The organism is Candidatus Njordibacter sp. Uisw_039, from assembly GCF_047730075.1.
Classification (GTDB): domain Bacteria; phylum Pseudomonadota; class Gammaproteobacteria; order Pseudomonadales; family Balneatricaceae; genus Njordibacter.
This window is the reverse complement of sequence record NZ_CP159831.1, coordinates 2225361-2340703: the sequence shown is the minus strand read 5'-3', so window position 1 is coordinate 2340703 and position 115343 is coordinate 2225361. Positions and strand designations below refer to the sequence as shown.

Here is a 115343-nt window from a genome sequence, read left to right as displayed (position 1 = left end):
TGGAAAAAGCCCTCTCAGCCTTAGCTTGTGGGCTTGCTGGTGGTAACATGGTGTATGAATCTTCGGGCATGATGGCCAGTTTGTTAGGTGCATCGTTTGAAGCGTTTGTGATGGACGATGAAATGTTATCCCATGTACACCGAACCATTCGTGGTATTGAAGTGACAGATGAAGATTTAGGTTTCGAATCTATTAAAGCAGCTGTTGCTGGGTCTGGCCATTTTATAGATGCGACAGAAACCATGATGTCTATGGAGCGGGATTATTATTACCCAAAACTTGCAAGTCGTGAAGAGCCTATCGTCTGGCAAGAGTCAGGGTCTTTGGATCACTGGGATCGCGCAAAGGTAAAGGCACAGCAGTTGCTGCAGCACCAACCTAGCTATTTAGACCCAGAAATAGATTTAGAAATACGCAAGAATTTCCCTATATTACTGACTTAATGTTGGGATAGTTAATGCTTGTAAGTGAGCATTTACTTTGGTTACGAAAACCCTGTCTTATTAGTTGAGTTAGGGAGTAAAATATCGCGAATGTGGGTTTAAAGACTAATTTTTTTACTACATACAGGCAAAAGTACAGTTAAAGTGCACAAGGATTACCTATGACTCTCACTCCAAAACAACGCGTAGACCAAATTGTTGAAAACGGGTTGTGCACCGGTTGTGGCCTTTGTCAGGCCGCAGCTGGGGACCATTTAATAAAGGTTCAAAAGGGCACGTCTGGCTATTTAGTGCCTATTGTAAGTGAGGACATAGACCACGCCACTGCTGACTTAGTTCACCGAATTTGCCCAGGTGTGCATCCTGTAGGCCTACCAACCAAGCTCATTGCCACTGATGCTAAAGTAGATAATGTATGGGGCCCATGGCAACGTATGGCGCGAACCTGGGCTGGAGACGCCCACCAACGTCATATCGGCGCCACAGCGGGGGTACTGACTGCTCTTGCCTGCTATTTACTGACCTCTAAGCAAGTTGATTTTATCTTGCATGCCAAACCTCACAGTACTGAGCCCAGCTTTGGTGAAATGCATATCAGTACTACGCCTGAACAAGTACTACAAGGTTCTGGCTCACGCTATGGTCCCACGGCACCCTTGATAGCCATTGAGAAGGTACTAGAGCGAAACCAACCCTTTGCCTTTATTGGTAAACCCTGTGATCTGGCTGGTTTACGCAACTATGCAGAAGAAGATGACCGGGTTAATGAGCTGGTTAAATTCTGGCTCACCCCTGTGTGTGGTGGTTATTTGCCACCAGACTCTACTGACGCCTTTTATCGACGGATGGGAGTGGAACCAGAACAGGTTACTGGTCTGCGATATCGTGGCCATGGTTGCCCTGGTCCAACCCGTATTACTACCGAAGAAAAGGTTGTAGACGCTCATTATCTAGATTTTTGGGGTGACGACGAGAGCATGTGGGACATGCCTTTTCGTTGTAAAGTTTGCCCTGATGGTATTGGTGAAGCCGCCGATATTGCAGCAGCAGATACATGGATTTTGGGGTCGCCCAACCGTGAAGACAGTGCCACAGATCTTGGCACTAATGCGGTGATCGCACGAACTACGGTAGGCACCACCTTGCTAGCCGAAGCCAGTGCTGCTGGAGCATTAGTCATTGAGCGTGACATCACCCCAGACCACATGAGTATTTACCAAACCCACCAAATGCAAAAAAAATATGCAGCATGGCCAAGGTATCAAGGTCTGCAGGACGCTGGGCGTTTATTCCCTAACGCTGAGCGTTTGCGCATTAAGGAGTTAGCTGCAGAAATGCCCGATGTGGTTAATGCACAACAACGCCAAGGCACCCTAGACCGGGTTATTGCAGGTAAGGCAGACCAGCCTACGCCTAAACCCTGCATTTAAACTTACTTATAACCCTTGACTGGAATGAGGCTAATAAGGTGAATGTTCGTATCGTAAAACACAACCCAGCATCACTTAAGTCTTGGGGAGGTGGCGCAGGCAAGGTGTGTGAAATTTATCGGTTTCCAGAAACAGCTACTGATAAAGACTATATGGTCCGGTTTTCCACGGCCAGTATTGAAGTCCCTGAGTCTGACTTCACGCTTTACCCCGGCTACATTAGGCATCACCGCACATTGCGGGGTGCATGTGTATTTGAGATACATGCCTCAGATAACAATACACTGATCGACCAAAGCGGCACGGTGTTTGATTTTTCTGGAGACACTCAACTTAAATGTAAGCTAACCACAACTACTGCTCTGGCCACTAACCTGATTCACCACCCACAGGTTTATGTTAACGATAGGGTGTTGCAGTTAGAAACTGTAAACATGAACTTAGATGAGCTGTTCCAACTGCCACTTTTGCGAGACCATACACCCCAAGTACTAGTCAATATTGTCTACGTTATAGAGGGTGACGTGAGGTTGGACAGCGGGATAGAGGATCAACAGTCGCAACGTTTGAGGCAAGGTGACGCACTAATTTCAAGCAACGAAGGTCTGAATTTAGGCGCCTCGAGATATACTATTATCAGCAATGTGGCAAAAATTTACCACGGCGTGATTGCTATACCTCAGTAATATGCAACAACACAAACTATCACTTGGCTGTTACTTCCAACTTTCAGCAATTTACGGCCCTAAACACTCTATAATCAGCTGATATACTTTTTAGTAAGCGGCACACCTTCTGCGGCCACCTCAAATGGAGGTCCATAACTGCTATTAAGTATGGTGTCAGTATATGGGTGCATTTAGCGCTCAATAGCTAACATAAACTGACCTTAAGCCTGTTAAATTGAGTAGGCTTTGCGCCGTTAGAAAGTTAGGTGGAAACCGTTGCCTTTTTAGGCCTTATAGCCTTGTCAGTGCAACAACAAGCATGTATCTTGATCTATAATATAATAATAACATTTAGGCTATTTTTGTTTACATGAATATTCACTCATATGCACTTCCGTCTGAAACATCGAGTCGCTTTAAAGCGGGATCTATTGGTGAAAAAAACCAACAAAAAGTGCTCGAAGCTGCAGTTAAAGTTTTTTCACGTAAAGGTTTTTCAGGTGCTCGCATTGATGAGATTGCAAAAGAAGCGGGCATGTCAAAAACCAACATGCTTTATTACTTCAAAACAAAGAAAGAACTCTATCACGTTGTTATAGTGCGGGTTTTAAGGCGCTGGTTGGGTACTCTTGGTAATTTGCAAAGTAGCGATCAGCCAATAGATGTGATCACCAAATATATCTCAAAAAAAATGCAAATGTCTCAACAGTACCCTGAGGCGTCGCGCCTAATTGCTATGGAAATTATGGCTGGGGCACCAGTGATTGGGGAATTTTTTCAGACCGAGTTGCATGCTTGGGTTAAGGAAAAAGGCCAAGTTTTTTTGAAGTGGCAAAATGAAGGGCTTATGGCCCCCATAGAACCAGCGCATGTTTTTTTTATGATTTGGGCTTTGACACAAACCTATGCCGACTTTGAATCACAAATTGCGGCTGTGATTAAACCCAATGACTATGATAGCGAAATATACCCTCCAGCAACTCGTTTCGCCATTGAAGTTCTCGTACGTGGATTTGACCTCAAACCTCGTCTGTAATCGACATAATAGAGATTTCTTTGATACTGCACTATCGTGCTGCTAAATGGTGCTAGAGCAATGGTTTTGCTGGGTCTATCAAACTAGGCCGGCCTGGTAATTCAAGTTTGGTATGGCTGGCTGGTGTTTGAGCGATCAACTTAGCTTGACGAAAGACCATCAAGCGTGTGGCTTTTAATCGAATGGCTTCAATTGGGTCTGTGGCTTGCAACAGAACCATATTAGCCTGCCCACCTTCAACAATACCATAACCTTGTAAACCCATAATGGCCGCAGAATTATAACTAACTGCATCAAAACACCACGCCATGTCTGCCCGGCTTGATAGCTGCCCTACATGTAATCCCATGCTTGCTACATCGAGCATGTCTGCCCGGCCCATGGAGTACCACGGATCCATCATACAGTCAGAACCAAAACCAACATTAACACCCGCCGCTTTAAGTTCAGGCACTCGAGTTTGACCACGGCGTTTCGGATAGCTGTCGTGGCGACCTTGTAACATGATGTTGATAAGTGGATTGGGGATAGCGTGTAATTCGGCTTCTGCTAGCAGCGGCAGCAGTTTGGAAACATAATAGTTGTCCATGGAATGCATGGAAGTAAGGTGAGATCCTGCAACTCGCCCTTGCAACCCCAGACGTAGAGTTTCACTAGCCAAGGTTTCTACATGGCGGCTGTGGGGGTCGTCTGACTCATCACAATGCATATCTACCCGCAGTCCACGGTTGGCGGCCAGCTCACATAGAATCTTGATGGATGATGTGCCATCTTGCGTGGTGCGTTCGAAATGTGGGATACCACCGATCACGTCCACACCCATATCCAATGCCCGAATCAGGTTTGCATGGGCGTTTGGGTCACGTAATAAACCATCTTGTGGAAAAGCGACTAACTGCAGGTCCAAATAAGGTGCCACTAGACGACGCACTTCAAGCATGGCTGTGACACTTTTCAATTCGTCATCACACACGTCAACGTGGCTGCGAATGGCACCGATGCCCATTGCTACTGCGAGGTCACAATAGTGTATGGCACGTTTGATAATATCATCTACACTTTGTTTTGGCTTCAGCTCTCCCCACAATGCAATACCTTCAAGCAATGTGCCAGAAATATTCATACGAGGTTGTCCTAGGGACAAAGTGGAGTCCATATGAAAGTGAGGGTCAACAAACGGTGGGCTTAACAGTTGGCCCTGGGCATCAATGGTCACGCTGGCCGATTCTTCAATGTTGGGCCTAACCGCAAGTATAGTGCCGTTGGAACAAGCCACGTCAATATTACGGCGGCCATCTTGCAAACAAGCATTTTTAATTAGAAGATCAAAATTCATCAGCGTTGTCCTTTGAACCATGGGGTGAGCAGAGCGCGGGGATATTCTGCCCGACGAGCTACTATCACCAGGGCAATAATTGATAGTATGTAGGGCGCCATTAAGAACACTTGAGAGGGTACAAAGGCACCCACCTCAGTTTGTAAGCGTACTTGAAAAGCGTCAAAAGCCCCAAATAATAAAGCCCCCAGTAGGGCTTTTCCTGGCCGCCAACTGGCAAAGATAACAAGGGCTATACAGATCCAGCCACGTCCATTAACCATACCAAAGAAAAAGGCGTCAAAAGCTGACATGGTGAGGAAGGCCCCGCCTAAAGCCATACATGCAGAACCAGCAACAATAGCGCCCATGCGCAGACCGTATACTGATAAGCCTTGAGCATCAACTGCGTCAGGGTTGTCCCCTACAGCCCGGAGGGCTTGGCCCAAAGGTGTACGGTTATATACCCACCACACTAAAACTACCAGAAAAAGTGCCAACCAAGTCATCGCTGTTTGTTTAAATAACACCGTTCCAAGAAAAGGGATATCTGACAGTATCGGAATATCAAGTGGTTGGAATGGCTCGATACGTGGTGGTGTGCTCACTTGTGGCAATGCGGTGCGATAGGTAAAGTAACTCACAGAAGTGGCAAACATAGTAATGCCTAATCCGGAAACGTGTTGCGATAGCCCTAATGGCACGGTCAAAATGGCGTGTATAAGGCCAAAAAAAGCCCCTGTCAAAGCCGCAAAGAATAACCCACCCCAAAGGTCTGCACCCAACCACACGGCCATCCATCCAGCCATAGCACCAGCAGCAAAAATGCCTTCAATACCTAAGTTTAAAACACCTGACTTTTCACAAATGAGGGCGCCTAAAACACCAAAAATTAATGGCGTAGCAATACGCAACGCAGCAGCCCAGAAATTTTCACTGAGCAAAATGTCTAATATTTCCATTATGCTGCTCCAGTGTCTGTGGTGGATACTTTTTTATTTGCAGGGGTTATTTTGATAGTGAAGCGGGCAATAAAGCCGCCGATCAATACACAGATTAACGCCATAGACACAACCAGATCTGCTAAGTAGCTAGACACGCCCATGGCACGGCTCATAGTGTCTGCTCCCACAAATACGGAAGCGATAAATAGCGCAGCAAGCACCACTCCTAGAGGTGACAATCCAGCAAGCATTGCCACCACAATACCGGTATACCCATATCCAGGTGATAAATCAGTGGTTAGGTAGCCACGTAAGCCTGCTACTTCACTAACACCCGCTAACCCCGCTAGTGCACCTGAAATAAGGGCTGCACTCATTAAGGTACGTTTCACACCAATACCTGCGTGCAAAGCCGCTGCCGCATTTTCGCCAACGGCTCTAAGCTTTAGCCCCCAAACACTTTTGGACAGCATGATATGGGCTATTACGGCAGCCGTAAGAGCAATCACTAAGCCATAATGCAGGCGCATACGCGGCAGTATTTGGGGCAAAATGGCATTATCTACTACCGGGCTTGATTGTGGCCATCCCATACCCATAGGGTCTTTAAGTGGACCTTCCAGCATCATTTGGATAAATATCAAGATGATAAAATTAAGTAATAGCGTTGTTACCACCTCATCTGCACCAAAGCGTGTTTTTAGATAAGCAGGGCCAGCCATACCAAGTGCACCAGCCATTGCTCCGGCAATCAAAATCATTGGAATTAATAATAGTGGGGGCCCGGTGATCCAACCTGTGCCTACAGCTACAGCAGCCATGGCACCCAGATATAACTGGCCCTCGGCACCAATGTTCCACAGCTTGGCACGAAACGCTAAAGTAGCGGCTAAACCCGTAAATATAAGTGGGGTTGCGCGGGTAAGCATTTCTGTAAATGCGAACACTGAGCCAAAGATACCTTTAGCCATTTCTTGATAAGCTTCACCAATGTTGGCTCCTGCCCAACTTAGGGGTATTGCAGCAAGTAACAAGGCAAGCATCGCTGACGCTATTGGGATACCAACGGTTAAGCGACGTGAGGGTGCTTCACGAGGTTCGATACGAATCATGAAACTTCTCCTGCCATAATTAATCCTATTTGAGCGCGGTCACGGCCAGGCGCCACATGTAGCTCACCATTGTGCATGATGATAATGCGGTCTGCCAAAGCCAATAGCTCGTCCAGATCTTCTGAAATCAGCAAAACAGCAGCACCTCGTTGACGTGCTTGTAACAGTCGCTTGCCCACTTCACTAGCAGCGCCCACATCCAGACCACGGGTGGGTTGATTAGCCAAAATCAATCTTGGAGATGCTTCAAAAACTCTAGCTAGTATGAGTTTTTGGATATTTCCACCTGATAACAGTCGTGTCTCAGCCTCAATGCCTGGTCCCCGTATATCGTATTTCTGACTTAGGTGTTGGGCATTAAGTTTGAGCTTTTGATGACGCAAAAAACCATTTTTTTGAATATCGCTGCTGTCGAGACTCTCGATAGCTAAGTTTTCAGCTACGCTCATAGCACCTATAATGCCATCATGATGACGATCTTCAGGTATTCTGCCTACCCCAGCTTTTAGCAAACTAGCGGGGGTATATTTTTGCACTGGTTGGTTATCAATTTCAAGCCGGCCTGAAGTTGGACTCGTTAAACCAGATATTACCTGTGCAAGAGTAGACTGGCCATTACCCGAGATGCCTGCAAGACCAACAATTTCACTTGCATACACGGTTAAATTAATCTGTTCTAGGCTGCTGCGGGCACTAATACCCGTCACAGAGAGGTCAATTAACTCAAGCACTGGTGCGCCAACAGAAAGAGTCTCTCGTGGGGATGTCGGTGTATCAGCACCCACCATCAAACGAGATATTATTTTCTCATCAGCATCTTTGGTTGCAATTTCACCTACCTTCTTTCCGTGCCTCAACACCGCTATGCGATGGGAAAAAGCCAGAACTTCACGTAATTTATGAGATATAAATATCACTGACAAACCATCTTTAGCCATCACATCTATATTGGCAAATAGTGTGTCCGCTTCTTGGGGGGTTAACACAGCGGTGGGTTCATCTAATACCAATATACGTGCATCACGATAAAGCGCTTTTAGAATTTCTACCCGCTGGCGCTCACCCACTGAGAGCTTGCCTACAATGGTATCAAGGGGGGCATTTAACCCTGTGCGCTGCATGATGTCTTTAACTTTGTCGCGGGCGGTATCCATTGAGCGACGCCACGCAAATAAATTTTCAGAGCCTAGTAAAATGTTGTCTATAGCGGATAAATTCTCGGCAAGGGTAAAGTGCTGATGAACCATGCCAATGCCCGCATTCAGCGCTGCTTGAGGGTGGCCTAAGCTCAAAGGCGCTAGGTTACCCTCGGCGTCGGCCACTTGAATACTGCCAGAATCAGGCATGTAGTGGCCAAAAAGCATATTCATTAATGTGGTTTTCCCAGCACCATTTTCACCTAACAACGACAGAATTTCTCCACGTTTTAAGTCGATGGTTACCGACTCATTTGCCACTACTGTGCCAAATCGCTTGCTCAATTTATTTAGAGAAAGCACCGTGTCATTGATCATATGGGACATCCACTAGAAGGAAGAGGGGATAAAAAATCCCGTTAGGTGAACTGAGTCACCCAACAGGATTTTGATACACAAAACAGATCAGTATCAATTATCTGATACAGGAGTCTCGTCATTGATGGTAACAACAAAGCTGCCATCACGGATGGCTGCTTCTTTAGCCTTGATAGCAGCAACTACATCGGCAGGTACCAAGGTTTCGTCAATGGTAAGCGAGCCGCCGTTATGCGCCATATAGCTGTATTGGCCATAGTCGTCAGCAACGTACGAGCCATCTGCCACAGCACTGATTGCTGTATCAACTGTGGCTTCCATATGCCAAATGGCTGAAGCCAATATGGTGCCAGGATAGTCGCTGGCAGTGTCAATAACGTTGCCTATGGCTTTTTTACCACGCTCAACGGCCGCATCAGCCACACCAAAGCGTTCGGCATACATAACGTCAGCACCGGCATCTATCATCGCAAAAGCACTTTCTTTAGCCTTTGGGGGGTCGTACCAGCTATCAAGAAAGTTGACTAGGAAAGTGACGTCAGAATTTACTTCACGGGCACCTGCCATAAAGGCATGCATTAACCGGTTAACTTCAGGAATGGCGTAACCACCCACCATGCCAATTATATTTGACTCACTAACGGCACCTGCAGCCATGCCTGATAAATAGGCAGGTTCATGGATGAAGTTATCGAATATAGAGAAGTTTGGCGCTTGTGGTGCAAAAGAAGAACCCATTAAATAAGCTGTTTTGGGATAGTCAGCAGCTACTTTACGTGCCGCGCGCTCAAGACCAAAAACTTCACCTACAATAAGGTCTACCCCTTGCTCAGAATACTCTCGCATAACGCGTTCGTAGTCTGTATTGGAGACGTTTTCAGAATATACATACTCAATCTCACCACGTTTTTCAGCAGCGCTTAGTGCAATATGGATGCGACTAATCCACTGTTGCTCAACCGGCAGGGTGAAAATGCCAGCTACTTTAATAGTGCCAGCAACGGCCATGGCCGGTGTTAATATCAAACCAAAAGCAACTGCAGCTATAAGCATGCGTGCTTTCGCCATCATATACATTAACTTCATAATACAACCCTCACATTTAAATTTTATTTTTATTGCATCTTCACTAAAGCATAAACTGACCAATCGGTCAACTTTTAGGAACAGCTGCAGGAATGTTTTCTTCACTAATAAGATTTTTTCATTACCCAGCGGTGCGACTATTCTGCCTTTCTAGGTGGTGAATAACGTCTTCAATTTGTTCTCCCTGCAGTCTTACGTGATCTCTCATTAGTTGGTAGGCGGTGTCACTTTCTGAGTTTGATATTGCCTTGAGTACGGCATCATGCTCCTTAACCGATTGTGCCATATATCCTGGTAAACTGGACACGTAGTGCCGGTACGGGAAGGTGATTGTGCGGGCTGTGTTCAGTTGACTCTGCAACATTGCATTGTGCGAACCCTCAATAACCAAGTTATGAAAAACCATATTCATGGCATTGAATGTTTCTGTATCTTTTACTACTGAAGCTTTTTGACAATGTGCATTTGCATCAAATGCTTTAACAATTTGTTCATGCCGCATCCGCTTTGCTGCTTGTCTGGCAGCGAGTCCTTCAAGTTCTGCAACGACAAGGAACGCGTCAAGTAATTCAGAAATGCTCAAATGAGCAACGAGCGCCCCGCGCCTTCCATTGTCAGTGACCAGGCCGGTTTCAACAAGCTGTCTGATTGCTTCACGCACAGGTGTTCGTGAAACGCCAAATTCTTCGGCAAGTAACCTTTCAGGGAGGCGATCTCCCGGTTTCAATTCACGCTTTATAATCCGTGCTTCAACCGCGGTTGCAATGATTTTTGCCTTACGTTTCTCAGTGCTGCTCATTGTGTAGCGTCACCCATACCTTTGCCCATCCTTAAACCAGTCATCGTAGCCATCTTGAGTCCTGATTACGATAGATTTTTTTGTCATATAGGCCCGCAAAGCATCCCAACCGTTTTCTTTACCGAACCCACTATCCTTAACTCCACCCCAGACGGATCTGGGGTCGTTGCGATGATGATCATTCAGCCAGATAACGCCACCTCTAATTTTTTTTGACAATCTATGTGCCCGCCCGATATCTCGGGACCAAATCGAAACACCAAGGCCAAAATCACCCGCATTAGCGCAGGTAATTGCTTCGTCATCGTTGCTGACACGAGTGAGTGAGATAACCGGCCCAAAGACTTCTTCGAGAAACAGAGTGTGGTTTATTTTAACATCGGCAAATACAGTGGGGCGTATATAAAAACCATTAGCCAACTCACTATCAAGGTCCAGAAGGTCTAGTCCAGCAATCTGCCGTGCACCTTCGGCTTTCGCTGTTTCGATAAACTGTTTGCATCGGTCAAGGGATTTTTGACAGATAACTGGACCCATTTGTGTGTTTTCGTCCATCGGGTCACCAAGTCGTATTTGATCCGCCCTTTGAGCCAGTCTTTGTGCAAATTCGTCGTAGATAGACTCGTGCACAATAATGCGAGATCCAGCAACACAGGTCTGACCAGACGCAACGAACGCAGAAAATAAGACGCCTGCAACTGCCGCGTCAATATCTGCATCTTCACACACAACAACGGGGGTTTTGCCTCCCAGTTCCATCGTTGTTCTAATTAACCTCTCACCTGCAACGCTTGCAACCTTGCGGCCAGTTGAAGTGCCCCCGGTGAGATCAATAAAGTGGATATCATCTGCTACACAAAGTGCCTCACCCGTTGTGGCGTCGCCAGTGATCACATTGACCACGCCATCTGGTAATCCAGCTTGAGTCGCAAGAGCGGCGATGACTAACGGGGACACTGGGGCCAGTTCTGAGGGTTTAATTACGCAGGTATTGCCCGCTGCCAGTGCAGCAGAGAGTTTTTTTACCAAAATAAGAACAGGGTGATTCCACGGTGTGAGAAGAGCCGTTGGCCCCAAGGGTTCGTATTGGGTCAAGGTTACATAATCCCCCTTGATGTAGTTTGCCTCTCCCTCCAGCCCGGGAGCAATGCCTGCGTAATACTCCAGCCATTCTGGTATGCGCGACATTTGCGCATTCATTTCACGTACAGCACGACCGGTGATTCTGGATTCCAGCACGGCTAGTAATGGAATGTTTTGCCTAATGACTTCTGCAAACGCTCGAAGGTATCTGCCTCGGTCCAAGGCATCTAACCCCGCCCAGGCTGGAAATGCAGTACGTGCTGCAGACACGGCAGCTCGAATATCTTCAGCACTGCCATTGGGAACTGTCGTAAACGGTGTCCCCCTCGCAGGATCAAGAACAGTTATTTCGGATCCTGAGGTCGAGGCCTGGAATTGGCCGCCGTAGAACAGACCTTTGTTTGTCCCCGGTATCAGAAATTCTTTTACGATGTTCGACATTGCCTTTCCTTCTGGTTAACAGAGTAGCGGCCACACGGTTTACACTGTTTAGAGAGATTTCATTTAATGTGCCAATTAGCTCATAGTGTATACCAAATAGAATATAACGGGTATAAACAGGCTGTTATAAGTGAAATTTTAAAGTAGTAAGCAGCATTTTAGATAATATGCTAGTGTAATATACCTAATGTGCATTTTTGGTATACCAATCATAAAAAAAGGAAAGCGTGATGTCTACTAATAAAACCATGAGAGCGGCGCTGTTGACCGAATACGGTGCCCCACTTGAAGTAAAAGCTGTTGCACGTCCAAGCCCCAAAGCAGGCGAAATATTGGTCAAGATTGAAGCCAGTGGAGTCTGTTTTACAGACGTGCACATCTTCCGGGGGGATCACGCTTCGCCCAATCCACTACCTTTGATTATGGGTCATGAGGGTGTTGGTCGAGTGGTGGAAGTAGGAGCGCCCAACGGTCGGTTTAACATTGGAGATCGTGTCGGCATTGGCTATGTATATAGTGCCTGTGGTCATTGTAGGGAATGTCACACCGGTGGAGAGAATTATTGCTCCGATTTTGATGCCACAGGCTACTCGGTCAGTGGGTGCTTTGCCGAATATGTATGCCTTCGCCAAGATTGGGCCACTGCTATTCCTGACAATGTACCTGCTATTGAGGCCGCACCCTTAATGTGTGCCGGTTCTGCAGCCTACGCCTCGTTAAAGAAAACTGGCCTAAAAGCTGGTGATACGGTGGCGATATTTGGCCTTGGTGGGTTGGGCCAATATGCAATTCAAATTGCAAAACAATCGGGAATGAACGTCATTGCAGTCGATGTCGACAAGGGTAAATTAGATACGGCTCAAAAACTGGGTGCTGATGAAACGGTTGTCGCCAATAGCAATTCAATTGCATCGATTAAGGCTCTTGGAGGTGCCGATGGTTGTGTGAACTTTGCGCCAGTTGGGGCCACTTGGCCTTTAATGCTCGCCGTTTGTAAACCGCGAGCGAAGATAGTTTTGACAGCTGTTCCGGCAGATCAGCTTGCTTTTTATGCCCACGAACTCATTGAGCGTGGCCTACAAGTTATTGGCAGTTCTGCATCAAACCGGCAGGAAATGAGCGAGCTCTTGCAACTGGCGGCAAATGGAAAAATTAAAGGTGTGATCAGCACTAGATCGCTTGATGATGTCAATATTGCCCTTGCTGACCTGCAAGCAGGCAAAGCTGAAGGGCGCACAGTATTGGACTTCCATTAAATCGGACTACTGAAAGGCTTTATTATGGATTTGAAACTTACAGGAAAAACAGCGCTAATCACTGGTGCTTCAATGGGAATAGGAGAGCATCTGGCGGATGTCTTTGCATTTGAAGGTGTGAATTTACATATTACTGCCCGGAGTGCTGATAAGCTTGAAGAGCTCCAAACCCGAATTCAGGATGCCCATGGCGTTAACGTAACCTGCCATCTTGCCGATCTAACTCTCAGTGGCGCTTGTGAAACGCTATCGGAAAGTGTAGGTCACATCGACATTCTTGTGAATAATGCGGGCGCTATTCCAAGTGGGACTCTTTGGGATGTGGATGAGGCAGCTTGGCGCAAAGGCTGGGATCTGAAAGTCATGGGGTACATTAACTTGTGCAGGTTGTTTTACAAGAAGATGCAGGAGGTTGGCCACGGTGTGATTATCAACAACATCGGCAATGGTGGCGAGGTATATGATCCCAAATACATTGCTGGGACGACGGGTAATGCGAGTCTAATGGCTTTTACCCGTGCTCTTGGTGGGCACAGCTTAGACGACAACATTCGCGTTGTTGGTGTCAATCCTGGTCCAGTAAATACTGATCGCATTTACAATATGCTAAAAAAACGGGCAGCAAACGACTTAGGTGATGCTAGTAAATTTACTGAGCTGGAAGCAAACTACCCACTTGGCCGCCCAGCTCACAAGCACGAAGTGTCAGATCTGATTGTTTTCCTGTCGTCTTTTCGATCTGGTTATACCTCAGGGTCTATCTTTACTGTTGACGGGGGCATAGCGTCACGTCGGTCCATAATTTGATATATTCAAGCCCTAAATATCGTCACGACGTTTTAAAACGCATTGGTATTTTGATTCCGTCGTCAAATACTGTGCTCGAACCCTTGTCGGCGAGCATGTTCTCCAATATTGAATCGACTGTGCATTTCTCCCGGCTGAGGGTCATTGACGTGACCCTTAATCAGGATTCGTATGCTCAGTTCAGTATGGAGAAACAAATCGCTGCAGCAAAGCTACTGTGCGATGCGGGTGTCGACAGTCTTGTCTGGGGTGGTACATCTGCCAGCTGGCTTGGCGCGGAGCATGATGCAAAGTTTTGCGGTTTACTTGAAAGTGCCACTGGCATCCCCTCAGGGAGTTGTACCCTTGAAATGAATCGTCTTTTTAGTGCACACAACGCTAAAACGTTTGGGCTGGTGACTCCGTACACGTCTGATGTTCAGAAACGTATCATTAAAAATTATAGATCCATGGGTTTTACCTGTCTGGCAGAGCAGCATTATGGGGGTACTATCAGCAGCGAATTTGCTACTATTGAGGAGGATGTAATTGCACAAATGGTTCGAGACGTAGCCCAAAAAAAGCCTGATATCATTCTTATTATGTGTACTAATATGCGTGGAGCGAGGGTGTCAGAAGAACTGAGTCATGATGTTGGTATTCCAGTTTTTGACAGCGCAATAGTTACATTGCAGGCCGGTCTGCGCTTGGCAAACGGCCTAGCTTGAGGATCATCATAGTTCGCTGGGAGCTTGTCAAATGTTATGCCTATTAGCCAAAAATAAGTTGACCAATTGGTCTAGTTTTGTTAAAAAGTATTTTAGCATCTCCAACAACTGTAAAATAATAAAGTAATTAGCTTGTAATAATTTATAAGTAATACGAGCTTAGTTGATGCTTATCACTATTCAACTATCCTAATTTTAAAGGGTTAAGTACATGACAATAATAAAATCAGGTTTAATTCAAATGGGTCTTAAGGGTGACACCAGCATGTCACCTGAAAAAATTCGTGACCTAATGTTGGAGGCCCATAGACCTCTAATCGACAAAGCAGGTGAGGCGGGAGTCCAAATACTCTGTTTTCAAGAAGTGTTTACCCAGCCCTATTTTTGCCCCAGCCAGGATAAACGCTGGTATAGCGCCGCTGAACCTATTCCTAATGGGCACACTACGAATTTGATGTGTGAATATGCTAAAAAGTATCAGATGGTTATTATCGTACCAATTTATGAAGAAGCCATGCCTGGGGTTTACTACAACACCGCTGCAGTAATCGATGCCGATGGTACTTACCTTGGTAAGTATCGGAAAACCCATATTCCTCATGTTGGTGGATTTTGGGAAAAATTCTTCTTTAAACCTGGCGCTTCCAACTGGCCAGTGTTTGAAACAGCCTATGGCAAAGTAGGTGTTTATATTTGTTATGACCGACATTTTCCAGAGGGTTGGCGAGCATTAGCCCTCAAAGGGGCAGAAATTATCTATAACCCTTCCGCTACAGTTGCGGGGATGTCCAAATACCTATGGGAACTTGAGCAGCCTGCATCGGCCGCTGCTAATGGTGTTTACATTGCTGCTATTAACCGTGTAGGAACTGAAGCACCATGGAATATTGGTGAGTTTTATGGTTCCAGCTATTTCGTAAATCCGCGTGGACAAATAGAAGCTCAAGCAAGCGCAACAGAAGATGAGCTGTTGATCCATGATATCGATATGGCTATGGTTAGAGAAGTACGCGATGGTTGGCAGTTCTTTCGTGACCGCCGCCCCGAAACCTACACTCCACTGACTGATTTAAATTAATTAGTTATCTGGCTCAAGTCTAATAATAACAAGGAGCTTTTACATTGAATTTAACCAGCGCAAGCACAGCGACAAATACTGTTGTCGAGGTTAAAGACGTTTATTTGGACTTCCCCACAAAAGACGGTGTTGTTAAAGCTTTGTCTAATGTGGATCTAAGCATCAACGCTGGCGAGTTTGTCTCCTTTATTGGACCATCTGGATGTGGCAAAACAACCTTGATGAGGGTGTTAGCTGATTTGGAAACACCCACCAGTGGATCAGTGCTGGTAAATGGTATGTCGCCTACTGAGGCGCGTAAACAAAGAGCTTATGGTTATGTTTTTCAAGCCCCAGCACTTTTACCTTGGCGTACTGTAGAAGACAACGTATTACTGCCTTTAGAAATTATGGGCTATGGCAAGGATCAGCGGCAGCAATTGGCGCAGGAATACTTGCAGCTGGTTAATTTGTCTGGCTTTGAGGCCAAGTACCCTTGGCAGCTTTCTGGAGGCATGCAGCAGCGAGTTTCTATTGCACGTGCGCTTAGTGTGGAGCCTCAGTTGTTGTTTATGGATGAGCCCTTTGGGGCTCTCGATGAGATTACCCGAGACCATCTAAACGACCAGTTACTGCGCTTATGGCAACAAACTAAAAAGACCGTAGTATTTGTGACCCACTCTATACCTGAAGCTGTATTTCTATCCAGTCGTATTGTAGTGATGTCTCCCAGACCTGGGCGTATCATCGACATCATAGATTGTAATTTACCTCCTGATAGAACCTTGGACATTCGAGAGTCTCCTGAATTTTTAGCCATTGCCCAGCGGGTGCGCGCTGGATTAGCGGCAGGGCATAGTTATGACGACTAGCATACGGCGTAAGCCCACCTCCACTATGCCAGTGCTCACGGTGATCTTAGCCATTATCATGATTTGGTATGTAGGCGCTATAAACCTTAATAGCCCACAGATTATCGACCGTTATGAAAAGAAGGGCATAGACTGGAGTTTCAGCCAACTAGCCACGGATAGCTGGAACATGAAGCGTGCTGTGTTGCCGTCGCCTCACCAAATTCTATTGGAATTAAAAACCACCATCATTGACAAAAATGTTACCTCGAAACGAAGCTTGATATACCACGCTGGTATTACCTTGTCGTCTACCCTGCTGGGGTTTGCATTAGGTGCTGGTTTGGGCATTAGTTTAGCTGTTGGCATTGTCTACGTTGAAACCTTGGATAAAAGTCTAATGCCCTGGATTATTACCTCTCAAACCATACCCATACTGGCCCTAGCGCCCATGGTTATTGTGGTTTTTGGGGCTATGGGCATTAGTGGGTTGCTACCCAAGGCGTTGATATCAATGTATTTATGCTTCTTTCCTGTAGCTGTGGGTATGGTAAAAGGCCTGCGTTCACCACAACCTATGCTAGTGGATTTACTCAACACTTACAGTGCCAGTAAATGGCAGGTGTTTTGGCGCTTACGGCTGCCATCTGCAGTGCCATTCTTGTTCGCCAGCCTTAAAGTTGCCATTGCCTTAAGTTTAGTGGGGGCTATAGTGGCCGAATTACCAACGGGTGGACAGGCTGGTTTAGGAGCGCGTTTACTGTCTGGTTCTTATTATGGACAAACTAATCTCATATGGGCGTCACTGATTGCAGCTGCAGTAATGTCTGCCAGTCTGGTCTCTATACTCGGCTTGATTGAACGCAGAGTATGCTACCGACTAGCCGGCGGGCAGGAGATTAGTAATGAACTCTAGTTCGATTTTGCATCGTTTTGGTTCCGCCAGCGTCTTAGCACTGGTGCTCATAGTGTTGGCATTATTGTTACCGTGGGCAACTACTTCCGCTGAAGTGGCAAATGTGAATGCTTGGCAGCAAGCAGATTGGATAACCTTGTCGGTCACAGTAACATTGTGCGCCTTGGCAGGGGTTGTCGTTGTGAATCAATTATTACCCCGGGCCTTATTGGTCACAGCATTAACGCTGTTAGCCCTATGGCAAGTCACAAGTATTGTTAAGCACACTGATCTGGCCGGGCAAACACAGTTAGGCTTCTGGCTATTGGTCATTGCAATAGGCCTTTGTGTATGGGCTAGCATGAAATTTTTAACGGCTATCAGGCTCTTTGATAGCAAGGTGCAAGGCCTGATTAACTTGATGATTCCGGCGCTATTAGGCGCATGGCTCATAAGTTTATGGGAGCTTGCAACAATAGGCTTTGCTATTCCTCATGTGCTGTTGCCTGCTCCTAGTCTAGTAGGAGAAGCTATTGCTTCATCAATACCCACATTGGCTGCAGACTTTAATCAAACAATAATTAAAGCAGTTATTCCCGGCTTTTTATTGGGTAATTTTGTTGGCTTTAGCGTTGCTGTTGTGGCCGATAAAATACCGTTTTTACGACGTGGTTTACTTCCTGTGGGGAACCTGGTTAGTGCTATTCCCATAGTGGGTATCGCACCCATCATGGTGATGTGGTTTGGCTTTGATTGGCAATCTAAAGTGGCGGTTGTGGTCATCATGACCTTTTTCCCCATGCTGGTGAACACTATCGCGGGGCTGGGTCAGTCAGATGCCATGGAAAAAGATTTACTGCGATCTTATGGCGCTACTTATTGGCAAAGCTTCTTTAAGCTGCGGTTACCTAATGCGCTTCCATTTGTTTTTAACGCATTAAAAATAAACTCAACCCTAGCCTTAATTGGCGCCATTGTGGCTGAGTTTTTCGGCACCCCTATTGTTGGTATGGGCTTCCGTATATCTATCGAAGTGGGGCGCATGAATATTGAAATGGTATGGGCAACCATAGCTGTTGCTGCCCTGGCCGGGTCAACATTTTATGGCGTTCTTGCCTTGTTAGAAAGACGGATCACCTTTTGGCACGCCTCTTTTAGGAAGGCCCACCACTAATTAAAAAGTAGTTTTTATCAAGTAGGTCAATGACTAAATATGCTCTTTTGGAGTAAAGTTTATAAACCGTTGGAGGTTGAGTAATGAAAAATAAGTATAAAATAAGCAGTTTAATAGCTGGACTAACCCTCGCTGCGTCAAGCAGCTTACTGCATGCTGCAGATGATGTGACACTGCAGCTTAAGTGGGTTACCCAAGCTCAGTTCGCTGGCTACTTTGTAGCCCAAGATAAAGGCTTTTATGGTGCAGAAGACCTTAATGTAACTATTAAGCCAGGTGGCCCAGATGTGGCGCCTCAGCAGGTGATTGCTGGTGGTGGTGCAGATGTAGTGATCGACTGGATGCCTTCAGCTCTAGCCGCTCGGGAGAAGGGTTTAGCAGTGGTGAATATTGCTCAGCCGTTTAAAAGCTCAGGCATGATGCTCACCTGTCGCAAAGACAGTGGTATCAGCTCGCCAGCTGACCTAAAAGATAAAACATTAGGTGTTTGGTTTTATGGTAACGAGTACCCATTCTTAAGCTGGATGGGTAAGTTAGGGTTGGCTACCGACGGCAGTGACGGCGGAGTTAGCGTATTAAGGCAAGGGTTTAACGTCGATCCCATTTTGCAAAAACAAGCGGAATGTGTGTCGACTATGACCTATAACGAGTATTGGCAAATCATTGATGCCGGGTTGGATGCGGATGAACTAATAAACTTCAAGTATGAAACCCAAGGTGTAGCTACCTTAGAAGATGGTTTGTATGTGCTTGAGGAGAACTTAGCTGACGCTGCCTTCGTCGATAAAATGGCTCGTTTTGTTCGCGCCTCGATGAAAGGCTGGGAGTGGGCTAGAGCTAATCCTGATGCCGCTGCTGATATCGTGTTAGAAAACGATGAGACAGGCGCGCAAACAGAAGAGCACCAGCGTCGCATGATGGCCGAGGTTAATAAACTCACCGCTAATGGTGGTAAGTTATCTGTAGCTGACTATCAGCGCACTGTAGAGACCTTAATGAACGGTGGTTCTGACCCTGTGATCTCTTCTGCACCAAAAGGTGCTTGGACTCACAAAGTTTGGGATGCAGCTTTTTAAGCGGTTAGTTTAATTTGAAAACCTGTGGGGGCTATTATAGAGATTACTATAATGGCCTCCAGATATTGAATTGTTAATTAAAGTTTACCAAAGGGTCAATTAATGTTTGATCATTTGGTAAAATAATGTTAAAAATGAATCAAAAGTCGCTGCCACAACTGTTTTTTAGTGGGCATCGCTTAAACAATAAAAAATCTAACTTAGTAAAGAGTCCATTTAATGGCCAACACTAACGTTAAAGATTAAGGAGCTTCACTATGTCTTTACTTATAAAAGGTGGCACAGTTGTCACTGCTGACCAAAGCTTTGCTGCTGATGTGTACTGTGTTGATGGCAAGATAGCCAAAGTGGGTGCAGATCTAAACGTTCCAAGTGGTACCGAGGTTATCGATGCAGTGGGCCAATATGTGATGCCAGGTGGCATTGACCCACACACCCACATGCAACTGCCGTTTATGGGGACTGTGGCTAGTGAAGATTTTTACTCAGGCACTGCTGCTGGACTTGCCGGTGGCACAACCTGCATTATCGATTTTGTTATCCCAGCCCCAGGGACTTCGCTCATGTCAGCGTTTCACCAATGGCGCGAATGGGCCGAAAAGTCGGTGTCTGATTATGCTTTTCATGTGGCTGTAACTTGGTGGGACGAAAGTGTTGCGCAAGACATGGAGACCTTAGTAAAAGAGCATGGTGTTAATAGCTTTAAGCATTTCATGGCCTACAAAGGCGCCATCATGGCTGATGATGAGATTTTAGTGAACAGCTTTAGCAAAGCTTGGGAATTGGGAGCCTTGCCTACTGTACATGCTGAAAACGGAGAGCTTGTGTACCAGTTGCAGAAAAAGCTGTTGGCTATGGGCATCACTGGCCCAGAAGGTCATCCACAATCGCGGCCTCCAGAAGTAGAGGGAGAGGCGGCTAATAGAGCAATCCGTATTGCCCAAGCCTTAAAGACCCCTGTTTATCTAGTGCATGTATCCACAGAAGAGGCCCTAGATTCGGTCACTCGAGCACGAAATGAAGGTCAACGAGTGTTTGGTGAAGTATTAGCTGGCCACCTTTTGATCGATGATTCGGTATACAAAAATAAAGATTTTGATGTGGCTGCTGCCCATGTCATGAGCCCTCCTTTTAGGCCTAAGAAAGCCCAAGATGCCCTATGGAAAGGACTGCAGTCGGGTAACTTGCAAACCACTGCCACAGATCATTGCTGCTTCTGTGCAGATCAAAAAGCGGCGGGTAAAGATGATTTCACTAAAATCCCTAACGGCACAGGTGGGGTGGAAAACCGTATGGAGGTGTTGTGGAACGCTGGGGTTAATACTGGGCGTTTAACCATGAATGAATTTGTCAAAGTAACTTCCACCAATGCAGCGCAAATTTTCAACATGTACCCACGTAAGGGTGCTATTGCTGAGGGTTCTGACGCCGACATAGTTGTGTGGGATCCTAAAGGCAAAAAAACAATTTCAGCCAAAACTCACCATCAAAATGTGGATTATAACATTTTTGAAGGTATGGAAGTTACTGGCATACCTTCTCACACTATTAGTCAGGGTAAGCTTGTGTATTGCAACGGCAAGCTCAATGTTGAACGCGGGGCAGGTAATTACATTAAACGGCCACCGTTCGCGCCTTATTTTGATGCGATAGGCAAAATGCGCGACCTAGACCCCCCATTTTCTGTTGACCGTAATAGTTAAAGAAAAATTGTACAACGGATTACTATCAGGGCTTCCATTGGGCTGCCCGTTGGCAACACTTTGGCTGATTTTTTGCCTAAGTGTTAAAAATAATAAAATTGAGGATCACTATTGTGACTGTATTTAGTTCCAACAGCTCTGGCCAATCTGTGCCTGCAGGCCGACGCCTAAGCGAAGCAGATTATCAGGCTAATTTCGCTGATATACATACCCCCCTTGATGCCCGTAGTGCTGTAGTTGAAGCGGACAGGTGTTATTACTGTTACGGAGCACCTTGTCAGACTGCATGCCCAACAGGCATTGATGTGCCTAGCTTCATTCGCATGATTGGTCAAAAAAATGAGGTAGGTGCAGCAGGAGTAATTTTATCTGAGAATATTATGGGTGGCACATGTGCCAGAGCCTGTCCTGTGGAAACATTGTGTGAAGATGCGTGTGTTAGGAATACCGAAGACGACCGACCGATTCAAATTGGCCTATTACAAAGGTTTGCTACTGATCGGGCGAGTGAATTGGGTGCCAAGTTCTTTACCCGAGAGCCTGAAACTGGCCATAGAGTGGCGATTGTTGGCGCTGGTCCAGCAGGATTATCTTGTGCACACCGCTTAGCCACTTTGGGGCATGATGTGGTTGTTTATGAAGCCCAAGAAAAATCTGGAGGCCTCAATGAATATGGTCTTGCAGCCTATAAAATGGCTGGGGATTATGCGCAAAAAGAAGTCGAAGACATCCTTTCCATTGGTGGCATTATCATAAAGCATGGTGTCAAAGTGGGAGAAGACGTTAGCTTCGCAGAACTACAAACTAATTATGATGCCGTGTTTATGGGAGTGGGCTTAGGCACTAGCAAAGCCATGCAGCTAGATGGTGAGCAAGCCTCTGGGGTCATTAATGCGGTGGATTATATTCATCAACTGCGGCAAGCTGAAGATTTAGGCAAACTATCTGTAGGCCAAAATATAGTGGTCATCGGGGGTGGCATGACTGCCATCGACATCGCCATACAAATTAAACGCCTTGGCGCAGCCAATGTCACCATGGCATACCGGCGTGGCAAAGAACATATGAATGCTAGCCTTGAAGAGCAAGAATTTGCTCTCAATGAAGGGGTGCATATAGCTCACTGGGCTCAACCTGTTAGCTTGCACACTGAGCAGGGAACAATCACTGGCGTTGAGTTTAAGAAGGCAAACATCGAAGGTGGTGAAACATACATTATGCCAACTGATATGTTATTTAAAGCCATTGGACAGAGTTTAACTCCTATCAATATGGCAACCATTGAGTTTGTCAAAAGTTATGGTAAGTATGAAGTAGATGACGAACTACGCACCTCACTACCAGGGGTATGGGCAGGTGGAGATTGTGTTGCGGGGAGTGATGATTTAGCCGTAAGTGCTGTGCAAGATGGCAAGCTCGCTGCCCTGTCAATTCATAATACATTAACCCAAAGCCAAGCATAAAGGAGCCAGCCATGATTGACTTAACATCTAATTTTATCGGTATTCAAACACCCAATCCTTTTTGGCTGGCATCAGCGCCGCCAACAGATAAGGCTTATAACGTAAACCGTGCTTTCGAAGCAGGTTGGGGTGGGGTTATGTGGAAAACCCTAGGCGAAGCAGGCCTCCCGTTAGTGAACGTGAGTGGCCCTCGCTATGGTGCATGGCACGGTAAGGATCGTACCCTTATGGGCCTAAATAACATTGAGCTGATTACCGACCGAGACCTAGAAATAAACTTATCCGAAATCATTCAAGTAAAGAAAGACTGGCCTGATCGTGGGGTTGTGGTCTCTCTTATGGTGCCTTGTGAAGAGCAAGCTTGGATAGATATTTTGAGGCGAGTGGAAGACACTGGTGCTGACGGTATTGAACTGAATTTTGGCTGCCCTCATGGCATGTCTGAACGGGGCATGGGTGCAGCTGTTGGCCAAGTGCCTGAATATGTGGAAATGGTAGCTGCCTGGTGCAAACAATATTCTGATCTACCAACTATAGTAAAGCTCACTCCTAACATTACTGATATTCGCACTGCTGCACGGGGTGCGGTGAACGGTGGCGCTGATGCAGTGTCGCTTATCAACACCATCAACTCGGTTATGGGTGTTGATCTAGATCAGATGAAAATGTCTCCATCGGTGGGCCAGCAAGGCTCCCATGGTGGTTATTGTGGCCCAGCGGTAAAACCTATTGCCTTGCATATGCTAAGTGAAATAGCACGCGATGCAGAATGTAAAGGCATTCCTATTTCTGGTATTGGTGGTATTACTGACTGGCGTGATGCAGCTGAATTTATGGCCTTGGGTGCTACCAATGTTCAAGTATGCACAGCGGTAATGACCTATGGCTTCCGCATCGTTGAGGACATGATTGATGGCTTAAGTCGCTATTTAACCGAACAAGGAATGACCTCAGTAGATCAATTGATTGGAGCCGCTACACCTAGTGTAACCACTTGGAATCAGCTAGATTTGAACTATGTGGTAAAAGCTCAAATAGATCAAGATTCTTGTATAAAATGTGGTCGCTGTCATATCGCTTGTGAGGACACTTCCCATCAGGCCATTAGTACTGAAATTAATGGAGAACGTGGTTTCCAGGTAAAGGATGAAGACTGCGTAGGTTGTAACCTTTGTGTTGTTGTTTGTCCTGTTGAAAACTGTATCACCTTGCGTGAGCTTGATACGGGAGAGGTAGATACTCGGACGAGGGAGATGGTGAGTGCTGATTATCAAAACTGGACCCAGCATCCTAATAACACCATGGTGTAGTTGATAATAGTGGTGGATTTAGCAACCAATAATTATAGGAACGATATAATGTCTAATATGAAAATAAATGGACAAAGGTTATGGGATAGTCTCATGGAAATGGCCAAAATTGGCGCAACTGAAAAAGGTGGCTGTTGCCGTCTAGCGTTGACCGATTTAGACAAACAGTCCCGAGATTTATTTGTCAGCTGGTGCCAAGATGAGGGCTGCAGCATCAAAGTTGACCAAATGGGCAACATATTTGCTCGTCGTGAAGGCAGTGATCCCAACATGGCGCCCGTGGTTATGGGCAGCCACTTAGACACTCAGCCTACGGGTGGAAAATTTGATGGTGTGTATGGTGTATTGGCAGGGTTGGAAGTTATCCGTAGCCTTAATGATCAAAAAATTACCACCAAAGCCCCTGTTGAAGCGAGTGTCTGGACTAACGAGGAAGGTTCGCGCTTTGCTCCAGCCATGGTTGCTTCCGGCGTATTTGCCGGTGTATTTGACTTAGAATATGGCCTAAGTCGCGCTGATCTAGATGGGTTAACCATGGGCGAGGAGCTTAAGCGTATTGGCTATGATGGTAAAGAGCCCATGGGTGAACGTCCAATCAAAGCCTTTTTTGAAGCACACATAGAACAAGGGCCAATACTGGAGCATGAAGACCTCACCATTGGCGTAGTGACGGATGCTCAAGGCCAACGTTGGTATGAACTTACGTTAACTGGCCAAGAGTCTCATGCTGGACCAACGCCAATGAAAACCCGCAAAGACGCACTAGTGGGTGCTGCAAAAGTAATCACCCTAGTGAACGAAATAGGTCTGAAGTATGCGCCTTTGGCTTGTTCTACAGTGGGCTTGATTCAGTCTTTTCCCAATTCACGTAATGTTATTCCAGGGGAAGTGTTTTTTACCATAGATATTCGCCATCCTGATGATGCTACTTTGTCGGCGATGAATGAGGAGTTAAGGGCAGGCTGCGATGCCATTGTTGAAAGCCAAGGGTTAACTATGGCGTTTGAACAAATCTGGTATTCTCCACCGGTTCCATTTAACCCATCGTGTGTGGCGTCGGTACGCCAAGCTGCTGTTGACTTAGGTTATAGCCACTGTGACATCGTTAGTGGTGCTGGCCATGATGCGTGTTATATCTCTCGTGTTGCGCCTACGGCGATGGTGTTTGTTCCCTGCAAGGATGGAATTAGCCATAATGAGCTTGAGGATGCTAAGCAAGAGCACCTTACTGCAGGCTGTAATGTATTGTTTCAGGCTGTGCTAAATCAAGCAATGTAGCGAGGGTAGGGAATAGCCCAATGTGAGTGCTTATCACTTTTAAGTAAATAGAAGCTCCGTGATGGCTGATTTACATGGGTTTGCCGATACGCCAAGGTCTTGCGCGCGCTCATGGGCGTAAGTGCTATATTAGCTGCATTCATATAAGGCCTTGATTCCGCAAGTGGAAAGTCTCCCAGTTGGATAATTTTTGTCATCCACAGTCTCATGAATGCATAGCTTACAGGTCTTTCATTAGGACCGATTTCTTTAAGAGTTATTTACTATTTTAATGCAGATATATGCGGAAGTTAAAGTGAACTCAAACCCTCGTTAGATCAATGGTTAGGCGCTCATCTGCGTAGCGCCCGTTTCCATGCGTATTATTTTGCCATCTTCGATCATGCGTACACGGATGATGGACTCCCTTGAACCATCAGGAAACCGCATAACAGAATGGTCAGACCATAATGTCGTCATTTTCATAGATACAGCGAGCCATGGCCATCTTGGAGGTAGATTTACTATTGCCTTCAGCCACGAATTTTGAGAATTCAGCTTTGTTTACAGTGGTGCCAGTTTGGTGCCGTATAAACTCAAAATTTTCATGATAAAAACTCATTACCTTTTCGTGGTCAGCTTCCTCATTTGCCTTTTTTAATGCTTGATATAGTTTCATGATGCTCCAAAAATGATGGTGGTTAACTCACATATAAAATATAGTATACAATAACCATTGCCACTGCTATCACAGAAACAGTAGTTGAAATGGCATCAGCAATTGAGTTTAATAGCAGGCATGTTTGAAACACAATAATCAGTCTCTGGGAGCAGTTAATGGTCACTTGGTTTAAGAATCTTTCCATTCGTTACAAGCTTATGACTGCCTTTTTGTTATTGGCGGGTATTCCTTTTTGGGGTATATGCTGGTGGTCCATCAATAGCGCCTTCGACAACGCAAGGTTGCAAACATACGTGCAGCTAGAATCTGCGCGGGAGATTAAAACAGATCAAATCAGTGAGTACTTCACCACGGTACAGCAGAACTTAGAATCCTTGACTGCGACCGCCATGATGTTGCGACGACAAGCATTAACGGTAGGAGGAAATTTAAGTCATGCTAATAAAACCTTAACGAATCAGATTGACCAGTATGGCTATAATGACTTCTATCTCATCAATCCCCAAGGACAGATGATCTATAGCCTCAAGCAACAGACACAAAAGCTTGCCAATGTAGTCACTGGCCCCTTGGCAGACACAGGTTTAGGCCAAGCCTTTAGCCAAACTCTAGAAACCCAGCAGCTTGCCTTTGCTGATTTTTCTCTCTATAACCCTAATAATGACACCCCTAATGTTGAGGGGCCTGTGAGTTTTATTGCTCAACCTATGCTCAACGACCAAGACCAAGTTACTATGGTGGGTGTTCTGCAACTGCCTATCCATGGCATTAACGCCATTATGACCAAACGTTACGGTATGGGTACAACGGGAGAATCTTATTTGGTAGGACCAGACCACCTCATGCGATCTGACTCTTTTAGAGACCCAGAACAGCGCAGTGTGGCAGCCTCCTTCGCAAATCCAGAAACAGGCACCATCAAAACTGCCATGGTGCTCGCAGCCTTAGGTGGTGAAACTTACACAGGGGAATTCCACGAAAGCTATTCTGGAATTGAAAGTTACGCAGGTTCGACTTGGGGGAAAACTCTTGGCTTAAGGGACAAAGATATTTGGACTTTGTCAGCCTATACTCTGATAGACATATATGGTGTCCAGTGGGCTTTGATGGTCGAAAGAGACTTAATTGATGCTGCAAGCACACTCATGGATTTATATTTCCAAATGTATTGGATCGGTGGTGCTGCTGCCATCTTGCTCCTATTAGCAGCTTACTATATTTCCCGCGCCTTTGCGCTGCCGATCTGCTTCCTTGCCGGTCGAGTGGCCCGCATTGAACGAACCAGCGACTTTAATATGCGTGTGGATTGGATCCCCTGTGATCAAGACGAGGTGGGCCAAGCGGCCCATGCGGTAAACCGACTCATGGACTCTATGCAAACCGCCCTTGGCGAATCTACTCGCGTGGTAGCTGATGTAGCTGAAGGCCGTTTTAATAGCCGTATTGAAGAAGATTTTAAAGGCGACTTACTCAGCTTAAAGCAAGGGGTGAACGACTCCGCCAGCAGTGTGCAACGTACCATGGATGGCCTGGAACAGGTTATGAAAGCTATTGCTAATGGCAACTTTGGTTATCGCTTAGACGGTGTAGAAATGGCTGGGGAGTTCCGCAGTGTGATGGAAAACACCCTTGATGTTATGGAACAAGCCATGGGGGAGATTAATCAAGTAATGCAAGCAGCCTCTGAAGGCGACTTTGACTTACGCGTTAGTACCCCCCTAAAGGGTGATCTTGAAAAGCTGAAGTCGGGGGTTAATAGCTCTATTTCAACCATTGCTACAGCCCTAAGAGAAACTGTTGAGGTGACCGAGGCCATGGCTCAAGGCGACCTTACACAGCGTATTGATGGGGACTACCAAGGAAGCCTCGCGCGACTTAAAGGCGCCCTCAATAGTTCTTTAGACAAGATGGATCAGGCCGTGGGTTCAGTACTTGTGGCCAGCGAAAGCATCGCCTCTAATGCTGGAGAAATTAGCCGCGGTTCAGAGCAGCTAAGTGAACGTACTAATCAACAAAGTGCCTCCCTAGAAGAAACATCGTCCTCTATGGAGCAAATGGCTGCCACCATTCAACTTAATGCTGACCATGCCAACTTAGCGGGAACGCTGGTCGCTTCAGGTAAACAAGAAGCCACTGGCGGTGTGGCTGTAGTGCAAAAGGCCGTTGAGGCCATGAGCCAAATTGATGAGGCCAGCCAAAAGATAGCCTCCATTATCAACCTCATTGATGGCATTGCCTTCCAAACCAATTTGCTAGCCCTTAATGCTGCTGTAGAAGCTGCCAGAGCTGGTGAACATGGCCGTGGCTTTGCGGTAGTCGCAGGTGAAGTGCGTTCCTTGGCACAAAAAGCTGCAGAATCAGCCAATGAAATTAAAGTCCTCATTGAAGACAGCTCGTCCAAAGTGAAAGAAGGTAGCCAATTGGTAGACCAAACGGGTAGTGCACTTAACTCCATTGCTGAATCCATCGAAAAGGTAAACAACATTGTGACGGAAATAGCCACCGCCACTAATGAACAATCATCTGTCATCAATCAAGTTAATAACGCTGTGGCTCAATTGGAAAACGTCAACCAGCTCAACACCTCGTTGGTGGAAGAATCATCCGCTGCCAGTTATTCTCTCAATGACCAAACCAAAGAGCTGATCACCAAAATGCGCTTCTTTAAGGTGCAGAAAGAGGATTAACTTGGGGTGGTAATCAAAGCTTGTATTAATAAGCTGTTGCGGTTCACTGTGCCGTTATAAGCTGATACATTTTGTAATATACATGTATCGTTGTATCGGTAATTGACTATTGCTGAATGGGACGATACAAGTGGCAAGAGGCCGGCAGCACGTGAGTACAATTCTCAAACATCCCATCACTGGGCCATCTGCGTGGACAGCCAAAGACTATATCAGCGATGACAGCTATATCCATCACCTAACGGCGCAGGACCTGGCTGACATCAAAGCTGGTCTAGAACTGCTAAATAATCATGGCAAAGCATTTCCTCACTTCAACAAGCAGGACTTCCCACTGCAGCACTTAGCAGTCAAGTTAGTGCAGCTTGCAGATGACCTAGAAAATGGGCGAGGCTTCTTTTTGTTGCGTGGCCTGCCTTTAGAACAGTTTACCCCAGAACAGCATTACGCGATCTATTTTGGCATCGGCCTTCACCTAGGTATTCCAGTGGCACAGAATCCAAGAGGCGATATACTCGGTGCCGTGGAAAATGTGGGGGACCCTAATGACAAACAAACGCGTGTCTATGAGACCAACCTCTTCCTCCCTTACCATACAGATCCTTCTGATGTGTTTGGGCTGCTGTCCCTGCGTAAAGCCAAGCAAGGAGGCCTTAGTAGTTTGGTGAGCTCAGCAGCCATTTACAACCGAATACTAAGCCAGTACCCCGAATACTTAGGCCTGTTCTACAAAACTTACTATTATGCTCACCTAGGCAAGCAGCGACCAACTTTATCGCCTTTATTTAGCTACCACAAAGGTAAACTTAGCTGCCGTTATTTACGCCAATATATTGAGCTGGGCCACGAAATGATGGACCACCCATTGAGCCAAGTTGAGCGCCAAGCGTTAGATATATTTGATGAAACTATGCTTAGAGAAGACATGCGGGTGGACATGATGCTTGAGCCAGGAGACATGCAATTTGCCAATAACTACCTCGTGCTGCACTCTCGTAATAGTTTTGAAGATCATGAACATGCAGACCAGCGGCGCAAACTGTTACGCCTGTGGCTAAAGATGCCCAACGCCCGAGAGCTGGCCCCTGAATTCCCTGGCCGCAATGGGTTCCCATTAAAGTTTTAGCGTGTTTATTAGACGTGCTCCACTGATATGTACTACTTGATCCAAGTTCTAGTGTCGACAGTAAAGATGATGAGGGCCAGCCTACTCTGTTTTAACAGACAACTATGATGTTAGTTGCACGTCAGATACATGAATTTTGTTGCAGTTATGTAGCTCTAAGTGTTGCTCAAATTGTGGTTCTGTTGGCTTGATTTGCAGGTAATCGAGCAGCACATTAAGTGCAACTTCTGCCGCGCGGGTAGTGCCGTCGAGGGCTTTTAACGCAATGCCTAGACCAAGGCTAGGTATAGCAGCGCCATACACACCCTCAGCACCGGTTTTACAGGCAACTTGGCCACCGTAGGCTTGCATTACCTTGGTGCAGTGACGTTTGCTTCCAGCTACATAAAAGGGTTCATTTACCATGGCGTGGTATAGGCTGTGGCAAGCTTTTTGCCAACCGTCAGGTAGCTCCTCACCACTGCCAAAGCGGGCAAAGGCCATGGCTAAATTGGGCAAGGGCAGGGCATAGGTAGGGATGGAGCAGCCGTCAATGCCCATAGGATGGTTGGCAATCTTAAGGTCCATCATACGGCCCATAGCATCGTTCACTGCTAGCTGAACAGGGTGTTGGTGGTCAATATAGCCCTTTGGATCAATACCTTGATGATGAGCAAAACTCAAAAAGCCACAGTGCTTGCCCGAACAGTTGTTGTGCACTGCGCAAGCCTGCTTGCCAGACTGAGCCAAGGCCACGGTAGCAGGCTGATATAAAGGCCAATGGCTGCCACACTCCAACTGTTCAGAGCCCATGCCCAATTGGTCAAGCCAAGCAGTGATTACATCGCTATGCTGGGTTTCACCATTGTGGCTTGAGCATGACATAGCCAACTGTCGCTGGGTCAAGTTAAGGTCCTGTGCAGCACCACTAAGCATGAGTGGCAGGGCTTGCAGCGGTTTGGCTGTGGAGCGCGGGAACACTTGCTGATCTACATTACCCCATTGGCTGTGGCGCTTGCCTTTGGTGTCGCAAACTACCGCAATAACTTGATGGCGACTTTCAACAAACCTACCGCGGGTGACTTCAATGACGAGTTCTCGTTTATTCATCTACTACTCCAGATAACTTTGCCCTAGCCAGAGAGTGCCTTTAACAATCTGTGTACCCACTTTTCAAACAACGGCTAGACATTTCCAGTGCTTTGGCTATCTGAGCAGGAGTCATTTCCTTAGCGATTGATTCTTTATTTTGGCTGCCATTAGTGTTGCCGTTACGGACCCCTAAGTCGAGCCACATATAGGCGCGTGCATAGTCTGTGAGAACACCCATTCCATTCTTGTACATAACCCCTAAATTATGTTGGGCCATGGCATATCCTTGTGCCGCAGCTAAGGTGTACCACTTTGCAGCCTTTTTATCGTTTTGTGGAACGCCTTCGCCAAGCATGTACATAAATCCCAGATTATATTGAGCTGTAGCGTACTCTTGCTCCGCAGCTAAGGTGTACCACTTCACGGCTGTCTCATCATTCTCTGGGACACCGTCACCATTATCGTACATCACCCCCAGAACAGATTGAGCTCTAGTGAACCCCTGTTCAGCTGATAAGGTGTACCACTTAACAGCTGTCTTATGGTTTTCTAGGGTACCCTCACCATCGTTGTACATGCTTCCCAGATTATATTGAGCCATAGCATGGCCTTGCTCAGCAGCTAAGGTGAACCACTTCAAGGCTTTCTTATTGTCCTCTTTGGTGCCTTGACCATTATTGTACATAGCCCCAAGATTATTTTGAGCAATAGAGCTCCCTTGCTCAGCTAAAGGACTCCACTCTGCTAGAGCAGTTTTGAAATCGCCTGATTTGTATGCATTCCATCCCTTAGAATAATCAGCGACAACCACTCCACTAGCAAATAGTATTGAAAAGGATAAAGCCACAGCTATTAAAACTTTATCTATACGCATGCAACAACCCTATTACTTACAATGGCTTTTAGAAAAAAGTATACACCTACGGCTCTAAGAATTGGGTGTGTATTATTCATTGATGACATGTTCTGTGGTAATAGTTGTGAGCAAATGATTGTGTAAATGCTTAGTTAATTGGTGCACGAAATTGCGTAAGTGAATGAGCACGCCAAGTACACAAACATTGTTATTAGGTAAAAGTAGGATCTTTCTGACTTTGAAGAAACTATTAGCTGATACTGGTGAGTTTAGTGCAACTGACACTCCCACACCACGAGCTACTCTGTTATATAGCACTTCCATTGCCTACACTTTTATATCTAAATAAATTGTTAGTGCAGAATACTACCTGAATGAATATGAATGTCAAAAAACTGAATAATTTTTAGAATAGTAAAATATTATAGATGATAAAAATGCCTAGTAAATAGCTATTAAATACTAGTTTTAAAATGTATATATGTATTAAATTCTTTTTTTAAATCAACACTAATGCGTGCATGTACCTTTCCTTGGCGCCCCATAAATGAACTTTTTTCTTGAACTGGAAACACACCGTCGTGCCAAATATTAGGATGAATATACAATCCTTTTGTCCCATCAAAATAAAAGGCCTTAAAGTCTTCAGGTGCAATATCATCGCCAGGTAAGGCAAGATGAGATATAAATTCCCCAGGTTTTGTAGGAAAAAATAATTGGCCTCCGTCTGGGTGATAGTTGACATGCCAAACATACATTTCAGTGGGAGATGTATATTTGGTGTTTTCGGCAAGGGTATCTGGGTGTGACGAATAGCCTAAAATATACTTACCACCTTCTTCTTCATATTCACTATTATGCTGTACGGCATTGTTTTGACCATAAAGTATTGATCCATCCCACCACGTATCAAAAGATCCTTCCGTAACGCCACCCTCATTTCCTGTACCTTGCTCAATTTCACGCCAACCTTGTTTAGGCCAAGTAACTATTTCAATGTCACTATGCTCATATGAGTCAACTAAATAGCCATATCCCTTTAAGGACTCATTGGTTGCCTCAATAAGAGGAATTTCTAGTACTTGGACTGGTATCATAATTTTTTATTTTATCCTAATATTTCAGTTGCGTACTATTTCTTTATTAAACTTTAACTTACTTACCGCAGACAAAAGTGATGGTCATTGAACCGACAATTAAGTGGGTTTTAATTTGCGTTAATTCAAAGGATAAAAAAGCCAAACAAGTTAATCAACAATCTCTAGACTTGGGTTAATATTAAAGTCCACCTCATTAATGGAAGAACCTCTCCTTACTTCATCGTAATATACTATTTGAGTTGGCATGACATCTGTGCCGTGGCTGGCTTTGTATTTAGAGATGAAGCTTCTGTAGACGCCGTGTTTAAAGAAAATTGCAGTGGGTATGAATTTGACATTAATTGGTGACTTGTCAATATCCACTATTTTATTGCCATTTACCCAAGCAGAGACATTCTTATCAGCAAAATCAAGGCAGAGTGAAATATCAGTCCACTTACCCTTCATATCATCTATTGGTATCAGTTTCAAATAAACCCCTGAGTCAATAACATTGGTTGCAGAGCCACTAAGAATGTGCCAATTTAAATTATAATAGTCATTGATTACATCGAATTGAATAATTGGTGGGACAGACTTAAGGCCGTGCACAGTGCCTTTTGGCCCTCCTGCTTGCTGTATTTGTCCAAGAGTTGTGTTTGTTGGTGATGCGCTCTGAAAGCTATCATCAAGCATGATACTAAATGCAAAGCATTGGTTTCCCGTTGGTTGCTGATTAGTAGTAGCGAGACTGCTTGTGAATTCAACCCTCTCTCTATCAGTCTCACAATCATTCCACGTATCATCACCAAAACAGTCGCCATCGCCAACTTCAAATCGTTGATACTTCTCCCCCCTCCTAGCTTTGGTTGAATTGGTAACTAATTGGAAGTTCTTCTTCTTATGCCCATAGCTATTGCTGTGGGACCCATAACCAGAATATCTACTTGCGGTCATGGTTAAACCATCACTGCTCATTGAACTTGTATCATCACTAAGAGTAATAAACAGTTGGAAATAATCATCAAATTTTCCCTTGATTTCAAGGTTATTAAGGTTTCCTGAGAAACGCACTTTGTGCGGACTGCCCGCACCATTCAGGGCATTCACACTAAATGAGAGAGATATATTGCCATTTTTATCTATTCGACCTTTTAATGTATCGTAATATTTAGTTGGGCTTGTATCTAGAAATCTATTTTTTAGCGATACACTTATTGCTCCATTGTTTATGACCAAGATGCCACTACCTAAAACGATGAGGCTTTCAGAAGGATTGAAACGATTCAATACAAAAGGGTAGTCACCATCAAATGCACTTGACTTATCATCTATTTTTGTAGAAGTTTTTGTGCCTGAACCACAGTCTAAACTGCGGCTTGCTCCTTCTTCAAGGTAATCAGTATTATCTGGATTATTTAATAACTGGCGACACACGGTCTTATCAGACCAGCCTGATAGGTCTTGAGACAGCGCGTGTGTTGCCATTATGGATACAGTGAGTAAACAAACCAACCGGAAAAAGAAATTCATGATAACCACCTCTATTCAATTAGACGTTACAATAAGCCCCTCTTTTACAGTACCATTTTAATCGTAGGAATTGTTCTGATTTTGAACCTTAATAATAACTAAGGTAGATACTAACCTACAGTGCTAAATTTATGCCCTTAGAACTAAAGAGGTAATCGCTATGGGTAGCATGGAGGAGCAATTTTTCTGCCCCCATCTATAAATTGTTAACTTAGTAAAAATGAGAGTACGATGGAACCTAGTATTGAGAGAAAAGGGGATAATAAGAATGCCTAACTTATGCAAATCTTGGGCCTTAATTATAAGCCTTATGTTTGGCCCAAGTCATAGCTACGCGGCCCAGGTCATCACCCCAGAATACGAAGAACCAAAAGTTGTATTCGATTTCTTTTTTGAAGACCCTCAGCATATTGCCTCGGCACTCTACTGGGTGCGCTCGACGATCAGCCCGCTGTATGATGAACCTTACAACATGGCCCCAGAAATGATGGATGTGGTGGTCATGATTCATGGCACCGAAATTGTCACCTTAGCGAAACACAATTACGAAAAATACCGAGAATCTGTAGAGCGTATGAAATACTATCATGCACTTGGGGTGGAATTCCGTGCTTGTAGCTTAGCTGCGCGCGATTATAGCTACCAGCCCGACGATCTTTACGACTTTGTTACTTTGGTGCCCTCAGCTCCAACAGACCTGGTGCAACTGCAGATGCAAGGTTATGCCCTTATCGTGCCCTTGGTAAGGAGTAAGAAGTTCAGTATTGAAGAAATTCGTTAGCATCCAGGGGCCATACACATATCAGGAAGTGTGTTGATGTCGACTCATAGTTAAGGTGGCGCCCTCAACAATCTGTATACTCACTCAACAAGCAACGGCTGGACATTTCCTGTGCCTTGGCTATTTGAACGGGAGTCATTTCCTTGGCGATGCTCTTATTATTTTCAGCACCTTTTGGGTCGCCATTATAGGCGGCTAAGTTGTACCACATATACGCACGCTCATAGTTCGTAGAAACACCGTTGCCATGATCGTACATAGTCCCTAGGTTAGATTGCGCAATAGCATTACCCTGCTCAGCGGCTAAGGTATACAACTTAACCGCGGTCTCATTGTTCTCAAGGATGCCAAGTCCCAAATCGTACAAAACCCCCAAGTTAGATTGTGCCTTCGCATGACCCTGGTCAGCAGCTAAGGTGTACCACTTTAAGGCTGTCTTATTGTTCTTTGGGACACTGTGCCCTTCACTATAGATGCGCCCTAGATTATATTGAGCCCATGCATGCCCCTCTTCAGCCAACGGAGCCCACTGTGCTAGAGCAGTTTTGAATTCGCCAGATTGTATGGCCTTGAGGCCCTTATCAAAATCAGTAGCAGCTACCACGTCACTTATAACTATTTTTGGCTCAATTTCTTTTGTTTCCATCTGGCGGTTCAAGGATAGTTTGTCATAGTCGTGTTTTAGTTCATCAGCAAAGACCATTATTAATATAGCGATTGTTGCTAAAGCCGTTACAAATGTTGATATTTGTTTTAGCATTTTCATTTGTCATTCCATCTCTTAGCATAATCAGTAGCAACCACCTCATCACCCAATGGCAATGAAAAGGATAGGGGCACGTTTATTAAAACCTTATCTATACCCATGCACACATCTTCTTATTAACAATGATCTTTAACAAAAGTATACACCTACGGCTCTAAAAATTGTTTTATATGTCTCTGTTACCACAAAATAATGGGTTGTTTCTGAAAACTACCCATGTGTTTCATGGGCTAATGTTTATGATTAAAACGTGCTCACTAAAAATTTATTTTTGATATGTCTTCCGGTACTGAGACGGAGATATTAATGCCCTTTTACTAAAAGCGACGGAGAAATAGCTTAAATTAGCAAATCCTGTCGCAATGGCAATTTCAGTCATGGTTAAGTTGGTTTGTTGTAACAATGAAACCGCTTTATCTAATCGCAGTGCTAAATATTGTTGCTGTGGAGAAGTACCCACATGGGTTTTAAATAAGCGCAATAACTGCCGTGTAGACACCGAACATTGGTTTGCCACGTTTTCTAAGGACAGCGGCATCTCAATATTTTTATCCATTAACTCGACTGCATGCTTAACTGTTGGATTAGGTATATGTCGATACAAAAGTTGATGTTCGTTGCCTAAGCGAAATCGTTCATTGATCAGGCGATCATTAATTTTTTGTGCTAATTCATATCCATACCGAGTCACGATCATTTGTAAAACCATATCCAACGCCGCCAATCCGCTGGCACAGCTAAAGCGATTGCGATCAATTTCATACAGGGTATCGCTCACTGATAATTCGGGGTAAGTTTCTTTAAAAGCCTGGGAGTCCTGCCAGTGCAGCGTGAAGCGGTAACCTCGCAACAGATTAGCCTTGGCCAATATCCAGCAGCCGGACGTGATACCACCTAACGCACAACCTTCATTGTTTAACCGTCTTAACCACTGAAATGTTGCCTTGTCATGATATTGATGGCTGTTTAAAGAACTAATGATTGCCACTTGATGAAACGACGTTGTGGTGTTGATATCCATGTCTGGTTTTACCAGTAGATTGCTAGCAGAACGCAATACATCGGTTGTCCTGCCTATCGTATACCAACGAAACAGAGTGCAGCCGGCAATGTCGTTGGCGATGCGGAAAGTTTCGGCTATCGACGTATAGGCAGGTAAGGAGAAGTCCGCCGTTAAGAAAAAACCAAACACCAGCTCACTTTTGTTACTGACAACATTCATGACATTTTGACTGATAAAATAAAATAATAGTCGGATAAACTAAAATTGTAAACTAATAAATGACTAAAATATTATCTAGTTTTAAGCATAAATGGACCTCGATAGCCTCATGATTAATAGTTCTCACTTTGGTATAAAACCAGTTTCTGGCGCTCTAGGTGCTGAGATTGATGGCGTTGACTTAGGGAAACCTATTAGTGCGGTTGTTTTTGATGATCTCCATCAGGCTTTGATGGACTACAAGGTCATTTTTTTCAGAGACCAAGATTTAACACCAGAGCAACATATTGCCTTTTCTCGACGTTTTGGTGAGCCCATGGAAGATATGTTTGTGAAAGAAAGTGAAGACTATCCAGAGCTAATGGAGCTGCTGAAAGAGGCCGATGACACCGGCTATAACTTTGGTGGCAGTTGGCATTCTGATAGCACTTACCGAACTTCGCCTCCGATGGGTGTCTCACTTTACGCACGAGAATTGCCACCATTTGGCGGTGATACTATTTGGTGCAATATGGAGATGGTGTTTGAAAATCTGTCTGCGGGTATGCAATCAATGTTGGAACCACTTTATGCCGAACATCTGGCACAAGGATATCGAGAAAAACTGGCCGTCATAAAAGGTGACTATAGTAAGTCCTTTGAAAATGTAGGCGATGTCGTTAGAGTCGAAGTCAATCACCCTGTGGTTAGAGTGCATCCTGTTACTGGTCGTAAAAGCCTTTTTATCAACGATGCGTATACCCATCGCTTTGCTAATATGACAGCAGAGGAGAGCCAGCCTTTAATTGAGTATCTTTGTAATTTTGCTATTCGCCCATATTTCACTTGCCGCTTTAGCTGGCAACCTGGCTCCCTGGCAATATGGGATAACCGTAATACCATGCATTATGCTATTAGTGACTACCATGGTCACCGGCGTTTAATGCACCGGTATACGATGAAGGGAGATAAGCCCATGGGTATGGTGTCATACCCAGAGTGTAATATGTCAAGCGATAACATATCAGGTAACAATAATGGAAACCTTTAACCAACAACAGCGCAAAGATTTGGCTGCGGCATACAGGCTGGTGGCATTATTCGGTTGGGACGATTTAAGTTCCACTCATATTTCGGCACGCATGGAGGAAGAAGAGCAATTTTTACTCAATTCACGGGACCTATTTTTTGATGAGATTACTGCGTCTTCATTGATTGAAGTAGATTCGTCTGGTCGTGCTATTAATGCCACTCACGCAGTCGTCAATAAAGCAGGGTTTGTCATTCATAGCGCCATTCATCAGGCACGTCCAGAAGTAGGCTGCGTTATCCACACTCACACCCAAGCAGGCATGGCTGTTTCTGCTATGGAATGTGGACTATTGCCAATCAGCCAGCATGCACTGCGATTTTACAACGCGATTGGTATGCACGATTATGAAGGCATTGCAGTAGACTTAGACGAACGCAGCCGGCTGGTTGCTGATCTTGGTGAGAGTGAGGCAATGATATTGCGCAATCATGGGTTACTGGCTGTAGGTAAGACAGTTGCAGAAGCGTTTAGCGCAATGTACTACCTAGAAAAGTCTTGCCGAGCACAAGTTGACGCAATGCAAAGCCATAGCAAGCTGTATTATCCTGATGAAGCCGTGTGCCAACATGTATACGACCAATACCAAAGCTACCCCGACTATATGCAATATGATTGGCAAGGATTGATTCGTAAGCTAGATCGATTGCAGCCTGATTATAAAGCTTAGCTCAACAATTGAATGCGAGGGATTAATTTGTGTGTACCCTTTGCAGTTTCAGCTGACCTGTGGGTTGAAGGTTGATTATCTTAGTTCACACTATATGTAAGGCTGTTACTTCATTAGTGACGCGCCAGTTTCCTGCCGCACAACCTGTCCGTTTTCTATCATCTTAACGCTAATCAAAGACTCCCGTGATCCATCCTGAAACCGCATCACAGAGTGTTCGACCAAGATATCTTTATTTTCGTAGATGCAGCGGTGCATAACTTCTGTAAAGCTGGCATCAGACAACATGCGTGAGTTTAGCTCCCTGTATTCAGGTTTTTTTAGGGTGGTGCCAGATTGATGGCGAATAAACTCAAAATCTTCGTGATACAGCGACATTAATGCCTCAATGTCTTTTTCTGCTGCGGCTTTTTTAAGTGCCCTAAACATTTCCATAATATCTTCCTCGCTAGTGATCTTTGGCCAATCCTGTGACAATTGTTCTTAACAACCACGGCGGCCATTGAGATACTGATGGATGATAGGCCCTTTTTGGACCTATCGCAGTGTGATGTTTGTTACTAGTGTATAAGCTAGCTATTGAGGCAGAGTCCACTCCCCGGCCCACGTATAGGATCCCGTATCTGCTCCAGCAAAGGGACCGCCTACTTGACAGGTGCCATTTATTTTAGCACCAGCATATTTGCCCCATGAAGCAACAGTGCTGATGGCACATCCAGTCCAATCAGCCTCTGGTATACGTCCACCAGTGATATAACCATCACCATCGCCATCTCTTGCAGTGCAACGAAATGTTGAACCCTTATTGGAATAATCGGCCCCCATTACGTATATAGCCGAACAACGGGCAACCATCTTTGATGCAAAGCCTTCTGGTTGATCGTCTAGAAGCCATATGTCATCGGCTGTGGTCTCTCTAACAATGGTGCCATCAGCCATGGTTTTTTGTTCACCTTCTACATTTATGGAGTACCCAACACCAGTTTCTGCTGCTGCGCCACCACTCAGAGCCAGCGCAATACCCACTGCACCTAGTTGGAAATTCATACTTTTCATACTTTTCATTATTATGTTCCTTATAAGTTACTGGATCAGTTCGTCAACGGCCAGTATTAATCTGCCCAATCAGCCCCATGCTATTCAGGCCTGAGTTAACAGTACCCATCCACACATTTAAAGTCTAGTTCAGTCTCTGTACTAGATATAAATCAAGTTGGGGTATATTGTGGCGACTAGTTTAAAAACTGATCGAACAGTTATTCAGGAGAGCATTATGTCGATAGTTAGAATCACCACAGTAACCTTAATTTCTCAAGAAGTAGCGGATGCTTCAGCACTATCTTATGCGGCTAATGCAATAAGTGATTTTCCATCGGCAGAACAGCTTATTGGGATTCAAAGTGACGGCAATAAATTGATAGCAGTATCGCTCTATGAGAGCCAAGAGGCTATGGATAAAGCTGATGCAGCAAGAGATAAGCGTATGGCGAATCCGGATATTATCTCTATGGAGAGTGTTGTTGGAACTGTGAGGCTTAATCACACAAATTAGGGCACCGGCAACAAGATACTATCTGGGTACAATGTGTTGTATGAAATTCGATACTACAAATAATTCTAAAATTACACTTGGCTTGTCGGCTCTGGCAGACCTATGGTTGGCTCAGCTAAAGCAAAGGTGTCCGCCAGATTGGTGCAGCTTAATACCGGCGTTGGATTTGAAAAAACCTGACCGAATGCTAGCGCCAAAAAGTCTACCAGTATTATCTTATTTGTCACAAATGGCAAAACAGGCCCCTGAAGAAAACCAGCCTTTAATCGAACGTATGATCGATAGTAAATCTAATTTACATTTCAATCAGACGTACTCCACAGAAGATTTTGGTGAAGAGTTTTTACAGCAATATGGGTGGTTAAAGTTTCTAGGCCCCGATGCATATTGGCATAGTGATGTGCTATCAAGTGGACTAGTTCTGTTTGGTGATAATGTTACCTACCCTGAGCATTGGCACGTGGCGGAGGAATTATACTTTCCAATCAGTGGAACCGCTGAGTGGTATCACGAGGAAAAAGGCTGGCAACATATTGCCCCTTGCCCACTAATTCATCATGCCAGTAACATCAAACACTCAATGCGCACATCAGGTGAGCCACTGCTGGCTTTATACGTTTGGCGAGGGGGCAACCTTGTACAGAAATCGAATATATAGATCGATCTTTTAGTTTAACTTATCAAAGTGCATGCATGTCCTAAGCAGCCTGTATGTGCATTCTACAAGTACCTGCTGGACATTTCTTGTGCCTTGGCTATTTGATCGAGAGTCATTTCTTTAGCGATGGCCTCTTTATTTTCAGCACCTAACATGCTGCCGTTATGTGCGGATAAACTCCACCACATATACGCACGCACATAGTCTACAAGAACGCCCATACCATTCTTATACATAACCCCTAGGTTAGATTGAGCGCTGGCGTGTCCCTGTTCAGCAGCTTTAGTGTGCCACTTAAGCGCTGTCTGATCGTTTTGTGGGACGCCTTTTCCGTTTTGGTATATAACGCCTAGATTATATTGAGCACTTGCATGGCCATGCTCAGCAGCTAGGGTATACCACTTAAGTGCTATCTTACTGTTCTGTGGAACACCATCGCCACGCTTGTGCATAATTCCTAAATTATATTGGGCCAATGTGTATCCCTGATCAGCAGCTAAGGTGTACCACAGAATAGCTTCCTTATCATTCTTTGGAACACCTTCGCCACTAGAGTACATAATGCCCAGATTATATTGAGCCCTAACATGGCCCTGCTCGGCAGCTAAAATGAACCATTTAACTGCTGTGTTATCGTTTTGCGTAACACCGTCACCACGCTTGTACATAAACCCCAGATTATATTGCGCACTAGCATGATCCTGATCAGCAGCTTTGGTGTACCACTTAACTGCTATCTGATCGTTTTGTGGGACGCCTTTACCATTTCGGTACACAATTCCCAGATTATATTGAGCGCTGGCATGCCCCTGCTCAGCAGCCTTGGCATACCAGAGAGCAGCGTCCTGATCGTTCTGTGGCACGCCATCGCCACGCTTGTACATTTCTACCAGGTTAGCTTGAGCTCTATCGTGCCCCTGCTCAGCAGCCTTGGTGTACCACTTAAGCGCTGCTTGATCGCTCTTTGGAACGCCTACACCACGCGTACACATAAACCCTAGATTATATTGTGCACTGGCATGCCCCTGCTCGGCAGCTTTGGTGTACCACTTAACTGCTATCTGATCGCTCTGTGGAACACCTGCACCGCGCTTGTACATAAACCCCAGATCATATTGGGCCAAAGCATCACCTTGTTCGGCAGCTTTGATGTACCACTTAAGTGCTGTCTGATCGCTCTTTGGAACGCCTACACCACGTGTATACATAATCCCCAGGTTGTACTGTGCTCTAGCATCACCTTGCTCAGCCAAAGGAGCCAGTTCCATTAGTGCAACCGCATGATCGCCTAACTGAAATGCTCGCAGCCCATTATCAAATTGTGAATTCACATGCACACCTTTTTAAGTTTAATATAACATAAAAAGGCAAAAGCTGACCAAATCGACAATTATTGAGCAGCAACAGATCATAAAGGTGTGTCAGGGTCTTTTTTCTCAGACAATAATCCTAAAATGGTTTTGGCATGTTCTTCGGGGATATTAAAGCGTGCCCTGAGGGCTTCAATATGCAGTTTTTCATCGGTGGTAATGATGCCATCACTCATCGCAGCATTAATTTCCGCCTCAAAAATAGCTTCTCTGCGAGCCATTTGATTGGAAAAGGCTGAGGCAACAATACCGGTTAGCAGTGCCACAGTGCAGACCCCCATTAATGCAGTTAAGGCGCCAATAAACTTGCCTATGGCAGTGATAGGATAAACGTCTCCATAGCCGACCGTGGTGAGTGTAATTAATGACCACCACATGGTCTGGGGAATGGATTGAAAATGCTCTGGTTGGACGTCACTCTCAGCGAGGTACATCATTGAACTGGATAAAAATAAGGCAATGGCCAGCAAGTACAAAGTGGCAGCAAAAGAGCGACGTTCCTCATAAATTGCGGAGCCCAGGTCCTCTAGTGCTGATGAATAATGAGACATCTTTAGCAACCTTAGCAGTCGCAGTACACGCAGCCAGCGCAAATCTACACCACCCATAATTAAGGGCAAAATGCTTGGCAAAATAGCAGCTAGATCAATCAGGCCAGTAAAACTAAAGACATATGAGCCACGACGCCCCCATTCGGTGGCACCTCGAGCTGAGTCGTCTGCGGCAATTGACCAGATGCGCAGTAGATATTCCACGAGAAAGACAGTAACAGAGAACCACTCGAACACCATCAGTGCGCTGTGATATTGGAGGTTAATAGAGTCGACAGATTCAAGGCACACGGCCACCAGATTAAGGATTATTAGAATGGAAAGAAATATGTCGCAGACTCTACTTACCGTATCATCGGGGTCGCCCTTACTCAGGATCTCCATTATTCTTTGTCGATAAACATTCATGGCGCTCAGGGCTCCCCAAAAAACTACATAATGACGCATAATATTACCACTTTAAAGCTAGCACAACTTATGCTGTCATGTCATCGTTCCCTGCAAGCCTGCTGGGAGCTTTATTAAGTCATACTGCAGGCTATTACCAATTAACCCATTGAATATGGCCCAGAGTTGGCACACCTTGTGTGCTAGTTCTGCCGCCTGATCGACACGCTGACATCTATTGATTCAGCATTATTTAGTTTTCCACATCTAAAGGTGGCAGAATGAACAAGCAACATAAAGATATCATTATCCGCGACGCACGTGATGAGGACATGCTAACTATTCGAGAGATATATGCGTTCCAGGTCCTGCATGGTGTCTCAAGTTGGGAAGAAGAACCACCATCCCTAGAGGAGATTATCCTTCGGCGCGACGCTGTTACTCACGCTGGTTATCCATACCGGGTCGCCGTGTGTGGTGATGAAGTTCTGGGTTATTCTTACGCTTCTGCCTATCGTCCTCGCCCCGGATACCGTTACACGGTTGAGAACTCAATATACGTTGCTGATGCAGTTCAGCGGATGGGACTTGGCAAACGCCTTCTTGAAGACTTGATTGTGACTTGTACGGAAATGAATTTCCGCCAGATGATTGCTGTGGTTGGGGATTCAGAAAATATAATGTCTATCGATTTTCATAAAAAAATGGGATTTCAGCAGGTTGGTATAATTAAATCCATTGGTTACAAATTTGACCGTTGGATGGACTCTGTGCTGCTGCAATTGCAACTCGGTGATGGTGATAAGACTCTGCCAGACGACTAAACCATTAACTCATCATCTGGGTATATACCTTCAAGAGCATCGTTATCAGAGTTATTTAGTAGATAACTTATACTATGGTGTAGGACCAAAAAAACAACCGTATTATGGTAATGGACTCCCGCTTTTTTGTTGTTGCAAGACTGGGGTATCACTGCTATTAATTAATCCTTTTATTGTACTTGGTAGCGTTTCCTTTAGCCGCTTCTACCGGGTACTTGTCTGCATTGATTTCAAGTTTTTTCTCGATTGCAGCCTCAATATCTATGTTCATTACATCGCAAATTCTTAGCAGATACATTGCAATATCAGCAACCTCTTGTTCTGCGTCAGCCATTTGGACCGTATCTAATTCGCGGGATTGTTTATCTGTTAGCCACTGAAACACCTCCAATAACTCAGAGGCCTCTACACTAAGGGCTGCAGCAAGGTTTTTAGGAGTGTGGAATTGGTCCCACTCCCTTTCTTTGCTAAAGATAGAGAGCTTTTTTTGGATTTCCCTAATGTCCATTATAAAGGCCTATTTAAACAGGTTAGACGTTAACAATCCTTGTAGCCACTGGCCAAGCAGGTGTTAGACATTTCTTGTAACTTAGTTTTTTGAGAAGCATTCATTTCACTAGCAAGCGTCTGCTTATTTTGAGCACCAAGATCATTACCACCATAGGCTGCAATGTTGTACCACATATAGGCGCGATCAATGTCTATTGGAACACCAGATCCATTTTGGTACATTATCCCTAGATTAGTTTGTGCGTCAGCGAGGCCCTGACCAGCTGCTAAGGTGTACCATTTTACTGCGGTCTCATCGTTCTCTGTAACACCCTGGCCACTATCGTACATAATCCCCAGGTTATATTGAGCCCTAACATCTCCCTGTTGCGCTGCCAAGGCGAACCACTTTACGGCTGTTTCATCGTCCTCTGGCACACCTTCACCATTAGCGTACATAGTTCCCATGCCATATTGGCCAGCTGCATCTCCCTGCTTAGCTGATAAGCTGTACCACTTTACAGCTGTCTCAGCATTCTGCGGCACGCCCAATCCAAATTTGTAAAGAGCTGCAAGGCTATTTTGAGCGTCTACGTCTCCTTGCTCAGCCAAAGGCACCCATTCTGCTAAAGCAATGCTGAATACGCCCTTTTGAAAAGCCTTAAATCCCGTATCGTAATCTGCGGCAACTGCAACTCCATTACCTAATAGCATTGAAAAGGTTACTATCGCCATTAACTTGTGCATACGCATCCACATGTTCTCATATTAGTTATAATTCTTAACTGACGAGTATACATAGATGCCCTAGAAATTGTGCTGATATGTCTGCTTATCGATATGTTAAAGGACGGACGACTCGCTTGGGCCATATTAAATCTAATAATCACATCAAATGGGTTGATTGTAGTGAAATAGGTTGAAGAATTCATTAGTAAACTGTGAGCCCACCTCTGACAACAAAAGGCGCTGGTGATGTTTTTTGATTTCATAGGGGAAGCGCCAGTTTCCTGACTCGCATGCTTAGTTGCAGCGCAACAGACACAATGGCGACATGCTTTAGGGTTTAATGAATAAAGCTGAATATTAGCATGAGGCACCGAAGGTGCTACGGACCCAGAACTATATCAACTATTGTTTTTTGGCACGTAACACGTTTTCTAGCAGACCTAGGTAAGAAGAAGGTAAATGGAATGACTCAAAATACATTAACGCAAGAACAACAACGCCAGACCCCCTTAGTTGAGTTTGAACAGCGCATGGAGCGTACGCAAGCTATGTTCACTGAAAGAATGAATCAATTTCAAACAAAACTTGCAGCAGCTAATATTGACGTAGCGCTGATCACTGATGACGACAATGTTTATTATCTCACTGGGTATTATGATTATTTACACATGGAATTCGGTCGTCCAACTATTCTAGTTGTGCCGAAAGACGGTGGGACCTTACTAATTACCCCGACAATTGATTTGGTTATGGCTGAGGCTGCTGCTCAGGTTGACAGAATTGCCCCTTGGAATGACGGTGCGGGAAGTGAATGGCGTGAAGAATTTTCTGTTGTTCTAAAAAGCGCTAATAACATTGCTATCGAACCAAACCATATGCCATCACTGGTCCGAACTTATTTAGATCGCTTTATAGACGCTGGTGATTTGGTTAATGCAACCCCGATTTTGGCTGATATGCGGATGATTAAAACTGCGGAAGAACTGCAGTTAGCGCGCCATGCCGGTCAAGTAGCGAATGTAATGATGGCGGCAGGGAGAGCAGTAATAGCGGATGGTGTTCCAGAGTATGAGGTTGCAATAGCTACATCTGAAGCAGGCACACGCAAAGCGGCGGAGCTGTTAGCCGCTCATTATGACGATACTACAATGTCGCCTAGTATCCATTTTTTACAGATTATGGCGTCAGGAAAAGAGATAACAAAAACTCATCATCGTGCTACAAACCGTGTTATGAAACATGGTGAGCCAGTGTTTTTGTGTTTCTGTGGCATGACTAATTTTCATCGTTTTAAGCTGGGGTTTGACCGAACTTTTTGGATAGGCGAAATAGCAGATAAATCTCAAGCCGCAGTCTATGAAGTTGCAGTCGCTAGTCAGCAAGCTGCATTGAATGCCTTACGTCCCGGTGTAACAGCAGAAAGTGTACATGCAGCCTATGCGAAAGTTATTCAAGGCGCTGGATATGACTATCCATTTCGTTGTGGGCGCGCAACGGGTTTCAGTTTTTTGGAAAAACCACAGCTGGTTACAGGTGATACAACCATTCTGCAACCCGGAATGGTTTTGGCTATTGACGGGTCAGTCGCAGTTGATACTTTTCGTGCGCAAGTGGGTGACAGTTTTATTATCACCGAAGACGGGTACGAAGGCGTCACGGATCATCCTAAATCTTTAAAAGAGGTAATTATCTAACGTATAAATCTGGCCAACAATCACCCACCTCATCCAGTTTGAACTCCAGTTTTAGCCGACTAATAAGCATTTTAACAATCTGTACATCCAGTATCCAAGCAATGGCTGGCCATTTGCTGTGCCTTATCTACATTAGCGTAGCACCAGTTTCAGTGCGTATCACCTGTCCATTTTCTAGCATCCTAGGGCTAATCAAAGATTCCCGTGACCCATCCTGATACTTCGTCACTGAAATACCACAAGAAGTATGTGAGATTGACGATGAGTTAAAGGCTATTTATCATAGCAAAGATACAGTGTGTATTTGGGTCTTAAAAACAAGGGAAGATAGGGATCGATTTTTGGATGAGACTGCTGGAATGCTCCAAGAGAGATTTTTTGAGGATTTTTACTAACTATAATTAGAGCTGTTACGATAATTTGGAGATTAACTAGTGAACTTAAAAATTATATATTTCGATTTACCGTTTTGGCGTGCTGAAATATCAAGACTGCCTTTATTTATTGCCAATATAAAGTTTGAAGATGTCAGAATTAATAATGATGATTGGGATCATGCTAAAGAGAATGGAAAAATGGAAGATGGCACGATAATTCCCTTCCGTGAATTGCCTGTTCTTCATATAAATGGTGAAAGCATTGGGCAAACAATGGCAATTGCAAGAATATGTGGAAAGCTTGGTGGTATGTACCCTGATGATATTTTTGAGGCAGGCAAGGTAGATCAAATCGTTGTTGCTGTTGAAAATATTAATGCGCTTTTAAGTCCCTCAATGAAAGAAAGTGATCCAATGAAAAAGAGGGCGATGAGAAAAGATCTGACCTCTAATGAACTGCCAACATACTTTGGTTATTTGCAAGATCTTTTAACTGCCAACAACTCGGACTGGTTTGTTGGAGACAACATGACTATTGCTGATCTTGCAGTTTGGAGCCTTTTAGGATGGATTGCTTCGGGAGTTATTGATGATGTCTCTGTAGAAGTTATTCAACGTTTTGAGGGCTTAGTAAAGTTATATAACCAGATCAATAAAAATCCGCGCGTCAGAGAGTGGAAAATTAAGACCTATGATCATGATAAAGTTCGATCTGATGAGTATAGCCCTAGCATCCCAGATAGCATATAAAGAGAATTAATTGAGCATGCATTTGTGTTCTCATCTCCGCGTAAAGGTGTGTTAGCAGCTTCAATGTCTAGAGTGTTTGAACACATTATGGAGGAGGTGGGCTTCAACTTTTCTGCTCATGATTGACGCAGAGCTGCTGCCACTGCTGCATCAGGCCTTGGGTTTGATATATCTAAAATTGGGGCACTTCTTAACCATAAAACGCATGAACATGTCCTCGCGTTAACAATTATCCTTATCAACCAATATACATCGGGTGCTAGAGGTATCTAGTGTATCTACATGCTTACCTCTAGATCACTTACTGATTTTTAGTAGTGACATCTATTCGATTTAGTGCCTTTAGCATATGTCTTTGAATGTCAATTTGTACCTGCTGATTCTGCAACATTTCATTTCTGTATTCTGCTGCGCTCTCAAAGTAGCCACTTATAACATTAGCCATATACATCAGATAAAGCATTAGCAAAACGTATAAGATATATTGACCAAACGCATCCCAAACTCCGATTAACCATTCCATTTTTCTGTTCTCCTGTTAGTGCTTATAAAACAGTATACATCTCCTGCTGGTGGTATCTAGCACAACTCCTTAAGCATACACGTGCACACAGCAGATGGTTAGGGTAATAGACAGCACACTGCTCACATCTAGCGTAGGCATGCGTTAAGGTTGATCTACAGCATTGATTTGTCGCAATCATGCACTAATGAATAGAAATGTCAGTCACGTGCCGCAACAAACCTCATAGCTTAATGTCGAAATGCTTAACCACAGACTCTTTGATTTCCCAGGTGCCTTTAAACCCTACGTCGACCACAAAGGCATCCCCTGGCCCTACGTCCATGGGTTTTCCACCATCGGGTGTGATGGTGATACGCCCTTCTATGAGATGAACGAATTCATATTCGGCATAAATAGCATGGTACGTTCCCGGGGTTGCTGTCCATATACCAGAAATCATACTGCCATCATTGGATGTATGGAGTATCCAAGTTTTCATGGTAGGAGCACCCTGAACAACGGTCCATCCCTCTAAATTTTCACTGATTACCTCAGCTGATTTTTGATTGTCGAGCTTAAACAGATGCTTCATTGAAAATAGTCCTTTTGTCTGTGCCGATAATACTATAGATACTACTAATATGAAGTCGTCATTGATATAGGAAAATGTCTGATGCTGCTAACAGACATACGTCAGATGTTCATATTTGGCCAAGGAAAGAGGGGGCTTTAAGGAAAAAGGTGACTTTGACTCTGGCGGATGAATCTATGCAGATATTCAGAATAAACCTAAGACTGAGCGGCTAGGCTTAACCATTGCAGGATCTATGGTTGGATCATTAGATATAAACCAACTCCATCCAATGTTAATCCTGAGACTCGTTCACGGGGTAGACCATGAGATGCTTGGGTTATTTACTCGTGGTCTACATGAAGCTTATGCAATGCCTGACTATAAAGACCTGCCACGCGGTGTCCATAAAAAGCTCATTAATGCCTTATTCAATGCCTCTAGTGAAGATAGTGACATGCGTGCGCTGATGACTACCCACTGGTGGTATGACGACATAACAGGAAAGCTAAAGGTTGAGATTTATAAAGGGAAAAAAAGAAGAAAGGGGTAGTGTGTTTTCCTAGAGTCTCCTAAGAAGTCAGCCATACAATATGTTGAGTCCTTCAAGCGTCATCACCCAATGTATATTGCAGCGATTGGATGTGGTCTAGGCGTGGCACTTCAGGCTATAGATGGCACGTTGATGGAGAGGATTATTGACGTAGCCAATGAGTTTAAAGTGCCCGTCATCCCAGTACATGATGAGTTTATCATAAGAGAAGGGGATAGGCAGCTTATTGAGATGACCTTGGAGCGTGAGTTTAGAGAGTCGTTTGCAGGGAAAGGGAAATTTGGTACGCTTGGAGCTAAGTGGAGGAATAGTGCTGGTGAAGAAGAGTTAGTTAAGATAGACCTCTCGATAGAAGTTTAACAGAATTGAGTTACAGATTACTTGCATGTGTACTATTAAAATGGCATGAGTGCTTGATATAAAGCAAGATAGAATCAACATTACAATTGAGTGGGAATGAATAAAAATGTATTGTATTCAAGTAGATATACCTCAAAATATTTGTGATATCGACGACGAGCTTAAAGCTATTTATCACAGCAAAGATACAGTTTGCATTTGGGTTTTTAAAACAAGAGATGATAGAAACAGGTTTGTCGAAAAAACTGCCGGAATGATGAAATCAGACAGAGAAAACTATTATGAAAAGTATTACGCTTAAGACTTACATACTAAAAATAAACCTTTGTATTATCAATGGGTTACTGGTGTAGTGTTATTGAGTGGGAATAAAAGAACAATTATGGCTGAGAGCATAGACAACAAAACTAAGTTGACACCGTACTTTACTCTTTTAGATGCTGAAAGCTTTGTCGATTACATGGTTACTGTTTTTGGTGCCAAGGTTATTAAAGACAGCCGTAATCCGAATGGTACAATTCAACACGCTCGCTTGAAAATTGAAGACAGCATAATCATGCTGAACCAGGCTGTTAAAAATTATCCTCCCAATCAATCACAGATGCATCTTTATGTTGAGTCTGTTGAAAGTATATACAATCTGGCCCTAGCAAGCGGCTCGGAATCTTTGATGTCACCAATGCTTCGAAGCCATGGTGATAAAATGGCAGGGTTCAAAGATCCCTTTGGTAACGTATGGTGGGTGGCCGAAAAAAAGGAATGATGAAACATTTGAATTGAATGCAGAGGGCGCAACCTCAGTATACTTGGGGCAGGGAGAGGGGAAGGAATTTGACTTTATACAATGGGTTTATACCGCTGCTTATAAAGTGATGAATTAATAGTGGATTCCACCTCTAATGTATCTGGGCAGATACCCCTATGCTGATGGACTAATTTCCCCTTCCCCGTGGCTTTTTTGGGGTAGGGTGTGGGCTGATGTGGCTGGTGGTATTGGAACAAAGCTTAAAGTGGACTATCCTACTTCATAATCTTTAGGAATGATGGGACAGGAATAATATGGATGATTCTTCAGTTTCAGGTATTGGTTTACTATTAATCTTATTGACTATTTATTGGTCATTTCGTGGGTTGGTACAAATCTTTGAAAGACACAATTCAATCTTAGTCATTCTTTATATTGTTTTCTTATTTCCTATTGCGTATATCCATATGTTTCTTCTTGGTGTATTTGGATCTTCATATAAGAAAAGAATGTTAAGGGAAGTAAAGGACAAAGTAGAATTTGATAGACTTGTGGAGCAAGAAAAAAACAAATGAAAAACTACTCATACTTTAATTTAATGTGAAACGACATTTAGGATAACTACTACAACCTAAGAACTTATTGCCAGTTCTTGGCCCTTGTTTAACTGTTCTTTCAGCTAAGTTAGCTCCACATCTTGGACAGACTGTGACAGATGAATGACGATCTTGTAATGATCTAATGTGTTCCCTTTTAGAAATATTAACTTCAGTTTTTACATTTGCAAGTAAACCACATATCCTTTCAACTTCTTCATTAGATAAAACTGTGTCTTTGAATTGTTTGATGTAACGACCAAGATCAACAGTAATATTTGTTGGTAATCAGTATTAAAAGAGCCCGAAGGGTATGCGCAAATTTTTCATCGATGAACTGAGTTTGTTGCCTAAAGCTTGAAATTCTACTCCATTTATTAAAGACTGAGCATCTACGCCGACTAGCTTAGCAAATTCAGTTTGTCCAACAACCTCCTCTTTCTGCAATGTGCCGTCATTATTGTAATCAAAACTATGTAATATTGATGATGAAGTGATCGGTAGTAAAAGAATCGAAGTAAGGTTGATAGCTGCAGCATCTGCAATTTCTACATCCGATCCCAGTTCTTCGATATAAGCAAACTGAACTAAATCGCGTTGAAATTTTGACAGTTCGGCAAGGGAAAGATTTCCATCTTGAGAGATGTCCAAATGTTTCCAGACCTTGTCGAATGCGCATTCAAGGTCTCTATAACATTCATCATTTAACAACTGACTTAAGTCTCTGAGCTTTTGGACATCGCTCCCATATACCAAATCATTAATAAGTATTTCTCCTATCAACTTATCTGCTGATTCGACACCATTACTTCTTGCTTTCATCCCCCATGAGAGTGCTGTTTTAGGATTTTTGCTGACTAAATACCCTAGGTCAAAATGCATGGCGATTTCATATTGTGCCATACCTTCGCCTTTAGAGGCCCTTTGATAGGTTTTACAAAATTCTATATATTCAGGTGCCTCTTCATTTCCAACCTCTTGTGCCTTTTCAAAATAGTCAATTGCGCCAGAGCAATCGTGCCCATCTGGTTCTGAAGAAAAGATTTCTTTCCCAATGACTAAGAGTAAAATGCTAAGGTTTTCCTTAGCTTTAGAATCTCCTTGTTCAGCGGCTAAGGTATACCACTTAACAGCTGCCGTTTTGTCCAGTGTGACACCTTGACCATAGTGGTACATAACCCCCAACATAAATTGCCCACGAACATTCCCTTGTTTAGCGGCTAAGGCGTACCATTTTGCAGATGTCTTATAGTCTTGTGTGACACCTTTACCGTTATAGTACATAAATCCCAAATTAGATTGAGCTTGGTCAAGTCCTTGCTCCGCAGCTAGGGTATACCATTTTACTGCTGTCTCATGGTTCTCTTGGACACCTAGTCCGTTCTCATACATAAGCCCCAAATTAGATTGAGCTTGGTCAAGTCCTTGCTCCGCAGCTAGGGTATACCACTTTACGGCTGTCTTATCGTTCTCTCGGACACCGTCACCATTATCGTACATAAGCCCTAAATTACGTTGCGCATTAGCATTGCCTTGTTCAGCCAACGGCATCCATTCGGCTAGAGCAGTTTTAAAGTCACCAGATTGTGCTGCCTTCAGACCTTTATCAAAGTCAGCAGCAACTGTTATTCCACTGCCCAATAGTAATGATAGTGTTAATCCAATAATTATTTTTTTAACATTCATGACTACACCCTCAACAGCTTCCAATAATAAATATGACATTGATTCCATAGTATCGTAACACTTCTAGGAATTATTCTGAGATAGCTACCCATTTATACATCAGTCAGGGCTAGTAGGGTAGTTGGTAAGCAATAAGAACTAGGCGGATGTATACCTAAAATGACGCCCCTAGGTGTGCTTCATTGCTATATAAGAATAGTTTAACACCCTACTATCCCCTTGGAATTAAGCCCATCTGAGGGCCTCTTAGTACATTAGAATAAAGGTAGTTATTGGACTGGCTAGTGTGATGATTTGTCTATGGTTTAGAACCTATTATCACGATGGTGATAGGTACTGAACCCTGAAGATGAAGTGAATTCTGGTGCCTGTCTATTGCATTAACTAACCCCGCCTGAGATGCTGACTGAAGCATCAATCATGGTTGTCTAGTTGCTAAGGATCATTAGCATAATAAATAGTCACAGAGTACTAAGGTTAATAATAACCTGTTGCTTCTTGAGGTCTAGTTATAAGGATCATAATAAGAGTAGCTAGGGGAAAGGAACACTATGAATGATGATATAAATCTCAGCAGTAGCTCTAGTGTCTCTATGATGAGGCTCGGAGGCCTTATACGGACACTTCTTATTAGTTCAGAAGCAAACCTACTCACCTATAAAGATCAGATAGGCCAACTACCTGAGTCTGAGGAGGATGATTATGATCATCACCTATTTCTACATAATGTTAGGCTAAGGAAATCTCACCAAAAAGTTATGGTGGAAGGCGCAAATTTAGGCATCAGTTCATTGCCAGTTTACGATGCTCTAGCTGTTAATCATCAGCATGCGGACTGGGCACAAGAAGCTATGGCTAGGGTGTGGTCTGATGTGGTGGGTGGTGTTGCGACTAAGTTAAAAGTTGATTTCCCAACTGTTCGTTAAAAGTTAGAACAAGGATAGACAACGTAATGAAAAACAATATGGATGGATTTTGCAGGGCACTTGGTAATGCATCAGCCGCTCTTTCAAGGGTATGTATCATAGCATTATCTTTAGCTAATTCTGGCCTTGTGGTGGCTCTTAGCAATGACGATATTGTTAGAGCTTATAGTCCTAGCAGCGTGATGCTTAGAAGTGGGTTTGAGCTGCCAGATGGAACCATTAAAGAGCTAGAATCCATTAAGGTGGGTCAATCTTTATCCTATTGCAACCCTGTCTCAGTCCGAGCTAACCCTGATATTAATGCTAGAAAAATCACTAGTATTAATGATGGTAATTTTGAGAGCTTTGATCTTAAAGAATCCACCAAGGCAGAAGGCTGGGCAGATGTGTTCAAAGACGGGAGGCATATTGGGTATTCTGCACAGGCTATTAAGAGAGATGGGCAGGTCGATAACATCATCTGTCCAAAGCCGAAGTGGCTGACTCTATCATCTCTAGAGGTAGCAGGTGCTCAATTTAATGTGGAATTATTTGATCAGCGAGACCTGATAATTAAGGATGGTGATGGAACAGTCTTATATACACGAAGAGTGAGCGATAAAACTTCTTTATATGAATTGAATAACTCGGATGGGATATTTGGTTGGATCGTAGGGTGGGATCTGTATGATGATTCACAGTACTTTAAGGATATTGACTTCACTGTTGCAAGAGTGGTTGTGCCTTATCTTGATGAAAAGGGTGACCAAGGGGTATGGGATGCAGTTTACCCAGGGGTGCAGAATCTTAAATATGTGAGCATGCTATACGACGAGAGTGGTCAAGTACCTATTGTCGCAGGTCTTGGTATTCGGGGGCCAAGGTTTTGTAACTCTAATGCGTGTGCATGGCACTGGAAGCAGCCAATTTTCGTAACTATTAAGCGAACGAGTAATGGTATTGAAGAAATAATAGATAATGGGGCGTTTGATTTTCAGCTTGTAAAAGGGATGACGCGTGCTGATCAATTCTTATATAACTGGCTGTACTGGAACCCTAGTGGCTTAAGGAAGTTGCTTCAAGGTCAGATTGGCCAGCAGATTGAAGCGATAACAACCCAATGCACTCCAAGTAAGTTGGCACTATATAAACATTACTTTATACCTCAATGGGAATGGGCAACCCCTTTGCATTACGATAGGTCTAACCGTGGTTTGACGATAAAGGATCAAGCCAAAAACCACCTTTCAGACACAGAGTATGAATCCTATTACGAAGATAGGGACGCATCATATGGAGTACTGTTGGATTATTTATGGGGCCCAGAGACTAACGGGCATGAATATTTTTACAGTCTTATGGATTGTGTTGAAGGCAGTCCAGAGGATAGAGAGTTAGTTAGAAATATTGTTGGGTACCTAAACCTTCCGTTAGATGCTGATCTGTTGGAAGCTGTCATTGGCGAGAGAAAGTGAAATTGATACCAATAGTTTTTTTCTGCTAACGGGAATATTGAGCTTCATTCCACCTCTAATGTATCTGGGCAGATACCCCTATGCTGATGGACTTCTATTCCCTCCCCCCGTGGCTATTTTGGGGTAGGGTGGCTTCAAAATAGACCTTAATAACCTACTACTGAGGAATTTAAAGCAGGCTTCGCTTGTGATAGTTCTTGAGGAAGTGTCAGTTAAAGTGGTGTTAATAAGTTTTGTAGTCTGTGTGTAGTCTAGATACAAAAAAGCAGCCAGTGATGTATATCAAAAGCTGCTTCTATGTAGGTAATCAATTGATTTAATTACCATTAATATGGTGGGCCTGGTCAGATTTGAACTGACGACCAAAGGATTATGAGTCCTCTGCGCTAACCGCTGCGCCACAGGCCCGTATGGGAACGCGCATGATACCCGTGCTAGTGGTTTAGGGCAAGATTCAACGTGTCTAAATCACTGATTTAATAGTCTCTTTTTGTTTTTGTCCCATGATAGAGGAAATCTGACAAGTTTTAGTTTGATTTGTCTTGTCTTGTCTTGTCTTGTGCATTAGTACCGTTGGTGTCCATATTGTTGTTGGGACGAGCTAAATAGCGATGTCCTTCTTGTGCACAGTTACCGTGCACTGGTGACTAGTTATTTCGTCCAATGTGTTGCTTTGCCCATGGGTGGAGCTCCTGTTTGCGTGTTAGTGTGTGTGCCAAGAATTTGGGGTGGGCGTTTCTCCATCGGTGTCTGCAATAAGGTATAATTTACCTAATGAATTATATTAGGTGCAACTAAGCATGTCCGAAGAAATTAATTACCAAAACAATCCTCTGCATGGTTTGAACTTAAAATCCATGCTCATAGAAATTGTTGATCACTATGGTTTTGAGATTCTGCACGCTTATTTGTATATTCATAGCTTTAAAACAAACCCTAGTGTTGATTCTAGCGTTAAATTCTTAAAGAAAACAAAATGGGCTCGGGAGAAAGTTGAAGCCTTTTATTTATATAAGTTTAAGAACTTGCCAAAGGTGTCTAGTGATCAATTTGAGCTGCCACCTCGCGACAGAATTATACCTGAAGGCCAGGTCGCAGGCGCGCCATGTGAACTGACCTTAGAAGATGCAGAGCGTGTGCGTGAGAAAAGAGAAAGCAAGGCAAACGAGTATGATAAGTTGGCAGGGCGCAGCAGTGCTGATAAAGATTGTGATAGTACTAAGCCTAGCTCGCAATCTAATGATAAGCCTTGGTTAAAACCTGCACCGAAGTCGGCCTGGAAGCCTCAGCCTAACGCAAGTACAGAAGCCACAGTTAAGGGCAGTGGTGTTAAGCACCTTGATCCTTGGGCCAGTTCACGCAATAAACTCAAGTCGTAAGTGAATGGGTTGTTAATTTAATTGATTATGTTTAGTTAGCGCTGATGGGCTCGTGCCATTTGTGGCTTGTGTGGGTGGCGTGTTTCTCGGTATAAGGTATAAAGGCCAGAAATTAAGATAAGGCTGCTGCCTATTAGAGTGATAATGTCGGGCCATTCGTCAAATATTACTACCCCCCAAAACATGGCTAACGGTAGTGAAATGTACTCAAATGGAGCAGCTAACGCGGCTTCTGCATGACGGTATGCTTGGCTAATAAGGTAGCCGCCTATGGTGCTTGCAAATCCTAATAACATAAACAGCTTAAAATCCCCATGCTCCAAAGGACTCCAGGGCCGTAATAGGAAATTTAGAGATGGGTTGCTTGGATTGTTGAATTCGCCATCCCCCACAACCACCCACATGGCGGCGCTAACAGCGACAAACGTGACTTGAATGTAGAAGGTCATAGTGGCGGCTGATTCGGTATCGCGCATGGTACGAGTAAGGGTGTGTAAAATGGCATAACAAACTGCTGCGCCAATAGGTAATAAGGAAGCAAACATAAATTGACTGCTGCCCGGTTGTACCATGATCAATACCCCAGCGAACCCTAGGCCTATGGCAAACCAACGGTGTGGGCCCACGTATTCTTTTAGAAATATGATGGAGAATAGGGTGATTATACTGGGGCTAATAAAGAACAAAGCTACAGCGTCTGCTAGTGGCATGGCCACCAAACCAAGAAAAAACAACATATTAGCTAACACAACGCTGCCACCACGGACTAAATGCTTCGCCAGGCGTTTTGTTTTTAAAGTCTTTAGGCCACTAGAACTTGCCATCAGTAACATTAAAATGACTAGCATACCGATGATAGAGCGCAGTAAAATAATTTGATGCAACGCATAGGCATCGCTAAGAAACTTAATAGTGACGTCTGTCGTGGAAAAGCATACACCAGCAGTGATGGCGCAAATGATGCCTATGGTGTTACTTGATTTAGATACAGTAAATGACATAACAACCAAGCCGAATACAGAACGTACGGCAATATAGCGAACTTCACTAGAAGAATACAGCTTTATAATTGAATTAGGTGCGCCATTAGCCAGTGGCTTGTATGGGAAGGGAGGGATATCGAGAGTTGGCTCACCCGCAAGACGGTTGATGTCTAGCAGGGTGAGCCAGCTTTACAGCGAAGATTAGTCTTCGATGAAGCTACGTAGGTGGTCAGAGCGCATTGGATGGCGCAACTTACGCAGTGCTTTGGCTTCAATTTGACGGATACGTTCACGGGTCACATCAAACTGCTTGCCTACTTCTTCTAAGGTATGGTCGGTATTCATTTCGATACCAAAACGCATACGCAACACTTTAGATTCGCGGGCGGTAAGGCCTGCTAATACATCTCGTGTGGCTTCTCGTAGGCCTTCGCCAGTGGCGGATTCAATAGGAGAGTCCATGGAGCTGTCTTCGATAAAGTCACCTAAGCTGGAATCCTCATCGTCACCGATGGGAGTTTCCATAGAGATGGGCTCTTTAGCAATTTTAAGTACTTTACGAATCTTGTCTTCTGGCATTTCCATGCGCTCACCTAGCTCTTCTGGCGTAGGCTCGCGTCCCATTTCCTGAAGCATTTGACGAGAGATACGGTTGAGTTTGTTAATAGTCTCAATCATATGCACTGGAATACGTATGGTACGGGCTTGGTCTGCAATGGAGCGGGTGATAGCCTGACGAATCCACCATGTAGCGTAAGTAGAGAACTTATAACCACGGCGGTATTCAAACTTGTCTACGGCTTTCATCAAGCCAATGTTACCTTCTTGAATGAGATCCAAGAACTGAAGGCCACGGTTAGTGTACTTCTTGGCAATAGAAATCACTAAGCGTAGGTTAGCTTCTACCATTTCTTTTTTGGCACGACGTGCGCGGACTTCGCCCATGGTCATGCGGCGGTTGATGTCTTTAATTTCGGTAAGGCTAAGGCCTGACTCATCAACAACCATAGCAAGCTTACGTTGCGCACGACGAAGATCTACTGCATTGCGGCGGATAGCCGGAGCATAGGAGGCGCCACTGGCAATTAGTTCATCTGCCCAGCCAACGTTAGTTTCATTGCCAGGGAACTCGGCTAGGAAAACATCACGCGGCATTTTTGCTTTACGATTACATATGATAGTAATAATTTTTTCTTGTGCACGAATGCGGGCGAGTGCGCCGCGAGGGTATTTAGCCACAGACTCAAAATGTTTAGGCACCAACTTTAGTGGTGAAAACAGAAAACCAAGGTGAGCGTATGCTTCTTTTACTTGCGGGCTTTCGCGGCCATATTTTTCAACAGCAACGAGGGTTATTACAAGCTGCTCTTCTAGCTCGGCAAAGCGCTCCGCCGTTTCAATTGGATCTGGACCATTATCCGTCTCTTCTTCCTCATCGTCATTATCGCTCTTCACAACAGTGGTTGGATTGATTGGAGATGGGTTAGGTTCACCATCTGGGTCAATGTAGCCACTAAAAAGATCGCTTAAGCGGCCTTCATCGGTAAAGATGCGTTTGTAGACATCAATAATTGTGATGACGCTATCTGGATAATGAGCTAAAGCAGACATGACGTCCCGCAGGCCTTCTTCAATGCGTTTAGCAATGACGATTTCACCTTCACGGGTGAGTAGTTCCACAGTTCCCATTTCGCGCATATACATGCGCACTGGGTCAGTGGTGCGACCAGCCTCATTTTCTACGGCGGCTAATGCGGCAGCAGCTTCTTCAGCGGCAGCCTCATCGGTAGAGTCACCGTCGGTCATGAGTAAGGTTTCGGCATCTGGCGCTTGCTCAGATACGGTGATACCCATGTCGTTAATCATGCCAATAATGTCTTCGACTTGATCTGGATCGGCAATATTTTGTGGCAGGTGATCGTTAACTTCTGCATAAGTTAAAAAGCCCTGTTCACGACCTTTGGTGATCAGTTCTTTTAAGCGAGATTGTTGCTGTTCGTTGGCGGCCATGGCAACCCTATAGTAAGTGAACGGATATTGAAGATGTCAGCTCTCCATTATAGTCGAAAAACAAGGGTTCTTCCACAAAGTATAAGGGAATAGCTGATAATTTGTGCTTTTTGAAGCCTGCACGAGACGATAGCTAAAATGGGTCTGTTTTTGCGATGCCTAGCATGCCGCCCGATAGCCGTGGACCGGTATAAGATCCGTTAGTGAGCCTATTGTCTACTTTTTAGCCGATTTTGCAACTCTTCTTTTTCCTTTAAAAGCTCTTTTAGCTGTTTCTTTGTGTTGGCATCGGCATTGGGTTGTGATGCGAGGTGCATTAGCTGGTTGAAGCGCTCTTCAAAATGGTGACCCAATAGGCGGCTAATGGCTTCTTCTAGTTGTTGTGGGTAGTTGCCTTGGGGCAGCAGGGATTCCATGGCGGCCAGTTGTCGTAACATAGGCCATGCATCCCACGTGGAGCATTCAATATGTAATTCTGCTGGATTTGGCCAGCGTTTCAATGCCTTGCGCATGGTCTGTACGGTGCTAAGCAATTGAGTGAGTACGCCGGCATCCTGCATCTTTAATTCGGCCAAATGGCTGGGTATCTCGTTGATATGTTCTACGGTTTCTGGGTGTCGCAAGATAATCCGGATTGCGGCATGAGCAGGATTTTGTACCTTGGGCAAAGTGGCACTAAAGTGCTGCTTTGCCGATAGAGAATGGTCTTCAGACGAAGCGGTATAATGAGTTTCATTGTGCCGGTGATGGGTGTCTTCAATTAACTCTGGGTTGGCATCCGCCATGTGGTAATCGGCATACTCATGGGTGCTATTGTGTGCCGTAGCCTGTGTGGTTTCGCTAGCTACTGAAGTTGGTGTTTTGGTGTGGGATATAGCCAGAGTTTGAGCGGCTGGTAAAGGGGTTGGTGCTTTAAGTGCGCTTAATTCTGCTAAGGTGTCTTTGTCTAAGCCGGTAATCTTACTTAATCGAGCCTGCATCATGCTGCGCATGATGCCCTTGGGGATGATGGCTATTAATGGGCTGGCGTCGGTAGCAAGTTTTGCTCTGTGCTCTAGATTATGTGGGTCTAGGTCTTTGCCTAAGCGCTGAAACAAAAAATCACTCAGTGGCGTAGCGTCTGTGATGCGTGCCGTAAGTTTATCATTACCTTCTTGGCGTACTAAAGAATCCGGGTCTTCACCATCGGGCAATAATAAAAAGCGTGCTTGTCGTCCATCTTCCATAAAAGGTAGGCAGGTGTGCATTGCGCGATCTGCTGCTTTTAGACCCGCTGCGTCACCATCAAAACAAAACACCACTTCACTGACTAATTTGAAGATGCGTTCTAAATGAAAACTGCTGGTGCTGGTGCCAAGGGTAGCTACGGCATAATTGATGTTGTGCTGTGCTAACGCCACCACATCCATGTAGCCTTCAACCACCATAATACGCTTAAGACTGCGTTCGTGTTGGCGAGCTTCGTAGAGGCCATAAAGTTCTTTTTGTTTATGAAAAACCACAGTTTCTGGAGAGTTCAGGTACTTGGGTTTTTCGTCACCCAATACTCGTCCGCCAAATGCAATAATGCGACCTTTATAGTCTTTGATAGGGAACATGATGCGATCCCGAAAGCGGTCGTAGCGGCGTTTATTTTCCTCTTTCTCCACTACCATGCCAGAATCAATAAGTGGTTGTTCTAGTTCTGGTTTGGGTGCCAGTTCTTGCATCAGGTTTTGCCAGCCGATGGGTGCATAACCTACCCCAAATCGTTGTGCTATTTGGCCGTTTAGGCCGCGGCCTTTAAGGTAAGTGACGGCTTTTTGCCGATCTGGATGACGGCGTAACTGGCTTTGATAATATTGGCTGGCACGGTTCAGTAAGTCGTAAGCCTGATTGCGAGCTTGGGTTTTAGCTTGGCTGGCTGCAGATGCAGCTTTACTGGTGACGTTGTCGTCTTTAGGCACGGTGAGGCCAGCTTTGCCTGCGAGTTCTTCTACAGCTTCAGGGAAATTAAGATTTTCTAATTGCATTAAAAAGCCAATGGCGTTGCCACCAGCGCCACAACCAAAACAATAGTAAAACTGCTTATCGGGAGCAACGCTAAAAGAAGGGGTCTTTTCTTTATGGAAAGGGCAGCATGCGGAATAGTTGCGGCCTGTTTTTTTAAGCTTTACGTGACCGTCCACCAGATCGACGATGTCGGTGCGGTCTAGAAGGTCATCTATAAATGATTGCGGTATGCGTGACGCCAAGTGGTTTGCCTTTTAATAAAAGCTTAAGCGAGTTGTGCTTTGATCTTACCACTTACTTTGCCAATATCAGCGCGGCCTTGCAACTGTGGTTTGAGAATGCCCATAACTTTGCCCATATCTTGCATGCTGCTGGCGCCAGAATCGGTAATGGCTTGGGTGATAAGGGCACTTATTTCGTCTTCTGTTAATGGGGTAGGTAAGAATTCTTGAATCACGCTTATTTCTGAGTGTTCAATATCAGCTAAGTCTTGGCGGTTAGCAGCTTCGTATTGACTGATAGAGTCACGACGTTGCTTAAGCATCTTATCAAGCACTGCGAGGCCGCGGGCTTGGTCTAATTCAATGCGCTCGTCAACTTCGATGCGTTTGAATTCTGACATCATGGTGCGGATGCAGGTTAGGCGAGGTTTGTTTTTGTCACGCATGGCTTGTTTTTGAGCATCTTTAAGTTGAAGCTTTAAGTCCGACATGGTGAATTCTCGCTGTGTTGGTTTCAGTAATTATGGCTTTACTTAGGTTACGTTAAATGCGTAAACGTCAGAAACGACAAAGGGGCGGGTAACTGAAAAACCGCCCCTATGCATAGCTTTACATACTAGCCTTTGGTTGTCAGGCTGTAAAGCAGGTCGTGCAAGGTTTTATATTAGGAATACAGCCTAGTATAAACGTACGTGACGACGATTTTCGCGTACTAGCTTCTTAGCGTGGCGCTTAACAGCGGCAGCAGCTTGACGCTTACGAACGCTGGTTGGCTTTTCGTAGAATTCGCGCTTGCGAACGTCTGCTAAAGTACCTGCTTTTTCACAAGCACGTTTGAAGCGACGTAGGGCAATATCAAATGGTTCGTTGTCTTTCAGTTTTACAGCTGGCATATCTTTACCTAATTGTGGACGCTGCATTAGGCAGCAATCCGAATGTTTTTCTATTCATTTCCTTGTGGGCATAAATGCTGGCCAGAGGAAGTGTTTCTAATTGATTAAGGCCGCATATTTTACTCTTATGTGTTGGCCAGTGTAAAGCCAATTTTTCATCAAGTTAAAGGTGTTTTTCACAGATGGAGAAAATCGCACTTGTACGTGTGGTCATTAGGCTTGATGAAAGGTAAAATTTGCGCCCTACATATATAGATAATAGAAATAATTGGCTTATTGATGCGCGTATTAGGCATAGAAACATCTTGTGACGAAACTGGGGTCGCTATTTATGACACCCAAAAGGGCATATTGTCAGAGGCCCTTTACAGCCAAGTTGCTGTGCATGCCGAATACGGCGGCGTTGTGCCGGAGCTAGCCTCCCGTGATCATATTCGTAAGCTAGTGCCGTTAATGCGAGAAGTGTTCGATAAGGCTGGCTTAGCCTACGGTGATGTAGATGGCGTTGCTTACACTGCAGGGCCTGGTCTAATTGGTGCTTTAATGGTGGGAGCTGCCACAGGGCGTGCTTTAGGTATGGCGTGGGATCTGCCTACTATTGGCGTGCATCACATGGAAGGTCACCTTTTGGCTCCCATGTTAGAAGAAAATGCTCCTAAACCACCGTTTGTGGCTTTGTTGGTTTCGGGTGGCCATACACAGCTGGTGCATGTAAGGTCTTTAGGTGAATACGAATTGCTAGGCGAATCCCTAGACGACGCCGCTGGGGAAGCCTTCGATAAAGTCGCTAAGATGATGGATCTAGATTATCCAGGTGGCCCTTTGGTGGCTAAGTTGGCCTTGCAAGGGGACGCCAGACGTTTTAAGTTCCCTCGGCCAATGGTAGATAGGCCTGGATTAGACATGAGCTTTAGCGGTTTAAAAACTGCTGTACTTTATGCTATTCAAGATATTCAAAAGCAGCAGGGGCAATTGAATGAGCAAGATAAAGCAGATATTGCCATGGCTTTTCAACAGGCCGTAGTTGATACCTTAGCCATTAAGTGCCGACGCGCGCTCCAGCAGACGAAGCTATCTAGCTTAGTAATGGCAGGTGGAGTAAGTGCTAACTTAAGCTTGCGTGAAAAACTAGCGGCAGAGACGGCTAAATTACGCGCTAAAGTCTATTACCCACGGCCTGAATACTGCACTGATAACGGCGCCATGATTGCTTACGCCGGTGCTCAACGTTTGGCGGCAGGCCAACACGATGACCTGACACTTAAAGTAAAGCCCCGTTGGCCATTAAATGAACTGCCAGCGGTAGCTCAATAACAACCGTATTAAGACCCAAACAACGATCTAAACAAAGAGAGCTTACAATGGACACAGTATATGTACATGGCCTAGCCGTAGACACCGTCATTGGGATTTTTGACTGGGAGCGTGAAATTCGCCAAAAGGTGGTATTAGATGTAGAAATGGCGGTGGATATTAGCCCTTCTGCAGCCACTGAAGACATCGATCGTACCGTGAGCTACAAAGATGTATCAGACAGGCTGACGCAGTTTATAGAGCAAAGCGAATTTTTACTGGTGGAAACTATGGCAGAAGAAATTGCGGGGTTAATTTTGGCTGAATTCGCCGTGCCTTTTGTGCGCATAAAGCTAGGCAAACCAGACGCCATTGCTAATGCCTGCGATGTGGGCGTAATAATTGAGCGTGGCCAAAAGCCAGCGTGATGACACACGTTTACTTAGGTCTTGGAGCCAACATAGAGCCCCAAGCTAGTCTCCAAGCAGGTATAGCCGAGCTAAGGTCAGCCTTTGGGAAAGTAGCGCTGTCACCGGTCTACCTAGCCCCAGCAGTGGGTATGGATGGGCCAGATTTTCTCAATATGGTGGTGGCTTTTGAATGCCCCATGAATCATCCACAGTTGATGGCGTGGATACGCGCTACTGAAACCAAACATGGGCGCCAAAGGCTGGCAGATTCAAGCTACAAACCCACTAACCATGGCCTAGATATGGATTTATTGCTATTTGGTGATTTAGTGGATGAATATGCTAAAGTACCTCGGCCAGATATTTTAACCTGCGCCTATGTGCTGCAACCGTTAGCAGATCTAGCACCGAATCTAGTGCACCCAACGAGGGCCCAGACTATTAAGGACCTCAACGAATCCTTTGAGTCTGATCAAATTGTACTGCCTACTCAGCACCACTTCTGACCATTGAGCTGGGAAGTTAGAAAACATACACGTGCTCTTTTTGAAGGTTTGCTTATGATTCAGATAGATGCTATTTGGGCTTTTTTAAGCGCCTCACCTAGGGCCTTGCCGTTATAACCTTGGGCCATTAATTCAGCAGGTTTTACGCTTTGTATACTTTCTAAGTCATCTAAGATGTGTTGCTTTGGTGATTGCCACCCAAAAAGAGGTTCTTGGCTTTGGGTAATGGCTTGGCATAGGCTAAGGAGGTCATCTAATAATTCGGTGTGGCGGATGAGGCCAAGGTTGCTAAGAAGCAGGTGTTTTTGTGCTGCGTCTAACTCCGTATAAGCGCGTAATTGCCGTTGGTGGTTGCTGGTGGCTAGGGCTAAAGCTTTAGGTGCGTTGGGTATCTTTATTTGTGCTGCAAGGTCTTCGATTTGAGGTTTATTGAGTTGATATAATAAACCGGTGAGACGCACTTCGGTGCTGGTGTTGGATTCGCTTAACAGCTTGAGCGTGTTTAACGCTTGAGGCCTCCGGCTGAGCAATTCAGCTACGCTAGGCATTAGTTCTTGTAATGCACCGCAAGCTTCCAATACTTCAAAATATACCCATGGGCTCTGGCTGTGCAGGGCTTTGTGGGTTTCATGCCAAATGCGTTCTTTAGCCAAGGTGGCTAGCTCACCTGAGTGGGTGATGGTAACCAATAACGCTTTAGTCTCTGTGGCGATGCTAAAACCTAAGTGGTTAAGGTGAGCTGCAAATCGAGCGGCTCTTAATACCCTTAAGGGGTCTTCACTAAAAGCTTCTGAAACATGGCGTATGAGCTTTGCTTGTATATCTCGTTGGCCACCATAGGGATCGATGAACTGGCCGTCTGACGCTTGAGCTATAGCATTGATAGTGAGGTCGCGACGCAACAAGTCATCTTCTAGGGTAACATCTGGTGTGGCGTGCACTTGAAAACCTTTATATCCTTGGCCAGATTTACGTTCGGTGCGTGCTAGGGCGTACTCTTCTTTACTTGTGGGATGTAAGAATACTGGAAAGTCTTTACCCACTTGGGTATACCCTAAAGCAACCAAGGCTTCAGGTGTACTGCCTACCACCACGTAGTCACGCTCGTGTACAGTTAGGCCTAGTAGGTAGTCGCGCACAGCGCCACCTACTAAATAGGTCTTACTAGTGGCCATGGACGGTATGTCTCATAGTGAGCTGCAGTGCTCTGGATGCTGCAAAGAATAGGCAGCGAAACCTCCTTCTAAGCTATACACTTCGTCAAACCCTTGTTGGGATAAAAAGCCTGCGGCTTGAATAGAACTGATGCCGTGGTAACAACAAACGATGATGGGTTTATCCATGTCAGCTTCGCGTAAAAAGTTGGGCAGTGTGTCGTTATCAATACGTTCGCTGTTTTTAATATGATGACTTTGGTAGCTATTCACATCACGGATATCTACTAGGTAGGCTCCTTGGTTAACTTTGTCCATAACGTCAACTGGGGCAATGGAAGTAACTTCAGACATATTTAATTCCTATATAAGCAGAGCAGCAGTGTAGTGCTTGTACGTTGTTTGTGCAATTATATATTAGAAAATACTAATAATAAGAGTAGTGTCGATAAGGTTATGCTTTCTGGCAACTTACGTTAAAACATTGGCCGTCTTCTAGACGTATTAGTTTAAGGTGGCCACCCCAAACACAACCCATATCGAGGTTAATAACATGGTCTTTTCCAGTTTCACCTCTTAACGCTGCCCAGTGGCCAAACACCTGCCGTGCAGTCACAGCACTGGGTACATTGAACCAAGGTAGCAATGGAGCAGTTCCATCATTAACATTGAGATCTGTGTTACCACTTTGGGTAAAATCTAACTGGCTGTTAGGGGTGATAAAACGCATGCGAGTGAAATAGTTAGTAATGCAGCGCCAGCGGTCCATGCCTTTAAGTTGATCGTGCCAAAGGTCAGGCTGATTACCATACATACGGGCAAAAAATGATGGGGCAGTATCGCTCTGCAATAGCTCATGTAATTCTTGGGCATGTTGCTGCGCTTGCTGTAAGTTCCAGCATGGGGGAATGCCTGCATGGGTCATTACGGTGTCGAACGGGGCATCATAGTGCAGCAGCGGTTGTTGTTGCAGCCAAGTTAACAAGGGCTCACGGTCATGGGCTTTAAATATGGGTTCTAGGGTATCATTGGGTTTTAATTGAGCATCCTTAGCGTGAAGGGCCAGCAGGTGGAGGTCATGATTGCCCAGCACTACTTTACTTTGGTTACCCAAAGATTTAATGAAACGTAGGGTCTCAAGTGAGTTGGCCCCGCGATTCACTAGGTCACCTGCAACCCATAGGGTATCCCCAGCAGTAAAACCCACTTTGTCTAATAAAGCTTTAAGGGCGTCTAAGCAGCCCTGAACATCGCCTACTGCGTAACTGGCCATAGTTATAGAGTGTTAATGCAGAGCGTTGGGGTAAGACAGGGTAAAAGACGGTATAAGTGCAGAAAATTCATGGCCATCTGCTGCAATCATGCTGTAAGAACCGCTCATACTACCAACTTTGGTTTCTAACACTGTGCCGCTGGTGTATTGATGCTGCTGACCCGGTTCGATGATGGGTTGTTGTCCCACAATGCCTTGGCCAGAGACTTCTTGGATTTTACCGTCGCCATCGGTAATAATCCACTTACGGCTCATAAGCTGGGCGCTCTGAATACCACTGTTAGTGATGGTTATCTTGTAGGCAAATACGTAGCGATTGCGGCTAGGATCAGACTGTTCTGCAAGGAACTCTGTTTTGACGCCTACGTTAAGGTCGTAATTGTTGCTTAAGGTGCTCATGTTATGGCTCTAACTCGGTGTTTGGGTCAATAAGTTACTAATGGCGACAAATTCGCCTACGGTTAAACGTTCTGGACGAATGCTAGGGTCAATTCCCAAACTTTGCAACTGTTCGTCATCAGCAATGCCTTTAAGGTTGTTGCGCAAGGTTTTACGACGTTGAGCGAAACCGCTTTTAACCAGCTGCTCAAAGTGCTTAAAGTCGTGTGCAGTGTGGGGTAATTCTATATAAGGCGCCATACGTACGATGGCAGAATCCACTTTAGGTCGTGGATCAAATGCCTCTGGTGGTACCTCGAACAGATTATCCACACGGCAAAAATATTGTGCCATGATGCTTAGGCGACCATAGTTATTGGTGCCCGCTCCTGCGGCCAAACGTAACACTACTTCTTTTTGTAGCATGAAGTGCATGTCAGAAATAAGGTCGGTGTAGCTTAGCAGATGAAAAATCAATGGAGTGGAAATGTTGTATGGCAAATTGCCTACGATACGCAGTAGCTGTTTGTTTGGGTTTAGGTTGTCTTCACTGAGCTTGGAAAAATCGAATTGCAGGGCATCCGCTTCGTGAATACGCAGGTTGTCGCCATAGCTGGCAAATGAAATTCGTAGGTGGGGCAGTAGGTCGCGGTCTAATTCTACCACGTCCAGATGGCCTGCTGCCACTAGCAAGTGTTCTGTAATAGCGCCTAAGCCTGGGCCAATTTCTACGATACTTTGTTCGGATTTTGGCCGAATGCAGGCCACAATATGGCGGATAATGCCCTGGTCGTGCAAAAAGTTTTGACCAAATCGCTTACGCGCTTGGTGTTTTTTTGGGGACTGACTGGCCATAAAAATCTCGTATGTGGGCGGCCTATATGTGCAGAGAAAGTTGTAATGCACTTTCGGCAGCTTTTAACAGACTGCTGCTTGCGGCTTGGCCGGTGCCAGCTAAATCTAGTGCGGTGCCATGGTCTACTGAGGTGCGGATAATGGGCAATCCCAAGGTTATATTAACAGCGTCACCAAAGCCCGCATATTTTAGCACGGGTAACCCCTGGTCGTGATACATAGCAAGGATTACATCTGCTTTTGTTAAATTTTTAGGGTTAAATAAGGTGTCGGCAGGCAAGGGACCAACAAGGTTTAATCCCTTGCCACGTAATTTTTCTAAGGTAGGAATAATGACCTCTAATTCCTCTCTACCTAAGTGGCCATCTTCTCCTGCGTGGGGGTTAAGACCACACACATAGATACACGGTTGGGTAATGCCAAATTTGGTGGTTAACTCGGCATCAATAATGTGCAGAATTTGGCTTAGTGATTCTGGTGTAATTGCTGCAGACACATCTTGCAAGGGCAAATGGGTGGTGGCTAGGGTGACGCGCATGGCATCACAAACCAACATCATCACCACCTGATCAACATTACAGCGGGCTTGTAAATATTCTGTGTGGCCGCTAAAGGCAGTGCCTGCTCTATTAATAATGCCTTTATGCACAGGCGCTGTCACCATGGCATGAGCTTGTCCTTCAAGACAAGCGTCACAAGCTAAGTCAAGGGTGTTTAACACATAGGCGCTATTATTGGAATCTAAATGCCCAGCGCGGCTTTTAACCTTTAAGGGTACGTGCAACACTTTAAGCTGGTTGGCTGCCGTGGGTGTAATGGCTTGTTCTAGGTTTACATGGCAAAAATCGATAGCTAAACCTAGTTGCGCTGCACGATCTTGCAGTAGGCCCATATCTGCCACAATCACAATTTCGGCATCCTGCACTATAGTGCTTGGTTGCCCTGCCAGGGTTAAGCATAGTTCAGGGCCAATGCCTGCAGGTTCTCCTGCAGTAACAAGTAGTCGCTGCATGGTTAACGGATCTCTATGTAGGCTTGGTTACGAATTGCGCTCAACCAATTTTCTAGCTCGTTAGGGAACTTAGTTTTTCTAATAGCCTGCTTAGCTTGGAAACGCAGGTTGGCTTGGCCAACGTCTTTGGTTTGACGCTCTACGACTTGTAGCAGGTGCCAGCCATTTTTACTTTGTATTGGTTGGCTTAACTCTTCTACGGCAAGCACATTCAGCGCTGTTTGCAACACAGCTGGAAGTTGGTTTGCATTGAGCCAGCCTAAATCACCACCGCTGGGTGCTGAGTTCGCGTCGTCACTAAAGGCGCGGGCAAGGTCATAAAAGTCGGCGCCATTAATCAAGCGTTGGTGAAGTTCGTTAATAAGCACTTCAGCTTGGTCAGGCGAACGAATTTCATTAGGCAAAATCAATAGGTGATTAACTTTGGTTTGAGCCACTGTTTGAATGCTCACGCCACGCTTATCGATTAAAGTGATGACGTGAAAACCGCTGCTATTGCGGATAGGTGAGCTTACTTCACCAACCACCATGGCCTTAATAGGTTCAGCAAATAGTTCGGGCAGCTGGCTGCCTTTACGCCAGCCCAAACTGCCACCTTTTAAAGCATTTAAGGCATCAGAGTGGGTTGCAGCAATGCTGCCAAACTCGTCACCTTTTTCTATAGCGCTGTTGATGGCGTTTAACGTTTGTTGCGCTGCCTCAAGTTCTTGGGCATCTGGCTGCGCACTTAAGCTGATTAAGATATGGCCAATTTCATACTCAGTATCGGCGAGCTGCTGGCCTTGGTTTGAGGCTAAGTATCGATCTACCTCGTGTTCGCTAATGCGAATACGTTGGTTGACAGAAGTGACTTGAATTTCTTTAATGGTTAATTCTTGGCGAATTCTGGTCCGAAACTGCACCATGGTCTCACCATTATCAGCAATAGCTTGCTCAAGCTTATCGGCGGATATCTTGTTGTTTTTAGCAATGCGCTCGATGGCTATGTCTACGGTTGGGTCGGCAATGTGTACGCCTTTTTTTGTTGCTAACTGTAACTGTAAGTTCTCAATGATGAGCTGGTTTAATACCTGGTTAGTAAGAACGTTTAGATCTGGTAATTTGGTATTGTCATTGGAGAACTGACGTTGCACTATTAAAAGACGAATTGTTAGATCGCTTTGTAAGACGATGCCGTCATTAACTATAGCGACAATGCTGTCAAGCTTTTGCGCAGCAAAAACTGAGTAAGAACATGCTAAACCTAAGGTTAAACCTAGGTTGATGCCCCATTTACTGAGTGTATTCATTGTAGCCGTCAATTCCTTTCATGATATCTGCCATGGACACTTTTTCGCCTGAGGTCAATTGTTTGTTACTCTTACCCAGGCCCTTAAGAGAAAGCTCAAAAAATATGCCGTGCTCAATGCCCTTGGCTTGGCTCACTAACCAATAACGGTTAACCAAACTGGCCTGCCAACAGCAGTTAGCGTATCTTACACCCACAATTTCATCCTGCAACTGTTGGTTACGAATGTCTTCTTTTCGCTTAGCGACTAGGGTCCAATGGGGTGCTAGAGGCCACATCAAAGACACTTCACCTTGTTGTGTACTTCTCGACGTTTCAGTATATTTGAAATCAAAAACTTTGTTGTTACCACCTTGGTATTTCATATTGGCGCTAGTGGACTGAATATCCGCAAAGTTAGGGCTCCAAGTCACACTTAAATTTGAGGTCCAATTGGGGTTAAAACTATAATCCATAGAACCGTAAATTGGTGATGAATTCTCAGTGCTAGGGGCACTAGTACTGCTTAGCTGAACTTTACGATCACTAAGGTAATGCATTTGGCTAATGGATAACTTGGCTTTTTGCCAACCTTGGGCATTTAAAAATTGGCTGTCTAGGCCTATGGTCACGCGGTTAGTGTCACCTATGCGGTCGAGACCACTAAATCGGTTAGGCCCATATAAAGGACTACTAATTGCACTGGTATCGAAAATAGCCACGTCATCTTGTTGTTTATATGGCGCGTAGGCGTAATATAATCTGGGCTCTAGTGTTTGCAGGTAGCCACCAGAGAGTGGACGCTCAAACAATAAGCCGCTATCAATTTCTAATTGAGGAATCACGCGAGTATTGTTTGGGGCGATGTTCGATGGCGTGTCGTTCAGCTGGTAAGCCGTAACAGGTAGGCTGATTTTCGGTTTAATGAAGCTATAATCATTTACCCAGCTGGTGCCCATACTTGGCAGCAGGTGTGTGCGGATGCCAGTGATTTTATTGCTGCCTGTTAAGCCTTCGGTGTCTCTAGTAAATCGGCTGAGGTCGACACTGTAGCTAGCATTGATGTCCTGCTGCCCTTGGTTCATCAAGCCTCCCCCAGAAAGAGTTGCATGGGGCAGTTGATTATAGGCAGGAACCCCTGTACCGATATTTTGACGAGTAATAGCTGCTAAACTGGCCTGATTTAGCAAAGATGTTTGGCCCTGGTAGTTAATTTTAGCCTTGCTGATAATAGATGCCTTCTCAGCACTGGTCTGTTTTAGATCATAATCACCGAATAGCTCAAAGTCACTCACGCGTTTAATGTGTATTGAACTGGACAGCTGAGAACTAATTTTGGCTTCATGGTTATACTCCATTAACCATCTCTTTCGGTCTGCATTGAGGTCATCTATCGCCCAGTCAATACTCAAGTCTTGCTTACTGTTTTCGCCCAAGTGCCTAAATTTTGTGGTTAAACTTGTGCCGCTAAGCTCAGTAAAGCGAGGTGTAATCATAGCATCATAGTTGGGAGCTAAATTTAGGTAATATGGCGTTGTAATATCCAGTCCGTTGGAACTTGAGCTCTCTAGAGTAGGAAATAAAAATCCAGAGCGGCGCTTATCGTCGATTGGAAAACTCATCCATGGTAGATAAAACACAGGCACCACACCAAGTTTAAGGATGGCATGCTGAGCTTCTCCCATACCAGAGTTGGGATCGATGTCTATTCTGTTGCTGTGTATTGCCCATGTGTTATCGCCTGGTGCACAAAAGGTAAAGCTACCCTCATTCATGGTGACTGTGTCATCGTTGCGGTAGTCAATAGATTGGGCAGTGGCCCGAAGCTCGCTATCAGGCACGGCAAGTTGGGCTTGGTTAAGTTGAGCTTCGGCCTTGTTGTTATTAAAACTGGCTGTCTGACTTTGTATAATCATGTTAGGGCGGCGCATTGTTACGTGGCCTATAATATCAACATAACCACCATTGGTATCAAAACGAGCCGAGTCACCTGTGATCTGCCTCGTGCCCTGGCGAAATTCTACGTTGCCTTTAAAATGAGTGATGCCTTGGTCATATTCACTTGCGTCAGAGTGACTATATAGAGGTTGTTCGTCTTGGTTAAGATTGTGGTCTAGGGTGCTCGGTTGATAAGGCAAATAGTAGCCAGAACAAACATCATCGGATGTGGAGCTTGGTGATTGCCAATCTAGGCTAATGGGTTCATGGTCTGCAGCTGCAAGCGAACTGAGGCTGCAGGTCACTAGGAAAACGAGAATCAGACGAAGGCTTGGTGTTGGTATACGAATTGACAAAAGAAACCCAGTGGTTGTGGACCAAAAATTTGGTGCGTCTAAATAGTTAAAGAGCAAGTTTAAACCAAATTATCAAAGATAGGTGCTTCTATTAGGCCGAAATAGCCTAAAAGTATCAATTTAGGTAATTTATTTTGGTTCAATGTGGCGCTTGAGGCTTTGGCGATTTATTATAGGGCGAGTTTTTAAACACAGGTGAATATGTGAATACTTACAGTTTTGGCGCCAATATGGCACGCCATAGAACAGGATTGGTACTGGGTGCTCTAATCGGCTTAACTGGTGGCCCTTCTGGTATGTTGTTCGGCGCTGCTATCGGCTACTACCTCGACAAATTAATTCGCAGCGTTGCAGGGGCTGAAAGTTGGACTCAGGCTAAAGCCCAAACAGCATTCTTCGATGCCACCTTTTGCGTTATGGGCAAGATTGCTAAAGCCGATGGTCAAGTCACAGCCGAAGAAATTAAATATGCAGAAGCTGTAATGACGCGAATGCAGCTTACGGATGCCATGCGCAAGCGTGCCATTGATTGCTTTAGTCAGGGTAAAGAAACCGCTTTTGAACTTGCCCAAGTGTTAGAACCCCTGCGACGAGCTTTGGTTAATAATGCCTCAGTTAAACAGATGTTTATTGAAATTCAATTACAAGCGGCTTTAGTTGATGGTGAATTTAGCCCAGCAGAAGGTCGTATTTTGGCTCAAGTATGCCAGTTATTGGGCATTAGTCAGCGAGAATTTGAAGCCGTTGCTGAGCGCATGAAAGCGGAACAGTCATTTCATCAAGGTGGTGGCCAAGGTCAGTTTGAAGGCTCTGGAAATTTGGGCATAAAACAAGCTTATGGTGTATTGGGTCTAAATCATGACTGCGATGCAAAAAGCCTTAAAATGGCTTACAGAAAGCTCATGAGTCAGCATCACCCCGATAAGCTAGTTGCCCGTGGGTTGCCCGATGAAATGATGCAGATGGCGAAACAAAAAACTCAAGAAATTCAGGCTGCTTACGATGCAATTAAGAAATCTCGTAAATAGTTTTTTTGACACCATATACTGGAAAATAATCCCATGGCTGATTTTAAAATAGCACCATCCATTTTAGCAGCGAATTTTGCTCGTTTGGGCGACGAGGTTGATAATGTGTTAGCGGCTGGTGCCGATATTGTGCACTTTGATGTAATGGATAACCACTATGTGCCTAACCTTACTATTGGGCCAATGGTGTGCAAAGCATTAAGAGACCATGGTATTACCGCACCTATTGACGTGCACTTAATGGTGCAGCCGGTGGATCGCATGATTGAAGAGTTTTTGGCAGCTGGAGCCAGTTATATTACCTTTCACCCTGAAGCCAGCGAGCACATAGACCGTTCCTTGCAGATAATTAAAGACGGTGGGGCCAAAGCTGGTTTGGTGTTTAATCCTGCAACATCGTTGCATTACTTAGATCATGTAATGGATCGGTTGGATATGATCTTACTGATGTCGGTAAACCCTGGTTTTGGTGGACAAAAGTTCATTCCTTCTACGTTAGATAAGTTACGCTTAGTACGTCAACATATTGATGCTTCGGGACTAGACATACGCCTTGAGGTAGACGGGGGTGTTGGAGTAGCCAATATTGGTGAAATTGCCCGTGCTGGTGCAGACACCTTCGTTGCAGGATCAGCTATTTTTAATACAGATGACTATGAAGCGACCATTGATTTGATGCGTAAAGAACTAGCCGCCAGCTGATTTAATAACATGATGCCATTGTTTGATAAGATAGGTTTTGAGCCAAAGCTAGTGCTGTTTGATTTGGATGGCACGCTATTAAATAGCTTGCCGGACCTCTACTCAGCCAGTTTGTCCATGGCCGATGTGCTTAACATTAACGCACCCAGTTTGACCCACGTTGAGCAATGGGTAGGTAATGGTGCGGCTGTATTGGTTCAAAGAATTCTTGCCAATCAATTCCAGCCCTCATCGGTAGATCCTCGATTCGATCACGCCCTACAACTCTACATGGATGCCTATCACCAACTAGGTAATCGGCAGAGTCATCTTTATGGCGGTGTTGAAGCTTTGTTGAGTGAATTGCATCAAAAAGGTATTAGCCAAGGCGTGGTTACCAATAAACCCAATCGATTTACCGAACCTTTGTTATCTCAGTTTGGCATATTGCATTATTTTGACTTAGTGTATTCGGGTGATAGTTTTACTGAGAAGAAGCCCCACCCAATGCCCTTGTTAATGGCGGCCCAGCAGATCGGTGTCAGTCTTGAGGAGTGCTTAATGGTAGGAGATTCCAGCAATGACATTAATGCTGCTAAGGCTTGTGGCATGCCATGTTTAGGTGTGAGGGGAGGCTATAATCACGGCCGCGATGTGGCCGAGTGTGAGCCAGACTGGGTTATCGACAGCCTTTAAATTAGCATTAAGTTCAAATACGCCTTGGCAACGCCTCAATCCTATGCTAGTGTACTAGTACATTGATACAGTCTGATTTGTCTACCACCTGCTCGTTATGATCAAGAATAAACCCCTTACTCCCGTCGTTGAATACCTCATGACTCAAACAACCGAAGAACAAATGTCAGCGGCACTTGAGGGGTTACTTACGCCATATGAACAACAAGAACTGATCAATCGATTACAAATTTTTGAGTTGCTATCTCAAGGTGTATCCCAACGTCAAGTAGCACAACAGCTCGGGGTGGGTATAGCCACTGTAACCCGAGGTTCTAGAGCCCTTCAAGCTGGAAGCTATAAAATTGATCCGTCCAAATAAAATAAAAATGGCGCGCAAGCCAAGTTATGCAACAGTAACCTCGAGCTGTGATTTTTTTGAATTGTTTAAAAAAATTGAACAACGTTTTGATACCTGCTACATGCTCGAATCTTTAGGAGAAGATAGCCATATTTCGCGTTATTCGCTGATTGGCTTTGACCCAGAACAGATCTTTTGGGCCAATGGTAAGCAGCTTCACATCAGTGATCGTGATGGCCACGTTCAATCTTATGCAAGTGACAATCCCTATTACCTTTTGCGTGATATCGTGCCGCAAAATATCATTAGCCGGCGATACGCTGGTGGTTTAACAGGTTATATTGGCTACGACGCCATGAACTACTTTGAGCCAAGTCTAAGCCTTACTGCCAGTGATTCTTTCGATGCGTTTAAGTTTGGTTTGTACAAAGATGGCCTGATTTACGACAAGATGACAGGAGAGTTAATTTACTTCCATTACGAAGACAATCGTATCGCTTTAATTGAAGCGCTTATTGATGCACCAACGCCTACTATAGGCGGCCTGGAGGTCGTGCCTCAAGGTGAAGACATGAGCCGCGAACAGCATGCCGCCGCTGTTAAAAAAGTTAAAGGTGACATAGTAGAAGGTAAAATATTCCAATGTGAAGTAGGCTTTAAATACCGCTTTGATATGTTGGGTGAAAGTATTAATTTATACGAACAGCTACGTGTGATTAACCCTTCCCCACAAATGTATTACATAAAATTTGGTGAGCAAAAAGTTATTGGTGCAAGCCCAGAATTGTTGTTCCGCCTGCGTCAAGGTGAAATGGAAACCTACCCCCTGGCAGGCACCACCAAACGTGGCGCTACCCCAGAAGAAGACACCGCATTGGCACGAGCCTTATTAAACGACCCCAAAGAAATTGCTGAACACAATATGATTGTTGATTTGCATCGTAATGATATTGGCCGAGTGGCTCGCTTTGGCACCGTTAAAGTCCGTAGTTTGATGGACATTAAACGTTTTAGCCATGTGCAACATATCTCCAGTGAAATTGTAGGCATAATGGCAGAAAATGAAGACATGTTTTCTGCCTTAGCCAGTAACTTCCCAGCAGGCACCTTAACTGGCGCACCTAAAATTGAAGCCATGAAGATCATTGATGACTTAGAATTAGATGGTCGCGGTCCTTATGGTGGTGCCGTAGGCCATTTTGGTTTTAATGGCGACTGCACCTTTGCCATTCCTATTCGCACGGTATTTGCTAATGGATCTAAAGCATACGTGCAAACCTGCGGTGGTAACGTTTATGATTCAAACTCAGAAGATGAATACCAAGAAATACAGCGTAAATTCGCTGGTACTCTTAAGGTGTTAGAGCAGTTTATGGGGGTTAAATCATGAGTCAAAACATGAGCCAACCCATGAATAAGTTTACGGTCTATCTGATAGATAACTACGATTCATTCACCTATAACCTCTACCAATACATAGGCGAAGTACTTTCAACAGCCAAACTTAATGGGAAGATCGGTGAGTTTGAAGTCATCGTTGCTCGTAATGACCAAGTGACAGTGGCAGACATCAAAACAGCTGAGACGGATAGAATCATCATTTCACCAGGCCCAGGCTCTCCAGATGATGAACGCTATTTTGGTGTTTGTTCACAAGTCATCACAGAATTGGGGCCAAAAATTCCATTACTTGGTGTGTGCCTAGGTATGCAAGGTATTGTCCATTGCTTTGGTGGCAAGGTAGTGAAGGCGCATTTGCCCATGCACGGTAAAATTAGCCCTATTAGCCACGATGGCAGTGGTATCTTTGAAGACATTCCAGACCAGCTAGAAGTGATGCGTTATCACTCTTTAATGGCAGAAGCAGAATCTATGCCAGACTGCCTTCAACTCACCGCAGTGGTGGGCGAATTTGGTTCAGACAGTTATGAAATTATGGGTGTGAAACATAAAGAATATCCTATCCAAGGCATTCAATTTCACCCAGAATCCTTTGCTACAGAAGGTGGTAAAGAGCTGATGCAGAATTTTTTGCTGGGTTCATAGCCCACTTTTATTCACTTAAAAACGCCCTAAGCTAATTATTCTGCTCTACCCAAGCTAAAATCCCAGCTTGGTCTAAATCTCCAAGGCCAGCATCTACCATAGCTTGCCATTGACTTAGACAGGTTTGGTTAAGGGGAAGTTGCAGATGGTTTTGCTGAGCTAGATCTTGGGCCTGTTGTAAGTCTTTAAGCTGGGTTGTGGCCCGTGCTCCTGGCCTATAGTTCTCTTCCACCATGCGCTGGCCGTGAACTTGTAAAATTTTGCTATCAGCAAATCCGCCTCTTAATGCTTGTCTTACTTTTGCTGGATCAGCGCCATTTTTTTGGGCTAAAAATAAGGCTTCTGCAACGATATTTAGAGTGGCTCCGACAATCATTTGATTGGCCGTTTTAGCTAACTGGCCACAACCAATACCCCCTACGTGAGTGACTTTCTGACCCATGGCGTCAAATAAAGGTTGTGCCCGTTCTAGCTGCACTGGGTTGGCTCCAGCCATGATAGATAATGTGCCTTGCTGCGCACCTACTTGGCCACCAGATACTGGGGCGTCTATGTAGTATGCGCTCTTCACTAGGGTTTGCTGAGCTAGCTCCTGAGTTAGGTCAAAACGGCTCGTACCCATATCAATAATTAAACAATCGGGCTCAATACAGCTCAGTAGCCCATCGGCACCTGCCACTACTTCTTCTAAGGAGGTGGAATCAGTGACACAAATAATGATGACCCCGCTCTTTACCTTTTTTGCTAGACCCGCAGGGCTGTTTGCGTAGGTTGCACCTAGGGTTATTAATGGCTTTGCTTTGCCTGCGGTGCGGCTATGAACACAAAGGGAATAACCGGCATTGATTAAGTTGGTAGCCATAGCTTGGCCCATTAAGCCAAGGCCAATGAAGCCTACAGATGGAGGTGTGTTCATGATAAGCTGCCTGGATATGTGAACTAAAATTAAACCTAAGCCTATCCCTATTATTCCTTATGCCTAAGCTCTGTGCCAACATTTCTATGCTATTTAATGAATTGCCATTTTTGCAGCGATATCAAGCTGCTGCGGAGCATAATTTTTGGGCAGTTGAGTGCCTTTTTCCATATGATTTTAGTGTTTTTGAAGTAGCCGGTGCAATAGATAAAAGTGGAATGCCACAGGTGTTAATTAACACTGCTGCAGGTGATTGGAATGCTGGTGATCGCGGTATGGCATGCGATGCCAATCGGCAGCAAGAGTTTCAACAATCCATTAAACAAGCGTTGGACTATGCCACGGCGATGGGTAAACCCTTGGTGCATGTAATGGCTGGGTTGATTCCAGCTGGCATTAGCCTTGAAGAAGCGGAAGATGTTTATATAGATAACTTGCGCTGGGCTGCAGTGAAGGCTCATAAAGTTGATGTTCGCCTTACTATGGAAGCTATTAACCCTATGGATATGCCGGGGTATATGTTATCTAAACAAGCCCAATCTTTGCGTTTACTCAAGGCTATTAATGCCGATAATCTAGGCCTCCAGTTTGATTTTTTTCATTGCCAAAAACATGAAGGCAACGCTTTGCATCAGTTTGAGCAATTGTTGCCGTACATATTCCATGTACAAATAGCGGGTGTGCCCGAACGTCATGAGCCTAATACAGGGGAGTTAAATTACGACCCCGTATTTGCAGTAATAGATGCTTCTGCATACGAAGGTTATGTGGGTTGTGAGTATCGGCCCAAAACCACCACCCTTGAAGGCCTTGGCTGGATGAAAAACTAAACGTCTTTTACGCTTTCCATCACTACGAAGGTACTTGTTTGCACTACATGGGGCAGGCTGGATATTTTTTCACCCAAAACAGCACGATAACTGGCCATGTCTTTGGTCCTCACTTTTAACAAATAATCAAAGCTAGCCGCGGTCATGTGGCATTGTTCTATTTCTACAATGGTTGCCACGGCAGCATTAAAAGCTGCCAGCGCTTTACTGCTGGTGGACGCTAAAGTGGCTTGAACAAACGCCACGTGATCTAACCCTAGTTTGGTTTTATTAACTAAAGCTATGTAACCCGTGATATAGCCTTGATCTTGCAAACGTTTAAGGCGAATTTGACAGGGAGTGTTGGATAGCCCTACGTGTTCAGCCAGGGCAGTAATAGTCATGCGACCATCTTTTTGCAGTGCGGCAATAATAGCTTGGTCGTGGCGGTCTAGCTTATTCATGTGTTCCCTTGTGTTTTTTTGGCTAAAAAATTATTATTAACTAGTTAATATACCTATTTTTTAAGTCATATAATATTTAATTTACTATAAAATAATTAAATTATAGTTATTATTTTTGTTATATGATTAAAATATAGCAAGTTATGCTTTTTATATAGGCATAAAATGGTGTATTGAATTAATCAACTCTAGGCCACAGCATGACTAACATTATTTCTTCATTGTCTAATAAAGAGCAACTGCATAATATTCGCCTAGGTATGCGTGCGGCCTATCTAGCCGATGAAAAAGTGTGCATTGAAGCCTTATTGAAGGGTTTCAATTTAGCAGCAGATTCACGTGAAAAAATGTCTACACAGGCTGCAAATCTGGTACGTCATGTACGTAATCACTCTAGCCCAACCATGATGGAAAAGTTCCTTGGGGAATATGGCTTAAGCACAAAGGAAGGTGTGGCGCTCATGTGTATGGCGGAAGCCTTGTTGCGAGTGCCAGACAAAGCCACCATTGATGCCTTGATTGAAGATAAGGTGCAAGCAGGGGACTGGTCTAGCCACCTTGGGCACTCTAATTCATCGTTAATTAATTCCTCAACATGGGCCTTGTTAGTGACAGGCAAATTGTTGGCCCCGGTAGATGCAGACAAAGTAGGCTCCACCATGCGTGGCCTTGTGAAACGTGTGGGCGAACCCGTTGTGCGTAATGCTGTGGCCCAAGCAATGAAAGAACTTGGTTCTCAGTTCGTGCTAGGCCGTACTATGGAAGAGGCAACGCGACGCGCCAAAAAGTTGACTGCTCAAGGCTATACTTACTCCTATGACATGCTTGGTGAGGCGGCCTGCACAGCAGAGGATGCAGCTCGCTATTTTGATGCCTATAGCAAAGCCATTGCAGACCTATCTCCCTATTGCAACGATAATGATATACGTAATAACTCTGGTATCTCGGTAAAGTTATCGGCCTTGCACCCACGTTATGAATGGGGTCAGCGCAATCGTGTATTAACAGAGTTGGTGCCGCAGGTATTGGCCTTAGCGTTGCAAGCCAAAGAAGCCAACATGGGTTTTAATGTAGATGCTGAGGAAGCTGATCGGTTAGACATTTCCCTTGATGTGATTGCTGCTGTATTAGCTGCACCAGAGTTAGCTGGCTGGAACGGCTTTGGTATTGTGGTACAGGCCTTTAGTAAACGTGCACCGTGGGTGTTGGATTGGCTCTATGCATTAGCCACGGGCTTAGATCGGAAAATTATGGTGCGCTTGGTTAAGGGTGCCTACTGGGATGCGGAAATAAAACGTGCCCAAGTGTTAGGGTTAACGGGGTTTCCTGTGTTTACCCGTAAAGCCAATACGGATTTGTCTTATTTAGCCTGTGCTAAACAAATCTTAGCTATGAATGATCGCATTTATGCTCAATTTGCCACCCACAATGCCCACTCTGTAGCAGCTATTTTGCATCTGGCAGGTTCTGACCATGCCTATGAATTCCAGCGCTTACATGGCATGGGTGAATCTTTACATGCCAGTGTGATGGCTCAAGGTGGTATACGTTGTCGTGTTTATGCACCAGTAGGTGCACACCAAGACTTATTGGCCTACCTCGTTAGGCGTTTGTTAGAAAATGGTGCTAACTCCTCCTTTGTTCACCAGCTAGTGAGCCCAGAAATTGCCCCAGAAGCTATTGCTCAAGACCCTGTGAATGTCGTTTTAGAGCGCTTAGATCAGGGCTTAAGTTGCAGCAGCCATGCCATTGTGCAGCCAAAAGATTTGTTTGGCCAAGATCATGGCAACTCTAGAAAAAACGCTAAGGGCTGGGATATTACTGACTCACCTACGGTTGAATCTATGGAATCTGAGCGAGTGTATTTGGCACAAGAATATTGGCAGGCTATGCCGATTTTGGCTAATCACCAGCCTAAAGCAAAGGCTCCACTATGGGTTATCAACCCTGCCACCGATGACGAGCGGGTGGGTCAAGTTTATATGACCTCTAAAGAGCAGGTTGAAGCTGCAATAGAGTCGGCACCTATAGGTCAGGTTCAGTGGCTTGCAATGCCCATTGCACAGCGTGTGGCTTGTTTTGAAAAAGCAGCAGACTTGTACGAAGCTAATGCAACGGAACTGTTTGCTATATTAGCTAGGGAAGCTGGAAAAACTTGGCTAGATGCTGTAGGTGAGTTACGTGAAGCAGTTGATTTTGCGCGTTTTTACGCACAAGAAATGGCCGCAGTGCCTCAAAGTCAGGGCCGTGGTGTAGTCAGTTGTATCTCACCGTGGAATTTCCCCTTGGCTATTTTTAGTGGCCAAATATTTGCCGCACTGGCAGCGGGTAATGCCGTACTAGCCAAGCCTGCGGGCCAAACTAATTTAGTCGCTCATAGAGCGGTGCAGCTGATGCACGAAGCTGGCATTCCTGTAGCAACAGTTCAGTTTGTACCAGGTGGTCCACAAGACGTAGGTGTGCCTATTACCAGTGATGCACGGGTGAGTGGTGTATGTTTTACCGGTTCTACAGCCACGGCACAACACATCAACCGTGTGATGGCGACACACTTGGCCGCAGATGCCGTTATGATTGCTGAAACTGGTGGCCTCAACGCCATGATTGTGGATTCTACGGCGTTACCTGAACAAGTAGTGCGCGACGTATTGGCTTCGGCTTTCCAAAGTGCTGGCCAGCGTTGTTCAGCCCTGCGTATGTTGTACTTACAAGAAGATATTGCCGATAAGGTTTTGCATATGCTCTATGGTGCAATGGATGAACTTATCCTAGGCAATCCGTGGCATCTAAATACTGATCTTGGCCCGGTGATTGATGTAACCGCTAAAACTAAGATCGAAAACCACATTGCTGATCATGCTGCCAAAGGTAATGTGCTCAAGCAACTCGTGACACCAGAAACAGGTTTGTTTGTGGGCCCTGCGGTAATCAAGGTTAATGGTATTGAAGACCTTGGCGAAGAAATTTTTGGCCCCGTATTGCATGTAGCCACCTTTGCCGCAGGAAACTTAGATAAGCTAATTGATACCATTAATGCACAAGGTTATGGCTTAACCTTTGGCATACATACCCGAGTGGATGCCCGTGTTGAACAGCTGGTAAAAGGTATACACGCGGGTAATACCTACGTTAATCGTAATCAAATTGGTGCAGTAGTGGGTAGCCAACCGTTTGGTGGCGAAGGCCTATCGGGTACTGGGCCTAAGGCTGGTGGCCCACAGTATGTACAGCGCTTGCGTCGACCGCTGGTGGTGCAGGCAGCCTGTACAACAGGGACTGTTGTTAGCCTAGGAAAGGTGCAGCAAGCCATAGACTCCCTATCCATCAAGGCGCTCATTGAATGGCAGCAAAGCAGCGATCGTGTGTCACAAATGGCTCAAGTTTTTGGTTCACAAGCTAGCCGATTACAGGATTTGTGTCGCGATGTGGTGCTGTTGCCCGGCCCAACGGGAGAGTTAAATCAGCTCAGTACCATCGCCCGTGGCGTTGTTTTGTGCTTAGGGCCAGACCGACACGCTGCCTTGCTGCAAGCTCAGACAGCATTAGCTCAAGGCAACGGTGTTGTGTTGGTAGCCAATGACCTTAATTTGCCCAACAGTGATTTGCCCTTAGTGGTGGTTAAAGGGCAGCTTGCAGCTACAGACATCACCTCGTTGTCGGGCTATCATGCCGTAGCTGCAAATGGTGATACCCTAACTGCAAATGATGAGGTCTCCTACCAAAAACAATTAAGGCAGGCCTTAGCTGATAAGTCTGGTCCATTAGTGCCATTAATTAGTGAGACCGCAGACCCACAGCGGTATACCATGGAACGCCATTTGTGTATCGATACAACTGCTGCGGGAGGCAATGCGAGCCTCATTGCAGCAGGGGAATAATATTAATTAAACTCGCTCGCTAGAGGTTTTAAGGCATGATACTAGGCGCATATGGATTATTGTTAAAAAACCATACGCGCTTTGTACTGTTCGGTTTGATAACGGCTTTTGCGTCTTCTTTTGGTCAGACCTATTTTATTGGCATATTTGGCCACGCCATTCAGCAAGATTTTGCCATGAGCCACACCCAATGGGGTGGTATTTACATGGCCGGCACCTTGCTGAGCGCGTTGCTGTTGCCTATTACGGGCAAATTGATTGATCAGGTAACATTGCAGCGCTACACGTTTTTTGTGGTCTTGTGTTTGGCTTTTGCCTGTTGGTTTATTACTCAGGTGCATAGCCTTGCTTGGTTAGTTGTTGGGGTATTTTTATTACGTCAATCGGGTCAAGGACTAATGAGTCATGTGGCCTATACCTCCATGGGTCGTTATTTTGACCAGCAACGTGGTAAAGCCACAGCGATGGCAGCTATGGGTTTTGCCGCTGGTGAGGCGGTATTGCCATTGATAGCGGTCATGGCTATTGCTGCGGTGGGCTGGCGTTGGAGTTATGCGGGTGTGGCTCTGATTGTATTGGTGCTAATACTGCCGACAAGTTTGTGGTTATTGCGAGGGCACCATGGACGCCACCAAGACTATGAGCAAAAGCTTAAACAGAGTGAGGAGGTTTCACTGTCACAACAAGCCTTTCCTACTCAAGTTGTTGAAAACCCTACTAGTGTAAAGTCTTGGCGGCGCCGAGATGTACTCAAAGATTATCGTTTTTACTTAATTTTACCTGGGGTATCGGCAACTTCTGTGGTGAGTACCGCGTTATTTTTTCATCACCTTAATCTGGCTGATGAAAAAGGCTGGTCCCATACCTTTATGACTGGCAATTACTTACTTTATTCATTCATAGTCACGGTTATGGCTGTTATTGCGGGGCAACTGATTGATCGCTTCAGCGCTCTTGCCCTCATGCCGTTTACTCTGTTGCCTATAGCAGCAGCTCTGTTAATGATTAACTTAGTGGATAGTTATTGGGTAATTTGGCCGTATATGGTGCTGCTAGGTATAGGTTCGGGTTTATCTCAAACAGCACAAGCTGCGCTTTGGCCAGAATGTTATGGTGTACGTTACTTAGGGTCTATTAAGAGCTTGTTTTGGACCGTTGTTGTATTTGCCTCGGCCTTAGGTCCGGTGTGGCTAGGGTACTTGGTTGATCTAGGCTATAGTTTTCAGCAATCGGTGTTAACTATGGTGGTATATTTGTTGTTGTCGACTGGCTTAATGATAATAGGCCTAAGAGGGTTTCGTTTGGCTTAGAGCAAAGCATGGCTAGGCGTGCTGGCTACCAGCGAGTATAATGCTTGCCAGTTCAAACCGTTAAATGGTTTGTGATATATCTCCCAGTGGGACTTTTCTGTGCTGTTAATGCTCGATAATTACGACTCGTTCACCTACAACCTAGTGCGTTATTTTCGCGAACTGGGGGCTGAGGTTGTGGTTTATCGTAACGATGAAATTAGCCTTGCAGAAATTGAGCAATTAGCGCCAAGCCATATAGTGATCTCCCCAGGGCCATGCACGCCTGACGAAGCTGGAATCTCTATGGCTGCGATAGCTCATTTTGCTGGAAAAATACCACTTCTAGGCGTGTGTTTAGGCCACCAGAGTATTGGTCAGGTATTTGGTGGCAAGGTAGTTCGAGCAGAAAAAGTGATGCACGGAAAAACCTCTATGGTGTCCCACGAACAAGCGGGTGTATTTGCTGGATTAGCGCAGCCTGTAGAAGTAACACGCTACCATTCTCTAGTGGTAGAAGCCCATTCCTTACCCGAATGTTTAGAGGTCACGGCATGGAGTTTAAATGCTGCTGGTGATAAAGAGGTCATTATGGGTATTCGCCATAAAACCCTCGATGTTGAAGGTGTTCAGTTCCATCCAGAATCTGTGTTAACCCATCAAGGCCATGAACTTTTGGCTAATTTCCTCAAACGTTAATCGTTAACCTAAAAAAGACCCAATTATTTGCTAAATGCTGGTTATAAAGCCTGATTTTTGGCGGCGTTATTTGCTAGAGTAGTGAATGATTAAATTTGCGTAGTTGAATAAGGGTTCACTATGAATATGCAGCAGGCTATTGCCGCCGTTACCGAACAACAAGACTTAAGCCAAGCCCAAATGCAGGCCGTGATGAACCTTATTATGACGGGCGAAGCAACTCAGGCCCAAGTGGGTGGGTTCTTGGTTGGTTTACGTATGAAAGGTGAAACCGTAGACGAGATTACCGGTGCGGTGATTGCCATGCGTGCATTAGCCTCTGGCGTAGAAGTAAAAGGTGGGCATGTCATCGATACCTGCGGCACTGGTGGTGACAGCTCGGGCATATTCAACGTATCTACAGGCTGTGCTTTTATTGCATCAGCGGCTGGTGCTCAAGTAGCAAAACACGGTAACCGATCAATTTCTTCTAAAAGTGGCAGTTCTGACCTTCTTGAAGCGGCTGGCGTAGATATTATGCTCAAACCCATTCAGGTAGAGCGGTGTATCGCAGAATTAGGTGTGGGCTTTATGTTCGCTCCAGCCCATCACAGCGCTATGAAACATGCCATCGGCCCTCGTCGTGAAATGGCTATTCGAACCTTATTTAATATTCTAGGCCCACTAACCAATCCCGCCGGCGCACCTCATCAGGTGTTAGGTGTATTTAGTCGGCAATGGCAACGACCTATGGCTGAAGTGTTGCAGCGATTAGGCAGTAAACACGTTATGGTGGTTCATTCTGAAGATGGCTTAGACGAAATTAGCATTGCCGCGCCTACTCATGTGGTAGAACTGAATAACGGTGAAATTACCGAATACTCCATCGACCCTGCTGACTACAACCTATCCCATACAAGCTTAGAAGCTTTAGTGGTGGACGATGCGATAGGTAGCCTAAGGTTGATTAAACAAGCCTTTGCTGGCGAAGCCGGTGCACCATTGGATATGTTGTTACTCAATGCTGGTGCGGCTATTTATAGTGCAGATCTAGTAGTAGATCTGGCAACAGGCATAGAGCAGGCTAGAATTGCTATCAGCAGCGGCGCAGCCCAACAAAAGTTGGATGACCTGATTCAATTCACACAAGGGCTAAATCCATAATGAATACCCCAACGGTACTCAAGCGCATCGTAGCGCGCAAGCTTGAAGAAATAGCCGAGCGCCAGCAACATACCACCATCGATGATCTAAAGCTCAAAATCAAAGCCAACCGCAGCGGACCCATGGCTCCACGTGGTTTTGCCAAAGCCATGCAAACCAAGTTAGATCAAGGTTTACCTGCGGTGATTGCCGAAGCAAAAAAAGCTTCTCCAAGTAAAGGTGTCATTCGTGAAGATTTTAATCCGGCACAAATTGCCGCCAGCTACCAAGCCGGTGGTGCAGCTTGTATGTCGGTATTAACGGATGCCGACTTCTTCCAAGGCCACGAAGACTATTTGCGGCAAGCGCGTGCAGCTTGTAACCTGCCTGTTATTCGTAAAGATTTTATTGTAGACCCTTATCAGGTGTATGAAGCCAGAGCAATTGGTGCAGATTGCATTTTACTGATTGTGGCTTGTTTGGAAGATCAGCAAATGCAAGATTTGGCTCAATTGGCTGAGGGCTTAGGAATGGATGTATTGGTAGAATCTCATGATGCAGAAGAGTTGGTCCGTGCCTTAAAGTTAAGTACACCCTTGGTAGGCATTAATAATCGAAATTTACATACCTTTGACCTGACTCTGCAGACAACCTTTGATTTATTAGCCTTGATGCCAGAAGATCGAATAGTGATTACCGAAAGTGGGATCCATACCCCTGCTGATGTAGTGCTGATGCAAAACCAAAATGTGAATGCCTTTTTGGTGGGAGAATCCTTCATGCGTGCCAGCGATCCTGGTGCGAAATTAGCTGAATTGTTCGGTTAATCATAATTAATGAAAATGAGAGGTCATTTGCTATGAAAAACTTCTTACACGGTGGCCAAACTAATACTAATGCTGTGCCGTAGGTCATGTCGATGGCACCGTAGATCTGCGTGGCTATATTGGCATTTCTTTATTTGGTTTTACCTCAGTTTGGCGTCCGCAGCGGTAACAACAATAGATCAACACATACATTAGGCAATAGAATATTATGGAAGCAAAAATTAGTTGGGTCGGCGGCGTTAGTTTTAAAACCGAATCAGGCTCAGGCCATACAGTGACTGTAGATGGCCCACCTAATTCGGGTGGTGAAAATCTTGGTGCTCGGCCTATGGAATTAATATTAATGGGGTTGGGTGGTTGTACGGCGTTTGACGTGATGACTATTCTTAAAAAAACTCGCCAAGACGTAACGGATTGTGTGGCACAACTGAGCGCAGAACGTGCTGACACTGTACCTTCTGTGTTCACTAAAATTCATGTTCACTTTGTGGTGACTGGTCGTAATTTAAAAGAAAAACATATCGCACGTGCTATCACGTTATCAGCTGATGAGTATTGTTCTGCTTCCATTATGTTGGAGAGGAGCGGTGTTGAAATTACCCACGATTATGAAATCAGAGAGTTGGATGCCTAACTTGACCCCATCGCAAACAAACCTAAGCCGTTTTTGGTCACCCAAAGTACATGATTTATCACCTTATGTACCTGGAGAGCAGCCTAAGCTAAGCAACTTAGTGAAGCTTAATACCAATGAAAACCCGTTTCCACCTTCGCTCAAAGTGTTCGCAGCAATGCAGGATGAACTGAGCGAATCATTACGTTTGTACCCAGATCCTAATGCCACTGCATTACGTCAGTGTTTGGCCAGCTATAACGGTTTAATGGTTGATCAAGTGTTTGTAGGTAATGGTTCTGATGAAGTGTTAGCCCATGCTTTTCAGGCATTATTGCAACACGGCGAACCTTTGTTATTCCCCGATATTAGCTACAGCTTCTACCCAGTGTATTGCGGCTTATATGGTATAGAGAAGGGCGAAGTGCCCCTAGCAGATGACCTCACCATTAACGTGTCTGAATACCAACAGCCTAATGGTGGTGTGATTTTACCCAATCCCAATGCGCCAACTGGCGAGCTACTCGGTCTAGTGGCCATCCGTCAATTACTGACGGCCAATCCCAATAGAGTAGTGGTGATAGACGAGGCTTATATCGATTTTGGTGGCCAGTCAGCTACGCAGTTAGTGCCAGAATTTGATAATCTATTGGTGGTTCAAACCTTATCAAAATCACGTTCGTTGGCAGGTTTGAGAGTGGGTTTTGCGTTTGGCCAAAGTCACCTAATAGAAGCACTAGAAAGAGTTAAAAATAGTTTTAATTCATACCCTTTGAGCCGTGAATCTCAAGCGGGGGCCATCGCGGCAATAGAAGATGAAAGTTACTTTCAACACACCTGCCAAGCCAATATCGCGCAACGCGAAAAGCTAGCAGGCCAGTTGCAGGCATTGGGTTTTAGCATGACAAATTCCTATGCTAATTTCTTGTTTGTGACCCATAGCACCATGGATGCAGTAGATATTGCAGCTGCATTAAGGCAGCAAGGCATTATTGTGCGTCATCTTACCAGCAGCCCACGTACCACCAATTATCTGCGTATTAGTGTAGGCAGTGCAAGGGAGTGTGAGTTGTTAGTGCAGGCTTTAACTGAACTGGTTGTTGGCAATTAGTGATTTTGGGCCTGCCGCTGTCTGTGCAATCCTACCAATCGCTAACTTACCTAGGCACTAAGCGCCTTGCCACCCATCATATGCAAATGTATGTGGTATACCACTTGGCCACCGTCCGGGTTGCAGTTCATCTGCACACGGTATCCATCTTCTGCGACACCTGCTTGTTTAGCTAGCTTAGCCGCTGTAAGCATCATATGGCCTAGCAGTGCTTGATGCTCTGGGTTGGCATCATTAAGTGTGGCGATGGGCTGTTTAGGAATAATCAAATAATGCACTGGGGCTTTAGGTGAGATGTCCTTAAAAGCCAAAACTTGTTCATCTTCATAAACGATATCAGCTGGGATTTCTCGACTGATAATTTTGTCAAAAATGGTGCTCATAGTAGTCACTCGGTGTTGGCTAATTAATGAAGTTGCTCACGAGCGATGGCTCTATAGGCAATATCACGACGGCAAAATTTGCCTTCCCAGCTAACCTTATCGGCAAGTTCATAGGCTTTATGTTGGGCTTCGCCCACTGTATCACCAAGGGCCACAGCACACAGTACCCGACCACCGTTAGTCATCACCATGCCATCTTCATTGAGAGCAGTGCCAGCATGAAATATTTTACTGGCATTGCTCACTTCCTCTGGCAAGCTAATGACATGACCTTTAGGGTAATTGTCTGGGTAACCTTGGGCGGCCAGAACCACGCCTACGGCAGGGCGGTTATCCCAGTAGGCCATGGTTTGATCGAGTACACCCATGGTGCCTGCAATACAAAGTTCCACAATGCTGTTCTTAAGACGCATCATAATGGGTTGAGTTTCTGGGTCACCAAAACGGCAGTTAAATTCCAACACCTTAGGTGTGCCGTCGGTGGCGACCATGATGCCTGCGTACAGGAAACCCGTATACACATAACCATCGGCAGCCATGCCGTTAACGGTTGGCATAATAACTTCATCCATAATGCGCTGGTGTAGCGCTGCGTCTACCACGGGAGCAGGTGAGTAGGCGCCCATGCCGCCAGTGTTAGGGCCTTGATCTCCATCGTCCCGTGCTTTGTGGTCTTGGCTAGAAGCCAGGGGCAGTACGTTTTTTCCATCGGCCATTACAATAAAGCTAGCTTCTTCGCCTACTAAAAATTCTTCAATGACTACGCGGTTGCCTGCGTCACCAAAAGCGTTGCCTGCAAGCATGTCTTTAACCGCTGCGCAGGCTTGCTCTATCGTGTCGGCTAAAATGACGCCTTTGCCTGCAGCTAAACCGTCTGCTTTAACAACAATGGGAGCACCTTGAGTCTCGATGTATTCAACAGCGGGCGCAATCTCTGTAAAGGTTTCGTATGCCGCTGTAGGAATGTCATGACGCTTGAGGAAGTCTTTAGCAAAGGCTTTAGACCCTTCAAGCTGCGCGGCGCCTTGGGTTGGCCCAAAAATGTCCATGTCTGCATCGCGGAATAGATCCACTACACCTGCAACTAGTGGCGCTTCTGGCCCTACAATTGTTAGGTCTACATTATTGCTCTTGGCAAAATCCAATAGACCTTCAATGTCCATCACATTAATGTCCACATTTTCGGTTTTGTTTTCTAAAGCGGTGCCAGCATTGCCTGGTGCTACGAATATTTTGTGCACACCACGGTTTTTAGAGGCTTGCCATGCGAGTGCATGCTCGCGACCACCACCACCGATAATTAATACATTCATGTTCTTTCCTGTTGCGTAAGTTGCTACTTTATTTTGTCATTACCAATGCCCTGCACGGCTGCGCTCCTCGCAACGGCGAATTATGCTGAGTCTATCGGTGATGTTAATGACGGAAGTGGCGCATACCGGTAAATATCATGCTTATGTTGTGTTCATTGGCTGCGGCAATGATTTCATCATCCCGCATAGAACCACCGGGTTGAATAATGGCGCTAATGCCCGCTTCTGCAGCAGCATCGATGCCATCTCGGAAGGGGAAAAAGGCATCGGATGCCATTACTGAACCTTTTACTTCTAAGCCTTCATCACTTGCTTTGACACCAGCAATTTTAGCACTGTAAATTCGGCTCATTTGCCCTGCACCAACACCAATAGTCATGCCGTCTTTGCAATACACAATGGCATTAGATTTTACATATTTTGCTACTTTCCAAGCAAATTGTAGGTCGTGCATTTCTGCTTCAGTGGGCATACGCTCACTAACGATTTTTAGGTCGGCTTCAAGTATTTGGCCTAAGTCACGGTCTTGCACTAATAAGCCACCAGTGACGCGCTTGTAGTCTAGCTCTGCCACCCGTAAATGAGGTAAGTCGCCACAGCTTAGTACCCGAACATTGGGTTTGCGGGCTAAGGTTGCTTCTGCAGAAACGCTGACGCTTGGGGCAATAACCACTTCTACAAATTGCTGGTCGATAATGCGTTGAGCTGTGCCTGCATCCAGCTCACGGTTAAAGGCTATAATGCCCCCAAAGGCAGATGTGGAATCGGTGCTGTAGGCTTTTTCATAGGCTTCGGTGATGTTTTTACCCATGGCCACACCACAGGGGTTGGCATGTTTAACGATGACACAAGCAGGGTCTTGGAAGGCTTTTACACATTCTATGGCGGCATCTGTATCGGCGATGTTGTTAAAAGAAAGCGCTTTACCTTGTACCTGGTGAGCCGTCGCTACACTGGCTTCTTTTGGTTCATGTTCAATATAGAAGGCGGCACTTTGATGTGGGTTTTCACCATAACGCATGTCCTGAACTTTTTTCAACTGAGTGTTAAATGTACGTGGGAATTTGGAGCTCGGATCTAGCTGAGCACCTAAATAATTAGCTATAGCGCCGTCATACATAGCTGTGTGTTCGAAGGCTTTACAGGCGAGATCTGTGCGTGTGGTTTGGCTTAGACCACCTGTGGCTGTGAGTTCTTCAAGGATGCCGGTGTAGTCACCAGAGTTAACCACGATTGCGACGTGTTTGTTGTTCTTCGCGGCCGAGCGCACCATGGTAGGGCCACCAATGTCGATGTTTTCGATGGCCATGTCTAAGGTGCAGTCATCACGTTCGATAGTAGTCTTAAAGGGATATAGATTCACTACCACTAGGTCAATCTCTTCGATGCCATGTTGCGCCATCACCGCATCGTCTTGGCCGCGGCGCCCTAAGATGCCACCGTGGATTTTTGGGTGTAATGTTTTCACTCGGCCGTCCATCATTTCTGGAAAACCGGTGTAATCAGACACTTCAACAGCAGCGATGCCCGCATCATTTAATAGTTTAAAGGTGCCTCCAGTGGAGAGGATTTCCACCCCAGATTGGCTCAGCTGTTGGGCGAATTCTACAATGCCCTGTTTGTCTGAAACGCTGATTAGGGCGCGGCGAATGGCGTGTGACATAATTCTATCCTTTTAACTGTGGAGTTTAGGGCTGTCTAAAGTAAATCGTACTGCTTTAATTTTTTGCGCAACGTGCCTCGGTTAAGGCCAAGTATCGCGGCCGCCTTAGACTGGTTATCCTGTGTGTGCTGCATGACGCACTCAAACAGTGGTGCTTCTACCTGTTGCATGAATAAATTATACAGTGCGCTAGTTTGCTGACCGTCGAGTTCGTTAAAATACTGAGTTAAAGATTGTTCAACACTTTGACGTAAAGACTGAGGTACTTGCCGCTGGTCAGCTTGGTGATCTTGGGCAACAGTTTGGTTGATGTCGGTGGCTTGGTGCATGCTGTTCATGGTGTTTTTGATGTTATAGCTCATAGTATTAAGCCGCCTGCTCTTCGGCGCTGGCAAAGTAGTGGTTTAAAAAGTCCAGTTGCTGCAGTTGGTTTTGTAATTGATTAAATGCTTTGCGCTGGGCAGGTTCTTGTTTCAGGTACCAGCCCACATGTTTGCGGGCAATACGTGGACCCATGACTTCCCCATACAGGCCATACAAACCATACAGGTGTTGCTGTAATACATGCCAAACTAGGTTGTTGCTGGGTTTTTTCAGCGGTATACCATGCTTAAGGTAATAGTGCACTTGTTGGAATAACCAAGGGTTGCCTTGTGCTCCTCTACCTATCATAAGGCCATCGGCACCAGTATGAGAGAGGACATTGGCAGCATCTTCTACGGTGTTGATGTCACCGTTAGCGATCACAGGGATATCTAGGGCCTGTTTAATGGCTGCTATAGTGTCGTATTCTACGTCCCCTTTAAATCCACAAGCACGGGTTCGGCCATGCACAGCAAGGGCTTGGATGCCTGCGTCTTGGGCAATATTGGCAATATCCAAACCATTACGTTGGTCAGTGCTCCAACCCGTACGAATCTTTAATGTTACGGGTACGTCTACGGCGGAAACCACAGCCTTTAGTATGTCTTTAACTAATTCTGGTTCCCGGAGCAAGGCTGAACCTGCGGCTTTTTTGAGTACCTTTTTCGCAGGGCAGCCCATATTAATATCTATAATTTGAGCCCCTAGCATCACATTAGCTTGGGCAGCGTGAGCCATTTGAGCCGGATCATTACCGGCAATTTGCACGCTAATAGGGGTGCTGTCATCAGCATGGGGTAGGCGTCGTTGAGACTTTTGTGTATGCCACAAGGAGGTGTCGGAAGTGAGCATTTCGGCAACCACTAACCCCGCACCCAGTTGACGGCATAAATGCCGAAATGGGCGGTCAGTAATGCCTGCCATGGGTGCCAAAATCAAGCCGTTTTCAAGCTGATGGGGACCAATGGCAAAGCCGTGAATAACGCTAGAGTAATTCATTACAAGTTAAAAAAATGCCTAAAATTTGCCAGAAATGAGTCTTTAAACTCAATCTAGCTATTGTACGAGTTGTACAAAAAATGTTCAATTAATAAGCGTAATAACAGTTAAAAATATTACCAAAATCACAGTAATAGTAAATATCTAGTGTTGGTGTGCTGGTAATGCAAGATATTGCCACAGAGCAATACTAATGATGCCTAACAAACATATACCAAGCCATTGGCGTACTACTTGGGGATCACGCTTAAGCATTTGCCGATGGAACTTAAGGCCTAACATGTGACCGCAGGCGGTAGGTATAAGTAAGGCGAGTGACCACTGCCATTGTAGATCCACCCCCGCGATGGCAAAGGCCAAAAGCTTGATCACGACGAGGATGAACCACAATACAAATAGGGTATCGCGATAGGCGGAGATGGCCATTTTTCGCACGGCTACGGCAACAATAAGGGGTGCGCCAATGAGTGAAGTGCCGCTAAAATAGCCACCTAAGATATAAAGTAAACGGTCTACCCATGGGGATTGACTGTTAATCTCCCATTTAATAATCCAAGTAACGGCGTAAAAACCGGTGATGGCATAGATAAAGATCACCATCCATTCGGTCGGCAAACTCAATAAACCAATGACACCTATGAGTTTGGGGATGATCATCCAAGTTAAGGATTCCCTCAGGAACTTACCATCTACGTGTTTGAAGCGTAAACCGGTGGTGATGCCAGAAAAAATGAGAAGGTGGGTGGCAACAATAGGTAAAAAGAACAAGGGTTGGTCTGCTACCAATAACATGAGCGGTAAGCCTAGGGCTGCACCACCAAAACCAAGGCCTGCACGCACGAAACCAGACCAAACAAAAATGGCACTAATAGCAACAAGCTGCGCAGTACTAAAATCCATGGTGTATTAGCGCTTTTGTCCGTCAATACGTACCCACTCGTCTTTAGTGACGACAGTGTGCATATCAAACCATGGCTCGTAAGCTTCTATAACGGCATTAGCCTGGTGTTCAAGAATACCAGACAAAGCAATTAAACCGGCTGGCTTGGTGAGTTCAGCCAGACGAGCGGCCATCTCGATTAGTGGGCCAGCTAGAATGTTGGCAAGTACCACATCTACGGCCTTGTTAGGGGCTTTTTCAGGCAAAAAAACGGGAATTTTTTCAGCTCCAATACCGTTGCGCTGGGCGTTGTCTATGGTGGCCGTTAACGCTTGGGTATCGTTGTCTACGCCAACCACGTGTTCCGCTCCCATAAGTATTGCGCTAATAGCTAAAATGCCGGAGCCACAACCGTAATCAATAACGGTTTTGTCTTGCCAGTCTTGCTGGGCAATCCACTGCAGGCATAATGCTGTGGTGGGGTGGCTGCCAGTGCCAAAGGCTAGGCCTGGATCCAGCATAAGGTTGGCGGCCGTCGGGTCTGGTACAGGTTTCCAGCTTGGGCAAACCCAAAGGCGTTGGCCAAATTGAATGGGTTCAAAACGATCCATCCATTCTCTTTCCCAATCTTTGTCTTCTAGAATCTCCAGTTTGTGGCTTGGAAATGTAGTATTTGGAAAAGCTTCTTGCCAACCGTTGCCTAAGTAATCTAGCAGTACATCACCGTCTGTGTCGGCTTCAAATAAACCCATCACGCGAGTATCTTGCCACAAAGGTGTAGTGCCTTTAATTGGCTCAAATACGGGTTGGTCCGCTCCATCCAGCATGCTAACAGCGCCGGCACCGCATAGCAGTAGCATGTCCTCTAAAAATTCAGAGTTTTCAGGAGTAGAAGATAAGGTAATTTGAACCCAAGGCATTTTTTGATATCTCTAAGCTATTGCACTTAATATTTTGGCGTTAAAAAAGGGCTCAAGCTTGTCATTTACTTAATGTAAACTCCTCGCTTTCGCCCTCTTTTGCCTTGACCTATGGGTGCTTATGACGCTTGCAATGGTCACATCAGCGACCTTAGTTAGATCTTGGCTTGGGATAGACACAGAAGCAAGGCTTAGAGGCCTAACTTCTTCTCTAGGTAGTGGATATTGACGCCTCCTTCAGCAAAAAGAGCATCTCGCACAATTTCTTTTTGTAGAGGGATATTGGTTTTAATGCCATCGATAATCATTTCATCCAAAGCCACTTCCATGCGTTTTAACGCTTCTTTTCGTGTAGGTGCATGGGTGATAACTTTAGCAATCATTGAATCGTAGAAGGGCGGCACGGTGTAACCACTGTAGATGTGTGAATCTACCCGCACACCTAAACCACCTGGGGCGTGAAACTGAGTCACTTTACCCGGGCTTGGCATAAAGGTCTTAGCATCTTCTGCGTTGATGCGACATTCGAAGGCATGACCTTCAATAACCACATCTTCTTGCTTCACTGACAGTGGAAAACCGCTAGCAATGCGCAACTGTTCTTTGATGATGTCTACACCAGTGATCATTTCTGTCACAGGATGCTCCACCTGAACACGGGTGTTCATTTCTATGAAGTAGAAACCACCGTCTTCATACAAGAATTCAAACGTGCCCGCACCACGGTAACCAATTTCAAGACAGGCATCAGTACAGCTCTTAAGTACTTGGGCTCGGGCTGTTGCGTCCATGTGTGGCGCAGGAGCTTCTTCAACCACTTTTTGATGGCGACGCTGCATAGAACAATCACGATCATACAGGTGGATTACGCCACCTTGGCCATCGGCCAGAATTTGTACTTCTACATGGCGTGGGTTCTCTAGGAACTTTTCCATATACACGACGTCGTTACCAAAAGCGCCTTTGGCTTCTGCTTTGGTTACGAAAATGGAATTGATAAGGGCTGCTTCACTGTGCACAACACGCATGCCGCGGCCGCCACCGCCCGCCGATGCTTTAATAATCACAGGGTAGCCAATTTGCTTGGCAATGCGCATGGTACGCTCTGCGTCATCGTCTAGGGGGCCGTCAGAGCCTGGTACTGTGGGCACGCCTGATTGCTGCATGGCTTTGATAGCGGCAACTTTATCACCCATTATGCGAATGGTGGCTGCAGTTGGTCCAATAAAGGTAAAACCACTACTTTCTACCATTTCTGCAAAGTCTGCATTTTCTGCTAAGAAACCATAGCCTGGGTGGATACCCGTGGCATCTGTGACTTCTGCAGCAGATAAAATACGTGGAATGTTTAAATAGCTTTCGGTAGACGAGTTTGGGCCGATACATACTGCTTCATCAGCTAAACGCACGTGCATTAAGTCTTTGTCTGCTGTGGAGTGTACCGCTACGGTCTTAATGCCTAATTCTTTACAGGCTCGTAAAATACGTAGGGCAATTTCTCCACGGTTAGCAATAACAACTTTTTCTAACATAGGGTGCTCCGGCCTTAGGCGATGGTGACCAGAGGTTGATCAAATTCAACAGCTTCGCCGTCTTCAACCAAGATAGCGGTAATGGTACCGGACTTGTCAGCTTCAATTTGGTTCATCATTTTCATAGCTTCGATGATACAAATGACGTCACCTTCTTTAACTGTTTGGCCTACTTCAGAAAATGCTGGTGCACCTGGTGATGGGCAGCGATAAAAGGTGCCAACCATAGGCGATGCCACAGCGTGCCCGCTGATTTCTGGTGTGCTTGGTGCAGCAGCAACCGGCGCCGCAACTGCCGCAACTGGAGCAGCTTGCATCACTGGAGCGGCTTGCATGACTGGCGCAGCGGCAGCCATCATCATCGCCGACGAGGCGCGGCTAATACGTACGGACTCTTCACCTTCTTTGATTTCAATTTCGTTAATGTCAGACTCTTCTAGCAACTCGATGAGTTTTTTAACTTTACGAATATCCATGGGATCTCTCTATAAATTTTGCAATGATAATTAACTGCTCAAACGGCCAATGGCGGCGTCTATAGCAAAATGGTAGCCGTCAGCACCTAGGCCGCAGATTACGCCCTCGGCAATGTCAGATAAATAAGAATGATGGCGAAAAGTTTCGCGCTGATGCACATTGCTTAAATGTACTTCAATAAAAGGGATGTTCACTCCAAGCATTGCATCACGAAGTGCTACACTAGTATGTGTATAAGCAGCGGGGTTAATAATGATAAATTGCACGCCCTGTTCAGGTGCTTGATGTACCGCTTCTACGAGTTCGTGCTCGGCGTTACTTTGTGTGCAGTCTAAAGATACACCAGCTTGCTGGCATTGAGAATGGCATTGAGACTCTATTTGCGCCAAGGTTAGAGTGCCGTAAATGCCAGGTTCTCTTTTACCAAGGAGGTTAAGGTTGGGGCCATTAAGTAGCAGAATCTGTGCCATTAAATACTTTCCATTGCTGCAACAAATTAATGAAGTTGATGGAAGATGATAGCAGGTTGGTAGGATTTTGCCGAAGTTTTTGTACTTTATTTAGTCCTAGAGGAGTCTTCTCGCGTCTGTTACTCTTAAGGGTGTAAATTATTTCGGATTCAATTTTATGACGTTGCCATACCTCCAACCTCTATTCAGACCTCGGGCTGTTATTGCGGTAAATGTGTTTTTAATGCTTACAGCCTGCGCTACCCAGCCACCAATTAGCTCTGAGGCAGTTCCTGTTGTAAACGATCAGGTTGTAGATAGGTCCTTAATACCAACCTCAGAACTGTCTTTAACCACGCCGTCAGAACTGTCTTTAACCACGCCGTCAGAACTGACTTTAACCACGCCGTCCAATATCAAACCAGTGGTACCAGTTGTTTCTGTAGCTAATAAAACCACGCCTGTGGCTGTGCAATCTAGTAACAAGCCTACTGATAGCATTGCTTTTTGGTTAGGCGAAGCCGGTTGGGCCTTTGAGCAAGATAAATTAACCACTCCTACGGGTGAAAGTGCATACTATTATTTAACTAGAGTGTTAACGAAAGAACCTCGTAACCCTCAAGCATTAGCAGCCTTGGAAAAAATCGTTCAGCGCTATTATGAATTATTACAAGCTAGCCTTACCAACGGTAAGGTGCAGCAAGCACGAGTTTTTTTGTCTCGAGCTAAAAAGGTCATGCCTAAGCATGGCCAGTTAACTACTATGAGAAAGTTGATAGAGAGCCATGCCGTTAAGCCGCAAGTGGCGGTGGGGGGTGGGCCAGAAACCGCAGTACCGGTCATGCGTAACCAAAAGCTACTTTTACCGACTACGCTTATAGATCAGCAGGATGATCGACTAGCTCAGTGGTTAGTGGTGGTGGCGCAAAAAGCCCAAAATTTGCAGGCCACTATGCTGATTGTGGCACCTAAGGACGTTCAGGCGCGCTGGGTATATCAAACCATGAATAGTGCAGATCCAGAGCAACGAATTAGGGCTAATATTAAACATAGTCAGCCGGCACGTTTAGAGGTTAACTACCTTGCTCGCAAAGATGAACTTCAAGCTTACTCCAACTAACACCATATAAGTTCGAGTTCTAGGGGCGATATGAAAGACTATATACAAGGCAATACACAAAGCAATACACAAAGGAATTAACGATGCCGAATATTAAGCAGGGATTACTCAATATTAAAGAAGATTATGTTGATGGGCGGCACTGGATTATTAGGGCTGCTGGCGCTCTTTTGTTGGTATATTTATTAATGGCGTCGATATTAGGCTTTTATTGGAATAGCGAACCTGATGTTTCACCACTACCAAACTCCCAGACCGTAACAGGAGCAGCCACCACTAAAGCTCTACTGCATCTGGCTAACACCTTAATGGATAAACCTGGTGGTTATCTCTCGAACGATGTTTCCCTGCCGGGGGTGTGGATGGATAATATTCCTAACTGGGAATACGGCGTGTTAATTCAAGTGCGTGATTTATCCCGGGCGATGCGCAAAGATTTTAGCCGTTCTCAATCGCAGTCTACTGAAGATATGGATCTGGCTATTGCAGAACCACAATTTAACTTTGACAGCGAAAGCTGGATGTTGCCGTCAAGTGAAGGCGAATATCGTACTGGTGCCGATGCACTCATACGTTACTTGGATCGGCTGGCAGATCAGCAACAAAGTCAGGCGCAGTTTTATGCCCGTGCAGATAACTTAACGCGCTGGCTAGGCGATGTAGAAACCCGTTTGGGCAGCTTGTCGCAACGCCTTAGTGCTAGTGTAGGCCAAAAACGTTTAAATACAGACTTGGCGGGAGATGCTTCAGCAACGCAATCGACCACTGCCGCCACTGAACTAGAAATTAAAACACCCTGGTCAGAAATCGATGATGTGTTTTATGAGGCGCGTGGCGCCAGTTGGGCATTGATTCAACTATTTCGTGCCGTCGAGATAGATTTTAAGTCAGTGTTAGAAAAGAAAAATGCGTTGGTGAGTTTGCGGCAAATTATACGTGAGTTGGAGGCGACCCAAGAAACCTTATGGAGCCCTATGGTTATGAATGGCTCAGGCTTTGGTTTGGTGGCTAACCACTCTTTAGTAATGGCGTCTTATATAGCTCGTGCCAACGCGGCTATCATAGACTTAAGGGGGTTGTTAACTCAAGGTTGATCTGTAAATTGCCTCATCGCAAACGCAGTGAGGCGATCGTGAAGAACTTAGCCTTTGAAAGCAGCAGCGGCCACTTGGATTTTGGCCTTGGCAGACTCTACGCCTTCCCAGCTTTCAACCTTAACCCACTTACCTTTTTCTAGGTTCTTATAGTTTTCAAAGAACTCTTTGATTTGGTTACGTAATATTTCTGGTAAGTCGGTAATGTCCTGCACGTCGTTGTATGCTTGTGTTAGCTTTTCATGAGGTACAGCTAGAAGCTTAGCGTCTTCGCCAGCTTCATCAGTCATGTTCAAAACGCCCACTGGGCGACAACGGATAACACTGCCTGGTACAACAGGGTTAGGCGTAACAACTAATACGTCTAGAGCATCGCCATCGTCGGCAAGGGTGTTGTTTATGTAGCCGTAGTTGGCTGGGTAAAACATTGGTGAAGCCATGAATCGGTCAACAAATAAAGCATCTGTGTGTTTGTCAATTTCGTACTTAACGGGGCTGCTGTTGGCTGGAATTTCAATCACAACGTAGATGTCGTTAGGTAAATCTTTACCGGCTGGGATGTTTTGGTAGCTCATGATCTAGTCTGATCCTAATAATGGTTAATAACGGTATGATAACTAATATAGTACCCAATATGGCAATTAGGCTTGGTGGTAACGATTGACTCGCTCAACTTCTTCTTTGGAACCTAAAATCACCGGCACACGTTGGTGAATATGGTGAGGTTCTACGTCCATGATAGGTTTCTGGGTATCGCTGGAGGCGCCACCAGCTTGCTCAATTAGGAAACTCATGGGGTTGCCTTCGTACATTAAGCGTAGTTTGCCAGCTTTACTTGGGTCACGGCTGTCATAGGGGTACATAAATACGCCACCACGGGTCAAAATTCGGTGTACTTCAGCTACCATGGAAGCAATCCAACGCATGTTGAAACGCTTGCCTAAAGGGCCGTCCTCGCCCAGCAACAAGTCATTGACGTAGGTTTGCATGGGTGCTTGCCAAAAGCGTTGATTTGACATGTTGATAGCAAATTCTTCTGTACTTTCAGGTACTTGAATTTGGTCTTCTGTTTGGTAAAAAACGCCATCAGCGCCTAAGTTATACATAGCCACACCTTTACCTGTAGTGATGGCAAGAATTACAGAAGGTCCATACAAAACATAACCTGCAGCTATCTGTCTACGACCTGCCTGCAAAAAACTATCTGTGGTGACTTCTGTGCAATCATCGGGCAAAGCTAGCACAGAAAAAATGGTGCCTACGGTAACGTTAATATCGATATTTGAACTGCCGTCTAATGGGTCAAATGTGACAAGGTACTGGCCATCTGCATTGCCCGCAATAGCATCATCTTCTTCCTCGGACGCAATGCCGGCAACGCTACGATTAGCCAGCAAGGCTTGCTTTAGTAAATCGTTGGAAATAACGTCTAGTTTTTTCTGTATTTCACCTTGAACATTTTCTTGTTCAGCAGACCCATATAGGCCACTTAAGGCACCGCCACGCAGGCGTTCGGCAATGTTTTTACAGGTGGTGGTTATAGAGTCAACTACGGAGACAAGTTGTGGGTCAACTTGGGCTTGCTCAAAGGCTTGATTGAGGCTCAACATGAGATTTTTAGAGGTGTCCATTCTGGCGTATAAAATGTGAGCGTAATTATATGTTACTTACCACAAAAAGTCTTGCGGCTTAAGTCTAATTTGCTGCCCTTTTATGCAGTTCTAGTAGCTATCGTAATTTGCCTCCATGGCCGGTGGTAGCTTATACGCTTTTAGCTGGTACAATGATGTTGAAACTCACTTTTTATACAAGTTTATGAATCAAACAGACGCTCCTGTGCCATCTCTTTCAAGGGCACCTTATAAGGTAACTTTGGCCATTACTGGTGCTTCAGGCGTTCAGTACGGCTTGCGTTTATTGCAATGTCTGCTGGTGGCTCAGTGTGAAGTATCGCTAATGGTCTCTGCGGCAGCACAGGTGGTGCTGGTGACGGAAACAGACCTTAAAGTGCCCTCAGCAACGGCGGCGATGCAGGCCTTTTTTAGTGAGTTATATGGAGCGAAGGCGGGCCAGTTACGAGTGTTTGCTAAGCAGCAATGGATGGCTCCTGTGGCATCTGGCTCTGGTGGTGGCGACGCTATGGTGGTGTGCCCGTGCAGTACTGGTAGTTTGTCGGCAATCGCTTGTGGGGCAAGTAATAATCTTATTGAGCGTGCAGCAGACGTACATTTAAAAGAGCGCCGTAAATTGATTCTGGTGCCACGAGAAGCGCCTTATTCAGAAATTCACCTTGAGCATATGCTTAAATTAACGCGCATGGGTGCGGTGGTTATTCCTGCCAGCCCTGGGTTTTATAATCGTCCGCAAAGTGTGGCAGATATGGTGGATTTTGTGGTGGCGCGAATTATGTCGCAACTTGGTTTGCCACAGACATTAGTGCCTGCGTGGGGAGAATAGAAAAATTCCAGTAATTGCGCTGGTTTTTACTCTATTTGACTTCAATTCGAGCTATAATGTGTGCGCTAGTATTTTTACAGTTTTTAAGAGATTTTTGTCATGTCTGTCGCTGATTACATGCAACAATTAGGTGCCCAAGCTAAAGCCGCTTCCGCGGTTTTGGCGACAGCGCCGACGGTGGCAAAAAACAATGCACTTTTAGCTATGGCTAGCGCTCTAAACTCTGCGAGATCTGCCCTATTAGCAGCTAATGAAAAAGATTTAGCTGCTGGCCGGGATAACGGTTTAGATAACGCTATGCTGGACCGCCTTAGGGTCACAGACGAAGGCATTGACGCCATGATGTTAGGCTTGCGGCAGGTTGCAGAGCTGGCCGACCCTGTAGGTGAAATTTCCGAAATGAGTTTTCGTCCGTCTGGTATTCAGCTTGGTAAAATGCGGGTGCCATTGGGTGTGGTGGGAATTATTTATGAATCCCGCCCCAACGTTACTGTAGATGCCGCTAGCCTATGTATTAAATCTGGTAATGCTGCCATTTTAAGGGGTGGCTCAGAAGCCACTCATTCAAACCAAGCCATCGCTCAGTGCGTAAAGCAAGGGTTGCTCGCAGCAGAATTACCCGCTGCATCGGTCCAGGTAATTGAAACTACAGACCGAGCTGCTGTAGGCGAACTCATTACTCTGACAGAATTCGTTGACGTCATAGTGCCGCGCGGTGGCAAGGGTCTGATTAAGCGGGTGAGTGCAGAAGCACGTATTCCCGTGATTAAACATTTAGACGGCAACTGTCACGTGTATATTGATGACCAAGCTGATGCTACCAAGGCTATTAATATTGTCATTAATGCCAAAACTAGACGTTATGGTGTATGTAACGCCATGGAGTCTTTGTTGATCGCCGAGTCTCGTGCAGAAGAGTTATTACCTCAGTTGGCTCAAGGTTTACAAGAGTTTGATATTGAGCTGCGCTTGTGTCCGCGTGCCATGGTCCAAGTAGGAAGCTACCAAGGTACTATTGTTGCTGCCACAGAAGACGATTGGTATGCAGAGTATTTAGCAGCTGTGCTGTCCGTTAAAGTTGTAGCAGATATGGAGGCGGCTATCGAGCACATTAATGTTTATGGCTCCCACCATACAGATGCCATGGTCAGTGAAAATTACACCAAGGCCCGTGAGTTTATAGCGCGGGTGGATTCAAGCTCTGTGATGATAAATGCGTCCACGGCTTTTGCAGACGGTTTTGAATACGGCCTTGGTGCAGAAATTGGCATCTCTACAGACAAGATACACGCCCGCGGACCTGTTGGGCTACAAGGCCTAACGTCACAGAAGTATGTGGTTTTTGGTGATGGTCATACCCGAGTTTAATGCTAGCCCTGCAGCCACAGTTAAGCTGTTGTGGGGTGGCACCTTTGATCCAATACATCAAGGTCACGTGTCATCAGCCATTGAGCTGAGTAAATACTTAGGTGTGCAACCGGTACAACTGCTACCTAATAGCCAACCTGCCCATCGGCAAAGGCCCGTAGCAACAGCAGAGCAGAGGGCAGAGATGTTGGCTTTGGCTATTGATGCCCATGACGAATTAGCCATGGATACACGTGAGGTCAAACGTCAAGGGCCAAGTTATAGTGTGTCCACTATGGCCGAAGTAAGGCAAGAAATAGGCCCTATTATGCCATTAATATGGTGCATGGGAATGGATGCTTTTGCTGGGTTACGGCAATGGCATCGTTGGCAAGAATTATTAGATTATGGGCATGTGTTAGTGCTTACTAGGCCCGCAACCTACTGGCCGCAGGATCCTGAGCTGCTTACCTGGTATGCAACTCATAAAGTGGAGGACGCTAAACATTTGTTAGCTTCGCCATCTGGTCAGGTGGCCCACCTGAAATTAGGGCAACATGCGGTATCTGCGACGCAGATACGGCAACAGCTGTGCTTAGGTCTTAAACCAAGCGCAACAGAATTAGCGCCTGCAGTGGCACAATACATTGCAAGCCAAAGCCTATACGGCATTAATTAGATTTTTGGAACACGAATTATGGCTATGCCCATTGAAGACTTATTAACATTGATCACCAGCGCTCTAGAAGACATGAAGGGCAAAGACATCGTGCAGTTAGATGTGCGTGGCTTATCAAACGTCACTGACTATATGGTGATCGCTACTGGAACATCTAACCGTCATGTAAAATCCCTAGCCGACGAAGTGTCATTCAAAGCTAAACAAAGTGGTGTTGCACCTTTGGGTATTGAAGGTGAAATGAGTGGCGACTGGGTATTGTCAGATCTTGGTGATGTTGTGGTACACGTGATGCAAGCTGAAGCTCGTGAGTTCTACGACTTAGAGCGTTTGTGGAACCCAGCCCTTAAAGAAAATTTATCTAGCGTTGTAGAGCCCATCGTATAAATGAAAATTAAGTTGCTAGCAGTGGGCACTAAAATGCCTGCTTGGATCACTCAAGGCTATGACGAGTATGCTCGCCGTATGCCTAGTGACATGCAACTAAAATTACAGGAATTGGGTTTAGGTTTTCGAGGCAAAGGTGCGGATTTAAAACGTGCTATTGCTAAGGAAGGTGAACAGATGTTGGCCTCTATCCCAGCCCAAGACCACGTTATCGCACTTGATGTACTTGGTAAATCTTGGAGTACCGAGCAACTGGCTAAACAATGCGGTGATTGGCGTATGGGTGGTCGTAATGTCACTCTGTTGGTGGGTGGGCCAGATGGATTAGCCCAGGACTGTGTGGCAAGGGCGGACCAACGCTGGTCTTTATCTCCCCTCACGTTACCCCACCCGTTAGTACGTGTGTTATTAGCTGAGCAAATATACCGCGCTTGGAGTTTGCTCAATAACCACCCCTACCATAAGTAGCTGACCATATTATGCCTTGGTCACAAATGAATAATCAGCACCAAGAAGTAAGCCAATTTAAGGCACGTCTTTGGTGGGCCCTATTTCTTATTGTATTAGTCTTTGCAGGCATTGTTTCCCGGTTGGCTTATTTGCAAGTCTGGCAACACCAGCACTATGTCACTGAATCGGATGATAATCGCCAGCAATTACAAGCTATCGCACCTACTAGGGGATTAATATACGACACTAATGGCGACTTATTAGCGGGCAATCGTGCCAGTCATATTTTAACCTTAGTGCCCGAACAGTTAGCAGGTGGGCGGGGCAGTATTGATGGGGTCCTAGCCGAGTTGGCTCAAGTTATTACTATCGATGAAGGCGATATAAAACGCTTTAAACGCCGCTTAAATCAGCCCCGTAGGCCCCATAGCCCAGTGGCATTAAGCTTTCAATTGAATCAAACAGAAATCGCCCAAATTATTGTTAATCAACACCGCCTTCCAGGCGTGAGAATCGTTCCTGATTTAGTCCGATACTACCCTTCGGACGAGGGTTTTGTGCATGCATTAGGTTATGTGGGCCGTATTAACGACCGTGAACTCGCTAAGCTTGATAGCACTAATTACAGTGCCACTGAGCACGTCGGAAAGTTAGGCGTAGAACGTTATTACGAAACGGAATTACATGGAACTGTGGGCTACCAAACCGTAGAGACTAATGCCAGAGGCCGAGTTATACAAGTGTTAGACCGCCTTGAGCCTGTGCCAGGGAAGGACATTACCCTATTTTTAGATGCGCAATTGCAGCAAACTGCAGCGAAGCTGTTAGAGGGTAAGCGTGGTGCGATTGTGGCTATCGATCCTAGAACAGGTGGTGTGTTAGCTATGGCCAGTGCGCCAAGCTATGGAGCTAATCAATTCGTTACTGGCATTAGCAATGCTAATTACCAAGCACTGCGAAAATCTGACGACCTGCCATTGTTTAACCGAGCACTGCGTGGTCGTTACCCGCCGGCCTCAACGGTAAAACCAGTGATTGCCATTGCAGGTATTGACTCTGGCATCATATCCCGTAAATATTCCATTTGGGACCCTGGTTATTACCAACTTACCGAAGATGGACGCCTTTATCGCGATTGGAAAGAAGGGGGCCATGGGCGAGTCAACATGCACAAGTCTATCGTTGAATCTGTAGACACTTTTTATTACAGTATTGCCCATTTAATGGGTAATACACCCATGACAAAGTATCTCGCTCTTTTCGGCTTGGGCCAGGTTACTATTGCGGATCAGCCAGAAGCCATAAAGGCTGTTTTGCCTACAAAAAAATGGAAGCGAGCAAACCGCAATGCCTCCTGGTTTCGAGGAGATTCATTAAACTTAGGTATTGGCCAAGGCTTTTTATCGGCCACACCAACACAGTTAGCAACTATGGCCATGTTACTCGCCAATAAAGGCCAATGGCATCAAATCCGAATGATAAAAGCCATCGATGGCCAGGCCGTGGAAAAGGTTAGTGACATAGGCCGCAACGACCCTAAGCAGCCAGTTAATATTGAGTTAAAGCGCACTAGTGATTGGAACAAAATCCACAATGCGATGGTTGACGTTATGCATGGTAAAAAAGGTACTGGACGACGCAGTGGTGCTGACAGCAGCTATAAAATAGCTGGCAAAACTGGCACAGCTCAAGTATTAGGCATCAAGCAGGATGACACCTATGATGCTGAAAAAATTGCCGAACGATTTCGCGATCATGGCCTATACATTGGCTGGGCACCGGCCAAAGATCCAGTGATTGTTCTAGCGGTAATAATTGAAAATGGTGGTGGTGGTAGTTCCGCTGCGGCACCTTTGGCACGTAAGCTGTTTGATGTGCGTATTTTGGGTGCTATGGCTGAAGAGAAGGCTGAAGAGAAGGCTGAAGAGAAGGATGGGGCTACAAACGATGGCTGATTTCCAACGCTGGGCCCCTGAAGCAAGAAGACACTTAAAGAAAGGCCCTGGGCTGTGGCTAAAGCTCAAGTTAGACCCATGGCTGCTGCTGGTGCTATTGGCTATAATGTCGTTTGGCTTATTGGTATTGTATTCTGGCTCTGGCTCGAGTGAAACCGCTGTGAATAAACAGTTAGTGCGATATGGTTTGGCGCTGCTGGTTATGGTCATCATCACCCAAGTTAACCTACGCCATGTGCAGCGATGGATACCCTTGTTATACATTGCTGGGCTGTTGTTGCTTGTTGCTGTGTTGTTATTTGGAGCAGGTGCAAAAGGGGCTCAGCGATGGTTAGAAATCCCAGGGCTTCCTCGTTTTCAACCTTCTGAGATTATGAAGCTAGTGGTACCGTTAACCGTATCTTGGTATTTAGCTGGCCAGCCAAGGCCACCCAAGCTAATACACGTCATAGTGGCCATGGTATTAGTGGCGGTGCCAGTGCTACTGATTGCCAAGCAACCGGACTTAGGCACCTCTTTGCTTATTGGTAGTTCTGGGGTGTTTGTTGTGTTCTTTGCGGGTTTGTTGTGGCGCTACATAATTCTCGCAATGGCCTTAGGTGCCGCGGGTTTGCCTTTGATGTGGATGGGCCTGCGCGAATACCAAAAGCAACGAGTGATCACATTCTTAGATCCAGAAAGTGATCCTCTGGGTGCGGGTTGGAATATTATTCAGTCTAAAATTGCTATTGGTTCTGGTGGTATTAATGGCAAAGGTTGGCTGCAAGGGACCCAGTCTCACCTGGACTTTTTGCCGGAAACCCATACGGACTTTATAGTCGCCGTTCTGGCAGAAGAATTTGGCTTAATTGGCGTGTGTGTGTTGCTTTCACTCTATTTTTTGGTAGTGCTTAGAGGGTTGATTATTGCCGGTTATGCCACCCATCCATTTGATCGGATGTTAGCAGCGAGTTTGACTCTAACCTTCTTTGTTTATGTAGTGGTAAACGTTGGTATGGTTAGTGGCTTGTTGCCAGTGGTAGGCGTGCCCTTGCCCTTGGTAAGCTATGGAGGCACTGCGGCAGTTACCTTAATGGCTAGTATAGGCTTGTTGATGTCTATCCATGCCCGTAGGCCTCAACGCATTTAAATTGACTTAGATAGATCAACATTTATTCAGTATAACTGATCGATAAGCGTTGAGTGACCCGGGTCATCAGTTCATAACCTATGGTGCCCGCATGACGCGCCACTTCATTGATATCTAAACCTTTGCCCCATAAACACACTGGGTCTCCTACGTTAATGCCATCTAGACCTGTCACGTCTATGGTAATCATATCCATTGATACACGGCCAACTATACCTGCACGCTGCCCGTTCACCACTACGGGAGTACCAGATACTGCGCTGCGTGGGTAACCATCACCATATCCAATAGCTACAGTGGCGATGATTGAAGGCCTTTGAGCACACCATTGCTGTCCATAGCCTACGGTTTGTCCAGTCTCGATTTGACGTAAAGAAATAATGGCTGATCGTACCTGCATTACTGGCTGTAAGCCCTTGCTAGAGGGGTGGTCGGCATCTAACGGTGAATTGCCATAAAGCATAAAGCCTGGCCGGTTCCAATCACCATGGGCCTCTGGCCAAGCCATTATAGCAGCTGAGTTGGCTATGCTTACAGGATGTTTAAAACGCTTAGAGGTTTCTGTAAATAGCTGCACCTGATCCAAGGTGAAGTTGTTACTGGTTTCGTCGGCACTAGCAAGATGAGTGGCAAATACCATTTCCTCAGAGACATTAGAACTGGCAAACAACTGTTGGTAAAAGCCTTCCACTCGCTGAGGGTTTAAGCCCAAACGGTGCATGCCGGTGTCTATCTTAATCCACACTTTCAGTGGTTTAGTTACGCTAGCATTCAAGATGGCATCAACTTGTATAGGGTCTTCTACCATAACCCAAAAACCATGTTCGGCAGCAATAGCCACTTCGTCGGCTGTAAAAGTGCCCTCTAATAGCAATATGGGTTTGTTGATACCGGCCTTACGTAGTGCTAAGGCCTCTTCTATGCAGGCAACGCCAAATGCGGGTGCATAAGGTTGCAAGGCGGTGGCGCACGCCACCGCCCCATGACCGTATGCATTGGCTTTAACTACGGCCATGGTTTGGGCATTGGGAGCGAGTTGACAAGCCCATTGATAATTGTGAATCAATGCAGCAAGGTCAACCACAATGTGGCTAGGACGGGCCATGGGGAGATCTCTAGTAGTTAAATTTGCCTGCGCTATATAGCTTAGCTGCTTTTTCCCAAATAGGACCTGGCATACCGTCGCCTATAGCTTTGTCATTAATATGGGTGACAGGAGCGATCTCTTTACTGGAACTGGAAATCCAAATTTCGTCGGCATCAAACACTTCTTGTTTAGTGACGACACGCTCTTCTACGGCAATGCTGCCCTCATCCCGCAATACACCTAAGGCAATGAGTCGAGTAATGCCGGGTAATATTTGGTGATCTAAAATAGGTGTAATAACGGTGCCATTTTTGACAATGTAGGCATTACAAGCACCACATTCGGTGAGCTCATCGTTGCCATTAAACAACAGCACTTCACCACTTCCCTGGCTATAACCCTGCTGATAATGCATCACATTACCGAGCAAAGAAATTGACTTTATGTTACAACGCTGCCAGCGCTGATCTTGCATAGTAGTTACTCTATACGCATTCACTTTGTCTCTTTCTGGAATAGGAGCAGGCGGGATGTCCGTAGGCATGGCGAACACGGTAGGCGTTACACCTTTAGGGTATGGATGATGACGTTTAGTGTCGGCCCCACGAGTGACGTGCAAGTACAAACCAACTTGGGTGTTAGGGTTGCGTTGAATAATCTCTTGGCACAGTTCGCGCCACTGTGCATGACTCCAGTTTAGTTCAATTTCCAAGGCGCCTAAGCCCTCGATCATACGGTCAATATGGGGACCAAATCCGACCATTTTCCCAGCGTAAGAAGGAATGACTTCATAGATACCATCACCAAACAAAAAACCTCGATCAAGAGGGGAAATACGGGCTTCTTCAATTGGCATATAGGTGCCATTAAGGTAAACAATGCTCATAACTTAATCTCTAATAATTTGACTAACCAGTTGGCTGGCGCTATCGGCTAATAACTGTGGTAACAAGCGGTCTTCATCTTGGCGCCAACCACAGCAAAATTTTAATTTTGGTGGTGCTGGATCAACATTAAATGCGATAAGCCGCTCGGCCTTTAACGCATCTTCGACAATAGGCTGTGGCAGTAATGCAATGCCAGCGCCTTGTTCGGCCATGGCTAACAAGCCAGACACGGAATTGCTGGTATGAAATTTAGGCTTTTCTACCACTTGGCTAAACAATTCTTGTAAGTGTTTACCAGGTCCGGTGGCCGCAGGAAAGCTTAAGATTGGGCAGCGGCTTAGGGCTGTGATGTCCATGTTGCGGCTACCCTTAGCAAAGTGAGGGTTACCAACCCAGGTTTGTGGGAGGGCGCTTAATGGCTGTGTATTAACGGTAATGGCTTGCCCGGTGTAGACCATCAGAGCTAGGTCGAGCTGATGCTCTTCCAGCTGTTTATATAACGCTAATGACAGGTCAATAGTGAGTTCAAATTGAATAAGGGGATGCTGTTCACGCCAGACTTTTAACAAATCCCTTAGCCATAAGTGCGCTACAGTATCTGCAATACCAATACGAAACACACCTTGTTGGGGCGCATCATCTTGTAGCTGGGCTTTCATTTCATTACTGATCGACACTAAACGTTCTGCAAAAGGCAGTAGCTGTCTGCCACGGGCAGTGAGCTTGGTGCCACTTTGATCGCGCTTAAATAACTTAACACCCAAATCTTCTTCGAGGGTGGCAATACGTGCAGAAATTGCAGGCTGGGAAGCATGTAACTGAGCTGCAGCACCATGAAAACTGCCTAAGGTCGCTACCTTTATAAAGCTATTGAGGTTCCGAAGACGCACATTCTGCTCCTACATTTAATGGGCTGAACAAAACTAATTACTAAAACCGGTTATTTGGCGCAATTGCTCAATCACAGTTTGACCTTCACTCACCGGCAAGCCATCTTCTGTGAGTTGATTTATACGTGTCACACCATCCACGCTGCCAAGGTCTGATAAATATTGCAAAATAGCTAAGGGATCAATTTTAGCTAATAAATCTTGTCCCTGCCATAGGCCGAGGAAGGCGATCATACCATAAGCGCCCCAGTTAGAAACGTCGGCAACGATGAGCTCGTCTGCGCTGGTGACCGCAGGCACGATATCAAGCTTTTCAAGCACATGAATAATTTTCCCCATGCCTATTTCATTACCCCCATCACCCACAGCAATAGTGGGGCAGTCAGCCCATGTCATAAAGCCATCAAAACAAGCGGTTCGCTCACTGATACTTTCGCCACGCATGTTGTAATACCCACCATCTTGGGCCTGACCTGGACGTTCGATAGAAACAATGGCTTGGGGATTAAAGTGCTTAAGTGCTGCTAAGGTATCAGCTTCTACATGGGTATGATCACCTACACGGATTTCATGAGTACGATAACGCCCGGCGAGCGCGCCCACCAGAGGTTGGCCACACACAATCACAGGTACAGCGCCTAAGTGCTCTAGACTGTCGTAAAGGGCGATCGTGCCCACAGGTCCATCGGTCTCAAAAGTGCCTACCACAGGGAATCCAGTGCCAATAAGCACCGTGGCACCTGGCTTACCCTTAATGCAGTTTTGTAAAATATGGGCAGCCCGCAGGCAATAGCCTGCTGCCAATGCTGGCTGCACTTGGGCCATGCCGCGAGGGTTGCGGGCCACCAAGGCGTTTTCAATCTGTTGGCTTAGTTGTTGGTCGTTTGGCATGATTAATCCTTCAGTTGCAGCAGTGCAGTGGCATCAAATTTAAGCTGCGCCAAAGTATTGATAGTATGGGCTTGGTGTAAATCCACGGCTTCAAAACGCAGGGTATCACCAGGCCTTAGTTGGGCAAGTCGTGCCGTATCACGGGCCATAACGGCGCCTATTTTGGGGTAGCCACCAATGGTTTGGCGGTCATTAAGCAATACAATAGGCTGTCCATCTGCTGGCACTTGAACGGCGCCTAAACAAATACCTTCAGAAAGCATTTGTTGAGATGGACAGGATACAGCTGGCCCTTCAAGACGCATGCCCATGCGGTCACTCCGATCAGTGACGGCATATTGGCCATGAAAAAAACGAGCCCTTGTAACAGGGTCGAATTGATGATGTTGATAGCCAGGTAATAGACGTAATACTGTATCTGCACCATTTTTGTCGGTGCCCTCTTGTCCGTACAATGGCCAATGCGCTTCAGGCAATGCCTGGCGTAACAATGTAGTGATTTCGGTGCAGGGTAGGCTATCATTGGTTGCAAGCTTAGCGCCATTCAAGCCACCTACTTTTTCACGCATTACTGTGGCGCTGCTACCAAAACTTGGGCTAATGTTAAAGCCACCGGCCACGCCTACATAACTGCGACAACCATGGCTAGAATAACCAAGTTTTATCTCGTCTCCGTTAACCACTTTGTGGCTGCTCCATAAGGCTTTATTAACGCCATTTATGGTTAAATTTAAATGGGCCCCTGTTACGCAAAAGTAACTGTCTGTTTGGGCTAGTAGTTGTAAGCCACCAAAGCTGACCTCAATAGCACAAGCGTTAGGAGTGTTGTGCAGCAATCGATTGGCCCATAAAAATGCTTCACTATCCAATGGCCCACCAGTGGTCAAGCCAATGTCATGCTGACCAAAGCGACCAAGGTCTTGTATTAGGCTAAGTAAGCCAGGCTGGAGGACTTTAAAGCTCATGCAGCTGACCCCCCATAGCTAGGTATTGTTGCTCGTCTATGGGATCAAATTGTACACGATCACCTACGGATACTGGCATATGGGGTTGCTTTGCAGCGTTAAACATAGGCGTAGGGCAAAGGCCGATAAGATTCCATCCCCCAGGAGAGCTTGCTGGATATACTGCAGTTTGGCGGTCTGCTATGGCGACAGCGCCAGCAGGCACTTTAACCCTAGGGGTGGCCAGCCGTGGCGCAGCAAGACGTTCGTCTACTTCGCCTAAGTAGGCGAAGCCTGGAGCAAAACCAATGGCATAGACACGGTATTCTGTGGCGCTATGAATGGCGATGACTTGCGCTACCGAAAGTCCTGCATTTTGGGCTAGTAGTGACAGTTCTGGACCATACTTAGGGCTATAAAAAACCGGCATCCTAACCAATTGACCGCTATCTTGGTTAAGTTTCTTGGGTGCGTTCAATATGGACCTTAGGGCTTTTTTTGCCCATAAATGATCGCACTGTGTAGTGTCATAAATAACCAGTAGGGATGCATAGGACGCCACTAAATCAATTAAACGATTACCAAAGTGTTGTTTAATCTGCTCACAAGATGCCGCAATAGCCGCACTTACGACAGGGCTAATGTGTAAGCTATCAGGATCACCGAAATAGACCATATAACTATTTTCACTGGCTATTTCTATATGTGCTTGTTTAGTGCTCATGGCTTTAGGTTATGCCTTGCCAGCCAATGGAATATCCATTAATTGGCGAATTGACGTAATTGCTGCAATGCCGGCATCATTGTCTCCGTGCACACAGAGGCTATCTACCTTAAGATGCAAGGTTGCACCACTGGCGCT

At 45.3% G+C, this 115343-nt stretch carries 119 protein-coding genes and 1 tRNA gene (2 of these 120 cut by a window edge); 59 read left to right on the top strand and 61 right to left on the bottom strand.

Annotated elements, in window-relative coordinates; all coding sequences use genetic code 11:
* The 4 genes from ABXT70_RS11080 to ABXT70_RS11065 form a co-directional block, all read left to right on the top strand.
* A protein-coding gene (locus ABXT70_RS11080) for a trimethylamine methyltransferase family protein (protein ID WP_443640554.1) crosses the window boundary here: on the top strand, positions 1-443 show its final stretch. The gene continues 1069 nt to the left of window position 1, outside the view; 443 of the gene's 1512 nt are visible here — the last part of the coding sequence; the start codon falls outside the window, past its left edge; its stop codon occupies positions 441-443.
* A gap of 161 nt (positions 444-604) precedes the next feature.
* Positions 605-1873, top strand: coding sequence for a Coenzyme F420 hydrogenase/dehydrogenase, beta subunit C-terminal domain (locus ABXT70_RS11075; protein ID WP_443640553.1), 1269 nt, complete (start codon positions 605-607; stop codon positions 1871-1873).
* Between the two features lie 38 nt (positions 1874-1911).
* Complete coding sequence (locus ABXT70_RS11070) at positions 1912-2559, top strand: HutD family protein (RefSeq protein WP_443640552.1); 648 nt, start codon at positions 1912-1914, stop codon at positions 2557-2559.
* A gap of 352 nt (positions 2560-2911) precedes the next feature.
* Positions 2912-3577 (top strand): TetR family transcriptional regulator C-terminal domain-containing protein, encoded by a 666-nt coding sequence (locus ABXT70_RS11065; protein WP_443640551.1) that lies wholly within the window; start codon positions 2912-2914, stop codon positions 3575-3577.
* A gap of 52 nt (positions 3578-3629) precedes the next feature.
* Here the strand turns inward: ABXT70_RS11065 and ABXT70_RS11060 are convergent, their stop codons facing one another.
* From ABXT70_RS11060 to ABXT70_RS11030, 7 genes are all read right to left on the bottom strand, one after another.
* Positions 3630-4913 (bottom strand): amidohydrolase family protein, encoded by a 1284-nt coding sequence (locus ABXT70_RS11060; protein WP_443640550.1) that lies wholly within the window; start codon positions 4911-4913, stop codon positions 3630-3632.
* A complete protein-coding gene (locus ABXT70_RS11055) occupies positions 4913-5854 on the bottom strand; it encodes an ABC transporter permease (protein ID WP_443640549.1) in 942 nt (313 codons plus the stop codon). The genes ABXT70_RS11060 and ABXT70_RS11055 overlap by 1 nt, the downstream gene beginning before the upstream one ends.
* Positions 5854-6948: an ABC transporter permease gene (locus ABXT70_RS11050; RefSeq protein WP_443640548.1), complete on the bottom strand. Its 1095-nt coding sequence runs from the start codon at positions 6946-6948 to the stop codon at positions 5854-5856. Before ABXT70_RS11050 ends, ABXT70_RS11055 begins: the two co-directional genes overlap by 1 nt.
* On the bottom strand, positions 6945-8462 hold the full coding sequence (locus ABXT70_RS11045; protein WP_443640547.1) for an ABC transporter ATP-binding protein: 1518 nt from the start codon (positions 8460-8462) through the stop codon (positions 6945-6947). Before ABXT70_RS11045 ends, ABXT70_RS11050 begins: the two co-directional genes overlap by 4 nt.
* Positions 8463-8555: 93 nt before the next feature.
* Positions 8556-9548 (bottom strand): BMP family protein, encoded by a 993-nt coding sequence (locus ABXT70_RS11040; RefSeq protein WP_443640546.1) that lies wholly within the window; start codon positions 9546-9548, stop codon positions 8556-8558.
* A 121-nt stretch (positions 9549-9669) separates the two neighbouring features.
* The gene (locus ABXT70_RS11035) at positions 9670-10347 is read right to left on the bottom strand and encodes a GntR family transcriptional regulator (RefSeq protein ID WP_443640545.1); all 678 of its coding nucleotides are present in this window, start codon (positions 10345-10347) and stop codon (positions 9670-9672) included.
* Between the two features lie 9 nt (positions 10348-10356).
* A complete protein-coding gene (locus tag ABXT70_RS11030; protein WP_443640544.1) occupies positions 10357-11871 on the bottom strand; it encodes an aldehyde dehydrogenase family protein in 1515 nt (504 codons plus the stop codon).
* Positions 11872-12101: 230 nt separating this feature from the next.
* Here ABXT70_RS11030 and ABXT70_RS11025 point away from each other — a divergent pair, with 230 nt between their 5' ends.
* The 12 genes from ABXT70_RS11025 to ABXT70_RS10970 all read left to right on the top strand — a co-directional run bounded on the left by ABXT70_RS11025 (position 12102) and on the right by ABXT70_RS10970 (position 25448).
* Positions 12102-13127, top strand: coding sequence for an alcohol dehydrogenase catalytic domain-containing protein (locus ABXT70_RS11025; protein WP_443640543.1), 1026 nt, complete (start codon positions 12102-12104; stop codon positions 13125-13127).
* A gap of 24 nt (positions 13128-13151) precedes the next feature.
* Positions 13152-13934 (top strand): SDR family oxidoreductase, encoded by a 783-nt coding sequence (locus ABXT70_RS11020; protein ID WP_443640542.1) that lies wholly within the window; start codon positions 13152-13154, stop codon positions 13932-13934.
* A complete protein-coding gene (locus ABXT70_RS11015; RefSeq protein WP_443640541.1) occupies positions 13931-14641 on the top strand; it encodes a maleate cis-trans isomerase family protein in 711 nt (236 codons plus the stop codon). Before ABXT70_RS11020 ends, ABXT70_RS11015 begins: the two co-directional genes overlap by 4 nt.
* Positions 14642-14852: 211 nt before the next feature.
* On the top strand, positions 14853-15719 hold the full coding sequence (locus tag ABXT70_RS11010; protein WP_443640540.1) for a nitrilase-related carbon-nitrogen hydrolase: 867 nt from the start codon (positions 14853-14855) through the stop codon (positions 15717-15719).
* 44 nt (positions 15720-15763) lie between these two features.
* The gene (locus tag ABXT70_RS11005; RefSeq protein WP_443640539.1) at positions 15764-16570 is read left to right on the top strand and encodes an ABC transporter ATP-binding protein; all 807 of its coding nucleotides are present in this window, start codon (positions 15764-15766) and stop codon (positions 16568-16570) included.
* Positions 16560-17465: an ABC transporter permease gene (locus ABXT70_RS11000; protein WP_443640538.1), complete on the top strand. Its 906-nt coding sequence runs from the start codon at positions 16560-16562 to the stop codon at positions 17463-17465. The genes ABXT70_RS11005 and ABXT70_RS11000 overlap by 11 nt, the downstream gene beginning before the upstream one ends.
* Positions 17455-18618: an ABC transporter permease gene (locus ABXT70_RS10995; RefSeq protein ID WP_443640537.1), complete on the top strand. Its 1164-nt coding sequence runs from the start codon at positions 17455-17457 to the stop codon at positions 18616-18618. The genes ABXT70_RS11000 and ABXT70_RS10995 overlap by 11 nt, the downstream gene beginning before the upstream one ends.
* 83 nt (positions 18619-18701) lie before the next feature.
* Positions 18702-19694 carry an ABC transporter substrate-binding protein gene (locus ABXT70_RS10990; RefSeq protein ID WP_443640536.1) on the top strand — a complete coding sequence of 331 codons (993 nt, stop codon included), beginning with the start codon at positions 18702-18704 and terminating at the stop codon, positions 19692-19694.
* A 257-nt stretch (positions 19695-19951) separates the two neighbouring features.
* Positions 19952-21397, top strand: a complete 1446-nt coding sequence (gene hydA, locus ABXT70_RS10985) for a dihydropyrimidinase (RefSeq protein ID WP_443640535.1) — start codon at positions 19952-19954, stop codon at positions 21395-21397.
* A 113-nt stretch (positions 21398-21510) separates the two neighbouring features.
* Entirely contained in the window at positions 21511-22860 is a 1350-nt protein-coding gene (locus tag ABXT70_RS10980) for an NAD(P)-dependent oxidoreductase (RefSeq protein ID WP_443640534.1), read from the top strand.
* An 11-nt stretch (positions 22861-22871) separates the two neighbouring features.
* Positions 22872-24170, top strand: a complete 1299-nt coding sequence (gene preA, locus ABXT70_RS10975; protein ID WP_443640533.1) for an NAD-dependent dihydropyrimidine dehydrogenase subunit PreA — start codon at positions 22872-22874, stop codon at positions 24168-24170.
* 48 nt (positions 24171-24218) lie between these two features.
* Positions 24219-25448 carry a Zn-dependent hydrolase gene (locus ABXT70_RS10970; protein WP_443640532.1) on the top strand — a complete coding sequence of 410 codons (1230 nt, stop codon included), beginning with the start codon at positions 24219-24221 and terminating at the stop codon, positions 25446-25448.
* On the opposite strand, the gene ABXT70_RS10965 is transcribed toward ABXT70_RS10970, so the two are convergent.
* From ABXT70_RS10965 to ABXT70_RS10955, 3 genes are all read right to left on the bottom strand, one after another.
* Entirely contained in the window at positions 25436-25645 is a 210-nt protein-coding gene (locus tag ABXT70_RS10965; protein ID WP_443640531.1) for a hypothetical protein, read from the bottom strand. The genes ABXT70_RS10970 and ABXT70_RS10965 overlap by 13 nt on opposite strands.
* Before the next feature lie 127 nt (positions 25646-25772).
* On the bottom strand, positions 25773-25913 hold the full coding sequence (locus tag ABXT70_RS10960) for a hypothetical protein (protein WP_443640530.1): 141 nt from the start codon (positions 25911-25913) through the stop codon (positions 25773-25775).
* A complete protein-coding gene (locus ABXT70_RS10955) occupies positions 25888-26106 on the bottom strand; it encodes a hypothetical protein (protein ID WP_443640529.1) in 219 nt (72 codons plus the stop codon). Before ABXT70_RS10955 ends, ABXT70_RS10960 begins: the two co-directional genes overlap by 26 nt.
* 158 nt (positions 26107-26264) lie before the next feature.
* Between ABXT70_RS10955 and ABXT70_RS10950 the strand changes: the two genes are divergently transcribed.
* Both ABXT70_RS10950 and ABXT70_RS10945 read left to right on the top strand, forming a co-directional pair.
* Entirely contained in the window at positions 26265-28796 is a 2532-nt protein-coding gene (locus ABXT70_RS10950; protein ID WP_443640528.1) for a methyl-accepting chemotaxis protein, read from the top strand.
* A gap of 151 nt (positions 28797-28947) precedes the next feature.
* Positions 28948-29922, top strand: a complete 975-nt coding sequence (locus ABXT70_RS10945; RefSeq protein ID WP_443640527.1) for a TauD/TfdA family dioxygenase — start codon at positions 28948-28950, stop codon at positions 29920-29922.
* 102 nt (positions 29923-30024) lie between these two features.
* Here the strand turns inward: ABXT70_RS10945 and ABXT70_RS10940 are convergent, their stop codons facing one another.
* The 4 genes from ABXT70_RS10940 to ABXT70_RS10925 all read right to left on the bottom strand — a co-directional run bounded on the left by ABXT70_RS10940 (position 30025) and on the right by ABXT70_RS10925 (position 34461).
* Positions 30025-31011, bottom strand: a complete 987-nt coding sequence (locus ABXT70_RS10940; protein WP_443640526.1) for an asparaginase — start codon at positions 31009-31011, stop codon at positions 30025-30027.
* Between the two features lie 40 nt (positions 31012-31051).
* A complete protein-coding gene (locus tag ABXT70_RS10935; protein WP_443640525.1) occupies positions 31052-31867 on the bottom strand; it encodes a tetratricopeptide repeat protein in 816 nt (271 codons plus the stop codon).
* Between the two features lie 437 nt (positions 31868-32304).
* On the bottom strand, positions 32305-32946 hold the full coding sequence (locus ABXT70_RS10930; protein WP_443640524.1) for an ureidoglycolate lyase: 642 nt from the start codon (positions 32944-32946) through the stop codon (positions 32305-32307).
* A gap of 150 nt (positions 32947-33096) precedes the next feature.
* A complete protein-coding gene (locus ABXT70_RS10925) occupies positions 33097-34461 on the bottom strand; it encodes a heparin lyase I family protein (RefSeq protein WP_443640523.1) in 1365 nt (454 codons plus the stop codon).
* 268 nt (positions 34462-34729) lie between these two features.
* Here ABXT70_RS10925 and ABXT70_RS10920 point away from each other — a divergent pair, with 268 nt between their 5' ends.
* Complete coding sequence (locus tag ABXT70_RS10920) at positions 34730-35242, top strand: DsrE family protein (protein WP_443640522.1); 513 nt, start codon at positions 34730-34732, stop codon at positions 35240-35242.
* 64 nt (positions 35243-35306) lie between these two features.
* On the opposite strand, the gene ABXT70_RS10915 is transcribed toward ABXT70_RS10920, so the two are convergent.
* Together ABXT70_RS10915 and ABXT70_RS10910 are read right to left on the bottom strand one after the other, a co-directional pair.
* On the bottom strand, positions 35307-36008 hold the full coding sequence (locus ABXT70_RS10915; protein WP_443640521.1) for a tetratricopeptide repeat protein: 702 nt from the start codon (positions 36006-36008) through the stop codon (positions 35307-35309).
* Between the two features lie 265 nt (positions 36009-36273).
* Entirely contained in the window at positions 36274-37230 is a 957-nt protein-coding gene (locus ABXT70_RS10910) for a GlxA family transcriptional regulator (RefSeq protein ID WP_443640520.1), read from the bottom strand.
* A gap of 109 nt (positions 37231-37339) precedes the next feature.
* Here ABXT70_RS10910 and ABXT70_RS10905 point away from each other — a divergent pair, with 109 nt between their 5' ends.
* Both ABXT70_RS10905 and ABXT70_RS10900 read left to right on the top strand, forming a co-directional pair.
* Positions 37340-38260: a TauD/TfdA dioxygenase family protein gene (locus tag ABXT70_RS10905; RefSeq protein WP_443640519.1), complete on the top strand. Its 921-nt coding sequence runs from the start codon at positions 37340-37342 to the stop codon at positions 38258-38260.
* Positions 38247-38969 carry a class II aldolase/adducin family protein gene (locus ABXT70_RS10900; protein WP_443640518.1) on the top strand — a complete coding sequence of 241 codons (723 nt, stop codon included), beginning with the start codon at positions 38247-38249 and terminating at the stop codon, positions 38967-38969. Before ABXT70_RS10905 ends, ABXT70_RS10900 begins: the two co-directional genes overlap by 14 nt.
* A 105-nt stretch (positions 38970-39074) precedes the next feature.
* Here the strand turns inward: ABXT70_RS10900 and ABXT70_RS10895 are convergent, their stop codons facing one another.
* Together ABXT70_RS10895 and ABXT70_RS10890 are read right to left on the bottom strand one after the other, a co-directional pair.
* Positions 39075-39404: a DUF4440 domain-containing protein gene (locus tag ABXT70_RS10895; RefSeq protein ID WP_443640517.1), complete on the bottom strand. Its 330-nt coding sequence runs from the start codon at positions 39402-39404 to the stop codon at positions 39075-39077.
* Between the two features lie 141 nt (positions 39405-39545).
* Complete coding sequence (locus tag ABXT70_RS10890) at positions 39546-40034, bottom strand: hypothetical protein (RefSeq protein WP_443640516.1); 489 nt, start codon at positions 40032-40034, stop codon at positions 39546-39548.
* A gap of 208 nt (positions 40035-40242) precedes the next feature.
* On the opposite strand from ABXT70_RS10890, the gene ABXT70_RS10885 reads away from it, so the two are divergent.
* Positions 40243-40521: a hypothetical protein gene (locus tag ABXT70_RS10885; RefSeq protein ID WP_443640515.1), complete on the top strand. Its 279-nt coding sequence runs from the start codon at positions 40243-40245 to the stop codon at positions 40519-40521.
* A 40-nt stretch (positions 40522-40561) separates the two neighbouring features.
* Positions 40562-41179 carry a dimethylsulfonioproprionate lyase family protein gene (locus tag ABXT70_RS10880; RefSeq protein WP_443640514.1) on the top strand — a complete coding sequence of 206 codons (618 nt, stop codon included), beginning with the start codon at positions 40562-40564 and terminating at the stop codon, positions 41177-41179.
* A 62-nt stretch (positions 41180-41241) separates the two neighbouring features.
* Here the strand turns inward: ABXT70_RS10880 and ABXT70_RS10875 are convergent, their stop codons facing one another.
* Positions 41242-42510, bottom strand: coding sequence for an SEL1-like repeat protein (locus ABXT70_RS10875; RefSeq protein ID WP_443640513.1), 1269 nt, complete (start codon positions 42508-42510; stop codon positions 41242-41244).
* A gap of 77 nt (positions 42511-42587) precedes the next feature.
* The gene (locus tag ABXT70_RS10870; RefSeq protein ID WP_443640512.1) at positions 42588-43547 is read right to left on the bottom strand and encodes an ion transporter; all 960 of its coding nucleotides are present in this window, start codon (positions 43545-43547) and stop codon (positions 42588-42590) included.
* Positions 43548-43768: 221 nt separating this feature from the next.
* On the opposite strand from ABXT70_RS10870, the gene ABXT70_RS10865 reads away from it, so the two are divergent.
* Positions 43769-44311 carry a GNAT family N-acetyltransferase gene (locus ABXT70_RS10865; RefSeq protein ID WP_443640511.1) on the top strand — a complete coding sequence of 181 codons (543 nt, stop codon included), beginning with the start codon at positions 43769-43771 and terminating at the stop codon, positions 44309-44311.
* Positions 44312-44468: 157 nt separating this feature from the next.
* Here ABXT70_RS10865 and ABXT70_RS10860 read toward each other — a convergent pair whose 3' ends face one another.
* Complete coding sequence (locus ABXT70_RS10860; protein ID WP_443640510.1) at positions 44469-44819, bottom strand: nucleotide pyrophosphohydrolase; 351 nt, start codon at positions 44817-44819, stop codon at positions 44469-44471.
* A gap of 29 nt (positions 44820-44848) precedes the next feature.
* Positions 44849-45535, bottom strand: coding sequence for a tetratricopeptide repeat protein (locus ABXT70_RS10855; protein WP_443640509.1), 687 nt, complete (start codon positions 45533-45535; stop codon positions 44849-44851).
* A gap of 458 nt (positions 45536-45993) precedes the next feature.
* On the opposite strand from ABXT70_RS10855, the gene ABXT70_RS10850 reads away from it, so the two are divergent.
* Positions 45994-47223 carry a M24 family metallopeptidase gene (locus tag ABXT70_RS10850; protein ID WP_443640508.1) on the top strand — a complete coding sequence of 410 codons (1230 nt, stop codon included), beginning with the start codon at positions 45994-45996 and terminating at the stop codon, positions 47221-47223.
* Positions 47224-47657: 434 nt separating this feature from the next.
* The gene (locus ABXT70_RS10845) at positions 47658-48350 is read left to right on the top strand and encodes a glutathione S-transferase (RefSeq protein ID WP_443640507.1); all 693 of its coding nucleotides are present in this window, start codon (positions 47658-47660) and stop codon (positions 48348-48350) included.
* A 301-nt stretch (positions 48351-48651) separates the two neighbouring features.
* Here the strand turns inward: ABXT70_RS10845 and ABXT70_RS10840 are convergent, their stop codons facing one another.
* Together ABXT70_RS10840 and ABXT70_RS10835 are read right to left on the bottom strand one after the other, a co-directional pair.
* Positions 48652-48873: a hypothetical protein gene (locus tag ABXT70_RS10840; RefSeq protein ID WP_443640506.1), complete on the bottom strand. Its 222-nt coding sequence runs from the start codon at positions 48871-48873 to the stop codon at positions 48652-48654.
* A gap of 223 nt (positions 48874-49096) precedes the next feature.
* Positions 49097-49447, bottom strand: a complete 351-nt coding sequence (locus ABXT70_RS10835) for a cupin domain-containing protein (protein WP_443640505.1) — start codon at positions 49445-49447, stop codon at positions 49097-49099.
* Positions 49448-49799: 352 nt separating this feature from the next.
* On the opposite strand from ABXT70_RS10835, the gene ABXT70_RS10830 reads away from it, so the two are divergent.
* The 4 genes from ABXT70_RS10830 to ABXT70_RS10815 all read left to right on the top strand — a co-directional run bounded on the left by ABXT70_RS10830 (position 49800) and on the right by ABXT70_RS10815 (position 51659).
* Complete coding sequence (locus tag ABXT70_RS10830) at positions 49800-49979, top strand: hypothetical protein (protein WP_443640504.1); 180 nt, start codon at positions 49800-49802, stop codon at positions 49977-49979.
* A gap of 69 nt (positions 49980-50048) precedes the next feature.
* Positions 50049-50339 carry a hypothetical protein gene (locus tag ABXT70_RS10825; protein WP_443640503.1) on the top strand — a complete coding sequence of 97 codons (291 nt, stop codon included), beginning with the start codon at positions 50049-50051 and terminating at the stop codon, positions 50337-50339.
* A 382-nt stretch (positions 50340-50721) separates the two neighbouring features.
* On the top strand, positions 50722-51102 hold the full coding sequence (locus tag ABXT70_RS10820) for a VOC family protein (RefSeq protein WP_443640502.1): 381 nt from the start codon (positions 50722-50724) through the stop codon (positions 51100-51102).
* A 296-nt stretch (positions 51103-51398) separates the two neighbouring features.
* Positions 51399-51659 carry a hypothetical protein gene (locus ABXT70_RS10815; RefSeq protein ID WP_443640501.1) on the top strand — a complete coding sequence of 87 codons (261 nt, stop codon included), beginning with the start codon at positions 51399-51401 and terminating at the stop codon, positions 51657-51659.
* 15 nt (positions 51660-51674) lie between these two features.
* On the opposite strand, the gene ABXT70_RS10810 is transcribed toward ABXT70_RS10815, so the two are convergent.
* Both ABXT70_RS10810 and ABXT70_RS10805 read right to left on the bottom strand, forming a co-directional pair.
* Positions 51675-51827, bottom strand: a complete 153-nt coding sequence (locus ABXT70_RS10810) for a topoisomerase DNA-binding C4 zinc finger domain-containing protein (RefSeq protein WP_443642506.1) — start codon at positions 51825-51827, stop codon at positions 51675-51677.
* Positions 51828-51974: 147 nt separating this feature from the next.
* Positions 51975-53366, bottom strand: coding sequence for a hypothetical protein (locus ABXT70_RS10805; RefSeq protein ID WP_443640500.1), 1392 nt, complete (start codon positions 53364-53366; stop codon positions 51975-51977).
* A gap of 551 nt (positions 53367-53917) precedes the next feature.
* Here ABXT70_RS10805 and ABXT70_RS10800 point away from each other — a divergent pair.
* Together ABXT70_RS10800 and ABXT70_RS10795 are read left to right on the top strand one after the other, a co-directional pair.
* Positions 53918-54292, top strand: a complete 375-nt coding sequence (locus tag ABXT70_RS10800) for a hypothetical protein (protein ID WP_443640499.1) — start codon at positions 53918-53920, stop codon at positions 54290-54292.
* A gap of 26 nt (positions 54293-54318) precedes the next feature.
* Complete coding sequence (locus ABXT70_RS10795; RefSeq protein WP_443640498.1) at positions 54319-55746, top strand: hypothetical protein; 1428 nt, start codon at positions 54319-54321, stop codon at positions 55744-55746.
* A gap of 332 nt (positions 55747-56078) precedes the next feature.
* On the opposite strand, the gene ABXT70_RS10790 is transcribed toward ABXT70_RS10795, so the two are convergent.
* Positions 56079-56154: transfer RNA gene (locus tag ABXT70_RS10790), tRNA-Ile, on the bottom strand.
* A gap of 392 nt (positions 56155-56546) precedes the next feature.
* Here ABXT70_RS10790 and ABXT70_RS10785 point away from each other — a divergent pair.
* Positions 56547-57125, top strand: a complete 579-nt coding sequence (locus ABXT70_RS10785) for a VF530 family DNA-binding protein (RefSeq protein WP_443640497.1) — start codon at positions 56547-56549, stop codon at positions 57123-57125.
* Between the two features lie 35 nt (positions 57126-57160).
* Here ABXT70_RS10785 and ABXT70_RS10780 read toward each other — a convergent pair whose 3' ends face one another.
* The 5 genes from ABXT70_RS10780 to rpsU all read right to left on the bottom strand — a co-directional run bounded on the left by ABXT70_RS10780 (position 57161) and on the right by rpsU (position 63224).
* Positions 57161-58126: a DMT family transporter gene (locus ABXT70_RS10780; RefSeq protein WP_443640496.1), complete on the bottom strand. Its 966-nt coding sequence runs from the start codon at positions 58124-58126 to the stop codon at positions 57161-57163.
* A gap of 183 nt (positions 58127-58309) precedes the next feature.
* A complete protein-coding gene (gene rpoD, locus ABXT70_RS10775) occupies positions 58310-60118 on the bottom strand; it encodes an RNA polymerase sigma factor RpoD (RefSeq protein WP_443640495.1) in 1809 nt (602 codons plus the stop codon).
* Positions 60119-60327: 209 nt separating this feature from the next.
* Positions 60328-62352, bottom strand: a complete 2025-nt coding sequence (gene dnaG, locus ABXT70_RS10770) for a DNA primase (RefSeq protein WP_443640494.1) — start codon at positions 62350-62352, stop codon at positions 60328-60330.
* A 23-nt stretch (positions 62353-62375) separates the two neighbouring features.
* Complete coding sequence (locus tag ABXT70_RS10765; protein ID WP_443640493.1) at positions 62376-62822, bottom strand: GatB/YqeY domain-containing protein; 447 nt, start codon at positions 62820-62822, stop codon at positions 62376-62378.
* Positions 62823-63008: 186 nt separating this feature from the next.
* On the bottom strand, positions 63009-63224 hold the full coding sequence (rpsU, locus tag ABXT70_RS10760; protein ID WP_046484947.1) for a 30S ribosomal protein S21: 216 nt from the start codon (positions 63222-63224) through the stop codon (positions 63009-63011).
* 279 nt (positions 63225-63503) lie between these two features.
* Here rpsU and tsaD point away from each other — a divergent pair, with 279 nt between their 5' ends.
* The 3 genes from tsaD to folK are packed head-to-tail and all read left to right on the top strand — an operon-like array spanning position 63504 to position 65433.
* Positions 63504-64538: a tRNA (adenosine(37)-N6)-threonylcarbamoyltransferase complex transferase subunit TsaD gene (gene tsaD, locus ABXT70_RS10755; RefSeq protein WP_443640492.1), complete on the top strand. Its 1035-nt coding sequence runs from the start codon at positions 63504-63506 to the stop codon at positions 64536-64538.
* Between the two features lie 47 nt (positions 64539-64585).
* On the top strand, positions 64586-64945 hold the full coding sequence (gene folB / locus ABXT70_RS10750; RefSeq protein ID WP_443640491.1) for a dihydroneopterin aldolase: 360 nt from the start codon (positions 64586-64588) through the stop codon (positions 64943-64945).
* Complete coding sequence (folK, locus tag ABXT70_RS10745) at positions 64945-65433, top strand: 2-amino-4-hydroxy-6-hydroxymethyldihydropteridine diphosphokinase (protein WP_443640490.1); 489 nt, start codon at positions 64945-64947, stop codon at positions 65431-65433. Before folB ends, folK begins: the two co-directional genes overlap by 1 nt.
* A gap of 59 nt (positions 65434-65492) precedes the next feature.
* Here the strand turns inward: folK and ABXT70_RS10740 are convergent, their stop codons facing one another.
* From ABXT70_RS10740 to ABXT70_RS10705, 8 genes are all read right to left on the bottom strand, one after another.
* Positions 65493-66608, bottom strand: coding sequence for a hypothetical protein (locus ABXT70_RS10740; protein ID WP_443640489.1), 1116 nt, complete (start codon positions 66606-66608; stop codon positions 65493-65495).
* Positions 66609-66620: 12 nt separating this feature from the next.
* A complete protein-coding gene (gene glpE, locus ABXT70_RS10735; RefSeq protein ID WP_443640488.1) occupies positions 66621-66941 on the bottom strand; it encodes a thiosulfate sulfurtransferase GlpE in 321 nt (106 codons plus the stop codon).
* Positions 66942-67041: 100 nt separating this feature from the next.
* Positions 67042-67860, bottom strand: a complete 819-nt coding sequence (locus ABXT70_RS10730; protein ID WP_443640487.1) for a symmetrical bis(5'-nucleosyl)-tetraphosphatase — start codon at positions 67858-67860, stop codon at positions 67042-67044.
* A 12-nt stretch (positions 67861-67872) separates the two neighbouring features.
* Positions 67873-68259, bottom strand: coding sequence for a Co2+/Mg2+ efflux protein ApaG (gene apaG, locus ABXT70_RS10725; RefSeq protein ID WP_443640486.1), 387 nt, complete (start codon positions 68257-68259; stop codon positions 67873-67875).
* A 9-nt stretch (positions 68260-68268) separates the two neighbouring features.
* Positions 68269-69093: a 16S rRNA (adenine(1518)-N(6)/adenine(1519)-N(6))-dimethyltransferase RsmA gene (rsmA, locus tag ABXT70_RS10720; RefSeq protein ID WP_443640485.1), complete on the bottom strand. Its 825-nt coding sequence runs from the start codon at positions 69091-69093 to the stop codon at positions 68269-68271.
* A gap of 22 nt (positions 69094-69115) precedes the next feature.
* Complete coding sequence (pdxA, locus tag ABXT70_RS10715; protein WP_443640484.1) at positions 69116-70105, bottom strand: 4-hydroxythreonine-4-phosphate dehydrogenase PdxA; 990 nt, start codon at positions 70103-70105, stop codon at positions 69116-69118.
* A 2-nt stretch (positions 70106-70107) separates the two neighbouring features.
* Entirely contained in the window at positions 70108-71394 is a 1287-nt protein-coding gene (locus tag ABXT70_RS10710; protein WP_443640483.1) for a peptidylprolyl isomerase, read from the bottom strand.
* Positions 71378-73666, bottom strand: coding sequence for an LPS-assembly protein LptD (locus ABXT70_RS10705; RefSeq protein ID WP_443640482.1), 2289 nt, complete (start codon positions 73664-73666; stop codon positions 71378-71380). Before ABXT70_RS10705 ends, ABXT70_RS10710 begins: the two co-directional genes overlap by 17 nt.
* Before the next feature lie 203 nt (positions 73667-73869).
* On the opposite strand from ABXT70_RS10705, the gene djlA reads away from it, so the two are divergent.
* The 6 genes from djlA (at position 73870) to ABXT70_RS10675 (ending at position 78457) form a co-directional block, all read left to right on the top strand.
* Positions 73870-74694, top strand: a complete 825-nt coding sequence (gene djlA / locus ABXT70_RS10700) for a co-chaperone DjlA (RefSeq protein WP_443640481.1) — start codon at positions 73870-73872, stop codon at positions 74692-74694.
* Between the two features lie 33 nt (positions 74695-74727).
* Positions 74728-75396: a ribulose-phosphate 3-epimerase gene (gene rpe, locus ABXT70_RS10695; protein ID WP_443640480.1), complete on the top strand. Its 669-nt coding sequence runs from the start codon at positions 74728-74730 to the stop codon at positions 75394-75396.
* Positions 75397-75405: 9 nt separating this feature from the next.
* On the top strand, positions 75406-76071 hold the full coding sequence (locus tag ABXT70_RS10690; protein ID WP_443640479.1) for a phosphoglycolate phosphatase: 666 nt from the start codon (positions 75406-75408) through the stop codon (positions 76069-76071).
* Between the two features lie 97 nt (positions 76072-76168).
* On the top strand, positions 76169-76432 hold the full coding sequence (locus ABXT70_RS10685; RefSeq protein ID WP_443640478.1) for a Trp family transcriptional regulator: 264 nt from the start codon (positions 76169-76171) through the stop codon (positions 76430-76432).
* 7 nt (positions 76433-76439) lie between these two features.
* On the top strand, positions 76440-77801 hold the full coding sequence (locus ABXT70_RS10680) for an anthranilate synthase component I family protein (RefSeq protein WP_443642505.1): 1362 nt from the start codon (positions 76440-76442) through the stop codon (positions 77799-77801).
* Positions 77798-78457 carry an anthranilate synthase component II gene (locus ABXT70_RS10675; protein ID WP_443640477.1) on the top strand — a complete coding sequence of 220 codons (660 nt, stop codon included), beginning with the start codon at positions 77798-77800 and terminating at the stop codon, positions 78455-78457. The genes ABXT70_RS10680 and ABXT70_RS10675 overlap by 4 nt, the downstream gene beginning before the upstream one ends.
* Positions 78458-78488: 31 nt before the next feature.
* On the opposite strand, the gene ABXT70_RS10670 is transcribed toward ABXT70_RS10675, so the two are convergent.
* Positions 78489-79373, bottom strand: a complete 885-nt coding sequence (locus tag ABXT70_RS10670) for an NAD(P)-dependent oxidoreductase (protein WP_443640476.1) — start codon at positions 79371-79373, stop codon at positions 78489-78491.
* Between the two features lie 59 nt (positions 79374-79432).
* On the opposite strand from ABXT70_RS10670, the gene otnI reads away from it, so the two are divergent.
* Positions 79433-80203 (top strand): 2-oxo-tetronate isomerase, encoded by a 771-nt coding sequence (gene otnI, locus ABXT70_RS10665; protein WP_443640475.1) that lies wholly within the window; start codon positions 79433-79435, stop codon positions 80201-80203.
* Here otnI and ABXT70_RS10660 read toward each other — a convergent pair.
* The gene (locus ABXT70_RS10660) at positions 80200-80646 is read right to left on the bottom strand and encodes an Lrp/AsnC family transcriptional regulator (protein ID WP_443640474.1); all 447 of its coding nucleotides are present in this window, start codon (positions 80644-80646) and stop codon (positions 80200-80202) included. The genes otnI and ABXT70_RS10660 overlap by 4 nt on opposite strands.
* A gap of 200 nt (positions 80647-80846) precedes the next feature.
* Between ABXT70_RS10660 and putA the strand changes: the two genes are divergently transcribed.
* From putA to hisC, 7 genes are all read left to right on the top strand, one after another.
* Entirely contained in the window at positions 80847-84524 is a 3678-nt protein-coding gene (putA, locus tag ABXT70_RS10655; protein WP_443640473.1) for a bifunctional proline dehydrogenase/L-glutamate gamma-semialdehyde dehydrogenase PutA, read from the top strand.
* Between the two features lie 35 nt (positions 84525-84559).
* Positions 84560-85834 (top strand): MFS transporter, encoded by a 1275-nt coding sequence (locus ABXT70_RS10650; RefSeq protein WP_443640472.1) that lies wholly within the window; start codon positions 84560-84562, stop codon positions 85832-85834.
* A 99-nt stretch (positions 85835-85933) separates the two neighbouring features.
* Positions 85934-86512 (top strand): anthranilate synthase component II, encoded by a 579-nt coding sequence (locus tag ABXT70_RS10645; RefSeq protein ID WP_443640471.1) that lies wholly within the window; start codon positions 85934-85936, stop codon positions 86510-86512.
* Between the two features lie 120 nt (positions 86513-86632).
* The gene (gene trpD / locus ABXT70_RS10640) at positions 86633-87655 is read left to right on the top strand and encodes an anthranilate phosphoribosyltransferase (RefSeq protein WP_443640470.1); all 1023 of its coding nucleotides are present in this window, start codon (positions 86633-86635) and stop codon (positions 87653-87655) included.
* A complete protein-coding gene (trpC, locus tag ABXT70_RS10635) occupies positions 87655-88461 on the top strand; it encodes an indole-3-glycerol phosphate synthase TrpC (RefSeq protein WP_443640469.1) in 807 nt (268 codons plus the stop codon). The genes trpD and trpC overlap by 1 nt, the downstream gene beginning before the upstream one ends.
* 208 nt (positions 88462-88669) lie before the next feature.
* A complete protein-coding gene (locus ABXT70_RS10630; RefSeq protein ID WP_443640468.1) occupies positions 88670-89095 on the top strand; it encodes an OsmC family protein in 426 nt (141 codons plus the stop codon).
* Positions 89088-90185, top strand: a complete 1098-nt coding sequence (gene hisC, locus ABXT70_RS10625; protein ID WP_443640467.1) for a histidinol-phosphate transaminase — start codon at positions 89088-89090, stop codon at positions 90183-90185. The genes ABXT70_RS10630 and hisC overlap by 8 nt, the downstream gene beginning before the upstream one ends.
* A gap of 50 nt (positions 90186-90235) precedes the next feature.
* Here hisC and ABXT70_RS10620 read toward each other — a convergent pair whose 3' ends face one another.
* The 10 genes from ABXT70_RS10620 to aroQ all read right to left on the bottom strand — a co-directional run bounded on the left by ABXT70_RS10620 (position 90236) and on the right by aroQ (position 99185).
* On the bottom strand, positions 90236-90568 hold the full coding sequence (locus tag ABXT70_RS10620; protein WP_443640466.1) for a histidine triad nucleotide-binding protein: 333 nt from the start codon (positions 90566-90568) through the stop codon (positions 90236-90238).
* Between the two features lie 23 nt (positions 90569-90591).
* Positions 90592-91881, bottom strand: a complete 1290-nt coding sequence (gene purD / locus ABXT70_RS10615) for a phosphoribosylamine--glycine ligase (protein ID WP_443640465.1) — start codon at positions 91879-91881, stop codon at positions 90592-90594.
* Between the two features lie 103 nt (positions 91882-91984).
* On the bottom strand, positions 91985-93544 hold the full coding sequence (gene purH / locus ABXT70_RS10610; RefSeq protein WP_443640464.1) for a bifunctional phosphoribosylaminoimidazolecarboxamide formyltransferase/IMP cyclohydrolase: 1560 nt from the start codon (positions 93542-93544) through the stop codon (positions 91985-91987).
* 35 nt (positions 93545-93579) lie between these two features.
* Positions 93580-93906 carry a DNA-binding transcriptional regulator Fis gene (gene fis, locus ABXT70_RS10605; protein ID WP_443640463.1) on the bottom strand — a complete coding sequence of 109 codons (327 nt, stop codon included), beginning with the start codon at positions 93904-93906 and terminating at the stop codon, positions 93580-93582.
* 4 nt (positions 93907-93910) lie between these two features.
* The gene (dusB, locus tag ABXT70_RS10600; protein WP_443640462.1) at positions 93911-94906 is read right to left on the bottom strand and encodes a tRNA dihydrouridine synthase DusB; all 996 of its coding nucleotides are present in this window, start codon (positions 94904-94906) and stop codon (positions 93911-93913) included.
* A gap of 144 nt (positions 94907-95050) precedes the next feature.
* Entirely contained in the window at positions 95051-95806 is a 756-nt protein-coding gene (locus ABXT70_RS10595; RefSeq protein WP_443640461.1) for a TSUP family transporter, read from the bottom strand.
* Between the two features lie 6 nt (positions 95807-95812).
* Positions 95813-96706: a 50S ribosomal protein L11 methyltransferase gene (prmA, locus tag ABXT70_RS10590; RefSeq protein ID WP_443640460.1), complete on the bottom strand. Its 894-nt coding sequence runs from the start codon at positions 96704-96706 to the stop codon at positions 95813-95815.
* Between the two features lie 191 nt (positions 96707-96897).
* On the bottom strand, positions 96898-98238 hold the full coding sequence (accC, locus tag ABXT70_RS10585; RefSeq protein WP_443640459.1) for an acetyl-CoA carboxylase biotin carboxylase subunit: 1341 nt from the start codon (positions 98236-98238) through the stop codon (positions 96898-96900).
* A gap of 14 nt (positions 98239-98252) precedes the next feature.
* Positions 98253-98714, bottom strand: coding sequence for an acetyl-CoA carboxylase biotin carboxyl carrier protein (gene accB / locus ABXT70_RS10580; protein ID WP_443640458.1), 462 nt, complete (start codon positions 98712-98714; stop codon positions 98253-98255).
* A gap of 30 nt (positions 98715-98744) precedes the next feature.
* Positions 98745-99185, bottom strand: a complete 441-nt coding sequence (aroQ, locus tag ABXT70_RS10575; RefSeq protein WP_443640457.1) for a type II 3-dehydroquinate dehydratase — start codon at positions 99183-99185, stop codon at positions 98745-98747.
* A gap of 157 nt (positions 99186-99342) precedes the next feature.
* On the opposite strand from aroQ, the gene ABXT70_RS10570 reads away from it, so the two are divergent.
* Positions 99343-100284 (top strand): hypothetical protein, encoded by a 942-nt coding sequence (locus ABXT70_RS10570; RefSeq protein WP_443640456.1) that lies wholly within the window; start codon positions 99343-99345, stop codon positions 100282-100284.
* 83 nt (positions 100285-100367) lie between these two features.
* Positions 100368-101378, top strand: coding sequence for a DUF2333 family protein (locus ABXT70_RS10565; RefSeq protein ID WP_443640455.1), 1011 nt, complete (start codon positions 100368-100370; stop codon positions 101376-101378).
* Between the two features lie 47 nt (positions 101379-101425).
* Here the strand turns inward: ABXT70_RS10565 and ppa are convergent, their stop codons facing one another.
* Positions 101426-101953 carry an inorganic diphosphatase gene (ppa, locus tag ABXT70_RS10560; RefSeq protein WP_443640454.1) on the bottom strand — a complete coding sequence of 176 codons (528 nt, stop codon included), beginning with the start codon at positions 101951-101953 and terminating at the stop codon, positions 101426-101428.
* Between the two features lie 66 nt (positions 101954-102019).
* Positions 102020-103009 (bottom strand): class 1 fructose-bisphosphatase, encoded by a 990-nt coding sequence (locus ABXT70_RS10555; RefSeq protein WP_443640453.1) that lies wholly within the window; start codon positions 103007-103009, stop codon positions 102020-102022.
* A 184-nt stretch (positions 103010-103193) separates the two neighbouring features.
* Here ABXT70_RS10555 and ABXT70_RS10550 point away from each other — a divergent pair, with 184 nt between their 5' ends.
* The 7 genes from ABXT70_RS10550 to rodA all read left to right on the top strand — a co-directional run bounded on the left by ABXT70_RS10550 (position 103194) and on the right by rodA (position 109782).
* Positions 103194-103835 (top strand): flavin prenyltransferase UbiX, encoded by a 642-nt coding sequence (locus tag ABXT70_RS10550; protein WP_443640452.1) that lies wholly within the window; start codon positions 103194-103196, stop codon positions 103833-103835.
* Positions 103836-103934: 99 nt separating this feature from the next.
* Complete coding sequence (locus tag ABXT70_RS10545) at positions 103935-105203, top strand: glutamate-5-semialdehyde dehydrogenase (RefSeq protein ID WP_443640451.1); 1269 nt, start codon at positions 103935-103937, stop codon at positions 105201-105203.
* A complete protein-coding gene (nadD, locus tag ABXT70_RS10540) occupies positions 105184-105861 on the top strand; it encodes a nicotinate-nucleotide adenylyltransferase (protein ID WP_443640450.1) in 678 nt (225 codons plus the stop codon). Before ABXT70_RS10545 ends, nadD begins: the two co-directional genes overlap by 20 nt.
* 18 nt (positions 105862-105879) lie before the next feature.
* Positions 105880-106248, top strand: a complete 369-nt coding sequence (rsfS, locus tag ABXT70_RS10535) for a ribosome silencing factor (protein ID WP_443640449.1) — start codon at positions 105880-105882, stop codon at positions 106246-106248.
* Entirely contained in the window at positions 106249-106716 is a 468-nt protein-coding gene (rlmH, locus tag ABXT70_RS10530) for a 23S rRNA (pseudouridine(1915)-N(3))-methyltransferase RlmH (RefSeq protein WP_443640448.1), read from the top strand.
* A gap of 26 nt (positions 106717-106742) precedes the next feature.
* Positions 106743-108653, top strand: a complete 1911-nt coding sequence (gene mrdA, locus ABXT70_RS10525; protein WP_443640447.1) for a penicillin-binding protein 2 — start codon at positions 106743-106745, stop codon at positions 108651-108653.
* Complete coding sequence (rodA, locus tag ABXT70_RS10520; RefSeq protein WP_443640446.1) at positions 108646-109782, top strand: rod shape-determining protein RodA; 1137 nt, start codon at positions 108646-108648, stop codon at positions 109780-109782. The genes mrdA and rodA overlap by 8 nt, the downstream gene beginning before the upstream one ends.
* A 22-nt stretch (positions 109783-109804) precedes the next feature.
* On the opposite strand, the gene alr is transcribed toward rodA, so the two are convergent.
* The 7 genes in view from alr to ABXT70_RS10485 are tightly spaced (at most 33 nt apart) and all read right to left on the bottom strand, a layout consistent with a single transcriptional unit that may run on beyond the window.
* Entirely contained in the window at positions 109805-110887 is a 1083-nt protein-coding gene (alr, locus tag ABXT70_RS10515; protein ID WP_443640445.1) for an alanine racemase, read from the bottom strand.
* A gap of 10 nt (positions 110888-110897) precedes the next feature.
* Positions 110898-111755, bottom strand: coding sequence for an aminotransferase class IV (locus ABXT70_RS10510; RefSeq protein WP_443640444.1), 858 nt, complete (start codon positions 111753-111755; stop codon positions 110898-110900).
* A gap of 3 nt (positions 111756-111758) precedes the next feature.
* Positions 111759-112646: a LysR family transcriptional regulator gene (locus tag ABXT70_RS10505; protein ID WP_443640443.1), complete on the bottom strand. Its 888-nt coding sequence runs from the start codon at positions 112644-112646 to the stop codon at positions 111759-111761.
* Positions 112647-112679: 33 nt separating this feature from the next.
* Positions 112680-113537, bottom strand: a complete 858-nt coding sequence (locus ABXT70_RS10500; protein ID WP_443640442.1) for a glutamate cyclase domain-containing protein — start codon at positions 113535-113537, stop codon at positions 112680-112682.
* A gap of 2 nt (positions 113538-113539) precedes the next feature.
* Positions 113540-114502, bottom strand: a complete 963-nt coding sequence (locus tag ABXT70_RS10495; RefSeq protein ID WP_443640441.1) for a biotin-dependent carboxyltransferase family protein — start codon at positions 114500-114502, stop codon at positions 113540-113542.
* Positions 114492-115205, bottom strand: a complete 714-nt coding sequence (gene pxpB, locus ABXT70_RS10490) for a 5-oxoprolinase subunit PxpB (protein WP_443640440.1) — start codon at positions 115203-115205, stop codon at positions 114492-114494. Before pxpB ends, ABXT70_RS10495 begins: the two co-directional genes overlap by 11 nt.
* Before the next feature lie 9 nt (positions 115206-115214).
* Positions 115215-115343, bottom strand: partial view of a 5-oxoprolinase subunit PxpA gene (locus ABXT70_RS10485; RefSeq protein WP_443640439.1) — the final stretch only. Its footprint extends 648 nt past the window's final position; the window shows 129 of its 777 coding nt (coding positions 649-777); the start codon falls outside the window, past its right edge; it ends in the stop codon at positions 115215-115217.

Coding starts and splice junctions, on each gene's coding strand:
- ABXT70_RS11075 (WP_443640553.1), top strand. CDS start 605: ATGACTCTCACTCCAAAACAACGCGTAGACCAAATTGTTGAAAACGGG.
- ABXT70_RS11065 (WP_443640551.1), top strand. CDS start 2,912: ATGAATATTCACTCATATGCACTTCCGTCTGAAACATCGAGTCGCTTT.
- ABXT70_RS11060 (WP_443640550.1), bottom strand. CDS start 4,913: ATGAATTTTGATCTTCTAATTAAAAATGCTTGTTTGCAAGATGGCCGC.
- ABXT70_RS11055 (WP_443640549.1), bottom strand. CDS start 5,854: ATGGAAATATTAGACATTTTGCTCAGTGAAAATTTCTGGGCTGCTGCG.
- ABXT70_RS11050 (WP_443640548.1), bottom strand. CDS start 6,948: ATGATTCGTATCGAACCTCGTGAAGCACCCTCACGTCGCTTAACCGTT.
- ABXT70_RS11045 (WP_443640547.1), bottom strand. CDS start 8,462: ATGATCAATGACACGGTGCTTTCTCTAAATAAATTGAGCAAGCGATTT.
- ABXT70_RS11040 (WP_443640546.1), bottom strand. CDS start 9,548: ATGAAGTTAATGTATATGATGGCGAAAGCACGCATGCTTATAGCTGCA.
- ABXT70_RS11035 (WP_443640545.1), bottom strand. CDS start 10,347: ATGAGCAGCACTGAGAAACGTAAGGCAAAAATCATTGCAACCGCGGTT.
- ABXT70_RS11030 (WP_443640544.1), bottom strand. CDS start 11,871: ATGTCGAACATCGTAAAAGAATTTCTGATACCGGGGACAAACAAAGGT.
- ABXT70_RS11025 (WP_443640543.1), top strand. CDS start 12,102: ATGTCTACTAATAAAACCATGAGAGCGGCGCTGTTGACCGAATACGGT.
- ABXT70_RS11020 (WP_443640542.1), top strand. CDS start 13,152: ATGGATTTGAAACTTACAGGAAAAACAGCGCTAATCACTGGTGCTTCA.
- ABXT70_RS11010 (WP_443640540.1), top strand. CDS start 14,853: ATGACAATAATAAAATCAGGTTTAATTCAAATGGGTCTTAAGGGTGAC.
- ABXT70_RS11000 (WP_443640538.1), top strand. CDS start 16,560: ATGACGACTAGCATACGGCGTAAGCCCACCTCCACTATGCCAGTGCTC.
- ABXT70_RS10995 (WP_443640537.1), top strand. CDS start 17,455: ATGAACTCTAGTTCGATTTTGCATCGTTTTGGTTCCGCCAGCGTCTTA.
- ABXT70_RS10990 (WP_443640536.1), top strand. CDS start 18,702: ATGAAAAATAAGTATAAAATAAGCAGTTTAATAGCTGGACTAACCCTC.
- hydA (WP_443640535.1), top strand. CDS start 19,952: ATGTCTTTACTTATAAAAGGTGGCACAGTTGTCACTGCTGACCAAAGC.
- preA (WP_443640533.1), top strand. CDS start 22,872: ATGATTGACTTAACATCTAATTTTATCGGTATTCAAACACCCAATCCT.
- ABXT70_RS10970 (WP_443640532.1), top strand. CDS start 24,219: ATGTCTAATATGAAAATAAATGGACAAAGGTTATGGGATAGTCTCATG.
- ABXT70_RS10965 (WP_443640531.1), bottom strand. CDS start 25,645: ATGACAAAAATTATCCAACTGGGAGACTTTCCACTTGCGGAATCAAGG.
- ABXT70_RS10960 (WP_443640530.1), bottom strand. CDS start 25,913: ATGAAAATGACGACATTATGGTCTGACCATTCTGTTATGCGGTTTCCT.
- ABXT70_RS10955 (WP_443640529.1), bottom strand. CDS start 26,106: ATGAAACTATATCAAGCATTAAAAAAGGCAAATGAGGAAGCTGACCAC.
- ABXT70_RS10950 (WP_443640528.1), top strand. CDS start 26,265: ATGGTCACTTGGTTTAAGAATCTTTCCATTCGTTACAAGCTTATGACT.
- ABXT70_RS10940 (WP_443640526.1), bottom strand. CDS start 31,011: ATGAATAAACGAGAACTCGTCATTGAAGTCACCCGCGGTAGGTTTGTT.
- ABXT70_RS10935 (WP_443640525.1), bottom strand. CDS start 31,867: ATGCGTATAGATAAAGTTTTAATAGCTGTGGCTTTATCCTTTTCAATA.
- ABXT70_RS10930 (WP_443640524.1), bottom strand. CDS start 32,946: ATGATACCAGTCCAAGTACTAGAAATTCCTCTTATTGAGGCAACCAAT.
- ABXT70_RS10925 (WP_443640523.1), bottom strand. CDS start 34,461: ATGAATTTCTTTTTCCGGTTGGTTTGTTTACTCACTGTATCCATAATG.
- ABXT70_RS10920 (WP_443640522.1), top strand. CDS start 34,730: ATGCCTAACTTATGCAAATCTTGGGCCTTAATTATAAGCCTTATGTTT.
- ABXT70_RS10915 (WP_443640521.1), bottom strand. CDS start 36,008: ATGAAAATGCTAAAACAAATATCAACATTTGTAACGGCTTTAGCAACA.
- ABXT70_RS10910 (WP_443640520.1), bottom strand. CDS start 37,230: ATGAATGTTGTCAGTAACAAAAGTGAGCTGGTGTTTGGTTTTTTCTTA.
- ABXT70_RS10905 (WP_443640519.1), top strand. CDS start 37,340: ATGATTAATAGTTCTCACTTTGGTATAAAACCAGTTTCTGGCGCTCTA.
- ABXT70_RS10900 (WP_443640518.1), top strand. CDS start 38,247: ATGGAAACCTTTAACCAACAACAGCGCAAAGATTTGGCTGCGGCATAC.
- ABXT70_RS10895 (WP_443640517.1), bottom strand. CDS start 39,404: ATGGAAATGTTTAGGGCACTTAAAAAAGCCGCAGCAGAAAAAGACATT.
- ABXT70_RS10890 (WP_443640516.1), bottom strand. CDS start 40,034: ATGAAAAGTATGAAAAGTATGAATTTCCAACTAGGTGCAGTGGGTATT.
- ABXT70_RS10885 (WP_443640515.1), top strand. CDS start 40,243: ATGTCGATAGTTAGAATCACCACAGTAACCTTAATTTCTCAAGAAGTA.
- ABXT70_RS10880 (WP_443640514.1), top strand. CDS start 40,562: ATGAAATTCGATACTACAAATAATTCTAAAATTACACTTGGCTTGTCG.
- ABXT70_RS10870 (WP_443640512.1), bottom strand. CDS start 43,547: ATGCGTCATTATGTAGTTTTTTGGGGAGCCCTGAGCGCCATGAATGTT.
- ABXT70_RS10865 (WP_443640511.1), top strand. CDS start 43,769: ATGAACAAGCAACATAAAGATATCATTATCCGCGACGCACGTGATGAG.
- ABXT70_RS10860 (WP_443640510.1), bottom strand. CDS start 44,819: ATGGACATTAGGGAAATCCAAAAAAAGCTCTCTATCTTTAGCAAAGAA.
- ABXT70_RS10855 (WP_443640509.1), bottom strand. CDS start 45,535: ATGGCGATAGTAACCTTTTCAATGCTATTAGGTAATGGAGTTGCAGTT.
- ABXT70_RS10850 (WP_443640508.1), top strand. CDS start 45,994: ATGACTCAAAATACATTAACGCAAGAACAACAACGCCAGACCCCCTTA.
- ABXT70_RS10840 (WP_443640506.1), bottom strand. CDS start 48,873: ATGGAATGGTTAATCGGAGTTTGGGATGCGTTTGGTCAATATATCTTA.
- ABXT70_RS10835 (WP_443640505.1), bottom strand. CDS start 49,447: ATGAAGCATCTGTTTAAGCTCGACAATCAAAAATCAGCTGAGGTAATC.
- ABXT70_RS10830 (WP_443640504.1), top strand. CDS start 49,800: ATGCCTGACTATAAAGACCTGCCACGCGGTGTCCATAAAAAGCTCATT.
- ABXT70_RS10825 (WP_443640503.1), top strand. CDS start 50,049: ATGTATATTGCAGCGATTGGATGTGGTCTAGGCGTGGCACTTCAGGCT.
- ABXT70_RS10820 (WP_443640502.1), top strand. CDS start 50,722: ATGGCTGAGAGCATAGACAACAAAACTAAGTTGACACCGTACTTTACT.
- ABXT70_RS10815 (WP_443640501.1), top strand. CDS start 51,399: ATGGATGATTCTTCAGTTTCAGGTATTGGTTTACTATTAATCTTATTG.
- ABXT70_RS10805 (WP_443640500.1), bottom strand. CDS start 53,366: ATGAATGTTAAAAAAATAATTATTGGATTAACACTATCATTACTATTG.
- ABXT70_RS10800 (WP_443640499.1), top strand. CDS start 53,918: ATGAATGATGATATAAATCTCAGCAGTAGCTCTAGTGTCTCTATGATG.
- ABXT70_RS10795 (WP_443640498.1), top strand. CDS start 54,319: ATGAAAAACAATATGGATGGATTTTGCAGGGCACTTGGTAATGCATCA.
- ABXT70_RS10785 (WP_443640497.1), top strand. CDS start 56,547: ATGTCCGAAGAAATTAATTACCAAAACAATCCTCTGCATGGTTTGAAC.
- ABXT70_RS10780 (WP_443640496.1), bottom strand. CDS start 58,126: ATGTCATTTACTGTATCTAAATCAAGTAACACCATAGGCATCATTTGC.
- rpoD (WP_443640495.1), bottom strand. CDS start 60,118: ATGGCCGCCAACGAACAGCAACAATCTCGCTTAAAAGAACTGATCACC.
- ABXT70_RS10765 (WP_443640493.1), bottom strand. CDS start 62,822: ATGTCGGACTTAAAGCTTCAACTTAAAGATGCTCAAAAACAAGCCATG.
- rpsU (WP_046484947.1), bottom strand. CDS start 63,224: ATGCCAGCTGTAAAACTGAAAGACAACGAACCATTTGATATTGCCCTA.
- tsaD (WP_443640492.1), top strand. CDS start 63,504: ATGCGCGTATTAGGCATAGAAACATCTTGTGACGAAACTGGGGTCGCT.
- folB (WP_443640491.1), top strand. CDS start 64,586: ATGGACACAGTATATGTACATGGCCTAGCCGTAGACACCGTCATTGGG.
- folK (WP_443640490.1), top strand. CDS start 64,945: ATGACACACGTTTACTTAGGTCTTGGAGCCAACATAGAGCCCCAAGCT.
- ABXT70_RS10740 (WP_443640489.1), bottom strand. CDS start 66,608: ATGGCCACTAGTAAGACCTATTTAGTAGGTGGCGCTGTGCGCGACTAC.
- glpE (WP_443640488.1), bottom strand. CDS start 66,941: ATGTCTGAAGTTACTTCCATTGCCCCAGTTGACGTTATGGACAAAGTT.
- ABXT70_RS10730 (WP_443640487.1), bottom strand. CDS start 67,860: ATGGCCAGTTACGCAGTAGGCGATGTTCAGGGCTGCTTAGACGCCCTT.
- apaG (WP_443640486.1), bottom strand. CDS start 68,259: ATGAGCACCTTAAGCAACAATTACGACCTTAACGTAGGCGTCAAAACA.
- rsmA (WP_443640485.1), bottom strand. CDS start 69,093: ATGGCCAGTCAGTCCCCAAAAAAACACCAAGCGCGTAAGCGATTTGGT.
- pdxA (WP_443640484.1), bottom strand. CDS start 70,105: ATGCAGCGACTACTTGTTACTGCAGGAGAACCTGCAGGCATTGGCCCT.
- ABXT70_RS10710 (WP_443640483.1), bottom strand. CDS start 71,394: ATGAATACACTCAGTAAATGGGGCATCAACCTAGGTTTAACCTTAGGT.
- rpe (WP_443640480.1), top strand. CDS start 74,728: ATGGCTGATTTTAAAATAGCACCATCCATTTTAGCAGCGAATTTTGCT.
- ABXT70_RS10690 (WP_443640479.1), top strand. CDS start 75,406: ATGATGCCATTGTTTGATAAGATAGGTTTTGAGCCAAAGCTAGTGCTG.
- ABXT70_RS10685 (WP_443640478.1), top strand. CDS start 76,169: ATGATCAAGAATAAACCCCTTACTCCCGTCGTTGAATACCTCATGACT.
- ABXT70_RS10680 (WP_443642505.1), top strand. CDS start 76,440: ATGGCGCGCAAGCCAAGTTATGCAACAGTAACCTCGAGCTGTGATTTT.
- ABXT70_RS10675 (WP_443640477.1), top strand. CDS start 77,798: ATGAGTCAAAACATGAGCCAACCCATGAATAAGTTTACGGTCTATCTG.
- ABXT70_RS10670 (WP_443640476.1), bottom strand. CDS start 79,373: ATGAACACACCTCCATCTGTAGGCTTCATTGGCCTTGGCTTAATGGGC.
- otnI (WP_443640475.1), top strand. CDS start 79,433: ATGCCTAAGCTCTGTGCCAACATTTCTATGCTATTTAATGAATTGCCA.
- ABXT70_RS10660 (WP_443640474.1), bottom strand. CDS start 80,646: ATGAATAAGCTAGACCGCCACGACCAAGCTATTATTGCCGCACTGCAA.
- putA (WP_443640473.1), top strand. CDS start 80,847: ATGACTAACATTATTTCTTCATTGTCTAATAAAGAGCAACTGCATAAT.
- ABXT70_RS10650 (WP_443640472.1), top strand. CDS start 84,560: ATGATACTAGGCGCATATGGATTATTGTTAAAAAACCATACGCGCTTT.
- trpD (WP_443640470.1), top strand. CDS start 86,633: ATGAATATGCAGCAGGCTATTGCCGCCGTTACCGAACAACAAGACTTA.
- trpC (WP_443640469.1), top strand. CDS start 87,655: ATGAATACCCCAACGGTACTCAAGCGCATCGTAGCGCGCAAGCTTGAA.
- ABXT70_RS10630 (WP_443640468.1), top strand. CDS start 88,670: ATGGAAGCAAAAATTAGTTGGGTCGGCGGCGTTAGTTTTAAAACCGAA.
- hisC (WP_443640467.1), top strand. CDS start 89,088: ATGCCTAACTTGACCCCATCGCAAACAAACCTAAGCCGTTTTTGGTCA.
- ABXT70_RS10620 (WP_443640466.1), bottom strand. CDS start 90,568: ATGAGCACCATTTTTGACAAAATTATCAGTCGAGAAATCCCAGCTGAT.
- purD (WP_443640465.1), bottom strand. CDS start 91,881: ATGAATGTATTAATTATCGGTGGTGGTGGTCGCGAGCATGCACTCGCA.
- purH (WP_443640464.1), bottom strand. CDS start 93,544: ATGTCACACGCCATTCGCCGCGCCCTAATCAGCGTTTCAGACAAACAG.
- fis (WP_443640463.1), bottom strand. CDS start 93,906: ATGAGCTATAACATCAAAAACACCATGAACAGCATGCACCAAGCCACC.
- dusB (WP_443640462.1), bottom strand. CDS start 94,906: ATGAATTACTCTAGCGTTATTCACGGCTTTGCCATTGGTCCCCATCAG.
- ABXT70_RS10595 (WP_443640461.1), bottom strand. CDS start 95,806: ATGGATTTTAGTACTGCGCAGCTTGTTGCTATTAGTGCCATTTTTGTT.
- prmA (WP_443640460.1), bottom strand. CDS start 96,706: ATGCCTTGGGTTCAAATTACCTTATCTTCTACTCCTGAAAACTCTGAA.
- accC (WP_443640459.1), bottom strand. CDS start 98,238: ATGTTAGAAAAAGTTGTTATTGCTAACCGTGGAGAAATTGCCCTACGT.
- accB (WP_443640458.1), bottom strand. CDS start 98,714: ATGGATATTCGTAAAGTTAAAAAACTCATCGAGTTGCTAGAAGAGTCT.
- aroQ (WP_443640457.1), bottom strand. CDS start 99,185: ATGGCACAGATTCTGCTACTTAATGGCCCCAACCTTAACCTCCTTGGT.
- ABXT70_RS10570 (WP_443640456.1), top strand. CDS start 99,343: ATGACGTTGCCATACCTCCAACCTCTATTCAGACCTCGGGCTGTTATT.
- ABXT70_RS10565 (WP_443640455.1), top strand. CDS start 100,368: ATGCCGAATATTAAGCAGGGATTACTCAATATTAAAGAAGATTATGTT.
- ppa (WP_443640454.1), bottom strand. CDS start 101,953: ATGAGCTACCAAAACATCCCAGCCGGTAAAGATTTACCTAACGACATC.
- ABXT70_RS10555 (WP_443640453.1), bottom strand. CDS start 103,009: ATGGACACCTCTAAAAATCTCATGTTGAGCCTCAATCAAGCCTTTGAG.
- ABXT70_RS10550 (WP_443640452.1), top strand. CDS start 103,194: ATGAATCAAACAGACGCTCCTGTGCCATCTCTTTCAAGGGCACCTTAT.
- ABXT70_RS10545 (WP_443640451.1), top strand. CDS start 103,935: ATGTCTGTCGCTGATTACATGCAACAATTAGGTGCCCAAGCTAAAGCC.
- nadD (WP_443640450.1), top strand. CDS start 105,184: ATGGTCATACCCGAGTTTAATGCTAGCCCTGCAGCCACAGTTAAGCTG.
- rsfS (WP_443640449.1), top strand. CDS start 105,880: ATGGCTATGCCCATTGAAGACTTATTAACATTGATCACCAGCGCTCTA.
- rlmH (WP_443640448.1), top strand. CDS start 106,249: ATGAAAATTAAGTTGCTAGCAGTGGGCACTAAAATGCCTGCTTGGATC.
- mrdA (WP_443640447.1), top strand. CDS start 106,743: ATGAATAATCAGCACCAAGAAGTAAGCCAATTTAAGGCACGTCTTTGG.
- rodA (WP_443640446.1), top strand. CDS start 108,646: ATGGCTGATTTCCAACGCTGGGCCCCTGAAGCAAGAAGACACTTAAAG.
- alr (WP_443640445.1), bottom strand. CDS start 110,887: ATGGCCCGTCCTAGCCACATTGTGGTTGACCTTGCTGCATTGATTCAC.
- ABXT70_RS10510 (WP_443640444.1), bottom strand. CDS start 111,755: ATGAGCATTGTTTACCTTAATGGCACCTATATGCCAATTGAAGAAGCC.
- ABXT70_RS10500 (WP_443640442.1), bottom strand. CDS start 113,537: ATGCCAAACGACCAACAACTAAGCCAACAGATTGAAAACGCCTTGGTG.
- ABXT70_RS10495 (WP_443640441.1), bottom strand. CDS start 114,502: ATGAGCTTTAAAGTCCTCCAGCCTGGCTTACTTAGCCTAATACAAGAC.
- pxpB (WP_443640440.1), bottom strand. CDS start 115,205: ATGAGCACTAAACAAGCACATATAGAAATAGCCAGTGAAAATAGTTAT.